Below are 99,276 nucleotides of genomic sequence, written 5' to 3'. Positions count from 1 at the left end.
CGGTCCGGGGCACCCAGGTCGAACCCCGGTCGAACCCCGGTCGAGTCACCCAGTCCTGCCATCCCGGTCCGGCCAGGTGCGTCGGCCCGGCACGCAGGGCCCGGCACGCAGGACCCAGCACGCAGAACCCGGCACGCAGAACCCGGCACGCAGGGCCCGGCACGCAGGACCCGGCACGCAGGACCCGGCACGCAGGACCCGGCACGCAGGACCCGGCACGCCCCATTGGTGGGGCAGCTCTACAGGGACTGCTACCCACCGGTGCATCCCGTCCCGGTGCGGGCCGCCGCCGACGACTGCGGCCCAACCACCCGTCCCGCCACCCCGCCCCTGCCGCGACCAAACGCCAAGCTCTAGAAAAAGTCAGTCTTGACTGTTTGTTTCTCAGACCGCAGGCTGTTCCCGTGTCCGCCGCATCGACGCGCGTTCCTCAGCAGGAGCGCAGCCGCGCCACCCAGGCCCGCCTGCTGGAGGCGACTGTCGACTGCCTGATCGAGCACGGCTGGTCCGGCACCACGACCACCGTCGTCGCCGCACGGGCCGGTGTCTCGCGCGGGGCCCAACTGCATCACTACCCGACGAAGGCCGCGCTGGTCACCGCCGCCGTGGCCCATCTGGCCGAGCGGCGGGCCGCCGAGTTGCGCACCGAGGCCGAGGTCCTGCCCGCTGGCCCGCAGCGGCTGGACCGGGTGATCGACCTGCTCGGTGTGGCGTTCACCGGGCCGCTGTTCGTCGCCGCCCTCGAGCTCTGGGTCGCCGCTCGCACCGATCGGGAGCTGCGGGACGCCCTGGTGCCGCTGGAGGCGACGGTCGGGCGGGAGATGCACCGCCTCACCGTCGCGCTACTCGGTGTCGACGAGCGCCGGCCCGGAGTCCGCGAGGCGGTGCAGGCCACCCTCGACCTGCTCCGCGGGCTCGGGGTGGCCAACCTGCTCAACGACGACTCGGCACGCCGTACCGCTCTGCTGACCACCTGGAAGCGCCAACTCGCCGCCCTTCTCACGCCCTGACCGCCGGCCGCGCAGGCCTGCACCGACCGGAGGCACCATGGTCGACCTCAGCAACCTGCTCACCGACCTGGCCGACGAGTCGGCCCAACTGGACGCCCTGGTGGCCCCACTGCCCTCCGTCGACTGGGCGAGGCCGACCTCCGCGCCGGGCTGGAGCATCGGACACCAGATCGCCCACCTCGCCTGGACCGACCACGTGGCGCTGCTCGCCGCCACCGATCCCGAGGCGTTCTACGCGACGGTCACCGCCGCACCGGACCCGACCCGAATGGTCGACGCCGGCGCCGAGGAGTTCCTCGCGCCGCCAGCGGAGCTGCTCCCCCGCTGGCGGGCCGGCCGGGCGGCACTCGCCGACGCACTGGCGGCCGTCCCGGCCGGCGAGAAGCTGCCCTGGTACGGCACCCGGATGTCCGCCACCTCGATGGCGACCGCCCGGATCATGGAGACCTGGGCACACGGTGCGGATGTGGCCGACACACTCGGCGTCGTCCGCCCCGACAGCGACCGACTCCGGCACGTCGCGCACCTGGGCGTGCGTACCCTCGGGCATGGCTTCGCCGCACACGGCCGGACGGCACCGACGGCGCCGGTCCGGGTCGAACTGGTCGGGCCCGGCGGTGACACGTGGAGCTGGGGTCCGGCGGACGCCGCCGACCGACTGAGCGGCCCGGCTCGGGACTTCTGCCTGCTTGTCACTCAGCGCCGACACCGCGCGGATCTCGCCCTGGTCGCCGTCGGCCCGGTCGCCGACGAGTGGCTCGACGTGGCGCAGGCGTTCGCCGGCCCGCCGGGCGCCGGCCGTGCGCCGGCAGGCGGAGACGGAGGACGAGCATGATCCGCATCGGCAACGCCTCCGGCTTCTACGGCGACCGGTTCATCGCCTGGCGGGAGATGCTCGACGGCGGCGAGTTGGATGTGCTGACCGGTGACTACCTGGCCGAGTTGACGATGCTGATCCTCGCCCGGGACCGGCTGCGCGACCCCGGCCTGGGCTACGCGAAGACGTTCCTGCGTCAACTGGAGACGTGCCTCGGCACCGCCCTCGACCGGGGGGTGCGGATCGTGACCAACGCCGGCGGGTTGAACCCGGCCGGCCTGGCCGCCGCCATCGACGCACTCGCCGGCCGTCTGGGCCTGCCAGCCCAGGTCGGGTACGTCGAGGGCGACACCATCCAGCGGCCGGACGCGTTGACCGCGAACGCCTACCTCGGCGCGTTCGGGATCGCCGCCTGCCTCGACAGTGGTGCGGACGTGGTGGTCACCGGCCGGGTCACCGACGCGTCGCTGGTGGTCGGCCCGGCCATCGCCCGGTACGGGTGGGGCCGCGACGACCTCGATGAGCTGGCCGGGGCGACCGTCGCGGGGCACCTGATCGAGTGCGGTGCACAGGTCACCGGCGGCAACTTCAGCTTCTTCACCGAGCTGCCCGACGGCGGGCACCGGCCCGGATTCCCGATCGCCGAGGTGCACGCCGACGGCTCGACGGTGCTCACCAAGCAGGTGGGCACCGGCGGCGCGGTCACCGTGGAGACGGTCACCGCCCAACTGCTCTACGAGATCGGTGGGCCGGCGTACCTGGGACCGGACGTGGTCGCCCGACTGGACACGGTGACGTTGCGGGCCGACGGGCCGGACCGGGTCCAGGTCGCCGGTGTCCGGGGTACGCCACCGCCGGCCACGCTCAAGGTCGGCGTCAACAACCTCGGCGGCTTCCGCAACTCGATGACGTTCGTCCTCTGTGGTCTGGACGTCGAGGCGAAGGCCGCTCTGGTCCGGGGGCAGGTCGAGGAGGCGGTGGGCAAGGACGGGCTGGAGTTCGTCCTGGCCCGGACCGACCACCCCGACGCCGTCGACACCGAGGCTGCCAGTGCCCTGCTCCACGTCCACCTGCGCGACGGCGACAAGGCGCGAACCGGACGGGCTTTCTCGGCGGCGGCGGTGGAATTGGCGCTGGCGTCGTACCCGGGCTGCACGCTGACCACCCTGCCGGGCGACGCGACCCCGTACGGCGTCTTCACCGCCGACACGGTGCCGCAGGAGGCGGTGGCGCACGTAGCGGTGCTGCCCAGCAGCGAGCGGGTGCCGATCGCCCCGCCGCTCCACACCGACCCCGCCGCGGCAGCAACCGCCGCCGCCGAGACAGTTTCGGGCGGCGAAACGGCGGTCGACGGCCCGACCCGACGCGGACCGCTCGGCGAGTTGGTCGGCGCACGCTCAGGGGACAAGGGTGGGGATGCCAACCTCGGTGTCTGGGCGCGGAGCGAAGCCGGGTACGCGTGGCTGCGCGCCTGGTTGACCGTCGAGCGGCTGGCCGAACTGGTGCCGGAGACCGGGCCGCTGTCGGTGCGGCGCTACGAACTGCCGAACCTGCGCGCGGTCAACTTCGTGATCGAGGGCCTGCTCGGGGCAGGGGTGGCCGCGTCGACCCGGTTCGACCCGCAGGCCAAGGCACTCGGCGAGCTGCTGCGCGCCCGGATCGTCGACCTGCCGGCCGACCATGAATGAGATCATCGCGAAGGGCATGGGGCTGTGAGCATCTTGAACAGCGCGGTCGACGTGTCCGCACCCGGGCACGTGGCAAACCGTGCGGCTCTGCTGGACCGACTGGCCGAGTTGGACGCCGCGCTGGACCAGGCTCGGGCCGGCGGCGGCGCGAAGTACGTGACCCGGCACCACGCGCGCGGCAAGTTGCTCCCCCGGGAGCGGATCGAGCTGCTGGTGGACGCGGACAGCCCGTTCCTGGAGTTGTCGCCGGTCGCCGCGTACGGCACGGACTTCCCGGTCGGGGCCAGCGTGGTCACCGGCATCGGGGTGGTCGAGGGCGTGGAGTGTCTGATCGTGGCCAACGATCCGACGGTACGCGGCGGCGCGGTCAATCCGTGGTCCCTTGCCAAGACGCGGCGGGCCGGCGAGATCGCCCTGGCCAACCGGCTGCCGATGGTCAACCTGGTCGAGTCGGCCGGGGCGGACCTGCCCACCCAGGCGGAGATCTTCATTCCGGGTGGTCGGGTGTTCCGTGACCTGACCCGGCTCTCGGCGGCGGGCATCCCCACGGTCAGCGTGGTTTTCGGCAACGCGACGGCAGGTGGCGCGTACGTGCCGGGGATGTCCGACCACGTGATCATGATTCGGGACCGGTCGCAGGTCTACCTGGCCGGGCCGCCCCTGGTGAAGATGGCGACCGGTGAGGTCACCGACGACGAGTCGTTGGGCGGTGCGGCGATGCACGCGGCCACGTCCGGGCTCGCCGACTACCTGGCCTCCGACGAGCGGGACGGCATCCGGTTGGCCCGGCAGTGCGTACGCCGGTTGAACTGGCGCAAGCAGGGCCCGCCGCCGCGGACGGCCGTGCCGCAGCCACCGAAGTACGACCCGGAGGAGCTGCTCGGCATCACCAGCGCCGACCTGAAGGTGCCGTTCGACCCGCGTGAGGTGCTGGCCCGGATCCTGGACGGCAGCGACTTCGACGAGTTCAAGCCCGCGTACGGGGACGCGCTGGTCACCGGCTGGGGCGAGCTGCACGGGTACCCGGTTGGCGTGCTGGCCAACGCCCGCGGGGTGTTGTTCAGCGCGGAGGCGCAGAAGGCGGCCCAGTTCATCCAGCTCGCGAACGCCTCCGACACCCCGCTGATCTTTCTGCAGAACACCACCGGCTACATGGTCGGCACGGAGTACGAGCAGCGCGGCATCATCAAGCACGGCGCACTGATGATCAATGCGGTGTCCAACTCGACGGTGCCGCATCTGACGGTGAACCTGGGCGCCTCGTACGGGGCCGGCAACTACGGCATGTGTGGCCGGGCGTACGAGCCGAGGTTCCTGTTCACCTGGCCGAACGCGAAGTCGGCGGTGATGGGCCCGGCTCAGCTCGCCGGGGTGCTCTCCATCGTGGCGCGGCAGGCTGCCGCCGCCCGGGGGCGCGACTACGACGAGGAGTCCGACGCCGCGATGCGGATGATGGTCGAGCAGCAGATCGAGTCACAGTCGGGCGCGTTGTTCCTCTCCGGCCGGCTCTACGACGACGGGGTGATCGACCCTCGGGACACGCGTACGGTCCTCGGGCTCTGCCTCTCGGCGATCCACAGCGGACCGGTGCAGGGCGCCGCCGGCTTCGGCGTCTTCCGGATGTAGCCCGTGAGCGCGAGGAACGCAGCGAAGCGGAGTCCCGCAGTCGCGAACGAAAGGCAGGCTCAGCGCTCATGATCAACAGACTGCTTGTCGCCAATCGCGGGGAGATCGCCCGCCGGGTCTTCGCGACCTGCCGGGCGCTCGGCGTGGAGACGGTCGCGGTGCACTCGGACGCGGACGCCGCCGAGCCGTTCGTCGCCGAGGCGGATCACGCGGTCCGGCTGCCCGGTGCCGCGCCGGCCGAGACGTACCTGCGGGTCGAGTTGATCCTGGACGCGGCCCGGCGCAGCGGCGCGGACGCCGTCCATCCGGGCTACGGGTTCCTCGCCGAGAACGCGGAGTTCGCGGCGGCGGTGACCGACGCCGGGCTGACCTGGGTCGGGCCGCCGGCCAAGGTGATCGCCGCGATGGGCGACAAGCTGGCGGCGAAGGCGCTGCTCGCCGAGGCGGGCGTGCCGATGCTGCCGAGCTGGACCGACACCGATGCGGTCACCGACTTTCCGGTGCTCGTGAAGGCGTCCGCCGGTGGTGGCGGGCGGGGGATGCGGATCGTCCGGGACGCGGGTGGGCTGGCCGAGGCCGTCGCTTCGGCACGCCGCGAGGCGGCCGCCGCGTTCGGTGACGGCACGGTCTTCATCGAGCGGTACGTCGAGCGCGGCCGGCACGTCGAGGTGCAGATCTTCGGCGACGCGCACGGTCGGGTGGTGGCCCTCGGTGATCGGGAGTGCTCGATCCAGCGCCGGCACCAGAAGATCGTCGAGGAGGCGCCGGCGGTCGTTCCGGAGCGGGTGCGGACGGCGTTGCACGAGGCGGCGGTGGCCGCTGGTCGCGCGGTGGACTACCTGGGTGCGGGCACGGTGGAGTTCCTGCTCGCTCAGGATGGGGAGTTCTTCTTCCTGGAGATGAACACCCGGCTCCAGGTGGAGCACCCGGTCACCGAGCTGTGCACGGGGCTGGACCTGGTGGGGTGGCAACTGCTCGTCGCCGAGGGTGAGCCACTGCCGGCGGCCCTGCCGGTCAGCACCGGGCATGCGATCGAGGTGCGCCTGTGTGCCGAGGACGCGGCTGCGGGCTGGCGGCCGGCCACCGGCGTTCTGCACCGGTTCGCGGTCCCGCAGGTGGCGGCCGAGTTCGGCGGGTTGGCCGGGCCGGGCCTGCGGCTCGACTCGGGTGTGGTGGCCGGCTCGGTGGTCGGGACGCACTACGACTCGATGCTGGCGAAGCTGGTCGTCTGGGGTCGTACCCGTGCGGAGGCGACCCGCCTGCTGTCCACCGCGTTGGCCCGGGCTGAGCTGCACGGGGTGACCACCAATCGGGACCTGCTGGTCCGGGTGCTGCGCAGCCCCGCGTTCGCGGCCGTGGAGATCGACACCGGGTTCCTGGACCGGCACCCGGAGGTCTTCGCCCCGCTGCTTCCCGCCGACCGGTTCCCGCTGGCCGCGCTGGCGGCGGCACTCGCCTCGGCCGCTGGGCGCCGCGCCGCCGCGCCGGTGCTGGCCGGGCTGCCGTCGGGCTGGCGTAACGTGCCGGCCGTTCCGCAGGTCACCCGATTCAGCGGGCCGGACGGTGCGATCGAGGTCCGCTACCGGCTGGACCGCAGGGGCGGGCTCGTCGAGTGGTCCGCCGAACCCGGTGCCGCCGAGTTGAGTGCCGCCGCACCAGACGCCGCTGCTGCCGCCGCCGAACGGCCGGCCGTGACGTTGGTCGAGGCCACCCCGGGCCGGGTGGTCCTCGACGTCGACGGGGTGCGGCACGCGTACCGCGTACACCGGGTGGGGTCGGCGGTGTTCGTGGACGGCCCGGACGGGGCGGCGAGCCTGGCCGAGCTGCCGCGTCTTCCGCTGCCCACCGCGGCGGTGGCCGCCGGTTCGCTGCTCGCGCCGCTGCCGGGCGCGGTGGCCCGGGTGCACGTCCAGGTCGGTCAGCGGGTCTCGGCCGGCGATCCGCTGCTCACCCTGGAAGCGATGAAGCTGGAACATCCCGTCGTCGCCCCGACCGACGGCGTGGTCGCCGAACTGCCGGTGCCGGCCGGCGGTCAGGTCCGCACCGGGGCGGTGCTGGCCGTGATCGACACTGCGGAGGAGAACCCCCGATGACCTTCGACCTCACCCCTGAGCAGGACCAACTGCGCGACGCCGTACGGGCGTTGGGCCGCCGTTACGGCCACGGTTACTTCGTCGAGAAGGCCAAGGCGGGCGAACACACCACCGAGCTCTGGGCCGAGGCCGGCCGGCTCGGCTACCTGGGGGTCAACATCCCCACCGAGTACGGCGGTGGGGGCGGCGGCATCACCGAGCTGGCCATCGTCTGCGAGGAGTTGGCGGCTGCCGGCTGCCCGCTGCTGCTGCTGGTGGTCTCTCCCGCGATCGCGGGCACGGTGCTCAACCGGCATGGCACCGAGGAGCAGCGCAAGCGGCACCTGCCCGGCCTCGCCGACGGCTCCCAGAAGATCGTCTTTGCGATCACCGAGCCGGAGGCCGGTTCCAACTTCCACCGCCTCGGCACGGTGGCTCGCCGCGACGGCGATGGCTGGCTGCTGAACGGCCGCAAGTGCTACATCTCGGGGGTCGACGAGGCGGGCCACGTGCTGGTGGTGGCCCGCACCGAGGACTCGTCCACCGGGAAGCTGAAGCCGGCGCTGTTCCTGGTGCCGACCGACGCGCCTGGCCTGACCCGGTCCAAGTTGGACATGGAGATCGTGTCCCCGGAGAACCAGTTCCTGCTCTACCTGGACGACGTGCGACTCCCCGCCGACGCGCTGCTCGGTGAGTCGCTGGACGCCGGGCTGCCGGCGCTCTTCGCCGGGCTCAACCCGGAACGGATCACGGTGGCCGCGATGGGTGCCGGCACCGGCCGGTACGCCATCGAGCGGGCCAGCGAGTACACCGCCACCCGCAAGGTGTGGGGCGGCCGGAGCATCGGCTCGCACCAGGGGGTGTCGCACCCGCTGGCACACGCCGCGGTACAGGTGGAGCTGGCCCGCCTCATGATCCAGAAGGCGGCCACCCAGTACGACGCAGGCCGCGACCTGGAGGCCGGGGTGGCCGGCAACATGGCCAAGTACGCGGCCGGGGAGGCCGCCGCGCTCGCCGTGGACACCGCCGTCCAGGTGCTCGGCGGGGCGGGCATGACCACCGAGTACGGGGTGGCGACCCTGCTCGGCGCGGTCCGGGCCGGCCGGATCGCCCCGGTCAGCCGGGAGATGATCCTCAACTTCGTCGCCCAGCACGTCCTCGGTCAGGACAAGTCCTACTGAGCCGCCCGCTCGATGCATGATCGACTCGATATCGCCGATGTGGCGGTATCCGGGGTGCGCGATACCCCCACATCGGCGACGTGGTGTCGAGCCTGGAACGTCAGGCCGGGGTACGGCAGGCGGCATCGATGCGGTGGACCGGGCGAACCCGACGGCCCATGCCCTCCAGCAGTGAGTCCTCGACGTGGAAGTCGTGGATGCGCAGTTGGTGCCGGGGCAGTTCCTCCTCGGTCGGGCAGAGCACCTGCGCGCGGACCAGGTCGACCGGCACGTACCGCACGCCACCCCGCTCCTGCAGGATCACCATGTTGACGTCGTCCGTGGTGATCACATGCCCGCGCACGTCCTCGGCAGGTCCGTTCTCCGTGCCCACGGTCGTGACGGTCAGCGGCAGCACCGGAGTGCTGATCACCGGCACTGCGGCCCAGACCAGCGTGGCCAGCATCGCCACCTCGGTCACCGACGCCAGCGGCCGGATCACCATGCCCGGCAGTGGCCCCGCGATGAACAGGGCCAACAGCGGCGGCACCACGAGAAGCACCAGCACCAGCCGCTCGTCACCCTGCTCCGCCGCGTCCCGCAGTGTGGGGAGCAGCAGCCAGCCGTACCCGGCGAGCAACGCGACGATCATGAGCAGCCGCGGCAGCACCCGTTCGTGCAGCCGCGCGGGGCGGAGTTGGAACGCGGCCACGAACGCCGGCAGCAGCAGCGGCAGGTAGAGCAGCGGCCAGGTGATCAGGGCGAGCAGGAAACTGGCCAGCACCACCCAGGCCGGGGTGATGTCCGCCCAGCGGGCGAAGAGCGGACGACGGCGGGTCCCCGGTGGCAGCCGATCGGCACTGACGGCCAACACCGCACCGAGGGCGAAGACGGCGACCATTCCGGTGGAGAGCAACCGGGCGGCCGTGGTCAGGAAACCGGCGAGCAGGTTGACCGGCCCGACGTTCGCGACCAGCAGCAACGTGGTCTGGAGTTCGCCGCCCGCCTCCACCCCGAGCCGAAGCACCGAGAAGATCGCCGGTACGCCCACCAGTGCCGTCCAGAACGACTGGCTGGCCCGAGCGCGCCGCTCCGCCGGGTCCCACCGCACCCGCCCGGACCCGACGTCGGCGACGACCGGTTCGGCGGGTGCGGCGACCGGCACACCCGCCGGCCAGCCGGCCGCGTCCGGCGCGGCATCGAGCGGACTGTCGACACCCGGCACGGTGGTGGTTTCGTGCGGCACGGACGCCCGGGGTGGCGGCACCGGTCCGTCGGCGTCGGCGCCGCCGGTGGTGGTCGGCGCCGTGCTCACCGCCGGGGAGCCTTGTCGTCGAAGTCGACGAGCTTCGGCACCTCCAGCGGCTGCGGCTGGCGCTTCTCGGCCTTCAGCCATGGACCCAACGTCCGGTTGTACGCCGTCTGCCAGGGGCTCGCCTGCCCGTCCCGACCCTGCTCGTAGCTCTTCTGCAGGAAGAACGCGACCAGGTCGCGCAGTGCGGGATCACCGATCGGCACACCGATGCCCAGCAACTCGCTGGTGCCGAACGGCATGTCCACGAACTCGAACTCCTTGGGGAAGCTGGCCAGGAAACCGGCGAGGATCGACTCGTCCGAGCTGACCGCGTCGTACCGGCCCTTGCGGATGCCATCGACGCAATCGCCGACGTCCTTCACCACGAACGTCTTGACCTGGCGCTTCTCCAGCTCGGCCTCGGTGGTGGAGCCGCCGCTCGTGCAGACCCGGTAGGCCGGGTCGCGCAGGTCCTCAATGGTGCGGATCTTGTCCTTGAGCCGGCTCGACACCAGCACTTCCTGCGTGGTGACGAAGTACGGCCCGGCGAAGCTGACCAGCTTCTTGCGCTCCTCGGTCATCGAGAAGCTGGACACCACCAGGTCGACAGTGCCGCCCTGCAGCGCCGGGATCCGGTCCTCGGTGGCCACGGAGACGAACTCCAACCGCTGGTCCCCCTCGTAGCCGAGGGAGGCGGCGATGTACCGGCCGATCTCGACGTCGAAGCCGGCGTGCTGCCCGTTGCGGAGCTCGCCCATCAGCGGCTCGTTGGTGGCGACACCGATGCGCAGCTTCGTCTGGCCGTAGATGTGCGACTCGCGGAGCACCTCCTGTACCGAAGGCAGGTCCGGTTCCTTCCGGCTGTCACAGCCGGCGGCGGCGGCCAGGGTGAGGGCGAGGGCGACCGCCAGCGTCGTCGCGACCGAGCGGAGCCGGGACCGGGAACTGTGTGCGTTCATGGGCACCTCGCTGACGGAGCAGCCTGCGGAACACCGAGAGTAGCGAGTGCGGTCCATTCCGAGGTGACGCCAACCGGGCACGTCGGACGGCCCGGTCGATCGGCGTGGCGGTCCGCTTTGCGGTTGACAGCCGCCGATGTCACGACATGCTGGACAGGTGAGTCGATTGCCCAGGCCCGATGCGCGGACCGTGGCGGTGATCGCGGCGTTGGGAGCCCTCGCGCCGCTGGTCATGCTGGTCCTCTGGCGCCGACAAGACCTTCTCGGCGTGATCCTCGCGCTGCTCTGCGTCCTGCTGATCATGGTCGCCGGGGTCGCCGCCTCGGCCGCCCGGCAGGTCGACGATCCGGAGCCGGTGGACCGGTCGGCGACCGGAGGGCCGGCCGAGCTGATGCCGTACGGGATCGACGCGGACACCCTGGACGCCCTGGACAGTCGGGACGCGTTGCGTGCGGTGCGTGACCGGCGGCGCGGGTCGAACGGGTTCAGCGGCCGGTGAGAGTGGGCGCGGCGAGCGCGTCCACGCCCCGACCGGCCAGACACCGGTAGACCCGGTCGATGTTGCCGTCGACCGGCGGGAGCACCTCCAGGTGCCAGCCGCTCGGCTCGGCGATCCCGGTGGTCAGCCGGAACGTCCTCACACTGCAGACCTGCCGCACCGGCTGGGCGGCGATTACCTCGTCGTAGTCGGCGCCGACCAGCGACACCGGCAGGATGCCCTCGGCGTACGTCTCCCAGGTGTGCCGGTCGGCGCAGGACAGTCGGGTCGCCTCGGCGCGGCTGCCGCGGATCCGCACCGGGCCGAAGCATTCCAGCTCGGGCAGGCACCGGGCGCCCTCGGGCAGGGCGGTGGGCGGGCCGGTGCCGGTCACGCAGCCGGGCAGCGGCCCGGTCGCCGGTGCGGCGATCTGGGTGGCCGACGGGTTCGGGGAGGGCGGTGGCGCCCGGTCGGCGACCCAGGCACCGGCGGTGGCGGAGGCGGCGAGTGCCAGCACCCCGGCACCACCGAAGAACCAGCGCCGCCAACGTCGGCCACCGGGGATCACCTGCTGGGTGTCCTCGATGGGCGGCCGGGGCAGCGGCTGACTGACCGCGTACGGGCCGGGGCGGGTCGCGCCTCCGCTGACCGGGGCGCCGCTGACCGGCGCCGCCGGTGGGCCGAGCGGCAGGCTGGCGAGCAGGTCGTGCAGTTCGACGGCGGAGGGACGCTCGGCCGGGTCGTTGGCCATGCCGGCGCGCAGTACGTCGATCAGTTCGTCCGGTACGCCGGGCAGGCCCGGAAGCGGCTGGTTGAACATCTCCAACACGGTGACCAGGCTGGGGTTGCGCTCGGACTGCCAGCGTGGCGGCCGACCGTGCATCACCGCGTAGAGGGTGGCGCAGAGCGCGTACACGTCGACGGCCGGCGACGGTGGGCTGTGGCTGAACATTTCCGGCGGCGCGTACGCCGGGGTGAGCACCTCCAGGGTGACCGACGCGTCCCGGTGCTCGGCGAGCACGGCCAGGCCGAAGTCGGCGAGCACGGCCGAGTTGAAGCCCGAGTAGAGGATGTTGGCCGGTTTCACGTCCCGGTGCAGCACCCCGGCCGCGTGCGAGTGGGCCAGCGCGTCGGCGATCTTGATGCCGAGGTCACGGGCCTCCACCGGGTCCAGCGGCGAGGTCCGCATCCGTTCGGCGTACGAGCCGTCGCAGAGTTCCATGATCAGGTATGGGTGCTGGTCGACGGTGACTCCGACGTCGAAGAGGTCCACCACGTGTGGGTGCGACGACATCCGGCCGGCGGCCCGCGCCTCGCGGAGGAAGCGGGCCTGATCCCGCTCGCTGTCCAGCGTCCGGTTCTCCACCTTGACGGCGACCTCACGACCCACGGAGATCTGGGTGGCCTGGTAGACGGTCGCGTACCCACCCCGGGCAAAGACCCGCAAATCAGTCAGACCAGGCACAATCGGCACCGGCGGGCCGCCGGTCGGGGTGTCGGTCACCGCTCGAAAATACCCAACCCGGCCAGCGGCTCAGCGCGCCGCGTCCGCCGGAGCGGCACCGGCCGCGCCGGTACCCCCCTCGACGGTCACTGCCGACTCGGGACCCGCAGGCGTGCCGACCCCGCCGGCCGGCGCGACCCGGCGGGCGTCCAGGCGCAGGCCAACGGCGGTGGCCACGGCCCCCAGCCCCTCCCACGCCGCCACGCCGAAGAACCCGTCGGGAGCGATGTCGGCCAGCACGGCGATGGTGAACACGGTGAACGTGACCAGCCGGAAGACCACGGTGAACCGGTAGAACGCCCGCCACTCGGTGACCGTGGCGAGGAGGTAGTAGACGCCCATGTTGAACGCCGCCATCGAGGACGCCACCAGGAACGTGCCGGTGTAGTCACCAGCGGTGCGCGTCTCCGGCACCTCGAGCCCGAGCATGCGCAACTGCGCCTCCGGCCAGAGCAGCCCGAGCGCGCCCATCGCCAGCGCCAACACGCCGAAGACCGCGATGGTCCAGCCCGCGATGGATCGCGGCAGCTTCATGAAGGGCCTCCCCAGGCACGGCGACGGTCACCAATGTGGACCGGCACACGGTGCTGACACGCTAGCCCCTCACCCCGACAACCACATCCCCGGAACCGCCAAAACCCGCCCCACCCCCACCCGCACCGGGTCGATCAAGAGGTTTCGGTCAGCGGAGGCCGGTTTCCTGACGCAAACCTCTTGATCAACCCTGTGGGGCGAGGGGGGTTAGGCGGGCGCGGAGGGCATTCGCCGCGTCGCGTTCGCTGCGCTGCTCGGTCGCGTACGCCAGGCGGACCGCCTCGTCGGCGGAGGCCAACGCCTCCGTCGGCTCACCGCACGCGGCGAGCGCCTCGGCCAGCACGCTGGCCGCGAGCACCTGGCTGCGCACGTCCTCGGCCGGCGCGGTCACCGCCCGCCGGGCCCAGTCCAACGCCTGCTCACGCTGACCGTGGGCGAGCAACGCCGACGCGTACTGGGCCATCGTCTGCCGGCGGGAGAAGAGCAGCGACGGTGCGTTCGCGGCGACCGTCGCCACCGGGGCGAGCAGCCCGACCGCGGTCGCCGAGTCACCGGCGGCCAGACGTGCCGTCGCCAGCAACACCCGGGGCGCCACCTGGGCCGGGGCCTGCGGATTGTGCGGTTCCACAGTGGTCAGCACCGCGCGGGCGACCCGCTCGGCCGTCTCGCAGTCACCCATGTCCATCGCGACGAAGCCGCGCAGCGTGCCGGCCATCCCGGTGAGCAGCGGGTGCGAGGTGCGCTCCGCGTACGCCAGGGCGTCGGTGAGCAGGTCCGCCGCGTGCTCCGGCTCGCCCAGCCCGCGTGCCACCACCGCCCGGACCACCAGCGCGAACCCGCGCCCCCAGTCGTCGGACGCGGCGGCGAACTCCCGGTACGCCCTCCGGGCCTCCCGGTCCGCCTCGGCCAGATCACCCAACTCGGCGGTGGCGAACGCCGCGACCGCACGCAGCGTGCCTACCGCCCACGCCTCACCAACCCGCTCGCCGAAGGGCAGGAACACCTGCGCCATCCGGCACGCCTCGCGCAGTCGCCCGGCGAGCAGCCGGGCGAATGCCGTCGTGCCGCGCAGCCAGGCCCGCCCGTACGGGTCCTTCAGCTCGGCGAAGAGCCGGGCGGCCCGCCCGAGCACCGCGTCGGTGCCGGCGAAGTCACCCCGGGTGGTGGTCACCCAGGCCAGGTTCTGCAGCGACCAGGCCTGCCCGCGTCGATCCTTGGCACCGAGACTGACCTGGTACGCGGCGGCCAACCGGCTGCTCGCCTGACTCAGCCGCCCGGCCACGAAGTCGGCCATGCCGAGCCGGCGCATCGCCGTGGCGCGCTGCACGGGGAGCCCACCCGCCGTGGCCACCTGCAACGCCTCCTGCCAGGCGATGATCGCCCGACCCTGGTCCCCCAGGGTCTCCTGGGCCTGGCCCGCGAGCAGCAGGGCGTTGACCCGGGTGGCCTCGTCGCCCGCGTTCGCGGCGATCTTCTCGGCGTACGTCAACGCGTCGACCACGCGACCGACCTGGAGCAGTGCCCGTGCGTGCACCACCCGATCGGCTGCGGGCACACCGTCGCGGGCCAACTCGGTGGCGCGTTCGGCGAACTCGACGGCCAGCACCGGTTCACCGGCGGACAGCGACCGGCGGGCGGCCCGGCCGAGCGCGGCGACGCCGAGCGGGACCACCGCCCGGGCTGGCGCGTCCGGACGCAACTTCACCGCGTCGGCGAGCCTGGCGGCCCGCTCGACGTGCGTCGCCACGAAGTCGTCCCGGGCCTCTTCGGTGAACCCGCCCACGGTGCCGGCCGCGGCCTCGTCCGCCGGCGCCGCCCAGCGGGCCAGCGCGGCGTGCCGCTCGGCCAGCTCGGCCTTGCTCACCCCGGCGTACGCGGCCTCCCGCATCAGCGGGGTCGCGAACGAGTAACCGGTACGGGAGCGGTGCAGCATCCGGCGTTGCAGCAGCTCCTCGACAGCACGGTCGAGCTCCACGGCGACCACGGCCGACGGCCGGCCATCGCGGCCGGCACGCTGCTCACGCAACGCCTCCAGGGCACCTGTCGGCACCGTGTCACCGACCACCGCGGCATCACGCAGCACCGAACGGGCGTCCGGCGGCAACGCGTCGATCCGGGCGGCGAGCACGGCGGCGAGGTCCCGGGAGAGCAGCCTGCTGCCCAGCGAACCGGGCACCAACCGCCAGCCGGCCGACGCGCTCTGCTCCCGCTCGCCGGACGCGGGCCGCTCCACCGCACCGCGCGCCGATTCCGCGACGCCGGCACCGCGCGCCGGTTCCGGAGCGCCGGCACCCCGCGCTGATTCCGCGACGCCGACACCGCGCGTCGATTCCGTGGCGCGGACACCGCGCGTCGATTCGGTGGCGCGGACACCGCGCGCTGATTCCGCGGCGCGGACACCGCGCGTCGATTCGGTGGTGAGCGCCCCGCGCTCGATGAGCAGGGTGACCAGCTCGGCCAGGTAGAACGGGTTGCCCTGAGCGGTGGCGAGCAACCGGTCGGCGTCGGCCGGTGGCAACTTGCCGCCGCCGAGGTAGCTCGTCAGCAGCCGCGCCGCGTCGGCACCACGCAGCGGCGGCAGGGAGTGCACCTCGGCGTCCGCGACCCGGGTCAACGCGCCTGCGGTACGCACCAACTCGGGACGGCCGAGCAGCAGCACCAGCACCGGCCCGGTGAGCCTGGACAGGGCCAGCCCGAGAGCACTTATCGTCTCGGCGGTGGCATCGTGCAGATCGTCCACCACGATCACCAGCGGCGCCTCTGAGGCGAGCCCACTGAGCAGGTCGGCGACCGCGTTCGGCACCACCTCGGCATCCGCGGGCGGGGTACCCGACCCGCCCCACTCGCCGGTGTCGGTGCCACCGTGCGCCGGGAGTTCGGCGTAGCCGAGCAGGGCGAGCAGCTGCTCGGTGGCGATCGGTGGGGTCTCACCGCCGGAGCGGGCGAGCCGCTGCCCGAGCCGCCGCAACCTCTCCTCCACCGCCGGTCGGGTCAGCGCGGTGGCGGCGTCACTGGGCAGGCCGACGGCGGCCCGCACCAGGTCGGCGAGGGGCGCCAGCCGACGCCGCTCACCAAACGCGGCGCAGCGCACCGAGAGCACCCGGGCACCCGTGTGCGCCGCGTACCGGCCCGCGCCCACGTCGTACCCGGCGGCGAGGCGTTCCACCTCCGCGGCGAACCGGGACTTGCCGATGCCCGCCTCGGCGGTCATCAGCAGCACCCGCGGGTCCCCCTGGTCGATCACCTCGGCGAGCCGGCCGGCGATCCGGCCGATCTCCGTCTCCCGGCCCACGTACGGCGCTTCGTCGCCGAGCCCCGACCGGGTGCCCGGCGCGTCCAGCAGACCCAGCAGCTCGTACGCCTCGACCGGCTCACGCTTGCCCTTGAGCCGCAGCGGGCGCAGCGCCCGCCAGGAGGACACGTGCCGGGTGGCGGCGACGGTGCGCCCGCCGGCGTAGACCGCGCCCACCGCGGCGGCGTCGGCCAGCCGGGCGGCGGTGTTCACCGTGTCGCCGATGACCGTGTATTCGATGGCGGCCTGGATGCCCGCGATGACGTCGCCGGTGTTGAGCCCGACCCGCAGCCCGAGCGGCGCTCCGCCGCCCCGCTCGTCGTCGAGCACCCGACGGACGGCCCGCTGCATGGACAGGGCGGCCCGGACGGCACGTTCGGCGTCGTCCTCGTGTGCCACCGGCGCACCGAAGACCGCCATGATCCCGTCACCGGTCAGCTTGTCGACGTGCCCGCCGAAGGTCTTCACCGCACCGGCGAGGGCGGCGAGCACCCGGTCGGTGACCGCGCCGACGCGTTCCGGGTCAAGATCCTCCGACCAGGAGGTGAACTCGGAGAGATCGCCGAACAGCACGGTGACCACCCGGCGCTCGGCCGCCGGCAACGTGGCGGCGGCCGGCAGCGCGGCACCGCAGTTGTGGCAGAACCGCGCACCGGGAACGGCAACGGTTCCACACACGGGGCAGGTCACATGTGCTCCAACCCACTGACCCCGGGTGCGGATTCCCCGGTGCCGACACCCAGATACTCCAACTGGGCCCGGACCGACCATTCGGCCGCCCACCAGAGCGAGCGGTCCACGTCCGCGTAGACCACCGCCACCACGTCGGCGGGCGTGCGGGCACCGGCGGCGACCGCCGCGCGGACCTGGTCGAGCCGGGCCCGGCGGTGGGCGAGGTAGAAGTCGGCGGCCGCGGCGCAGTCGGCCAGCGCCGGGCCGTGCCCGGGCAGCGCCGGAATCCCCCGGTACGCGGACAGCAACTCCAGGCTGGCCAGGTAGTCACCGAGGTGCCCGTCCGGGTGGGCGACCACGGTGGTGCCCCGGCCGAGGATGGTGTCACCGGTGAGCACCACCCGGTCGTCGCCGTGCTCGACGAGGAAGCAGACCGAGTCGGCGGTGTGCCCCGGAGTGTCCAGCATACGGATCTCCAGGCCGAAGCCGCCGAACTGCTCACCCGGTTCGCTCAGGGGAGCACCACCGATGGTGTGTGCCGGGTCGACGGCGAGGACGTGCACCCCACCGAGCAGCTCACTCAGCCGGGCCGCGCCCTCGGTGTGGTCCGGGTGACCGTGGGTGATCAGGATCAGACCGACGGGGCCGTGCTCGGCGATCCGGGTCAGGTGCCCCTCGTCCGCCGGCCCCGGGTCGACCACGACGCTGGACTCGGCTGCCGGGGCGCGCAGCACCCAGGTGTTGGTGCCGTCGAGGGTCATCGGCCCAGGATTCGGCGCACGCAGCAGTGTCACCCAGGTCGGCAGCTCGTCGGCGAGCGCCGCCGCCGGCGCCGTCACGTGCCCGCTCATGGCTGCGATCGTACGACCCCGCCCGCCACACCCCACGATCTTGCCCACCCAACCCGAAGGAAGGGCCCCTTGCTAGCGCGTGATCGACAAGAAGGGGCCCTTCCGGACGGGCCGCGGATCGCGGTGGCGAGGTGTCAGGCGACCTCGACGATCAGTTCGACCTCCACCGGGGCGTCGAGGGGCAACTCGGCCACCCCGACGGCGCTGCGGGCATGGCGGCCGGCCTCGCCGAAGACAGTGCCGAAGAGGTCGGAGGCACCGTTGATCACAGCGGGCTGACCGGTGAAGCCGGGCGCGGAGGCCACGAAACCGGTCACCTTGACCACCTTGACCACGTTTTCCAAGCCGACCAGCGAGTCGACCGCGGCCAGCGCGTTGAGCGCACACCGCTGGGCCAGATCCTTCGCCTGCTCGGCGGAGATCCCGGCGCCGACCTTGCCGGTCGCGAGCAGCTTGCCCTCGGCGATCGGCAGTTGACCGGAAACGTAGACGTGCTGCCCGGACTGCACGGCCGGCACGTAGCTGGCCACCGGCGGCACGACCTCGGGCAGTTCGAGACCCAGCTCGGCAAGCTTCGCGTGCGGTCCGTTGCTCACGGCGCCACCTCGATGTTCGCGACTGCGGGGCTCCGCTTCGCTGCACTCCTCGCGCTCACGCCTTGGGTCGCTTCAGGTAGGCGACGAGCTGGTCCGGGTTCGGCCCGGGGACCACGGCGACGAGCTCCCACCCGTCCTCGCCCCAGTTGTCGAGGATCTGCTTGGTCGCGTGGACCAGCAGCGGGACCGTGGAGTATTCCCACTTCTGCATCGCTGAAGGGCTCCCTCTCGGTGCGGAATTGTTCGAGGGACAGCCTACGGTCCGTTGGCCGGGCGAGACGCGGGACGCTGCTCCGGCGCAGCCGGCACCTCCCCGCAGAGCCCCTCGTGCTCGTACCCCTGGGGGCAGCGGGACCGGTCGGGCAGCAGCAGGTCGCAGAACACCCGGTGCCGGTTGTTCTGATCGTCGGCGTTGGACACGGTGGTCTCGCCGGCATCCAGTTCGGGCAGGAAGCCCAGGGACACCGCGACCCGGCCGGCCAGCACGGTCGCCGCGGCCAGGTTCGGCACCCGGATCGGCAGGTGGATGACGAAGCCCGGCTCGTCGTCGTCGCGGAACCGCTCGGCGGGGTGGCTCGGCGCCCGAGCCACCTCCGCTTGCTCCGGCATTCGGCGGTACGACCGTTCGTTGATCGCTTGGCCGCCGATCTGTCCACCGGCGTCGAACAGGGACCCGGGCCGGCGCGGCCGGTCGGTGTTCGGGTATTGGGTGCGAGGGATGTTGTCCGCGTCGCGCATGCACTGCCTCCGGTCGTACCGCTCGGATCACGCTTCCGGTCCGGACCCATTCGTCCGTTCCGGCCCCCGCGCCGGGACGAAAGGTAGGTCCGGGGTCGCAGTCCCGACAACAGGACGCGCCCGATTGGTCACCCGCAGTCACATATGCGACACAAGTCAGCCGAGAGCCCGACAGCGCACCGGACGCCGGTCCCGCCGGCGGGATCGGTGGGCAGCACTGTGCGGCGGGGGCGACACCGACGCGGTCATCGACCGTTACCCTTCCGGTCGGACGGTCGCGCAGCGCCCGGCAGCCCGCTCGATCACGCTCGACGCCAGGGGTGGCGGCGGGCTCCGCACCCCCGGGGGAAAGACGATGACCCAACCACCCAACGGTGACCAGGCCGGCCCACCCGTCCCGCCGCCGACCCAGCCGGAGCCCGGCGGTCGGCCCGGCGCTGCGGTCGTTCCCGGTCAGCCGGCCCCCGCCGCGCCGTCCGGGCAGCTCGCGCTCCCCGCCGCCCCGGCGGCGCTCCCCGCCCAGCCGACCGTCCCCCTCCAGCAATCCTTCCCCGGGCCGACCAGCGGGGCCGACGCTGCCGCCGGCCTGTCGGGCGACCCCGTGGCCGCCGCAGCGACGCAACCGGGCACCCCGGCTCCCTCGGTGATCCCGCCGCCCCCACCGGGATACCCGCCCTACCCGGGCGCCGCCGAGCCGAAGAAGAAGCGCGGCCTGCTGATCGCCGCGATCGCACTGGTCGTGATCATGGTGCTCTGTGTGGGCGGCGGTGTGGTGGCGTTCCTGACCCTGCGCAACGCCGAGACCGGCGAGGGCGCCAAGGAGCCGGCGGTCGCCGTCGACGAGTTCCTGACCGCGGTCTACAAGGACCGCGACGCGACCAAGGCGGCCAGCCGCGTGTGCGCCGCCTCCCGCGATGACGAGAAGATCACCGCCAAGGTCGCCGAGGTGCAGAAGTACGCCTCCGCGTACCAGAACCCGCGCTTCCGGTGGACCACCCCGAAGGTGGACAACCAGACCGGGGAACGGGCCACCGTCTCCACCCGGATCACCATGACCACCTCGGACGAGAAGGTGGCCGACCAGGACCTGCGCTTCACTGTGGTGCAGAAGACGGGTTGGTGGGTCTGCGAGGTCGCCTGACCACCACGCGTGGATAGGCTCGACGGGTGTCTGCAGCTGAGCGGCCGTTCGACCCGGCCGGTACCGGATGGTCCGCCCGCCTCCACGTGGTGACCGGCAAGGGCGGCACCGGCAAGACCAGCGTGGCGGCGGCCCTGGCCCTCGCGCTCGCCGCGGGTGGTCGACGCACCCTGCTGGTCGAGGTCGAGGGGCGGCAGGGCATCGCCCAACTCTTCGGCATCGACCCGCTGCCCTACGAGGAGCGACACCTCGCCGAAGCGCCGGAGGGTGGTGAGGTGCGCGCCCTCGCGGTGGACGCGGAGGAGGCGCTGCTCGAGTACCTCGACATGTTCTACAAGCTCGGCGCGGCGGGCCGGGCGCTGCGCAAGCTCGGCGCCATCGACTTCGCCACCACCATCGCGCCAGGTCTGCGGGACGTGCTCCTCACCGGCAAGGTTAAGGAGGCCACCACCCGTACGTCCGGGCAGCGGCGCGCGTACGACGCGGTGGTGCTGGACGCCCCGCCGACCGGGCGGATCGGTCGTTTCCTCAACGTGACGGCGGAGACGGCCCGGCTGGCCAAGGTCGGCCCGATCAAGACCCAGAGCGAGGGGGTCGCCGCGCTGTTGCGTTCCCCGATGACAGCGGTGCACGTGGTCACGTTGCTGGAGGAGATGCCGGTACAGGAGACGGTGGACGCGATCGCCGACCTGACCGCACTCGGCTTCGGCATCGGAAAAGTGATCGTCAACGGCACCCGGCCCCCGCTGCCTGCCGGCCGGGCGGTCACCGCGGCGGAGCTGAAGCGTGGGCTGGTCGCCGCCGGGCTGCCGGCCGATCGGGACACCGTGGCCGGGTTGCACGACGAGGCACGCGACCAGGTCATCCGGCGCGAATTGGAGGATTCGCTCCGCGCCGACCTGGTGGAGTTGGGGCTGCCGATGGTCGAGTTGCCGTTGCTGCCCGACGGGGTGGACCGGGCGGGGCTCGCGGCACTGGCCCAGGCCCTCGTCCGCGCCGATTGACTCACACCTGAGCTCAGCACGGGCGCACGGACCCAGCCGGCCCGATACGCTCGATTGGTGCCTTCCGAAGACGCGGCGCCGCAGCTGGACGTCGACCAGATCCTCGCCGACCACGGCGTCAAGATCATCGTGTGCTGCGGTGCCGGCGGGGTGGGAAAGACGACCACGGCCGCGGCGCTGGCGCTGCGGGCCGCCGAGCAGCACGGCCGGCGCACGGTGGTGCTCACCATCGACCCGGCCCGCCGGCTGGCGCAGTCGCTGGGCCTGACCGAGCTGGACAACACCCCCCGCCAGGTCAAGGGGATCGACGTCGAGAGCAGCGGCGGCGAGCTGCACGCCATGATGCTGGACATGAAGCGCACCTTCGACGACGTGGTGCTGCAGCACACCGACCCCGCGAAGGCCGCCGAGATCTTTGCGAACCCGTTCTACCAGGCGATGAGCTCGACGTTCGCCGGCACACAGGAATACATGGCGATGGAGAAGCTGGGTCAGCTGCACGCCCGGGGCGAATGGGACCTGATCGTGGTGGACACGCCACCGTCCCGCTCGGCACTGGATTTCCTGGACGCGCCGGCCCGGCTCTCCCGTTTCCTCGACGGCCGGATGTTGCGACTGCTGCTGGCCCCGGCGCGCAGCGGCGGGCGGAGCATGTTCAGCCTGGTCACGGCCTCGTTCGGGATGTTCTCGAAAGTGGTGCAGAAGGTGCTCGGTGCGCAGTTGCTCACCGACCTGTCCGGCTTCGTGGCCGCTCTGGATTCGATGTTCGGCGGTTTCCGGCAGCGGGCCGAGCAGACGTACCGCATCCTGCAGGCGCGGGAGACGGCCTTTCTGCTGGTCGCGACACCGGAGCCGGACGCGGTCCGGGAGGCCGCCTACTTCGCCGGCCGCCTGCGGGACGAACGGATGCCGCTGTCCGGCCTGGTGCTCAACCGGGTGCACCGACCGGCGGTGCCGGAGCTAGACGCCGAGCAGAGCCGGGTCGCCGCCGAGCGGCTGACCGAGCTGGGTGGGCATGAGGCCACCGTCGATGTGCTGCGGGCGCACGCCGCACTGGCCCGTCAGGCGGTACGCGAACAACAGGTGGCCGCGCGCTTCACCGAGGCGTTCCCGGCGGTGCCGGCGGTGTCGGTGACGGCGCAGCCCGCCGACGTGCACGACGTCGACGGGCTACGGACGATCGGCGCGGCGATCAGTCGGCCGTGACCGACGTCAGGTGGCCGCAGTGACGAGGACCTTGTCCTTGCCGGCCTTCTCCTTGCTGTTCTTCTTCATCGCAGCCTCGAACATCTTGCGCCAGCTCGTCACCTGCGGGTGTCGACGCAGCAGCGCCCGCCGTTCGCGTTCGGTCATGCCGCCCCACACACCGAACTCGATCCGGTTGTCCAGCGCGTCGGCCAGGCACTCGTAGCGAACAGGGCAGCTCCGGCAAATCCGCTTCGCCACGTTCTGTTCGGCACCCTGTACGAACAACGCGTCCGGGTCCCCGTTCTGACATGCCGCAAGCGACGGCCAGTCAGTGATCATGCCCATGTGTACACGTCCCCCCTTGCAGTACCTACCGACCTCGTCGATGTACGCCAGCCGGCAATTCCCCCCGATCGCCCGGCTCGCCTTCCCCAAGGCGGCACGGACGACATGTGGCGCTGTCGCCGCCCCCATCATGCTCTGTAGTCGACTGATTACGCAACGTTGTCGGCGAAATCCATCATTCCGGACACTCCCGGCTTCCCGGGCCTTCGACCGCCGGTTACCCCGCCGAGGTCGGCGATAACGCTGCGCCGCCTCCCTGAATCGGAGGAGACTCACGCCAGGTCACACGCAACCAAGCACCGGGGGTCGTGCGTTTAGCACAACGAGGGCAGCGCGTGCAGGAAATGGGGAAAGAACACCCAGGCGCCCCTCGTTCCCTACTCGCGTACCCTGTCGAGGTGAACTGGATGCGGAAACGTGACCACAATGTGCTGACCAACGCCGCATCGCTGCTCGTATGTGGCCTGTTGGCTGGCGTGGTGGTCGCTGCGGCGGCCTTCCCCGCAGTGGCGATGTCCGGCTTGGCCGCCAAGGCGGGCGCCGAGACATTCGGCGCCCTGCCCACGGAGCTGACGGTGGCCCGCGCGCCGCAGATCAGCTATCTGCTGGCCTCGGACGGCAAGACACCGCTCGCGACCATGTACGACGAGAACCGGCGCGACGTGAAGCTCGCCGACATCTCGCCCAACATGGTGAAGGCCATCATCGCGGCCGAGGACCATGACTTCTACAAGCACAACGGCGTCGACATCAACGGCGTCGCCCGCGCGTTCGTCAACAACCAGAGCGAAGGCTCCGGCCGGCAGGGCGCTTCGACGCTGACCATGCAGTACGTCCGGCTGGCCATCGCCTACTCGGCCACCCACCCGGCCGACGTGGTCGCGGCCACCGAGGACACCAGCGCCCGCAAGCTTCGCGAGATGCGGCTGGCCCTCCAGGTCGACAAGGAATTCTCCAAGGACGAGATCCTCACCCGCTACCTCAACCTCGCCTCGTTCGGCAACGGCGCGTACGGCATCTACGCCGCCAGCCAGGTCTACTTCGCCAAGCCGCCGAGCAAGCTCAAGATTGAGGAGGCGGCGCTGCTGGCCGGCATGGTCAAGGCGCCCACGACGAACGACCCGACCACCGAGGGTGGTTACCCCAAGGCTCTGGAACGGCGCGACTACGTCATCGACAACATGGTCAAGACCAAGGCCATCACCCAGCAGGAAGCCGACACGGCCAAGGCCGTCCCGCTCAAGGTGCAAGACAAGCGCACCCCCAACGGCTGCGTCGCCGCGAACCTCAACAGCTGGGGCTTCTTCTGCGACTACTTCTACCGCTGGTGGATGCAGCAGGAGACGTTCGGTTCGACCACGTACGACCGGGAGCGGCGGCTGAAGAGCGGCGGCTACACCGTCGTGACCTCGATCGACGTCAAGGCGCAGAGCGCCGCGGACAAGGCGGTCCGCAAGGCCAAGAGCGAGAACAGCAAGGAAGCCGCGATGGTCGCGGTGGTCGAGCCCGGCAGTGGCCGGGTCCGGGCGCTCGCGGTCAACCGGCAGTTCAAACTCGACGACCCGAAGAAGCCGACCAACAAGCTCTCCAGTAATCCGGCGAAGAGCAGGAAGGGCATCCGGGGCAACTACCCGGCAACCGTCAACCCGCTGCTCACCGGCGGCGACGGCATCACCGGCTATCAGGCCGGCTCGACCTTCAAGATCTTCACGATCGTGGCGGCGTTGGAGAAGGGCATCCCGCTCAGCTACTCCATCAACGCGCCAGCGATGTTCAAGTCGGAATACATCATCGACAGCAGCAGCGACGCGGCCTGCCCCGGCACCCACTTCTACTGCCCGACCAACTCGGGCAAGAAGGCCGCCGGCCCGCAGAACATGTGGACGGCGTTCGGCCAGTCGATCAACACCTACTTCGTGCCGCTTCAGCAGCAGGTCGGCGCGGAGAACGTGGTCAAGGCCGCCAAGAGGATGGGCATCAACTTCCGTGCCCAGGAGGATCTGGACCTGGAGAAGGGGGCGCACCAGTGGGGCGCCTTCACCCTGGGCGTCTCGCAGACCACCCCGCTGGATCTGGCCAACGCCTACGCCACACTGGCCGCCGACGGCACCTTCTGTGAGCCGATCCCGGTGCAGGAGATCCGCGACCCGGAGGGCAACAAGCTCGACGTCGCCAACCCGCGCTGCGAGAAGCGGTTCAGCACCGACGTGGCCCGCGCCGCGGTGGACGCGGCCCGCTGCCCGGTCGGTGACAAGTCCTCCTCCTCCCGGTGCTCCGGATCCACCGCCGGCAACGTGCGCAACGACGTCGGTTATCCGGTGGCCGGCAAGTCCGGCACCACCGACTCGGAGAAGACCGCCGCCCTGGTCGCGATGACCAAGCAGTACTCGGTCGCCGGCATCATGGCCGACCCGGACTGGCCGCAGACCAACGTGAAGATGAAGCACAAGGAGGACGACGGCATCAACCCTCCGGTGTGGCAGACGCTGCGGGACGCGATGAAGGGCAAGAAGGCGATCCCGTTCGAGCCGCCGGGCCAGAAGATCTCCGAGGGTGACCAGCGCAGCATCCCCGACGTGAAGTGCGTTTCGGTGGATCAGGCGAGGAACCGGCTCAAGGGCGCCAGCTTCGAGCCGGTGGTCTCCAGCACGAAGATCGCCTCACCGTGCAAGGCGGGCGAGGCGGCAGGCACCAGCCCGGACGGACGCACCATCAAGGGTGGCGTGGTCACCATCCTGGTCAGCAACGGTGGCGGTGCCGCCCCGCCCGGCACCCCCCCCACCGGGCAGCCCGGCGGTCGACCCGGCGGTCGACCGGGCGGCTGAGCCGCTGAGTAGGACACGACGGGCGGGCACCCTCTGCGGGTGCCCGCCCGTTTCGTCTGTCCGGACCACGGCTGGCCGCGGCTACCGCCTGCTGATCCAGGGCCGGCGATCACAGCGCCGCTGATCCAGGGCCGGCGATCACAGCGCCGCCGACCGGGGTGCCGGCGAGTCAGAGACCGAGCTGTCGGCGTACCTCGGCGGCCACCCGACCACCCTCGGCCTGGCCCGCCACCGCGGCCTGGGCCGCCTTCATGGCCGGGCCCATCTGGGCCTTACCGGTGAAGCCGCCCGCGGCGAGCGCCCCCGCCACCAGCTCGGTCAGCTCGGCGTCGCCGAGCTGCTTGGGCAGGTAGCGGTCCAACACCTCACCCTCGGCGCTCTCCTTCGCGGCCTGCTCGGAACGACCGGCGTCGGCGAAGGCGGTGGCCGCCTCCCGGCGCTTCTTGGCCTCCTTGGTCAACACCGCGAGCACCTCGTCATCGGTGAGCTCGCGCTTGGCCTTGCCGGCGACCTCGGCGGTGCCGACGGCAGCCAGGGCCATCCGCAGCGTGGAGGTGGTCAGCTCGTCGCGCGCCTTGAGCGCGGAACGCATGTCGGCAGTGAGGCGGTCCTTCAGCGTGCTCATGGACGGTCAAACTACCCTGAACGCCATGCGAAAGCGCACACTATTCCGGCTTGCCGCCGGAACCGCCACGGTCGGCGCGGCCACGCTCGCGTACGCGTCGCTCATCGAGCGCAACATGTTCACCCTGCGGCGGTACGACGTGCCGGTGTTGCCGGCCGACGCGGAGCCGCTGCGCGTGTTGCACCTCTCGGACCTGCACATGATGCCCGACCAGGCGCGCAAGCAGCGCTGGGTGGCGTCGCTGGCCGCCCTCGACCCCGACCTGGTGGTGGTGACCGGCGACAACATGGCGCACCCGGAGGCGGTGCCCGGAGTGCTGCGCGCCCTGCAGCCGCTGCTGGACTTTCCGGGCGCGTTCGTGTTCGGCTCCAACGACTACACCGGGCCGGTGTTGAAGAACCCGTTCACCTACTTCCTGCCCGACCGGGAGTACACCGAGGGTGTCGAGCTGCCCTACGAGGAGCTGCGGCAGGTGTTCACCGGCGCCGGCTGGGCGGACCTCAACAACGCCCGGACCATGCTGAAGGCCGGCGGTCGGCAGCTCGACCTGGTCGGCGTGGACGACCCCCACATCGACCGGGACGACTACCCGTCGGTCGCCGGCCCGGTCTCGTCCTCGGCCGACCTGTCGATCGCGCTGGCGCACTCCCCCGAACCACGGGTACTGGACCAGATGGCCGCGGACAGCTTCGGGCTGCTGCTGGCCGGGCACACCCACGGCGGCCAGGTCTGCGTGCCGGGCTACGGGGCGCTGGTGACCAACTGCGGCCTGCCCCGCTCGATGGCGCGCGGTCTGCACCGGTGGCCGGGCTCGGACTCCTGGCTGCACGTCTCCGCCGGCCTCGGCACCCACCCGACCGCCCCGGTCCGCTTCGCCTGCCCCCCGGAGGCCAGCATCCTCACCCTCATCCCCCGCTGACCCCGCACGCCGCGCCCGCGCGGCGCGCCCGCGCGGCGCGCCCGCGCGGCACGCCCGCGCGCCCTGCCTCGCTTCCCGCTTCAAGATCCGCGCACCATCGGGGATGTTGCTGCCTCGGCGCGTCGTGAGGCAGCAACATCCCGGAAGTTGTGCGGATCTTGGCTGCTCCGGACCTGGTCCAGGCGGCGGGGGTACCGAGTTTGACCATCGGGGCGGGTGGGCTACTATTTGTCGGCACGCCTCGGGGTGTGGCGCAGCTTGGTAGCGCGCTTCGTTCGGGACGAAGAGGTCGTCGGTTCGAATCCGGCCACCCCGACCAGAGGTAAGTGAAGGTCAAGGCCCCTCCACGGAGGGGCCTTGACTCGTTGCGCTTACCGTGCGCGGCCGGTGAGCTGCTGGTATACCTCGAACGCGTTGCGCTCGACACGGTTCGACACCAGCATGCCGTCCTCGCGTACCCCCAGACAGCCGTACCGAAGATTTCGAGTGAAGCGCCGTCGGGAGTGGTTCCGAACACACCGTTGTTGCTGCCGGTCAAGCAGAAGCTCGATGCCACCCGTGAGCCGTCCTGGTTCTCGAACGACTTGATGACCGGAGCCCGAAATCCGGGGTCGAGCTGACGCAACTGCTGCCGGCTTTCAACCTTTCGAGCCTCGGCGGAGTCGTGATGGGTAACCAATCGAGGCGGGGGCTGATGGCAGTTGACGACGAGCATTTCCGCGAGTTCGTCGATACGCGCTACATGGATCTTCTGCGCGTGGCGTACCACCTCACCGGGTCGGCGCAGGACGCCGAGGATCTGGTGCAGGCGGCCCTGGTGAAGGTGATGCGCCGGTGGCGACGGGTCGACGATCCCATGGCGTACCTGCGGCGGGTCATGATCAACCAGCACATCAGCACCTGGCGTCGCCAACGGGTGCACGAGGTGGTGACGGCGATCCTGCCGGACCGGTCGTCCACCCGAGACATGACAGAGGCCGTGGCGGAACGGCACGCCCTCTACGAGGCGATGCGGGAGCTGACGCCCCGCACCCGGGCCGTGATCGTGCTCCGGTACGTGGTCGATCTGCCGGAGGCGGCGGTCGCGGCCACCCTGGGCTGCTCCGTCGGGTCGGTCAAGAGCCGTGCGTCGAGAGGCTTGGCACGCCTGCGTCTCGCACTGGCGTCGGATGCGCCGCCACCGGTTCCGGCCTCAGCGGCAGCCAGACCAGCACCGACCGGGACGACGACGATGACGGGGGCAACACCATGACTGTCGACGAGGAACTGAGCCGGGCCCTGGCCGAGCTGAGCGGCACCCTGACCCCACAGCCGGATCCGTACGGTCGAGCCAGGGCGCGTTACCGACGGAGCCGGCAGCGCCGGCTCGGCGGGCTGGCCCTGGCCCTGGTGGTCTCGGTGGGCGGAGCGGCCTTCGCGATCGCCGACCCGGGCCGGACCACCCAACCACCACCGGCAGACTCGACCGAATCCAGCGCACCCGTGGTGGCCTGGTCGGACAAACTCCTCCAGTCACCACCACGCGGCGTCGTCGGTCAGGACAGCGGCTATGTCCGCCAGCTTTCCGAACTCCTGTTGGCCGCGCAGCGCCGGGGAGACATCCCCCGAATGGATGTACCGGTGACCGCGGTGAAGGTGTTGTTCGTCGACGATGTCGGCGGCCAGCGGATCGCGCTCGCCGCCTTCGTCCGCGACCAGCCCGATCCAGCCACCGGCTGGCCGAGTACCGCGATGTGGCTGTCCGCCGACGAGGGTGCCAGCGCCGAGGAACTGGTCAGCACCAACGCCGTTCGGGGCGTCAGCGACGGCTTGGAACCCTACGAGAGCCTCGCCTTGGGCGACCCGTCCGGCCCGGGCAAAGTCATCCACGTGGCGATCGCACCCGCCGGGTGCGTCTTCCTGAGCTCACCATTGCCCAACGGCACGGCGTTCCAGTGGACCCCGGAGCCGACCGGGTCCTACCTGATCCGTACCCCGAAGACCCAGCGGCCCGAGTGGTGGCGGGTCGACTGCGGCGCGGTGACACGCAAGATGATCCCCGGCCCCGGTTCGCTGTTGCCGGACTCGATCACCGACGCGCAGCTCGCGACCGCGATGTCCCGCGTACGCGGCAGTGTCCCGGAGCAGCGTGCCCGACTGATGGTGTCGGAGTACGCCAAGTCGAGGGGATACCAACTGGCCGCCCTGCCGAGCGTGGTGTGGGGCGGGCACGCCACCGGCCTTCCCGCCCGCTCCACCGGCGGATCGCCGGCCGCCGACGCGTCGCTGGAGAGCGGCGAGGCGACGATCCTGGCCGCTCCAGCCGCCGGCGGCGGCTGGATCGGCCAGGTGACGATCGACCTCGATCGACCAAGGCTCAACGGCGTGATCGGCACCGGCGCCTCCTTCGTCGTCACAGCGGACCCGACCGATCCCGCAGGCGTCCTGGCTGTCTCGATCGACAGTGACAACATCGGCGACGAGGGCGAGCGGACCCTGCTCGTGGTGACGCCGGCGGCAGCCACCCGGGTGCGTGTGGCCCAGGACGGGCGCGAGGTGGCGACGGCTGCGGTCAGCGGCGCCGGGGCGGTGGTGCCCGTGCCCCACTCCATGACGGGCCTCGTCGTCGAGGCGCTCGACGCGTCCGGCCGGACGCTCGCCAGCGGCCAGGTGGCCGGGGATGGTGCGGCGTCGACACTTGAGACGGACACCTGGAACCAGGACTGAGCGCGCCGAGCTGGTCCGGGTCCGCCGCCCTGTCGGCACTGCTCGGAAGATCACCGATCCTTTCGGCCGGCTACCAAGCCGGCCGAAAGGCTGTTGCCGCCCGACGCCATCCAGGATTTGATGCGGCATGATCATCCGTTCAGTAGGCGGATGGCACACGGGGAGGACCATCCACTGTGATCAAATTCAGGCCACGCCGTGCCGTCGTCAGCGCACTCGCGCTGACGCTCGGCCTCAGCGGGCTCAGTCTCATCTCCACCGCGAGTGCCGCCGTCGCGGCGCCGCACTACGACGACCCGCCGGCCGTGCAGGTCGGCTGGACCGACTCGGCGACGCCGAAGAAGGCGTACCCGATCGACAGCAACACCAACATTCCGCTCGGCACCTGGCAGGACGACGCGGGCAAGAGCCACACCTCCCGGGTGTACGCCACGTACGACCTCTCGGCCCACGAGGGCAAGAAGATCTACGGTGCCAAGGTCTTCCTCGACGAGCGCAGCGTCGCCGATTGCAGCAAGCGGGCCGTCGAGATCTGGCGGACGAAGCCGGTCACCTCGACTCCGACCTGGAACCGGCCGCCCGCACCACTCGCCAAGCTCGGCGAGGTGCTCACTCCTCCGCAGATCTGCCCCGGTGCCATCATCACGTTCGACGTCGGCGCGGCGGTGCAGGACGCGGTGGCACACCGGCAGCGGTACATCACCTTCGAGATCCGGGTCCCGGAGCAGTACGAGAGCGACGCCTCCTACGGCCGGCGATTCCACCCCTACCGCGGCGTCCAGCTGAGCACCCAGTTCAACTCGGTGCCGCAGATCGACAACGCCCACCTGTACAACGGTGGTCTGCCCTGCACCCAACTGGCCCCCTATCCGCGCATCGGCGGGTCCGCCAGCACGTTGCAGGCGGTCGGCACCGACGCAGACGAGTACGACGAGCGCTCGGTCAAGACCGAGGTCGCCATCTGGCCGAAGGCCAATCCGGAGGCCCGGCAGGTGTTCACCGGCGAGCACGGCCAGTCCGGCCGAGCCAACACCGTCAACCTGCCCGAGGGCACCCTCACCGACGGGAAGTCGTACGTCTGGCAGGCCCGGGTGACCGACGGCGCGGACTACTCGCCCTGGTCGAAGAAGTGCTTCTTCACCCATGACCGCACCGCTCCCAGCGCGCCCACCGTCACCTCGTCCAACTACCCGCCGGACACCACCGGCGAGTGGGGGCCGGTCGGTGTGCCGGGCATCTTCACGTTCTCCGGCAACGGCAACAAGGACGTCGCCGGCTTCGAGTACTCCTGGCTCGGCCTGGGCGTCCACGGCTGTTCGGCCAGCGGTGACCACGGCCAGTGGGAGTGCCACAACCCGCTCGACCAACCCGGAGCGGTGCGCTTGCAGACCCCGGGTGGGTCGGCGACCGTGACCATCAATCCGCTTCGCTCCGGCCCGCAGCGGTTGAGCGTGCGCGCCATCGACCTCGCGGGCAACGTCTCGGAGACCGTGACGTACAGCACCTTCGTCGCCTCGGGCGAGCCACAGGTGCAGGTGCAGAGCGGTCGGCCCGAGTGGGGCCAGGAAGTGTTGTTGAAGTTCATCCCGGCTCCCGGTGTCACCGTCCGGGATTACGAGTTCGTCCTCGATGGCGGAGAGCCGCAGACGCGGGACGCCCAGGAGGATGGGACGGCCTTCTTCAGCTTCGTCGCCACGAACCCGAACGGACACCGACTCACCGTCCGCAGCCGTAGCGACAACGGGTACGTGTCACCGGAGAGCCGCTGGGAGGCGTACTTCGATCCCGGCCCCGGGGTGAAGTCCGACGTCTACTACTCGCCTGACGGTTCGCCGGTCGGCGGGGTGGGGGTCGAGGGCACCTTCACCTTCTCACCGCCGCCGGGTTGGACGGACACCACGGCCTACCGTTACAGCTTCAACAACGCCGAGGCGACCGAGGTGGCGGCCGACGCGAACGGCCGGGCCACGATCACCTGGGCACCGACGGCCAGCGGGTTCACGGACCTGACCGTCTACGCCGTCCGCGCGGACGGGACGGTCAGCGACTACCCCAACTGGTACTACTTCGACGTGGCGGCCTCGACCGCCTGACGTGTCCGACGGGGGCGGCCGCTCGTGTGGCCGCCCCCGCCGGTCAGTCCTGCAGTTCGGTGCGCTCGATCTCGGCGAACGCGGCGGCCAGGTAGTCGTCCAACGGCACAGTGGTCGCCGCCAGCAGGTCGGCCACCAGCAGCGGGGCATGCCGGGCCAGGGCGGACGCGTCCGGAGGTGACTCGTCACCCTCAGGGTCGTACACCCCCAGCGCGCCGGCCAGCAGAACGAGCACCACGTGCGGGTCCACGTCCGCACGCCACCGCGCCGCGCCCTGCACGCAGCGGGTCAACACCTGGCGGATGTCGTCGCCGGTCAGCCCTTCCGGATGGCTCTCCTCCAGCAGCAGCCGAACCACCGCGCCGAGCACCAGGCCGGACCGCTCGTCCGCGGCGAGCCCGCCGACCGCGTCGTCGTAGGCCTGTCCGTCGCGTGCCTGGGCGGCAGCGACGGCCGTGGTGGCGGTCACCGCGATCGCGCGGGCGGTAGCGGGGAGGTGTCGCCAGGTGCCGGTCATCGGGCCAGCATCCCAGACCCGGCGGACACCGACGGATCGCTGCCGCGCCTAGTGGATCATCGTGCGATTGGTCACTTGACGGTCCCAGCGAGAGCGGGGACCGGCCAAAACGGTTCGCGTGGTGTCACACCTGGCCAAGAGAATGCCGAACATGCTGCGTCGTGCCCTGCCCCGCCGTTCGGAAGCCCGCCGGATCATGCTCGGCACCCTCCTGTCGGCGATCGGACGCGGCCTGACCCTGCCGTTCCTGTTCATCTACCTGACCGACGTACGCGGGCTCACCGACACGCGCGCCGGGCTCGTCATCGGCTGGTACGGCGCGGTCACCCTGGCCCTGTCGCCGCTGGGCGGCACACTGATCGACCGGATCGGCGCCCGTCGCGTGGTGCTGCCCTGCCTGCTGATCGAGGCGGTCGGCACCGGCTCGCTCGCGCTGGTCCACTCCACCGGGTCGGCCCTGCTGGTGATGACGGTGATCGCCATCGGCAGCTCGGCGATCTGGTCCGGGCAGAACACGATCCTCGCGTCGTTGACCGACGACGGTGAGCGGCAACGCGTCTTCGGGCTGAACTTCGCCCTGCTCAACCTCGGTATCGGCATCGGCGGCATGGCCTCCGGCGCGATCGTCGACACCGCCCGGCCCGGCACCTTCCAGACGATCTACCTGCTGGACGCGTTGACCTACCTGATGCCGGCGCTGATCCTGCTCACCCTGCCCGCAGTGGGCCACCGGCTCGGCAGCCGTCGAGGCACCGACGAGCCGTCGCCCGGCGGCTACCTGACCGTGCTCCGCGACCGCCCGTTCCGGCGGCTGGTGATCTTCGGGCTGGTCCTCACCACCTGCGGGTACGCGCAGATCGAGGTGGGCTTCGCCGCGTACGCGGTGCGGGTGGCCGAGGTGAACCCGCGGGTGGTGGCCTGGGCACTCGCCGCCAACACCGTGATGATCGTGCTCGCGCAACTGCTGGTGATCCGCCGGATCGAGGGGCGCAGCCGCACCCGGGCACTGGCCGTGGTCGGGGCGGTGTTCGCCGCAGCCTGGCTGGTCCTCGGCGCGGCGGGCCTGGTCAACGGTGAAAGCGCCCTGCTCGCCGCCCTGTGCGTGGTGGCCTGCTCAGCGATCTTCGGCTTCGGCGAGACGATGCTGTCGCCGGTGATGCCCGCGCTGACCAACGCGCTGGCCACGGACGAGCTACGTGGCAGGTACAACGCGATGAGCTCAATGATCTTCGGGATCAGCGGAGTGATCGGCCCGGTGACCGCCGGCCCGCTCATGGGCGCCGCCAACGGCAGGGTCTGGGTGGCGACGGTGGTCGGCGGCTGCCTGGTCGCCTCGCTGATCGCGCTCTCCCTGCGCCGCCTGCTCAGTCCCGAACAGGACGGCCGCGCGACGACCGAGCCGGTGCCCACCACCCCGGCCCCCGCCGCCGCCACCGCCTGACCCCACGCCGCGCCGCGCCGCAGCACCCCAACGCACCGCAAGTGTCGCGCTTGATCCTGGAAGTAGTGGCCTCGACCGCGCTGCAATGCCACTACTTCCTGGCTCGAGCGCGATCTTGACCCCGCAGCCGCAACCGCAACCGCTCGCCGCAGGTGAGGGCGGCGGCCAGCAGGCGGCAGGCGGGGTCGGCAAGGACGGGACGGGACGGGCCCCGGAGCATCCGCTCCGGGGCCCGATATCGCGGGGTCGGCCGTCAGGCGGCGGGGACCTCGGCGGTGGTCCGGATCCGGTCCAGCGCCGGCGCGGACACCGGCGACTGGGCGGTCAGGTACGCCACGAAGGCGTCCAGGTCGATCTGGGCCGTGACCAGGTTCGTCCCGCCGGTGAGGGCGCTGAAGCCGTCACCGCCGCCGGCCAGGAAGTTGTTCACCGTCACCCGGTAGGTGGCGGCGGTGTCGACCGTGGTGCCGCCGATGGTGAGGCTGCCCCGGACCACGCGGGTGCCGGCGCACGGGTCGGCAACCGTGCCGGTGGTGCCGGCCGGGTCGACCACGTAGCCCACCGTCGCCGACGGGTACAGCGTGCGGCCGGTGACGAACTGCTGCTCCAGCACGCAGTAGAGCTGTGCACCGGTCAGGTCCAGCGTCACCAGGTTGTTGGCGAACGGCTGCACCGTGAACGCCTCCTCGTAGGTGACCGGGCCGGCGTCGAGGTCGGCCCGGACCCCGCCCGGGTTCATGAAGGCGGCGACCGCCCCCTGTTCGTCGTCGGTGGCGGCGAGCTGCGCGTCGGCGATCAGGTTGCCCAGTGGCGATTCGCCCAGACTCGTACCGAAGAGGGTTTCCTGGCTCCGGGTGATCGCCTGGCTGGTCTCACCGACCTGGCGACCGGCGACCGGGCCGAGCACGGTCTTGTACCTGTCGATCAGTGCGGTCTGCTTCGGGTCCTTGGCCACGTCCCGGGTGACCACGACGTTCTCCGCGGCGGCGGAGATGATGTCACCGGATCGACGGTCGATCTTGAGGTCGATGTTGGTGATCAGGCGACCGAAGGAGCTGGCACTGGTGACCAGCTTGCCGTTGATGTCGCAGTTGTACGCCTGGTGGGTGTGCCCGCTGACCACCACGTCGATCGACGGGTCCATCCGGTTGGTGATGTCCACGATGGGCCCGGTCATGCCGACGCAGTCGTTGATCCCGCCGGTCGCGGCCTGGGTGCCACCCTCGTGCAACAGCACGACAATCGCCTGTACGCCCTGGCGGCGCAGCTCGCGAGCGTACCGGTTGGCGGTGTCCGCCTCGTCGGCGAAGCTGAGGCCGGCGACGCCCTGCTGACTGACGATCTCCGGGGTGTTCTCCAGGGTCATGCCGATGAAGCCGACCTTGACGCCCTGCACCTTGTGGATCGCGTACGGCGCCATCAGTGGCTTGCCGGTCGCGGTCTTGAAGGCGTTCGCGGACAGGTACCGGAAGCCGGCGCCCCGGTACGGGGTGCCGTCGGCGCAGCCGTCGACCGGGTGGCAGCCGCCGTTCTGAATCCGGAGCAGCTCGGCGGCGCCCTCGTCGAACTCGTGGTTGCCGACGCTGGCGTAGTCCAGCCCGGCCATGCTCAGCGCCTCGATGGTCGGCTCGTCGTGGAACGCGGCGGAGAGCAGCGGGGACGCGCCGATCAGGTCACCGGCGGCGACGGTGATGGTGTTCTTCTTCTTGGCGGCGGCGCGCAGCTCGGCCAGGTGGGTGGCCAGGAACTCGACGCCGCCCGCGGTCTGCCCGGCGATGGTGCCGCTGGACCCACTCGGCGGTTCGAGGTTGCCATGGAAGTCGTTCAGAGCCAGCAGGCTGACGTCGACCGGCTTCGGCCGTGCGTCGGCTTGTTCGGGGCTGGTGGCGACCGCGCCGAACGCGGCCACCGCGAACGCGGTCAGACCGACGGCGGCCCGACGCAATCCGGGTATGGACATGAATCTCCTCGTGAGAATCGGCGCGTGCGGGGCCCGGCCTCTGGGTCGACCGGGCCGCCAACCGACGCCGTCGGAAGGATCGATCGCGAATGGCGGCGGTTGGGGATGGCCGCCTGCACCGACAGCCTCTCATCCGGACGCCGACCGGTCGACCCAGGCAGCACATCAGGGCCGTGGGTGGGGCTGGACCTCAATCGACAGCCGTTCGATGCGATCTGCCGGACATTGTCGGTCCCGGGGTCTAGAAAGGACGGGACAGCCAGCGCGGACGGAGGCGGCATCGTGAGCGGGACGACACCGGCGGTGGAGCAGGTGCGATCGGCGGACGGCACGCCCATCGCGTTCGAACGGTCCGGGACCGGGCCCGCGATCATCCTGGTCGGCGGCGCGTTGAGCGACCGCAACACGACCCGCGACATCGGTGCGGCGCTGGCACCGGATTTCACCGTGTTCAGCTACGACCGCCGAGGTCGGGGCTACAGCGGCGACACCGCACCGTACGAGATCGGCCGCGAGATCGACGATCTGGCCGCCCTGATCGCGGCGGCTGGTGCTTCCGCCGCTGTCTACGGGATCTCCTCCGGCGCCGTCCTGGCCGCCCTCGCCACCGCACAGGGCCTGCCGGTGACCGGGTTGGTCCTGTTCGAGCCACCGTTTCAAGTGGGGCCGCACGTCGGGGTCTGGAAGGACACCACCGCGCAGCTCATCGAGCTGATCGCGGCCGACGACCGGGACGGCGCGGTGGAGACCTTCCTCAGCACCTCGGTGGGGCTGCCGGCCGAGATGATCACGGAGATGAAGGCCCAACCGGTGTGGAGTTCACTTACCGCGATCGCGCACACCCTGCCGTACGACGAGATCGTCACCGCGGGAGGGCGAATGCCCACCGACCGGCTCGCGGCGATCACCGCGCCGACCCTCGCCGTGGACAGCACGGGCAGCCCGCAGTGGTTGCGCGACGCGAGCCGTGCCGCGGCCGAGGCGGTCCCGGGCGGCCGGTCGATCAGCCTCGACGGTGGCTACCACGAGGTGCCGCCGACCACGCTCGCGCCCGCGTTACGCGAGTTCCTGCTCGCCTGACGGCCCGGGGCGGTCAGCGGTCAGCGACGGGTGCCCTCAGAAGCCGCAGGTCTGGCCGGCGGAGTGGCTGACCTGCACGGTGTGTGTCACGCAGCCGCCCGCCTCGACCAGATGCAACAGGAAGGCGGTTGGCTCGTCGACCCAACCGATCTGCTCGTCGGCGCTCATGGTGAGCGTGCTCTGCTTCCAGGTGCTGGGCGCCACGGTGAGCACCGTGCCCGCGTACCCCGTGGTGACCGGGCGGTGCAGGTGGCCGGCGGCGACCCGAACGACGTGCCGGTGCCGACCGATCACCTCGGCGAGCGCGTCACCATCGGCGAGCCGGATGGAGTCGGCCACGGGGATACCGACCGCTACCGGCGGATGGTGCAGGCAGACCACGGCGGGCACCTCGGGCCGCCCGGCCAGCACCCCGTCGAGCCAGCCGAGCTGCTCCTCGCCGAGTCGGCCGCTGTCGCTGCCGGGCACGAGCGAGTCGAGCACCACGACCGTCGCCGCCTCGTGGTCGACGTGGTAGTAGGCGGAGAAGCCGCCCCCGAGCCACGGTGTGCCCCCGAACGCGTCGAGCAGCGACTCCCGGTCGTCGTGGTTGCCGGGGACCAGGTGCACCGGCAGCGGAAACTGGCCGATCAGCTCGCGCAGAGCCGCGTACTCGTCGGGCCGGCCGTGGTCGACCAGATCGCCGGTGATCACCACGCAGTCCGGTCGGGGCCGTAACGCCAGCACCCGGCCGAGCGCACGGTGCAGCCCGGCGGCCGGTTGGGCGGCGAGCAGGCCGGTGGTCAGGTGCGGATCACTGAGCTGGGCGATGAGCATGGGCTCGCCTCCTCGGCGCCGGGAGCTCCACGCTATCGCCGATTGCGGCGTCCCGAGGGCCCCGCCCACAGGCTGCGTCCACAGCCTGTGGATAGCACGTGTGTACGAAGCCCGGCCGACCCCGCCGCCGTGAGTACGCTTGATCGCGCGGCTCGGCGCCGGCCGGGCCTGTCCCCTACCTGGAACGACGTGCGAGTGGATCATCAGCGAGTCATCCGTGACGTCACCGTCCGCCTGCCGATGGCGTCGAGCGCGCTGGAGGCCTGCCGGTGGACGGTCACCGCGCTGTCCCGCCACACCTCGGCGACCATCTCCGTGCTGCTCGCGGTCCACGACCGCCTGCGCTGCGTCGCGGCGACCGGGGCCTGGCAGGTCTTCGCGACCGTGCCGGCGGGGACCGGCATCGTCGGGCGGGTGTACGCCACCGGCACCCCCGCCGTCGTACCGGACGTCACTGTCGACCCGGACTACCTACCGGTACGCCCGGACGTGGCCGCCGAGCTGTGCGTACCGCTGCTGGACCCTGCGGGCCGGGCGATCGGCGTGCTCGACCTGCAGTGGAGTGAGCCGGTCGACCTGGAGCCGTGGCGGGAGACCACGCAGCGGCTGGCGAACCGGCTCGGCGCGCGGATCGCCGCGCTCGGCGGCCCACCGGCGGAGAGCCGCAGTGAGAAACTGCTCCGGCACACCGCCGCGCTCACCTCCGCGCCGACCGAGGGGGACGTACTCGCCGCGGCGGCATGCGCCGCCCGGGAGGTCTCCACCCTCTCCACCGCGGTTCTCCTGATCGCCGGTCAGCTCGGTCCGCCCCCGGTGGCGCCGAGCGACCTGGAAACCCGGATCCGCGCCGAGCTGACCGAGGCGGGTCCGGCCGCCCTGGACCGGATGGTCGACCGGGCACACCGGTACGGCGCCGGGTACACGCTGGGCGAGGCGGGGCACCCCCCGACCGAGGACTACCGGCCGTTGACCCGGGCAGGGGTGCACACACTCGTCGCCGTCCCGGTCGGGCCGCCGGACGCCGGCGGTGTGCTCCTGGTCGCCGACGAACGCGCACTGCGCCCGGACCCGACCACGGTCAGCCTGATGGAACTGCTCGCCGGGCAGGCCTGGACGAGTCTGGACCGGCTCCGCACGCTGGCCCGGCTGCGGGAACAGGCCAGCTCCGACCCGTTGACCGGGTTGGGGCACACCGGCCCGTTCGGCCAGCGGATCGCGGCGGCCACCCCGGGGCGTACGGCCCTGCTGGCGATCGACGTGGACGGCTTCAAGACCGTCAACGACACGTACGGCCACCAGGCCGGCGACCAGGTGCTTGTCGGGTTGGCCCGGGCACTGGAGGGGGCGCTTCGGCACGGCGACGAGCTGTACCGGATCGGCGGCGACGAGTTCGTCGCGGTGATCGAGGTGAGCCGCCCCGAGGAGGCGGTCCGGATTGCCGAACGGCTGACCGAGGCAGCCCGGCGCATCGGTCGCACGATCAGCGTGGGCGTCGCACTGCCTCGCCCTGGCGAGTCCCCCGATCGCACCCTACGGAGAGCCGACCAGGCCCTGTACGCGGTGAAACGCCAAGGCCGAGACGGCGTACACCTGTCCGCGGCATAACCCCCGCCCACCCTCCCTCCCGCCCGCACTCCCCTCCCGCGCTGCCCTCCCGCACTGCCCTCCCGCACTGCCCTCCCGCATTGCCCTCCCGCGCTGCCCTCCCGCACTGCCCGCTCGCACTGCCCGCTCGCCCGCGCTCCCCACAGTCCCCGGTGCCAACCAGACAGACCAACTAAGCCGCTCAAAGTCGCCGATGTGGGGGCATCCTCGGCACGGGGCACCCTGTATCGGCGATCCGGTGTGGATCACAGCAAGACGATCACCGCACGATGATCATGATCGACTCCATATCGCCGATGTGGCGGCATCTCCCCCGACAGATACCGCCACGTCGCCGACATGGAGTCGATCACCGCCCCGCACTCCCCAGGTCAATCAATCATGAAGCCGTGGCGCCCACGCAAAACGGGCATGACGGCACCTTCCGCCCAACACAACACCATGATCAACCCACACCCCCGCACCCCCCGAGCAGGACAGCACCCCGAGAGCACCGGGACCGCGTCAGGACCGCGATCTTGCATTTTCGGCCGTCGATTCGCCGCCCTTGCCCCTTTTGTCTTGACAGAAACTGCAAGATCGCCGGCGCGAGGGGTCGGGGCGAGCACGAGGAAGGCGAGCGCCGGGCAGAGCAGAGGGAGGCAAGCACCGGCCAGGGCAGAGCACCGGCCAGGGCGAGACGAGCACCGAGCAGCGCAGGACAAGCACCGAGCAGGGCGAGACGAGCACCGAGCCGAGCAGGGCAGGACGAAGCGAGCGCCGGGCGGGCGCGGGTTAGGGGGTTCTCAGCTCTTTGGCGAGGAGTTCGGCGATCTGGGCCGTGTTGAGGGCGGCGCCCTTGCGGAGGTTGTCGCCGGTGACGAAGAAGTCGAGGGCGCGGGGGTCGTCCAGGGCGCGGCGGATCCGGCCGACCCAGGATGGGTCGGTGCCGACCGCGTCGATAGGCATCGGGAACTCCCCGGCCGCGGGGTCGTCGACCAGGATCACCCCGGGTGCGTTGCGCAGTGCCTCGCGGGCGCCCTCGGCGTCCACCTCGGTGCCGAAGACGGCGTGTACGGCCACCGAGTGGGCGGTGACCACCGGCACCCGGACGCAGGTGGCGGACACCTTGAGGTCGGGCAGGCCGAGGATCTTCCGCGACTCGTTGCGGATCTTCATTTCCTCGGAGGACCAGCCGTCGTCTGCCGGGGAACCGGCCCAGGGCACCACGTTGAGCGCGAGCGGGGCCGGGAACGGGCCGAGGTCGTCGCCGACCGCCTGGCGGACGTCGCCGGTGCGCGAGCCGAGCGCGCGGTCGCCGGCGACCTTGGTGAGCTGGTCGTGCAGGATGTCGACGCCGGCCTGGCCGGCCCCGGAGACCGCCTGGTAGGAGGCGAGCACCAGTTCCCGTAGGCCGTACTCGCGGTGCAGCGGCGCAACGGCGACGATCATCGCGAGGGTGGTGCAGTTGGCGTTCGCGATGATGCCCCGGGACCGGTTGCGGACCTCTTCGGGGTTGATCTCGGGAACGACCAGCGGGACGTCCCGGTCCATCCGGAACGCGCCGGAGTTGTCGACCGCGATCGCGCCTCGGGAGACGGCGATCGGTGCCCACTCGGCGGAGACCTCGTCGGGCACGTCGAACATCGCCACGTCGACCCCGTCGAACGCTTCGGGGGTGAGTGCCTGGACGACGAGTTCTTCACCCCGGCAGCGCACCCGGCGGCCGACCGAGCGTTCGGAGGCGAGCAGCCGGATCTCACCCCAGACGTTGCGGCGTCCGGTGAGCAGCTCACACATGACGGTGCCGACGGCACCGGTTGCTCCGACCACGGCGAGGGTGGGCAGCGCCGTCATCGGCGCTACCTACCCGTCCCCGCGTAGACCACGGCTTCGGTGTCTCCGCCCAGCTCGAACGCGTCGTGGATGGCGCGGACGGCGGCGTCGAGGTCGGTGTCCCGGCAGACCACGGAGACCCGGATCTCGGAGGTGGAGATCATCTCGATGTTGACCCCGGCTGCGCCGAGCGCGGCGAAGAAGCCTGCGGCCACACCGGGGTGCGAGCGCATGCCGGCGCCGATCAGGGAGACCTTGCCGACGTGGTCGTCGTAGAGCAGGCCCTTGAACTTGACCGGCTCCTGGATCTTGCTGAGCGCCGCCATCGCGGTCGGACCGTCGGCCTTGGGCAGGGTGAACGAGATGTCCGTCCGGCCGGTGCCCTCGGTGGAGACGTTCTGCACGATCATGTCGATGTTGATCTCGGCGCTGGCGACGGTGTCGAAGATCCGCGCGGCGGCACCCGGCTCGTCGGGCACCCCGACGATCGTGATCTTGGCCTCGCTGCGGTCGTGCGCGACCCCGGTGATCAGTGCCTGCTCCACGGAAAGGTCCTCCATCGATCCGGTGACCATCGTGCCGGTGTTGGTCGAGTATGACGAACGGACGTGGATCGGCAACCCCGCCCGACGGGCGTATTCCACGCTACGAAGGTGCAGCACCTTCGCGCCGCATGCGGCCAGCTCCAGCGTCTCCTCGTAGGTGATGTGCTGGATGTGCCGGGCATTGGGCACGATCCGCGGGTCGGCGGTGAAGATGCCGTCCACGTCGGTGTAGATCTCGCAGACGTCGGCGTGCAGGGCCGCGGCGAGCGCCACGGCGGTGGTGTCCGAACCACCCCGGCCCAGCGTCGTGACGTCCTTGGTGTCCTGCGACACACCCTGGAAGCCGGCCACGATGACCACCGACCCCTCGTCGAGCGCGCCCTTGAGCCGCCCGGGCGTCACGTCGATGATCCGTGCGCGCCCGTGCACCGAGGTGGTGATCACGCCGGCCTGCGAGCCGGTGAACGAGCGGGCTTCGTACCCCAGGTTGTGGATGGCCATGGCGAGCAGCGCCATGGAGATCCGCTCCCCGGCGGTGAGCAGCATGTCCAGCTCGCGGCCCGGCGGCAGCGGGCTGACCTGGTTGGCCAGGTCGAGCAGCTCGTCGGTGGTGTCCCCCATCGCGGAGACCACCACCACCACGTCGTCGCCGGCCTTGCGGGCGGCGACGATGCGCTCGGCCACCCGCTTGATCCGCTCGGCGTTGGCGACGGAGGACCCGCCGTACTTCTGCACCACGAGTGCCACGACGGTGCACTCCCTCCAAGCGACCCTGAGCGTGCCGACGCCGCCGGAACCGGGGCCGGCGGCGCGTGTCAGACCCCTTGAGGGTATCCGGCAGGTAACGACGTCGGGTCAGGTGATCCCACCATCCGGCCCGCGCGGGGCCGGCCGGGCCGGTCCCACCAGGTCCGGCGGTACGTCGGGACGACCAAGCCCGACACGCCGGACGAACCCGGTACGCGCCGGTGCCCATCGACCGCCCGTACCCACCAGAATGGGCCGGTGCCCGTCCTCATCCGCTCGGCCGGCCGCGTGCTCGGGCCGCTCATGTTCGCCCTGCCGGCTCTCCTGGTCGCCTGCACCGGCGAGCAGCCGCCGACCCCGCCGCCCGCCGATCCAGCTCCGGTCGCGGTGGACGCCGCACGGGACGAGCTGGCCGCCCTGGCCGCGGCTGCGCAGGACCGCCACCTGGTGGCGCAGTACGTGTACGGCCAGGCGGGTCGACCGGACCGGACGATCTCGTTCACCAGCGCGAACGACGGAAGCTGGCGGGTCGACGTGCCGGGGGGCGCGTGGGGTGGTGCCGCCGACATCTCGATGGCCGCCACGACCGACGGGCTGTTCCAGTGCGCCCTGCCGTCGGCCGGCCGACCGGAGTCGGCGAGCTGCGTACGCCTCGGTGACCGCGACGACGCGATCCCACGCCGGTCGGACCCCTGGGTCCAGCATCCGCTCACCGACTGGCTGGACGTGCTCACCGACCGGCGCGCGCCGTTGGCGGTGGCCCCCGCCAGCCCGCCCAAGGGCCTCACCGGCACCTGCTACTCGGTGGACTCCACCTCGGCGTCGCTGAACGCCCCGCTGGAGGTGGGTATCTACTGCTACGACCGGGACGGCACGCCGACCGGTGTCCGGACCGGGGCCGGGACGTTGAGGCTGGCCGCAGCGCCCGGGCCGGCACCGGCCACCGTGCAGCTGGCCGGTCCGGTGGTGGTCGACCGGGACCCGCTCGACACCGCCGCGCCCCCGACCCCTGATCCGTCGGACAGCCCGAGCGCGGGAACGCCCTGATCTTTATCCCGTTACGGGTGCCCTTGCCCACATCTGGTCACCCCGCCCCTAAAGGGCGAATCGCCCATACGGGACGATCCAGAGCATGGCTGACCTCACTCCCCTGCTCGCCTACCGTTGGAGTCCGCTGGCGTTCCACCCCACCGAGGAGGTGAACGCGACGGACGCGTCCCTCCTCCTGGAGGCCGCCCGCTGGGCGCCGTCCCTGGGCAACCGCCAACCCTGGCGGTTCACCCTCGGCCACCGCGACGACGAGACCTGGAAGCGGATTCTGGTCAACCTGCCCGAGCGCGACCAACGCTGGGCACACCGTGCCGCCGCTCTGCTGCTCGCCGCGCACGTCGACGGCGACACCGCGCCCGACGCCGCGCCAGCCGACGGGGTCGCGTACGACCTGGGCCAGGCGGTCGCCCATCTCACCGTGCAGGCCACCGCGCTCGGGCTGCACGTGCGCCAGGTCCTCACCGTGGATCGCGCCGGACTCACCGCCGACCTGCACCTCCCCGCCGACGTGCGGCCGTACGCGGTGCTCGCGGTGGGGCAACTCGGTGACCCGCTCAGCCTCCCGGCCGACCTCGTCGCCGAGGAGACCGGCCTGCGCCGCCGTCGACCGCTGGCCGAACTCCTGCTCGGCTGACCGGTTGGCGGGCCTACTCGCCGCGGCTGGCGCGAAGAAGGGCTGCCGCGACCTCGGTGTTGCGATACAGGACGTGCCGACCCTGTCGGGACCGGGAAACCAGGCCGGCGGCGTGCAACGCGGCCAGGTGCTGAGAGACACCTCCGGCGGACATTCCGGCGCGTCGGGCCAGGTCAGTGGTGGTCACCGCGGTCTCGAGCAGGTGCAGCAGCGCGGCCCGGCCCGAACCGATCACGCGTCCCAGTGGGTCGCCGGGCGGCGGCGCGGTCGCCTCCCAGAGCGTCCCGAGGGCACGAACCGGGTACGCGCCGGCAGGCAGCGAGTCCTCCAGCAGGTTCCACAGCACGTGCCGCTCGGTGAACACCGTCGGGTTGAGCGCCAGCCCCCGACCGCGGAGGTCGAAGTCCCGCTCGAACGTGTCGTCGCTGATCACCCGGTCGCCGTGCCAGCGCAGGCTCGGGTGGAGCTGCTCGAAGAACCGGCCGGCGCCGCTCTCGGCGAGCTGGGCGGCCCGGTACGCCACGTCGGCGTCGAGCAGCGCCCGCATCCGCGGCCAGTCCGGGGCGATCGCCTCCTCGTACCAGACCCGCACCGCCTCGACGACCTGCGGCAGCAGCCCGCCCGGGTCGGCGAGCAGCGCCTGCCCGAACGGGCTCAGCGGTCGTTGCCAGGTGGTCGACAGCAGGTCCTGGACCACCACGGCCGGCGGCGTCGCGGCGATCTGGTCGAGCTGCTCGGCCAACTCCACGTTCGGTCGGGCCGCCGGGGTGAGGAAGTCGGGCAGCCAGCGACCCGGCACGACCAACCCCACCAGAGGTCGGACCCGGTCGGCCACCTCGGGACGACGCAACGTCACCCGGGCCCGGTCGATCCAGGGCAGGTGCACCGCGTAGCGGACCGGTTTGGCCAGCGCCCACATGCTCATGACCGTCTCGTTGACCGGTGACACGGCGAGCCGCACTCCCGCCACATCGGCCAGGCTGAACCGCAACTCGGACACACGCACCCCCGGAAGCAGGATTCGGCCCAGCCTAAAAGGCTCGACCGACCCTGTGGGGACACGGTTCACTTCCCAGCCATGGGGGCCAGAGAAACCATTCGTACCGCCGTCCGAGACGTCGTACCGCCGGCCGGGTTGACCCGCGCCCTGGCCATGCAGGCCATGGTCGCCGCCGTCGGCAGCGGACTGTTCCACGCCGGCAGCGCCGTCTTCTTCACCCGGGCGCTGGGGCTCAGCGCCGCCCAGGTCGGGTTGGGGCTGTCCATCGCGGCGGGGGTGTCGCTGCTGGGCACGGTGCCGCTGGGCGGGCTCACCGACCGGTACGGACCGCAGCGCGTCTGGGTGGTGGGGTCGGTGCTGAACGCGGCGCTGTTCGCGACGTACCCCTTCGTGGGCGGTTTCGCCGGCTTCCTCGCCGTGGTGGTGGCGCTGGCCGGCGTGGACGCCGCTGTCGGCGTGGCCCGGCAGGTCTACTCGATCAACGCGGTCCCCCCGGCCGAACGGGTTACCGCGATGGCGTACCAGCGCTCGTCGCTGAACGTCGGCTTCGGGCTCGGTGCGGTGATCAGCGGCGTGGTGCTGGCGGTAGACACGATCACGGCGTACCGGGGGATGGTCTGGTTCATCTCGACCGTCTTCCTCGTGACCGCCCTCTTCGTGCGGCGACTGCCTCGGCTGCCGCAGGTGGCCCGACGGGCGGAGCCGATGAGCCGGCTCGCCGTGCTGCGGGACCGCCCGTTCATGGTGGTGTCCCTGCTGTCCGGGCTGCTCACCGCGCACGGGGTGCTCTACCTGACGGTCATGCCGCTGTGGATCCTCACCCACACCGACGCCCCGAAGACGGTGATCGCCGGGCTGGTGCTGCTCAACACGGTCCTGATCGTGCTGCTCCAGGTACGCGTCAGCCGGGGCGCGGACACCGCGGCGGGCGCGGCACGGGCCTCCCGCCGGGGTGGGCTGCTCGTCGCCCTGTCCTGCCTGGTACTGCCGATCTCCGCGGTCACCCGGGGCCTGCTCACCGTCGTGGTGCTGGTGGCCGCCGCGTTGCTGCTGATCCTGGCCGAGCTGATCGAGTCGGCGGGCACCTGGGGGCTCACCGCCACTCTGCCGCCGGCCGGCGAGCGCGGCGCGTACGTGGGGGCGCTCGGACTCGGCGTGCAGCTCCAGTACCTGATCGCGCCGGCCGGACTGACCGCACTCGGGGTGACCACCGGCGGGTGGGGTTGGTTACCGACGGCAGCGATCTTCGTGCTGGTCGCGGCGGCGATCGTGCCCGCCGTGGCCTGGGCGCAACGGACGCCGAGGCTGGGTGCCGAGGCCCCGGACCCGGACATGACGCCGGTCCCATAGTCCGGACCTGCCTTCACACCTCCCCTTCCATCACGTAGGGTCACATGGTCATGTGGCGGGCGCTTCTTCTCCTTAGCCGCCGCGACGAGGCCTGATCGGCCGGCACCTCGTCGCGGAGTCGCATCGCGCCGTCCAGCACATCTGAGCTTTCCGATCGGCACCGCCGCGCATCGCCGCCCGGCATCTCGCCGACACCTTCCGATCTGCTGACGCCACATGTTCCAGGGAGCACTCTGAGATGGCTCAACCTGTCACCGACACCGAGACCGATCCGATCGCCCGGCAGCGCCCGAGCCGGATGCCGTACCACCGCTACCAGCCGTACCGGGACGAGTTCCGGGTCGACCTGCCGGACCGCACCTGGCCCACCCGGCACATCGACGCCGCCCCGCGCTGGTGCGCGGTGGATCTCCGTGACGGCAACCAGGCGCTGATCGACCCGATGTCGCCCGAGCGCAAGCGCCGGATGTTCCAGCTGCTGGTGCAGATGGGCTACAAGGAGATCGAGGTCGGCTTCCCGTCGGCCAGCCAGACCGACTTCGACTTCGTGCGGCAGCTCATCGAGCAGGACATGATCCCGGACGACGTCACCATCCAGGTGCTCACCCAGTGCCGGGAGCACCTGATCGACCGGACGTTCGAGTCGCTGCGCGGTGCGAAGCGGGCCATCGTGCACTTCTACAACTCGACGTCCACCCTCCAGCGCCGGGTGGTCTTCGGCCTGGACAAGGACGGCATCGCCGACATCGCCACGACCGGGGCGCGGCTCTGCCAGAAGTACGCCGAGATCCACACCCCGGACACGGACATCTTCTACGAGTACTCGCCGGAGTCGTACACGGGCACCGAGCTGGAGTACGCGCTGGAGGTCTGCTCCCGGGTGATCGACGTGATCGACCCGACGCCCGACCGGCCGCTGATCATCAACCTGCCGGCCACCGTCGAAATGGCCACGCCCAACGTGTACGCCGACTCGATCGAGTGGATGCACCGGCACCTGCCACGCCGGGACAGCGTGGTGCTGAGCCTGCACCCGCACAACGACCGGGGCACCGGGGTCGCCGCCGCCGAGCTGGGCCTGCTCGCGGGCGCGGACCGCATCGAGGGTTGCCTGTTCGGCAATGGCGAGCGCACCGGCAACGTGGACCTGGTGACGCTGGGGCTCAACATCTTCTCCCAGGGCATCGACCCGATGATCGACTTCTCGAACATCGACGAGATTCGGCGGGCCGTCGAGTACTGCAACCAACTGCCGGTGCACGAGCGACACCCGTACGCGGGTGACCTCGTCTACACCGCCTTCTCCGGCTCCCACCAGGACGCCATCAAGAAGGGCTTCGACGCCCTCGCCGCCGACGCCAAGGCGGCCGGCGTACCGCTGGACGAGCACACCTGGGCCGTGCCGTACCTGCCGATCGACCCGAAGGACCTGGGCCGCACCTACGAGGCGGTCATCCGGGTCAACTCGCAGTCCGGCAAGGGCGGCGTCGCGTACATCATGAAGAGCGAGCACCAACTGGACCTGCCCCGCCGGCTCCAGATCGAGTTCTCCGGGGTGGTGCAGCACGTCACCGATCACGACGGTGGCGAGGTCGACCCGGGCACCATGTGGGAGATCTTCGCGACGCACTACCTGCTCGACCACCAGCCCAACCCGGCGGTCCGGCTGGCCAGCTACTCGATCGGCACCACCGACGGCAAGGTCGAGATCGAGGCCCAGGTCGGCGTGGGCGCCGAGCAACGCTCGCTCGTCGCGGTCGGCAACGGCCCGATCGACGCGTACGTCAACGCGCTGGAGGCGGTCGGGGTGGGCGTGCGGGTGCTCGACTACCACGAGCACGCGCTCTCCTCCGGTGGTGACGCGCAGGCAGCCGCGTACGTGGAGTGTGAGGTGGACGGGCGGACGGTCTGGGGTGTCGGCACCGACGCCAACATCGTCACCGCCTCGATCAAGGCGGTCACCAGCGCCGTGAACCGCGCTCGACGTTGACCGGACGGGAGGCGGCTCGCACTGCGGGCCGCCTCCTACCGGGTCCGCCGGCTGCCGGTGCGAGGGCCCGACCCAGCGTCGAGCGCGACGGTCAGGGCGTGGCTCCCGCTCTGACGGTGGCGTGCAGCCCTCGTCCGGTGGCCGCGGGGGCGTGGCGGGGCAGCGCCAGGGCGGCGAACGTTCCGACGGCCACCACGGCCGCGCCGAGCCAGATGGCGGGGCGCACCGCGTCGACGAATTCCGTGCCACCCGTCAGCGGGCCGGCGGTCCGGGTCACCACGGTGGTCAGGACCGCCACCCCGAGCGCGAAACCCAGCTCACGGACGGTCGCGTTGGCGCCGGACGCCTTGCCCCGGTCGTCGGAGTGCACCGAGGCCAGCACCGCCTCCGTCATCGGCGCGAAGATCAGTCCCATGCCGATCCCGCCGAGCAGCAGGGCCGGAACGATTCGGCCGTACGGCACGGACGCGTCCATGATGGCGGCGCTCCAGCCCAGTGCCACCGCTTCCAGTACGAGCCCCGCCGCCATCAGCCGGCCGGCGCCCACCCGGCCGGTGACCAAGCCGGCCAGCACCGCGACGAGCATCGGCATGGCGGTCCAGGGCAGGGTCCGGATCCCGGCGTCGAGCGGTGAGTAGGCCAGGACGACCTGGAGATACTGCATCAGCCAGTACAGGGCGCCGAAGACGCCGAAGAACATCAGCAGGGCGACCAGATTGCTCAGTACGAAGGCCCGGGTGCGGTAGAAGTAGAGCGGCAGCAACGGTTCGGCCGCCCGCCGTTCCCAGCCGACAAAGAGTGACACCAGCAGCATGGCCGCTGCGAACCCGCTCAATGCGGTGGCGCTCCCCCAGCCTTCCTGGCCGGCCTGCACGATGCTCCAGACCAGTGCCATCACCGCCGCCGAGGCGAGCAGCACACCGAGCAGGTCGATGTCGCGGTCCGGGCCGGCGCTCTCCGGCAGGAGCAGGCGGGCGATCGGAATGAGGACGAGACCGATCGGCACCAGGATCCAGAAGATGCCCGGCCAGCCGAAGGACTCCGTGACCGCGCCACCGATCAGCGGTCCCAGTGCCACGCCGAGACCGTTGACCGCGCTCCACAGGCCGATGGCCATCGCCCGCCTGTTGTCGGCCACCCCGTTGGCCAGCAGGGTGAGCGAGAGGGGGAACACGACCGCCGCGCCGGTGCCCTGCACGACCCGTCCGGCGACCAGCATGCCGAGGGTTCCGGACACCGCGCACACCGCCGATCCGACGGTGAAGATCACGATTCCCACGGTGAAGAGCCGCCGACGTCCGAAGCGGTCGCCGAATGCGGCACCGGTGAGCAGCAGTCCCGCGAAGGACAACGAGTAGGCGTGAATGATCCATTGCAGCCGGTCCGGCCCGCTCGCCAACTCGCGAGCCAGGACCGGCAGAGCATTCGTGACCACCAGGTTGTTCAGCGACACCAGGAACATGGGCACTGCGGTGGCCAGAATCAGCAGGGTGGCTCCCCCGCGCCGGTTCGTCGACCGCCCGGATGGGCGCGGGCCAATTCCTCCGAGCATTTCTCCCCCGCCTGGGGCATTGACGATCCCGATTCGGGCTGCCGTCGCGTGACCCTCGTGTGCGCTGCCTTCGGTCAGGGATGAACCTAGCTGGACGGGCACCTGCGCGCCTGCCCGCAGCCCGGTCACGGAGGGCTCGGCGACACCGCCGGGCTACGACCGCGAGTGCGTCCGGGGCGGTCGGTGGACCAGCACGAGAGCCAGCACCGCGCCCGCCACGAGCAGTCCGGCGCACAGCTCCATCGCACCCCGGAACGCGTCGGTCAGCTCGGCCTTCTGCTCGTACCCGCTCCCGGAGAGGCCGACCAGCAGCGGCAGCGCCGCCACCGCGAGCAGACCTCCGGCGCGGGACGCGGCGTTGTTGAAGCCGCTGGCCACCCCGGAGAACCGGTCCTGCACGGCGGCCAGCACCGACGCGGTCAGCGGGGCCACCACCAGGGTCAGCCCGATACCGAAGAGCAGCACCCCGGGCAGCACGTCCGTCCAGTACGACGCACCGGGGTCGACGCCGCGCAGCAGCAGCAGACCGACCGCGGCGATCACCGGCCCGACGGTCAGCGGCAGTCGCGGGCCGATCCGTGCCGACAGGGCACCCGCCCGGGCCGACCCGATCAACAGCAGCAGGGTCATCGGCAGCAACGCGATGCCGGTGCGGAAGGCCGACCATTCGACCACGTTCTGCAGGTAGACGGCGAAGAAGAAGGTGAAACCGCCGAGCGCCGCGTACACGACCACGGTGAAGAGGTTCAGCACCGAGAAGAGTCGGCTGCTGAACAGCCCGGTGGGCAGCATCGCCGTGTCGCCGCGTCGCCGTTCCAGCAACACGAAGGCCACCGCGGCGAGCACCCCGACCAGCGCCGCGATGAGCACCGGCGCCGAGTCGTAGCCACGGGTCGGCGCGTCGATCAGGGCGTACGTGACGCCGGCGAGCGCGAGCGCTCCGAGCAGGGCTCCTCCGACGTCGAACCGCCGTCGGGTCCGTCCCGGCCCCTGGGTCCGTGACGCGCTCTCGTCTCTGCTGTCGGGCACCCAGCGCATCGCGGCCAGCACCACCAGCACGGCGATCGGCAGGTTGAGGAAGAAGATCCAGCGCCAGGACAGCGCGTCGATCAGCCAGCCCCCGATGAAGGGGCCCAGCGCGGTGGACACCCCGGAAAGCCCGGCCCAGGCACCGATGGCCCGGCCCCGGTCATCCGGGTGGAAGCTGGCCTGGAGCACCGACAGCGACCCGGGCGTGAGCAACGCACCACCGGCACCCTGGAGGAACCGGGCCGCGATCAGCCAACCGGTACCCTGGGCCAGCCCACACAGCACGGAGGCGGCGGTGAACCAGACCACGCCGACGAGGAAGATCCGTCGCCGACCGAAGCGGTCCCCGAGTGCGCCGCCGAGCAGCACGAACGCCGCCAGCATCAGCAGGTAGCCGTTGATGGTCCACTGGAGATCGGATACGTTCGCGCCGAGGTCCTGCCCGAGCTTCGGCAACGCCACGTTGACGACCGTCGTGTCGAGGAAGACCATGCCGGAGGCGAGGACGGCGGCGAGCAGCGTCCCCCGGCCGGCGGCGGTGCCCATTCGGAGGGCGGGCGCCGGTACGGGTGCGGTCATCACACCAATCTGCCTTGCACCATGTGGGAGACGCCACGAAACGCCGAAACCATCCCCGGGTACTGTGCGCAATCGCCGGGAGACCGCAAGCTGGAGAGGTGTCGTCTGTGCGTACCAGATCAGGACCGCGAGCGGCGGTGGCCGCGCTCGCCGCGGCGCTGGCGCTCAGCGTGGCCGGTTGCGTCCCGCCGGACGAGTCGGACGCGCCGCCGCCGAGCGACGGCGGCAGCGCCATGGAGCAGCTCGGTCAGCTCACCGTCGCCACCGCTGGCTCGATGAAGGGCTACAGCCGGGACCGTTTCCCGCACTGGCGGGACACGGGCAAGAACTGCGACGTGCGGGACAGCATCCTCCAGCGTGACGGCAAGGAGGTGAAGCTCTCCGGCTGCAACGTGGTCGACGGGCGCTGGGAGAGCGTGTACGACGGCCGCAGCGCCGCCGATCCCTCCGAGGTGGACATCGACCACATGGTGCCGTTGGCCAACGCGTGGCGCTCGGGCGCCGACGAGTGGGATGACGCGAAGCGCGGTGACTTCGCCAACGACACCACCCGTCCGCAGCTCCTCGCGGTTTCCGCGTCCTCCAACCGGTCGAAGGGTGACCAGGACCCGTCGCAGTGGAAGCCGGCTAACCGGTCGTACTGGTGCAAGTACGCTGAAAGCTGGGTGACCGTCAAGCACTACTGGCGGCTGACGGTGACCAGCGCCGAGAAGACCGCCCTGACCGAGATGTTGGAGGGCTGTTCAGTGGGGAGCGATTCGTGAGCACTGCCGGGGAGAGCGGCCCGTCCGCCGCCGGCATGACCGCGGACGGCACCGGCGAGGCTTCCGCCGCCGTGCCGGGGGCCGGCATGGTCGCGGATTCGGGCGGCTCGGCTGGCCCGCAGAGCCGTACCACCGACATCGTCCCCGGCCCCGGCGGCGTGATGACCGATGAGGTTGGCGTCGTCACCGGCGACCTGACCCTGCGCACCGAGTACGCGGACGGCAAGGTCACCATCCGGGTGCAGTACAAGGACGCGGACGAGTGGTACGCGGTGACCGGCGCGTCGGTCAAACTGGCCGACCCGGCGGGGCTGGACGCGGTACACGATGTCGCTGTGGGTCTGCTGCACCGCCCCGAGGGCTGAGCCGCCGGCCAGACGCCGTACCGGCCAGGGGCCGCCCGGTGTGGGACGGCCCCTGGCGGCGTCACGGGGTCGGGATCAGCTCGCCCGGCGGGTCGACCGGGCCGGTGCCGTCGGTCGGGCGGACCAGTTCCACCTCGACCTCGTGCGGCCGGATCTTGCCGGAAGCGATGTCCTCGGCGAAGTGGCAGGCCACCCGATGCCCGCCGACCACGTCGCGCAGTTGCGGCCGCTCGTCGGCGCACCGGGTCGGCTGCGCCCACGGGCACCGGGTGTGGAACCGGCAGCCCGACGGCGGGTTCGTCGGTGAGGGCAGGTCGCCGGCGAGCAGAATCCTCTCCCGGCGGTCCTCGACGAGCGGATCGGGCACCGGCACCGCGGACATCAGCGCTCGGGTGTACGGGTGCATCGGCTCGCGGTAGAGGTCGTCGCTGGACGCCTCCTCCACCAGCCCGCCGAGGTACATGACACCCACCGTGTCGGCGATGTGCCGGACCACTGCCAGGTCGTGGGCGATGATCAGGTACGTCAGACCGCGCTCGTTCTGCAGGTCCTCCAGCAGGTTGAGCACCTGGGCCTGGATGGACACGTCCAGCGCGGAGACCGGCTCGTCGGCGACGATCAGGTCCGGGTTGAGCACCAGCGCCCGGGCGATGCCGATCCGCTGCCGCTGGCCGCCGGAGAACTCGTGCGGGTATTTGCTCAGGGACGACGCGGGGAGGCCGACCGCCTCCAGCGTCTCGCGCAGCCGCCGGTTCGTCTCGGCCTTGTCGTCGGCCAGCCCGTGCGCCTTGAGCCCCTCCACCAGCAGCGACTCCACCGACTGCCGCGGATCGAGGCTGGAGAGCGGGTCCTGGAAGATCATCTGCATCCGGCGGCGGGCACGCCGCATCGCCTCGCCCTTCAGCGAGCGGACGTCGGTGCCGTCGAAGATGATCTCGCCCTCGGTCGGCTCGACGAGCCGCAGCAGGCCACGACCGAGCGTCGACTTGCCGCAGCCCGACTCACCGACCAGGCCGTACGTCTCGCCCTTGCGGATGCTCAGCGACACGCCGTCCACCGCGTAGACGTACCCGACGGTGCGGTCGAAGAGCAGGCCGCTCTTGATCGGAAAGTGGACCTTGACGTCGCGCAGCTCGATCAGGGGTTCGGTCTGTTCGGTCATCGGACCGCCACCTCCTCGGAGACGGGGTTGTTGCAGCGGAGGTCGCCGCCGGTGGCGGTGGGTTCGAGCGGCGGAGGCCCTTCCAGGCACGCGTCCACGACGTTGTCGCAGCGCGGCGCGAACGCGCACCCCTCGACCCACGGGATGTTGTCGGCGACCGACCCGCGGATCGCGTGCAGCCGCTCACCGCGCGGCGAGTCCAGTCGGGGCACCGAGTTGAGCAGCCCGTGCGTGTACGGGTGCCGGGCGTGCGCGAACAGTTCATGCCGTCGCTCCCGCTCGACCACCTTGCCGCCGTAGAGCACGTTCACGGTGTCGCAGAGCCCGGCCACCACGCCCAGATCGTGCGTGATCATGACGAGCGCGGTGCCGGTCTCGTCGACCAACTGCTTGAGCAGGGTGAGGATCTGCGCCTGGATGGTCACGTCGAGCGCGGTGGTCGGCTCATCGGCGATCAGCAGTCGCGGCTTGCAGGCGAGCGCGATGGCGATCAGCGCGCGCTGGCGCATTCCGCCGGAGATCTGGTGCGGATACTCCGTGAGTCGCCGCTGCGGGTCGGGGATTCCGACCGCGTCGAGCAGTTCCCGCGATTCGCGCAGCGCCTGCTTGCGGTCCCGGCCCTGGTGGCGCTCCAACACCTCGGCGACCTGGATCCCGATCGGGATGACGGGGTTCAGCGAGGAGAGCGGGTCCTGGAAGATCATGCTGATCTCCCGACCGCGTCGGTCGCGCATGTCGTCCGGCCGCAGCTTCAGCAGGTCGGTGCCCTCGAAGAGCACTTCCCCGGTGACCTTGTTGCCGCGCTTGGGCAGCAGGCCCATGATGGCCAGGCTGGTCACGCTCTTACCGCAGCCGGACTCGCCGACCAGGCCAACCGTCTGCCCCGGCTCCACCGTAAAGCTGACCTTGTCCACGGCGGTGAAGGGCCGCTCGCCGCGCCGCTGGAACACGACGCTCAGGTCACGGACGTCGAGCAGGCTCATCGGGTCACTTCCTCACTGCTTTGGTCCTTCGCTCGCGACTGTGTGGCTCGCAAGCTCACTCCTCGCGCTCGCCCGAGGCGGGTGCCGGCCGTGCTGCTGGCGCTCACCGTCGTCACCGCCGGTTCTTCGGGTCGATCGCCTCACGCATCGCCTCACCAAGCAGGGTGAAGCCGAGCGCGACCACGATGATCGCGAGCGCCGGGTAGTACGCCAACTCCGGGCGGACCTCGAAATAGCGCTGACCGTCCACGCCGAGCATCAGGCCCCACTCGGCCCGGTTGATGTCCGGGTCGCCGAGGCCCAGGAAGGAGAGCGCCGCAGCGTCCAGAATGGCCACCGCGAAGGTCAGGGTGGCCTGCACGATCACCGCGGTCAGCGAGTTGGGCAGCATGTGCCGCAGCACGATGTTGCGCTCCTTGACGCCGAGCGCGCGGGCGGCGAGCACGTGGTCGCTCTCCCGCTGGGCCAGCATCGAGCCGCGCAGCAGCCGGGCGAAGATCGGCACGCTCACGATGGCCACCGCGAAGATGACCGTCCACTGGCTCGACCGGCTGGCCATCGCGACCAGGGTGATCGCGAGCAACAGGCTGGGCAGGGCCAGCATCACGTCGGTGAGTCGCATCAGGACCACGTCGACCCAGCCGCCGAAGGCACCGGCGATCGCACCGATCAGCACGCCGAGCGCGAGACCGATGAGGGTGGCGAGCACGCCGACGAAGAGCGTCTGCCGGGCACCGTAGATCATGCGGGACAGGAAGTCCCGGCCGAGCGGATCGGAGCCGAGCGGGAATTCGCCGCTGGCCCCCGGGATCGTGTCGACGGTGAGGTTCTTCGTCAACTCGTCGAAGCGCTGCACCGGATCGTGTGGGGCGATCAGCGGAGCGAAGATCGCCACCAGGACGAACAGCCCCACGATGGCGGCTCCGATGATGGCGACCGGGTTGCGCCGCAGCCGGCGTGCGGCGTCGCGGACGAGGCTGACCCCGCCGCGGTCGGCGGCGCTCGCCCGGGCCAGCTCGTCGAGCCGTGCCTTCTTGCGGTCGCCGAGCACGCCGATGCTGCGCTCGCTCATGCCGGGGCGGGGCTTGTCGTCCCCGCTGCGGGGAGCCGGCGTGCCGGCCTGGGTGGTGGGGTCACTCATCGCACACGCACCCTCGGGTCGATGAAGGCGTAGGAGAGGTCGACCAGCAGGTTGACCACAACGAAGACCAGCGCGGCGAGCAGGATGATCGCCTGGAGCACCGGGTAGTCCCGGCCGCCGCTGATCGAGTCGGTGATCAGCGTGCCGATACCGCCCCAGTTGTAGACCTTCTCGGTAAGCACCGCGCCGGAGAGCAGCGCGCCGGTCTGCAGACCGATGGTCGTGACCACCGGCAGCAGCGCGTTGCGCAGGATGTGCCGGCCACGGATGGTGCGGTGCCGCAGGCCCTTCGCCTCGGCGGTCCGCACGTAGTCCTCGTTCAGCACGTCGAGCACGCTGGCCCGGGTGATCCGCACGATCACCGCCAGCGGGATGGTGGCGAGCGTGATCGCCGGCAGGATCAGATGCCACAGCGCGTCGGCGCTGGCGTCGAACTCCCGGGTGAGCAGGCCGTCGAGCACGAAGAACCCGGTGACATTGGTGTTGTCCAGTCCGGTGGTGAGCCGCCCGGACGGCGGGAACCAGTGGATGTTCTGCGTGAAGACGTCCTTGAGCAGGTAGCCCAGGAAGAAGATCGGGATCGAGATGCCGAGCAGGGTGCCGGCGATGGTGAGGTTGTCCAGCGAGCGTCCGCGCCAACGCGCGGCGAGGTAGCCGAGCGGCACCCCGAGGCCGACCGCGATGATCATCGCGGCGAGCGCCAACTCGATGGTGGCCGGGAACGCGCGGCTGATGACCTCGGTGACCGGGTCACCGGTCCGGATCGAGTTGCCGAAGTCGCCGGTCACCACCCGCTGCATGAACTTGCCGTACTGCACCAGGATCGGCTGGTCGTAGCCGAGCGCCTTGGTCAGCAGGGCGCGGCGCTCGGGCGTGGCCCGCTCGCCGAGCAGCGCCTCGACCGGGCCTCCGGGCAGGTTCCGCAGCCAGATGAAGATCAGCGCCGACAGCGCTATGAGGGTCACCACCAACTGCAGCAGGCGGCGAACTATGACTCGCAACATCTCTCACACACCAGACTCTCGATGATCGCGGAATCGGCCCGGGCCGGGAGGAGCCCCCGACCCGGGCCGATCACGCCTACGGCGTCAGCCGATGAACGTCACTTGCTGATGCTGACCGTGTTGAACCGCTCGTCGGTCAACGGGCTGGCAACCAGACCCTTGACGTCCTTGGTGACGACGATGGCCGGCGGGGCGTGCCAGAGCGGCACGGCCGGCAGCCACTTGGCGGCGATGTCCCGGTTGACCTGCTCCCAGGCCGCCTTCTTGCCGGCGTCGTCGACGGTGCCGTCGGCCTTGGCGATGGCGTCGAACATCTCGGTCATCGACTGGTCGCCGAACTCGGCCTTGGCGCGGCCGAAGAACGTGCCGACGAAGTTGCCCGGGTCGTTGTAGTCACCGGTCCAGCCGAGGATGTGCAGGTCGTGCTTGCCGAACTGCTGCACGTCGTCCTTGAAGCCACCGTTCCACGGGCGAGGCACACCGTTGACCTTGATGCCGACGGCCTGCAGGTCGTTGGCGAGGACGGTGAAGATCTCCTGCGGGTTCGGCATGTACGGCCGGGTGACGTCCGGCGGGTAGTAGAAGTTCAGCGTCAGACCCTCGGCGCCGGCATCCTTGAGGAGCTGCTTGGCCTTGTCCGGGTTGTACTCGTACTTCTGCACGTCCGGGGCGTAGCCGAGCACGGTGTCCGGCTGGAACTCGTCGGCGACCTTGGCGCCACCCGGGCCCTTGGTCTGCACCAACTGCTGGCGGTTGAGCGCGTAGGCGATCGCCTGGCGCACCCGCAGGTCCTTGAGCTTCGGGTTCTTCTGGTTGAGGCCCAGGTAGAGGATGTTGAACGCCGGGCGGTTGACGACCTGGAAGCCCTCACCCTCGAGCGCCTTGCGGTCGGCCGGGGCCGGGAAGTCGATGCCCTGGACGGTGCCGGCACGGAGCTCCTGCTTGCGGGTGCTCTCGTCCTTGATGATCTTGATGATCATCTTGTCTACCTTGGCCTTCTCGCCGTAGTAGTCCGGGTTCCGGTTCAGGGTGATCTCGTTCTTGGCCTTGTCCCACCCACCGAAGGTGAACGGACCGGTGCCGACCGGGTGCTCGTTGGCGAACGCGCTGTACGAGAACGAGTCACCGTTCTGCGTGACCGTGTTGGCGTCGTACTTCTTGAGCGCCTCGGGGCTCGCGATCGACAGCGAGGTCAGCGCGAAGGCGCCGGGGAAGGCGCCCTTGTACTTGTTCAGGGTCAGGACGGCGGTTCCGTCGTCCTTGGCCTCGCACTTGTTGTAGATCGACTCGCCGGCGCCCTCGGCCTCGTTCTTGGCGAACCCGCCGAAGGTGTCCATGTAGTAGATCATCTGGGACTGGGCGGCAGCGCCCTTCATGTTGTACCAGCGGTCGAAGTTGAAGCAGACCGCGGCGGCGTTGAACGGCGTACCGTCGTGGAACTTCACGCCCTGGCGGAGCTTGAACGTCCAGACCTTGCCCTCCGGGTCGTGCTCCCAGGTCTCGGCCAGGCCACCCTGCAGGTCCGCGGTGCCCGGCTTGTGGGTCACCAGGGTGTCGAACATCTGCCGGACCGGCCGGAACGACTCACCGTCATCGTTGAAGATCGGATCGAAGTTCTTCGGGTCACCGGCACCCGCGAAGATGAAGGTGCCGCCAGTCTTGGCCTCGCCACTGTCGCCGTCGCGCTCGCTCTTCGCGCAGCCGGCCGCGCCGACCGCCAGAGCGGCAACGGCCGCGATGGCCACGGCCGTTTTAAGCCTTCTCGCCTGCATCTCTCACCTCTGTCATGCGCATGACCACGCCGAGCTGTGGCTCGGTCCGTGTGCGGGAGGCTATGACATGTCACACGCGAAGCGGAACGGGCGTCAGGCAATCGCTACCAAGCCGACACCTTCCGCCGGGGTCTGACAGGCGACGGCACGGTGAGCACATGGAGCGACACACCGATCCACTCGGCACCGGGCACCACAACGGGGGTGGCACCGTCGGTGACGGCACCACCCCCGGGGGTACGACTCAGACGGCCCGGCGACCCTCGAAGGCCCGGCCGAGGGTGATCTCGTCGGCGTACTCCAGGTCGCCGCCGACCGGCAGCCCGCTGGCCAGCCGGGTCACCGAGATCCCCATCGGCTTCACCATCAGCGCCAGGTAGGTGGCGGTCGCCTCACCCTCGGTGTTCGGGTCGGTGGCCAGGATCAGCTCCCGAACCCCGCCGCCGCCGAGCCGGATCATCAGCTCCCGGATGCGCAGACTGTCCGGGCCGATCCCCTCCAGCGGATTGATCGCGCCACCCAGCACGTGGTAGCGACCGCGGAACTCACCGGTCCGCTCGATGGCCACCACGTCCTTGGGCTCCTCCACCACGCAGAGCACCTCGTCGGTACGGCGCGGGTCGCGGCAGATCCGGCACTGCTCGGACTCGGCCACGTTGTAGCAGGTCGTGCAGAACCGCACCAGCTCCTTGACCTTGCGCAGCGCGCCGGCCAGCCGGTTGACGTCGGCAGGATCCGCCGACAGGACGTGGAACGCGATCCGCTGAGCGCTCTTCGGGCCCACGCCCGGCAGCCGGCCCAGCTCGTCGATCAGATCCTGAATGGCACCTTCGTACATCTGCCGGCTCAGAAACCGGGCAGGCCGAGGCCGCCCATGCCACCGGCGACCGGGCCCATCTTGCGCTCGGTCAGCTCCCGTGCCGCCTCGGCGGCGTTGTGCATGGCCGCCACGACCAGGTCTTCCAGCGTCTCCACGTCGTCCGGGTCGACGGCCTTCGGGTCGATCTTGATGGCCTTGAGCTCACCGGCACCGGAGACGGTCGCGGTGACCAGGCCACCGCCGGCCGTGCCGGTCAGCTCGGCCTCGGCCAACTCGGCCTGAGCGGCGGCGATCTGCTGCTGCATCTTCTGCGCCTGCTTCAGCATCTGCTGCATGTTCGGCTGTCCACCTGGGCGCACGGATGGCTCCTTCTCGCACTCGTCTGCTCGACCGCCGCCCAGCCTATCCGTTGGGACCGACCCCACCCCGCCCGGTGCGTCGCCCACGCCGAGCCTTCCGGGTACGGCTACCCCTACCCCGAACCGACCATCTGCTGGTAGTGCGCCGAGAGCCGTCGCCCTGGTGTGCTCAAAGGTATGAATCTCAACGGCACCGGCCGGGTCGGCGCTCTGTGCTGGGTCGCGGCCGCACCGATCTTCCTCGTCGCCAGCCTGGTCACCGGCCTGCGGTGGCGCGAGCCGACCTACAGCTGGGCCATCCACAACATCAGCGACCTCGGCAACGCCCGCTGCGTCATCTGGGACAGCAGTCGACCCCGCTACGTCTGCTCGCCCTGGCACCCGTTGATGAACGCCGCAACACTGGCCACCGCCGTGCTGCTCGCCACCGGGCTCCTGCTGACCTGGCGGATCCTCGGTCGCGGCGCGGTGGTGCGCTCGGCCCAGACCCTCCTGCTGCTGGCCACCGGCGGGTACGCCCTGGCCGCCCTCTACCCGGCCGACATCGACGAGAACCTGCACGTCCTCGGCGCATTCCTGATCATGGGGCTGGGCAACGTCGGCCTGTTCCTCGCCGGCCTCGCGCCACGCACCACGACGCTCGGCCGCTGGCGACCGCTCACCCTCACCGCCGGGTTCATCGCCCTCACCGGGACCGTGCTGTTCTTCGCCCAGCAGGGCGTCGGGATCGGAGTCGGCGGTATGGAACGGGTAGCCGTGCTCCCCTTCCCGCTCTGGGCCTGCTGCCTGGGAGTTCTGCTAGCCGAAACCCCAGCCCAAGTCCCCGCCCCAGTTTCCGTCACCGACCACAACTCCATGATCGGCGAACGTTAGCGGGCGTCGACCTCGTTGATCTTCTCGGCTCCGAAGGTTTCCCGGAGCAGTCGTACCGCCTGCTCCTCACTGGACTCCCGGGCGGTCTTCTCGTCGATGACCTCGTCCAACGGCTCGTCGCCCGGGTCGAACCCCTCGTAGACCGGTGCCGCCGCTGCCGCCGCGCCACCCGGCCGACCACCCCGCGAGGGGCCATCGAAGTCCGGGTCGTAGGGCGGCTCGCCGGCCCATTCGGCGTCCGCGATGGGCCGGGCCGCCGCTCCGGTACGCGCACCACGCCCCGCCGCCGCCGCGCGAGCTGCGGCGATTGCGCTGCTCACCGGCGCACCACCGGCTGACGCCGGCTGCCGGGCCGCCGGTGTCGGGTTGCCCCGCACGCCAGGGTTACCGCCCCCGGCCGCCGGGCCGGGGCCACCTGAACCGCCCGATCCGGTGCCGTTCCCGTTACCGCCGTTGGTGCTGCCGCCGGTCGCCCTGGTGCCGTTCCCGTTACCGCCGTTGGCGCTCCCACCGTTCGCGCTCGTGCCGTTCGCGCTCGTGCCGTGCGCGCTCGTGCCGTGCGCGTTGCCGCCGTTCGCGCCGAGGCCGTGCGCGCCGGTTGAGGTGGATGCCGAGCCGGGGCCGCCGGCCGGGCTCGCGTCGTTTCCGGCCGACGCGCCACCCGGACGGGCGGCCTCCGGCCAGTCCTCGTCATCGGTCGCCTCGGCAGTGGGGGCGCCACCGCCGGGACGGGCCGCCTCCGGCCAGTCGTCCTCGTCATCAGCAGGTGCGGTGGGCGGCGTTCCACCCTGCCGGCCCGCACCGTGGTCACCGGAGCCGTTTCCGCCGCGCGCATCCGCTCCGCCCGGCAGACCAGCACGGGCACCCTGGCCGGCACCGCCGGTCGGATGCGCTGCGGCCGGCCGCGCGTCGGTCGGGCCGGCAGCGGCATTCATGTTCGACGCGGCGGAGACGGCAGTCGGGTTCGGCGCGCTCATCGAGCCGGCAGCGGCATTCACGTTCGACGCGGCGGGGCCGGCAGTCGGGTTCGGCGCGCTCGTCGGGGAGGTCGGCCCGTCCGGCGCGGAAGCGGGGCGGGCCGGCGCGGCGGATGGCGAGCGCTGTGGGCCGGACAGCGACACGCCACCGCGCTCGCCAGCCACCTCGCAGCGGATCTGCCAGCGCCCACCCAACTCCTCGTAGAGCGCGTCGGTGAGCACTGCCGCGTGATCGGCCATCATCTTGGCCAGCACGGTGGACTTCACCGTCAGCACCAGCATGTCGCCGTCAAGCTCACGTACCACGGCGTCGCGCATCAGGGCGGCGATCCGCTTGTTGGTTCGGTTGACCTTGCCGACCACGTCGGGCCAGACGCGACGAACCGCGACCGCGTCCAGCGCCGCGGCCGGCGCACCCGGACGAGGCGGCTCCGGCGTGGCCGGGTCGGGAAGCACCGCCGACGGCGGCACCACGCGACGTGGAGTCGGCGAGCCGGTGCCCGGCCCGGCGGGCGAGCCGGGTGCGAACCGATCCTCCGGTGCCGACGCGGCGACGGTCGACGCTCCGGGTGACGCCGGGATCGGCGAGTCGGCGGCCGAGATGTCCGAGGCCAACGCTCCGGAGGTCGGAGCGTGCGAAGCCGGTGCGCCCGAGACGGGAGCGTGCGAAGCCGGTGCTCCCGAAATCGGAGCGTGCGAAGCCGGTGCTCCGGAGACCGGAGCAGCCGACGTGGGAGCGCCCGAGGCCGCAGCGCTGCGGGTCGGGGACGCTGCCGGGTCGACCGCCCATGGCGGTGCGGAGGTCGGGGCGTTGACGGGTGCCGGGGTGGCGGCAGCCGGGACCGGGGTGCCTGGCTGTGGGCGTACTCCCGGGTGGGTGGCTGGAGCGGAGCCGGCGGCGGCCGACGGCGCGTCGGTGCCGCTCAGGGTGAGCCGGCGTTCCATCCGTTCCAGGCGCTGGAGCAGGCCACGGGTGGAGTCGTCCGCGCCGGGCAGCAGCATCCGGGCGCAGATCAGCTCCAGCAGCAGGCGGGGCGCGGTGGTGCCGCGCATCTCCACCAGCCCGTTGTGCACGATGTCGGCGCAGCGGGAGAGCGTGGCCGAGCCGAGCTGCGAAGCCTGGGCGGCCATCCGCTCGATCTGGTCGGCGGGGCCGTCGATCAGACCCTTCGCGGCGGCGTCCGGCACCTGCTGGATCACGATCAGGTCGCGCAGCCGTTCCAGCAGGTCGGAGGCGAACCGGCGCATGTCGTGCCCGGCCTCGGCGACCCGGTCGACGGTGGCGTACGCGGCGGCGCCGTCACCGGCGGCCAGCGCGTCGCACATCTCGTCGATCAGCGCCGAGTCGGTGACCCCGAGCAGGGCGACGGCCCGGGCGTAGCTGACCCCCTCCGCGCCGGCGCCGGCGATGAGCTGGTCGAGCACGGAGAGGCTGTCCCGCATGCTGCCGCCACCGGCGCGCACCACCAGCGGAAAGACCGCCGGCTCGACGGCGACGCCCTCGGCCTGGGTGAGCTGCTCCAGGTACGGGCGGACCACCTTCGGCGGAAACAGCCGGAACGGGTAGTGGTGGGTCCGCGACCGGATTGTGCCGAGGACCTTCTCCGGTTCGGTGGTGGCGAAGATGAACTTGACGTACTCCGGAGGCTCCTCGACCAGCTTGAGCAGGGCGTTGAAGCCCTGGGTCGAGACCATGTGCGCCTCGTCGATGATGTAGATCTTGAATCGGCTGTTGGCCGGCGCGAAGAAGGCACGCTCGCGCAGCTCGCGGGCGTCGTCGACACCGCCGTGGCTGGCCGCGTCGATCTCGATCACGTCGATGGAGCCGGCACCGTCGGCGGCCAGCGAGCGGCAGGACGCACACTTGCCGCACGGCTCGGGGGTGGGGCCCTGCTCACAGTTGAGCGAGCGGGCCATGATCCGGGCGCTGGTGGTCTTGCCGCAGCCGCGCGGGCCGGAGAAGAGGTAGGCGTGGTTGAGCCGTCCGCTGCGCAGCGCCTGCTTCAGCGGCTCGGTCACGTGCTCCTGACCGATGACCTCAGCGAAGGTACGCGGCCGGTACTTGCGGTAGAGCGCCAGCGTCACTCGTCCCGCCTCCTCTCGACCGAGCCATTCTGCGCCGGTCGGGCGCGGGTGACCACCCACCCCGCCGCGCACCGTGGTTGCGGCCCGTTTGGCCCGTTTGACCGGCTTGATCGACTCCATGTCGGCGACATGGCGGCATCCACGGCCCGGGAAAGCCCCACATCGGCGACCTGGAGTGGATCGAGGGCCCCGGAAACGAAAAGGCCTCCCGTGCACCCGGCAGAGCTCGCTTATCCTTGCTGCCTTCCGGCCCTGGGGAGGTTCACGAGATACCGCCGCACGGGAGGTGCCGCCAAGCCTACCCGACCGCCCGTCGATCTTCAGGGGGTGGTGGGGTGGCCCGGCCGACGCGGGCCTGTATTCTGGCTCGCGGAGGATTCGCCTAGAGGCCTAGGGCGCACGCTTGGAAAGCGTGTTGGGTTTACACCCTCACGAGTTCGAATCTCGTATCCTCCGCTCGTCTGAGCAGCACCAACGACAGGGCCGGCCCCACGGGGACCGGCCCTGAGTCGTCTGCGCGACGGCCTCAGCCCACCACCTGGACGCTCTCCGCGCCCTGCGCCGAGAGCCACGCTTCGAGTTCGCCGCCGCCGAGGGACCGGGTCGCCTCCTCGTCGACGAAGACCGGGCCGACGACGGCCCCCTTCGCGCCCTCGAACTGGCAGCCGAACATCCGCGCGCCACTCAGCACCGCGGGCATGCTCGCGCCGCCGAGCGTGCACCAGCGCAGGCTCGCGAATCCAAGGTTGGCGCCACGCAGATCGGTCCGGTAAAGCGTGGCGGAATTGAGGATCGCGTGGCTGAGATCGGCCCCTTCCAGAACGGCGTCGTCGAGTTGCGCCGAGAACAGCCGAGCCGAGTGAAACCGCGCCTTGCCGGCCGAACAGCCGACCAATTCCGCCTTGGCCAGATCAGCGAAGGAGAAGTCCGCGCCCCGCAACTCGGCGTTGGCCAGGTTGGCGTCGCCAAGGTTGGCCCCCGCGAATCGCACACCGGCCAGCCGGGCATTGGCGAGATAGGCCCCGGCCAGGTCAAGGCGGCTGAGATCAGCGCCGCGAAAATCAAGAAAATCACCCGACAGGTACGCCGTGGGCGCAGAGTCGGCCAACCACTTCTCAAGCGCTCCCCGAGCGTCGGGGCTGTCCGGCCAGCGAATCACGTCGCCGCTGGCCCGGTGATATCTGCTCATTTGCCGAACACCACCTTGCCGTCCCACTCCGGTCGATCAGCGGCCGCGCGAGGTTAACATGAGCCGACCCGTACGACTGTCCAACTGAGACGGCATAACTCACCCGCTGCGCTGCCCTGTGGTCTGATCGACGTCGTGACTGAGGCGGCGTGGCAGTGGGACGAGACGTTGTACCCGGGCAGCGCTCCCCACTACAGCGTCGGCCGGCTGCCCTATCCACCGCTCAGCCGCGGGCGCGGGCCCAGGAGAGGAAGCGTTCGGTCAGCCGGGCCGGGTCGACCTCGGTGAGTTGTTCGCCGGCCTCGGCCTGGAGCGTCGCCAGGTAGACGGTCAATGCCAGCCGGTCGTGCCGGTACTCGCCGAGCAACCGCAGCTTCGCTGCCGAGCAGGGCCAGGCGATGCCGCACGCCGCGCAGCGCCAGGTGGGGCGGGTCGGCAGGTGATCTCGGTGGCGGCGGCGGGACATGGGCGGGACTCCTTCGGGTTGGAGGGGTGCCGCCCCGCCTCCCCGTCGGGGCGGCACCCGAGCTGACGCCGACCGCCGGGCTCCTGCGCCTCCACCGGCCGCGCCGCCTTCTGTGAACCACCCTCGGGCGAGTCACCGGACAGGTACACCGCGTAGCGATATGGTCCTCAGATATTCGAGACATCCGATGGAGGGGCCGTGAACGACGCGCTGCGGGTGGCGCTCAGCGATACCGGGCACACCACCGAATCCCTCGCCGAGACCGTCGGCGTCGACCCGAAGACCGTGGGGCGCTGGTTGACCGAGGGGCGCATCCCGCATCCTCGGCACCGCCTGGCGGCAGCGGAGGCCCTCCATAAGGACGTGTCGGACATCTGGCCGGACACTTCAAGACGTCGTGACCCCATCTGGTTCCGTCCTTGGCAGGAGATCGAGCGGGAGGCGGTGTCGCTTCGCTGGTTCGAGTCAACCGTTCTGCCGGGGTTGCTCCAGACCGAGGCGTACGCGCGTGCGGTGCTGACCGGCGCGGGCCTGATCCCCCGCGACGACATCGACCGACACCTCACGGTCCGGCTCGGCCGGCAGGGCGTGCTCAAGCGTGACGATCCGCCGCAGTTCACGGCGGTCATCGACGAGGCGATCCTCCGTCGCCCGGTCGGCGGCCGGTCGACCATGCGCGAGCAACTGCTGGCCGTGGTGACGGCCTGCGCCGAGCCGCACATCCGGGTGCACGTCGTGCCCAGCACGGTCGGTGCCTACGCCGGCCTCAACGGGCCGTTCGTGATCGCGCACAGTCACGACCACCGGGTCGCCGGCTATCTCGACAACCAGCTCCAGGGACAAGTGGCTAGCGACCCGGATGACATCGCGGCCATGATGGCGGCGTGGGAGAACGTGCGCGGAGAGGCGCTGTCCCACTGGCAGTCAGTCGATCTCATCACGGAAGCGGCGGAGTCATGGAGCTGAACGGCGGCGGAGTCATGGAGCTGCACGGCGCCCGGTGGCGCAAGAGCAGCCGCAGCAGCGGCAACGGCGGCGCGTGTGTCGAGGTCGCCGACAATCTGCCCGGCGTCATCGGCGTACGGGATTCGAAGGACCCGACCGGCCCGGCGCTCACCTTCGCGCCGAGGTCCTGGCGCCTGTTCGTCACCCACCTCACCCACAGCGCCTAACGACACTCGCCACCTCCACCTCCACCTCAACAACTCGCCGATCTCGCACTTACTGTCCGGACGAATCAGGGCACTCCACCGGAAGAAGCGTCAGCAAGTGCAAGATCGCGAGGCCGGCGCGGGGGTCGGCGCGAGGCCGGCGCGGGGGTGGGGACGGCGGGTAACGTCCGAGGCGGGCGGACCCCTGAACCCGTCGTACACATGTTCTATCCACAGGCTGTGGACGGCGGAGGGTCGATGAGTTACCAGCTCAGCGCGGTGGTCGCGGACGCTGAGCTGTTCCGCGAGCAGACCGCCGACTTGGATCATGCGGTCCTCGGTGAGCTGCGCCAGGACTTCGCGTTGCTGCCGATCACCCCGCAGTTGGTGGTGGAGTTGACCGGGTCGCTGCCGGATTTCGCGACCGACGACCGGAGCGCCGAGCACCCATTCGGCCTGGTGTTGTCGCCGACGCTTGTCGAGTTGCTGGCCCGCTGGTCGCAGTCGGGGCCGGTGGCCTACCTGGAGGCCGAGTTCGGTGGTGGCGTCGGCTACCAGTCGGCGGCGGTGTGGTTGGGCGGGGCGCTGTCCTGGGGGCCACGGTTCGACGACGAGTTGGATACGCCGCGCGAGCAGTGGCCGATCAACTCTGCGCTCACTCGGCTCGGCGTCGAACCCGGCACGTGGATCGACCCGTTCGCCGAACTGGGATTGCACCTGGAGCGGAACACCGACGGCTGGCTGGCGCACGGGCGGCGTCGACTCAGCGCCGACTACTGGGACGAGCTGGTCGAGCAGTGGGAGCAAGACCGCTGACGGCCCGAGTTGTCTCGGCCCGGCGCGGTGGCGAAGGCGACCATGACGAGCCCGCGTAACGCTTGCGCCCCTCCCCGCCGCCTTCTCCTCGGCGGGCCATGATCCCGAGGCTCGCCCGGAGCACCTATCGGATTCACGAACGGGGAACGATGAGCCGAGCAACACGCATGGGACGGCGCCCACGATTCTGGATGGCGGGGGCTGCTGTGTTCGCGCTCCTGGCTGCCGGTGCGGGCACCGCCGCGGCGCGTACCGCCACGCCGGGCGACGACGGGGCCGCCAGCGGCAACGTCGCGCAGGCACAGTTGGTCGCCGACAGCAGCCGGTCGAAGGTCGACAGGGAGTCCAAGTCTGCGCGCCCTGGGAAGCCCCCTCGGCCGACCCCTTCGCCGACGTCCAGCCCGACCGCCGGCCCAACGCCGACGCCGACAACCAGCACCTCGCCACCGAGCACCGACGTGAACGTGCAGATCCCCATCCCGGGGTACACGACCGGCTTCCGCTTCGGCGACATCCTGGTGGACGAGGCGCGCGACCGGGTCTACATCACCGGGGGGAAGGGCACCGACGGCCTGATCGTCACCGACCTGAACGGTAGCGTCCTGCGCACCCTTTCGGGCATCGCGCCAGGTGCCGCCGGGATGGTGCTGAGCCCCGACGGCAGCAAGCTCTACATCGCCGCCGGCGATCAGGACTGGCTCAGGATCGTCGACCTGGACACCTGGGAGCTGGACGGGCAGTTCGCCGGCAAGACCGACGGGACCATGACCTGCCCGAAGGACCTGGCCTTCGCGGCCGGCCAACTCTGGGTCTCCTGGGGGTGCGAGAGCGAGTCGACGGCCGGCATCGGCCGGGTCGACCTCGCGACGGGCAAGTTCGACGTGTACGGCGTCGAAGCCATCGACGAGCGGATCACCTCAGCGATGTTGCTGGCCACCTCGCCCGCCCAACCGGACATGGTTATCGCCGGCGCGACGGGCACCAGCCCCGCCCTGCTGGTCCGCTTCGAGGCCACCGCGACGGGGCTCGTCCAGCGGGCGATCAGTCGGACCGACGGTGGTTCGGTCAAGCAGTTGGCGATCACCCCGGACGGGACCGAGGTGATCGTTCCCTCGGGTGCGCCCTACTACCACCCGGTCCTGCGCACGTCCGACCTCGTCGAGGTGCACCGGTATCCGACCGTGGCGTACCCGAACGCCGTGGCGATCCGGCCCGACGGCCTCGTCGTCGCCGGCACCAACTCGTCGTACGACAAGGACGTCTGGGTCTTCGCGCCGGGTGGCACGACGCCAGTGTCCACGTACGACTTCGGGCACCTGCCGAACCAGGAAACGTGGGCGCACAATCTGGTCAACGGCGCGCTGGCCGTGGCCGGTAACAAGATTTACGCGGTCACCGACCAGTTGGCCGAGCCGGAGATGGTGACCCTGCGAATCCGTACGCTGCCCTGACACACGTGGAAACGCCCGGGCGATCCGCACCGATCGTCCGGGCAACTCCCTCGGCCGGAGCGGTCATCCTTCAGAAATACGGCGACCGACAGCAACCTGAACGCCCTCGTTGCGTTGGGGACTGGGGGATTCCATGAAATTGCGACAATTCGCGTTTATTGCCACGCTGATGACGGCTGCCTCGATCGCCGGCAGCGGGGTACCACCGACCGGCCCGATCCCGGACGGCCGGCCCGCCGGCAGCGTGGAGATCATCGACCTGAACGGCCTCAGCAACATCGAGTTCGGTGCCACCGAGGACGAGCTGACCCGACGCGGCATCCTGCTCACCGATCTGGATGCCTGCGGGCCGGTGCTCGCCGGCCACGACGCGGTCAGCCCGGTCTTCGTGGAGGACAAACTGGTGCTGCTCTGGGTCGGTGACCCGATGCGGACACCGGAGGGCATCACGGCGGGCTCACCCGTCGAGCAGGTGTGGGCCCGCTATCCGCAGGTCACTCGGCTGCGCGCTCCACAGGGGACACATCGCCTCGATGGGTTACTCGCCCGCAGCGGCGACCGCGCGTACCTCTTCCTGCACGACGGGCGCACGGTCCGAAAGACCATCGCCGGGTACGCCGACTGGGCCCGCCGCCTCTTCGACGAAGGGGCGGGCCCGTGCTGACCGGCGCAGTAGGGCCCACCCGTCACACCCGGCCAGGCCACAACATCAGTGCAACGACCGCCAGAAGTCATACGAGTGGGCGGCCGCGAAGTCCGTCGTACCCGGTCGGTCAGCGAACACCCGCACGTACGGGGCATCAGCGCGCAACCGGGGCCAGCCCGCCCGACCCGTCCGGGCGAAGTCGCTCCAGGTCCGGACCATGTCGCTGGAGAGCCGCCGCTGAGTCGAGGTGAGCGCCTCGGCGTAGTCGACCGTGAACAGGTACGGCAGTTCGGCGCAGTGGTACGCCCCGACGGGGAAGGTCGGCTCGGGCCCCGCGGTGAAGAACGGCGCAGCCTGCTCAGCGAACTCGTACATGAACGTCGGCACCCGCCGGGCGAAGGCCAACGCGGCGGAGTAGATCGGCTCGGCGTAGTCGTGGTCGGTCAGCACGGCACCCAACGTCTCGCTGGCGAACTGCTTGTCGTCCCGATAGCGGGCCAGCACCTCCTCCGCCCGATCACCGAACATGGCGCGTACCTGGTCCCGGTACTGGTCGTCGGTGAGCGGGCACGACGCGGGCGCGGGCGACGACGGTCCGGACGACGGTTCTGGGCAGTTCAGCCCAGCGTGTTCCATGCCCCACACCACGAGCCGGGACTCGTCCCGGTTCATCCCGGTCAGCACCGGGACCGGGTGCAGCCGACCGGTGACCAGGGCGTCTGCCGGGTCCACCGGCAACGTACGGCCGTCGACGACCGGGCCGAGGTCGACACCGGTGCCCGGATAGCCGACCGTCTCGATCAGCCGGGCGGGGTCACGCCCGCGCAGGCAGGCGGCGACCGTACCCGGGTCGGTGCAGCCGATCCTGCTGGCGAACTCCTCGGCTGCCCCGGCCGCCTCGGCCCGCGTCTGGATCGGGTTCGCGCACGAGTTGCTCTGCAGGATCGCGCGGTGGAACAGACCGGCGGAGGCTGGCGCGGCGAGCTGCGCGCAGACGCTGGTCGCCCCGGCGGACTGGCCGAACAGGGTGACGTTGCCCGGGTCGCCGCCGAAGGCGGCCGCGTTGCGCCGTACCCAGCGCAGTGCGGCCTGCTGATCCTGCAACCCGAAGTTGCCGGTGATCCCGTCGGGGCCGGCGAGTGCCGGATGGGCCAGGAACCCGAGCGCGCCGAGCCGGTAGTTCACCGTGACGACGATGACGTCGCCGTCGACCGCCAGCCGCGGCCCGCCGTACACGTCTGCCCTGCCGAACCGGAAGTCCCCGCCGTGCAGCCACACCATGACCGGTCGGGGCGTGCGCGCGGCGGTGCGCGGGGTCGTGACGTTCAGGTGGAGGCAGTCCTCGGATGCCGAGGGGCGGTCCATGGGTAGCCCCTGCAGCTGGGCGCAGGCGGCACCCGGTCGGGTCGCGTCGCGGACGCCGGTCCAGACCGGGCCCGGCTGCGGCGGGGCCCAGCGCAGCGCGCCCACCGGCGGACGCGCGTACGGGATGCCCTGAAACGACAGGTGGTTTGCCGAGACGGTGCCGCGTACCGCGCCCTGGTCGGTTCGGACGACGGCCGCGCTCCGCCGGTCGTCGGCCGCCGCGGCCGGGCCGACGGCCAGCGCCGGCGCGAGGAGCGCGACCGCGCCCATCGCGACAACCCACCGGGGGTACGGGATCCAGGTCATGACTCTCCCCATTCGTCAAAGCCGGTACGGCGTACGCGCCGTGTGGTGGCGAGCATGCCGAGCTGTCGCCCGCTCGGCCACGGAGCTCTAGTACGCCAAGCAGCGAGACGCGTGAGCATCGACGAGGCGCTCTAGTGCGCTACGGTCGCTTCCGACCTGCGGGAGGGCCACCGTGACCGAGATGGACGAGTCGACTCCGCCCTATCTGCGCATCGTCGGGGAGTTGCGGCGGCGCATCACGGCGGGCGAGTTGAGCCCCGGCGACCGGGTGCCGTCCACCCGCCAGATCGTCCGGCAGTGGGGGGTCGCCATGGCGACCGCCAGTCGGGCACTCACCCTGCTCCGACAGGAGGGGTTGGTCCGGGCGGTACCCGGGGTGGGGATGGTGGTGGTCGGTCCCGAGTCGACGCCGGCCGGTCGGGGCGCCCGGGTCGATGGGCGTCCGCGGCCCGCCCGGGGGGTGACCCGCGACCAGGTGGTGCGGACCGCCACCGAGATCGCCGACGCCGAGGGGTTACCGGGGCTGAGCATGCGGCGTATCGCCACCGAACTGGATGTGCCCACCATGTCGCTGTACCGCCAGGTCCGGGGCAAGGATCAGCTTCTGCTGCTGATGGCGGATGCCGCTTTCGCAGCCCATCGCCTGCCCCGCACGCTCCCCGTCGGGTGGCGCGCACAACTGGAGCTGCTCTGCCGGCTCCAGTGGTCGATCTACCGGCGGCACCCCTGGCTCGCCCAGGTGATCTCGGTGACCCGCCCGCTGATGGCACCGCACGCCGTCGCGCACACCGAATGGGCTCTGCGCGCTCTCGCCGGGCACGGGCTGGACGAACACAAGCTGCTGCACCTGGTGGCGGTGCTGGCCAACCACGTACGCGGCACTGCGGTGAATCTGCAGCAGGGAGCTGAGGCGGAGCAGGACACCGGCCTGACCGACGACGAGTGGATGGCGGCCCACGCCGAGGTGTTGGGCGGGCTGCTCGCCGCTGGCGAGTTTCCGCACCTGGCGCGACTGTCTCGGGCGGAGATCGACCTCAACGTCGACAGCCTCTTCGAGTTTGGCCTGGAGCGGCTGCTCGACGGGGTGACGGAGCTTCTTGAACAATGACGGATCAAGTCCGTTTTGTGGCATGGCATGCCAATATGGGCACTTAAGAGGCTTTCAACCGTCGAGCGTCCCCGAGGAAACATGGCGATCTTTGGCAGCACGGGCCCATCCCGCAAGATCACCGGGATGTCCCGGGTGGCTTCCGCCCTGACCCTGGTTGGCGCGATCACCATCCTGGCCGTCGTGGCCGCCCCGCGCAGCGCGAGCGCGGCCGAGCTGCCGGTGCCGCTGGGCGCCGCCGCCAACTTCGCGGTCCTCGCCGGCACGACCATCACCAGCACCGGACTCAGCGAGGTCAACGGTGACATCGGCGTGAGCCCCGGCACCGCGGTGACCGGCTTTCCTCCCGGCCAGTTGAACGGCTCACTGCACGCCAACGACGCCTCCGCCGTGGCAGGCCAGAGCGATCTGGCCATCGCCTACAACGACGCCGTCTCGCGAACGACCACCGCAGTCGTCTCGGATCAACTTGGTGGAACCACCAAGACCACCGGCGTGTACGAATCCGTCGCGGGCACCTTCGACATCACCGGCGACCTGACCCTCGACGCGCAAGGCGACCCGAACGCCGTCTTCATCTTCAAGACCACCACCACGCTCATCACGGGCGCGTCGAGCATGGTGAACCTGGCCAACGGTGCCCAGGCGTGCAACGTCTTCTGGCAGGTCGGCAGCTCCGCCACGCTTGGCGCCAACTCCACACTCCGGGGCAACCTGCTGGCCTTCACCTCGATCACCGTCGGCGCGGCGCTCGAGGTCGACGGCCGAACGCTCGCGATCAACGGAGCGGTCACCATGGACACCGCGACGATCACCCGCTCGACCTGCGCGGTGCCCGGGGAGTTGTCGATCAGCGCACCGGAGACAGCCGACCTGGGCAGCGCCAACCTCGGCGGAGTCGTGTCGGGCAACCTGGGGCCGGTCACGGTGACGGACGAGCGCCTGCTCTCCGCCCCGACCTGGACCGCGACCGTCGTCGCGACGAACTTCGTCACCAGCGGCCTCCCGGTTCACACGATCTCCAATACCAACGTCTCGTACTGGTCGGGGCCAGCCACCTCGACCAGCGGGATCGGCACCTTTACCTCAGAACACCCCACCGCCGGAGACGCCGAGATCATCAACGTCGAACGGACCGCGTTCACCCTCACGAACGGCATCGGCAACAACTCGGCGACCTGGGATCCCGTCGTCTCAGTGCAAATTCCCCTGACTGCCGTCGCGGGCGCCTACTCCGGCACTGTCACGTTCTCGGTCGCCTGAAGGCTGCGCCAGACGGAGAACGTCCGGCCGGTCGTCGCCGACGTGGCCCAGGCCGCAGCGGCGGCAGACTCCCCGCCGACGCAGGTGGTAGGCGACGGTGGCGACGCCCAGTCCAACTCCCCACGCGATCCAGAAGAGGCTCGGAAGGTAGATGGCCCAGGTGCCCCGGAGTTCGGGCGTCCACAGAAACATCAACCCCGCCGGAATGATCGTTACCGAGACGATCGATGCTGGGACGACGGCGAGGGCGGGCGGGACTCGTTTCCCGGCCCGGAACCAGATCCAGCGGGGATACACCTCACCCCACCGGCCCACCAGGCCATGGGTGAGCACGCCACCCGCCGCCGACGCGACCGCGCAGCCGAGCCCGGCCGCAAGCATTCCCGGCGTGTCCTGCATCATCCGCAGGAAATCCGGAGTGATGCCGAGCGGAAAGCCGAGGGCCCAGGCGACCCTGGTGACCTCGTAGGGCAGCGGGGCGAGACAGGCGACCACGACGGCCCACCTGCCCCACCGCAGCAGCGCCTGCCGGGACAGCCCGTCATCCGCCCCGTGACGGCGGCCGCAGTGGGCACAGGCGGCCCGGACCCGCCGACGGTAGGCGAGGGTGGCGGCGGCCCACAGCAGGCCGCCGACAAAGATGATGATCAGATTCGTCCGGTGCCAGTAGAGAATGTCACCGACACCAGCCTGGTCGCCCGGCACGCCGGTGAAGGCGAAGACCAGCAGCAGTGGCGCGAACGCCAACAGGGCGATCAGCGTGTAGTCGGGGATGACCAGGATCAGCCCGCCCGCCATTGCCCATCCGAAGACAACCAGCCCGGTAGACAGGTGACCAGGTCGGGCGCGTCGTGTCATCGCTAGCGCGACGACCGCGCCGAGCAGGCCGACTGCGGCGATGACCGGGGCGACGACCTCGACGCGGCTGCCTTCCAGAATTGACGCGGATGCGTGGTCCTCGTCGATCGGCGCGAACGGGAACCCGTCCCCACCGGCCCACCAGTACAGCCCCAACCCGCCGTACAGCAGCGAGAAGGCCGCAGCCGCGTAACCGGACCACGCCGGCCAGTACGCCCACCAACGCCACATCGTGGTCACGGCCGATCCCGGCGCTCGGCAAGGGACACCTCGGCACCCGCCCGGCTCTGCCCAGCGGCATGGACGGCATATCCACCAACGAGAATCGGGTAACGGGACCTCGATGGTGAGCCCGGGGGAAGGTCCGTCTCGGGGTCGAGGCACCCGGTGGGCGGCCGTTCGGTCCCGTTCGTCGCCTGCGCGTCGACGATCTGATCCGGCCCCCTTCCACCGTCGATGATCTTCACGTAGAAGCCATGGTTCTTCGCAGTGCCCTGGCCCTCCGGGACGATCGCGGTGAACAGCGCGACGTTGCCGGTGACCTTCAGACACGTCACGTCGGCTCGCCCCTGCGCTGCCAACGTGCCGTCCGCCTGCTCGTGCCGGTACAGGAACTGGCCGCGCGCCGATCCGTCGGCGGCCGCCACTGCGTAGACGCCGAACCAGATCCGGTGCCCGACCGTGTTGGGCTCGTCGTACACGAAATGCCCCAACCCGGCGACGACCGACCGCCCGGTGGCCGCGCTTGCCGCCTCGGCCTGCCGGGCCTGCGCGACACCGGGCGACGCCGCGACCCCCACGGCCGCAATCGCCACCAACACCGTCGTACGAAAACTGGACCTGAACATGTCGCTCCTCATCCTGGAGACCCGCCGGCTGATGTGCTTCAGCATCGCCACGCGCCGACGTGACCGACTCCCACCGCCGGGCCAGCCACATCCCCCGGCGGAGGGAGCCCGTGCCGTGCCGGCGTAGGGATGCGCGCGGCGAAGCGGCGCGCGAGCGATCAGGCGTCCTGGCCGAGTTGATCCCCGCGCGGCTGGTCGGCGCTCGATAGATTGACCGCCATGTCCTCACTGACGAAGCTCGACGGGTGGGAGTCGCTGTCGCCGGGGTTGCGGGAACAGTTGGCCAGCGTCGACCTGCCGGAATTGCTGCGACTCGACGAGTACGACCTGTTTCTGCTCGGCCCGGATTTGATTCTTCGGGATGGCATGTTGCGATTCGGTTACGCCACGGACGGGTTGGGTGGCGAATTCTGTCTTGATCTGGACACGGGTGCCGTGCTGGTCATCGACGAAACCACGGCACCGACATTCGTGAACTCGTCGCTCGAGTTGTTCGCCCGCTCGTTACACCTTGTGGCGGGCCTTGCGCCCGCGATCTCCGGTGGCGACCCGGACCGCTGGGAAGACGCCAAGAACGAGATACGGCGGGTCATCGAGGAGTGGGATGCGCCGGCGATGATCGAGGAAAACTACTGGGAATTTCTCTCGTGGGAATTCGCTGCCGGCAATTACGCCGACCAGTCGGATCTTTAGCCGCATTTCCGACATGCCGGTCGGGGTTACCCATGTCACATTGATTGTCTAGCATCCCTCGAAGCCACGTGACATCGACGTTCACGCGTCCGGGACAAGTTCACCTACAGCTACCGGTGGAACCCCGGCCCGAACGAGACCACCGAGGAACTCCACGACAAGATCCCCGGCGACCCGAACTTCACGTGTCCGGCCAATCCCGAGCCCTCCATGGCCGTCTACCGGGACCTGCTTCTGCCCGAGTTGAACAAGGCCGTCAACGACGCACCCGAATTCAAGGACCTGCGCCGTGCCTACCTCAGCCGGGTGGCTGCCGAGTGGTACCGCGACCGGATGACGGCCGACGGCCGGGCGGAAGAAGCCGGCATCGACACCAACGACGTCACCGCCCTGGAGCGGGAGGACGACTGGAACCCGACCGACGTCTTCAACCAGTACCTGAAGGAACTCTCCGCCACCAAGTACGAACTGCCGAACGGCGTGACGGTGACCACGGGCGGCGTCGACTTCACCCAGCCGGTGAAGACGACCAAGGTGAATGACACCACGTTCAAGGAAAAGCACGCGACGCTGCCGACCACGGTCGGCAAGTCCCTCACCGAGGTCACCAAGACCTCGGACGAGAAGCAGGCCTACCTGGGCGGCTCCGACGACATCCCCGAGTTCGGCGGCCTGAAGCAGCCGAGCGGCACCGAGGGCGGCGAGGACGGCGGAGGCGGCGGAGGCGGCGGCCTGCCGATCACCGGTGCGCCCATCTTCGCCATCGCGGCAGCCGGCGTGCTGCTGATCCTGATCGGCATGGCGGTCCTGTGGCGCACCCGTCGGGTGCGTTGGACGGCCAACTGAGACCAATCACAGAAACGCCCGGCCGATCCTCGCGGATCGACCGGGCGCGCTCATCCAATTTAGGTACGGGGTGTCGGCGCCCAGCCGCGAAGAGTAGCAAGAACTGTCGATCGGAATGCGGACTCGGCCGTGGCCGCGTCAAGCGCCCCGGCCAGTTCGAGAGTCACGAGTCCGTGCAGGGTCACCCAGATCGAGAGGGCGATAGATGTCGCATCGCCAACAAGCGCGGACGCCGACAAGGCGCGACCTATCGCCTCCAGGAGCGGTCGGACGGGGTCGCCCGTACCGACCACGCCCGACGGGTCGAAGGACTGCACGCCACCGAACAACACCGTGTAGAGGTGGCGGTGCTCGCGCCCCCAGTGCCGGTAGGCGACAGCGAGCGCGTAGATGTCGGCAAGGGGCTCGTCGGAGGCTGGCACCGCCGACAGTTCCTGGAACAACCCGGCGACCGCTCTGTTGCGCACCTCGCCGATCAGCGCGTCCTTACTGCCGAACAGCGAGTACACCGCCGCGGTCGCGGTTCCTGCGGCAGCAGCCAGGGCGCGAACAGTGATCGAGTCTCGGGGATGGGTGGCGAACATTTCTGTCGCGGACGCTACAAGACGCTCCTTGACGGCGTCGTCGTTCGTCCTCGGCCTACCCATGGCGACCATCCTAGGCCTTCCTGATACGTTGTTTTGAAACAACGTTTGGAAACTATTGGAGATGCCGTGATGCCACCCTCCATCCGCCTTGCCCGCTTCGCCGGTCGCCTGGGCCTGGCCCTGGCCGTCGTCGTGGGACTGCTCGTCCTGTTTCTCGCACTGATCGTCCTGACGGACGGGGCAGGGTCGGGGCTCGCCGCATGGCTGACGACCCTCGGAGTTGGGACCGTGGCGACGCTGTGGCGGGGCCGCCGCCAGCGATGGCCGACCCGACTCGTGCGGCTCCTGCCGGTGGTCGTCGCCTCGGCGCTGACGGCGTCGGTCTGCATCCCGACCGTATCCACGCAGCGGCGATACCCGACCGATCTACCGTTCGTGGCAACGCAGCGTTGGAGCCTGACCACCGGGAGCCGGGTCGCGGTGTACCACTACCCGCCCTCCCCGAACGGCACGGCGTACGCGAGGCCCTTCGTGTACCTCAACGGCGGGCCCGTCCGCAGCATCTCGCTGCTCGACCACCGATTCCTGCAACTCCTGGCACGGCAGGGCTACGACGTCTACGCCTACGAGCAGGCCGGCGGCGGGCGAAGCGACCTGTTACCCATGGACCAATACACCGTCTCCAGGTCGGTCCGCGACCTCGACGCCTTCATCGACCACCTGGGCAAGGGCCCGGTCGACGTCCTCGGATTCTCCTCAGGCGCGGTCGTGCTCACCCAAGCCCTGGCCGACCCGGGCGTCGCCGCAAACGTGCACCGAGCGATCATTGGCGAGCCTGGGCCGATGGACGGCCCCACGGCGCGGATCAACGGGCAACAGGGGCGACCGTCTGCACGCGGCCTCGCACCGGCCACGAGCGGACCACGGTCGACATATGTCCCCAGGTATGGGGTCGCATTCGGCCTCATGCGCCTCGGGCTCCTCTCACCCGACACCGCCCTGATCGGGCAGGCCGAAGGCGCTAACGCCTTCACGGCCGCCGATCTCGGCAGCGACACCGCGTCCGGCTACTGCGCGCGGGACGCGCACCGCATCCCCACTGAGGACACGGCGCAGAACTTCTCCTTCAGCGCCGCCGCGAGCCTGAACGTCCAGCAGACGATCAAGGACTCGCCCTCCATCGCCCCGCAGCTCAGGCTCTCCCGCACCCCGGCAATGCTGATGATTGCGGAGTGCTCCGCACAGATCCGTCAATGGGCGACCACCGTCCTTGACAACGACCCCGCCATCCAGCGCACCCAGTACATGCCTGGCGTCGGACACCACATGTGGAACGGCCTCGACGACAACAATGAACGGGCCGCCGCCGTCATCACCGCGTTCCTTCAAGACAAGCCGGCACCCCTGCCGAATTACCCGATCCGCGCCGATATCTCCGCGTTTCTTGATGACCACAGATGACAGCGCCAGATCCATGGCCGGAGCCGATGCACCCGACACCAGCCATGAACGGTCGAGGCCAACTGCCTCGCGGAGAGCATTGAGACCACAAGCGAAACGCCTGGCGGGTCCTTCCGGACCAGCCAGGCGTTCTGCCTGTTCATGAGCGGTGGCGGAGGGATTTGAACCCTCGGAGGGCGTTAACCCTCACACGCTTTCGAGGCGTGCTCCTTAGGCCGCTCGGACACGCCACCGCCGACGAGGTTACATGACCGCTGGTTCCGACGCCGAACCGGTATCGCCCGGGCCAGCCTGGCAGGATCTTTGCCATGAGTACGCACATCGGCGCGAAGCCGGGCGAGATCGCCGAGCGGGTCCTGATGCCGGGCGACCCACTGCGGGCCAAGTGGATCGCGGAAACCTACCTAGAGGGCGCCACCTGCTACTCGACGGTTCGGGGCATGCTGGGCTTCACCGGCCGCTGGAACGGCGTCGAGGTCTCGGTCCAGGGCTCCGGCATGGGCATGCCGTCCGCCTCCATCTACGCCCATGAGCTGATCAACGAGTACGGCGTGAAGACGCTGATCCGGGTCGGCTCCTGCGGTGCCCTCAGCACCGACCTCCAACTGCGCGACGTGGTGGCCGCGATCGGGTCGTCCACCGACTCGAACATGAACCGGATGCGCTTCGACGGTTTGATCGACTACGCGCCGGTGGCCGATTTCGGGCTGCTGCGTACCTCGGTCGAGGTGGCCGAGCGGCGCGGCATCAACATGCACGTCGGACCGATTCTGGCGGCGGACGCCTTCTACACCGACCGGCCGGACCTCTACGACACCCTGGCCGACTACGGCGTGCTGGCGGTGGAGATGGAGTCGGCGGCGCTCTACACGATCGCCGCACGGTTCAAGGCCCGCGCGCTGACCGTGCTGACCGTCAGCGACCACATCAAGACCGGCGAGAAGACCACGTCGGAGGAGCGGGAGCAGACCTTCAGTCAGATGGTCGAGATCGCCCTCGACACGATCATCGCCTGACCCTTCGTCGTACACCGCCGCCCCGTCGTCCATCCGGACGGCGGGGCGGCGTGCTGTTGGGGCGGGGTCGGGCGACTCAGCCCAGCGCCTCGGTGGGGGCGAGCCGGGCGGCGCGGACGGCCGGGTACAGGCCCGCCAGACCGCCGATCAGCAGAGTCGCCCCGACGCCGCCGGCCATCGCCCAGACCGGCACCACGGTCGGCCACTGCCGCCAGAGGGCGTAGCCGGCGGTGACCAGGATGCCGAGCAGCACCCCGCCCGCCCCGCCCAGTGCCGAGAGCAGCAGCGACTCGGCCAGGAACTGAACCCGGACCTGCCCCCGGGTGGCACCCAGCGACCGCCGCAGACCGATCTCGGCCCGCCGTTCCAGCACCGAGATGACCATCGTGTTGGCCACCCCGACCCCACCGACCAGCAGCGCCACCGCGCCCAACCCGAGCAGCAGCCCGGTGAACGCCTCGTCGGTCGCCGCTGCGGCGGCCAACGCGTCCGACGGTCGGGAGACCTGCACCTCGTTCGGCGCCTCCGGGTTGGCGGTCGCGCCGAGCACGTTGCGTACCGCCTCCACCGAGGCCTCCTGGGACCGGGTGTAGACCGTGGTCGGGTGCCCGTCGAAACCGAGGTACGTCGCTGCGGCCGGCCAGCCGACCAACGCCGAACTGTCCAGCTCCGGGGCGAGCGGGGCCGGGGCGAGGATGCCGACCACGGTGAACCAGCGCCCGCCCAGCTGGACCTGCACGTCGGGTCCGGCCGCGCCGAGCCCCAGCCGTCGGGCGGCGGCGTCGCCGAGCACCACGGCCGGATAGCGCTCGGTGGCCCCGTTCAACCAGGTGCCGCTGCGCACCGTCGCGCCGACCGTGCCGAGCAGCCCGAGTTGGGCGGCCCGAGCGGCAATGCCGCCCGTCTCGCCGGACGGGATGCGATCACTGCGGTAGACCGGGGTGTCCGGCAACTGGCCGGTGGCGGCGACACCGGTCACCGGTGCGATCCGGCCGATCATCGCCACCGACTCCACCGGCAGCTTCGCCTGATCACCGAAGAGCGTGTTCCCGGGCGCCACGGTCAGCAGGTTGGTGCCGAGCCGGTCCAGCGTGCGGTCCAGGTCGGCGCGGGACGACGACGAGATGCCGACCACCGCGACCATCGCCGCGATGCCGATCGCGATGCCCAGCGCGGAGAGGAACACGCGCAGCGGCCGGGTGCGCAGCCCCACCCCGCCAACCCGGAACACGTCGCCCGGGCCCAGCCGGGCCGGTGTCAGCCGTGGTCGCGCGTCGACCGGCACCGGTCGTAGGCGGGTGTCGGTCGCCATCAGTGCACCTCCTCGGCGTACGCGCCGGCTGCCGGGTCGGTTACCACCCGGCCGTCGCGCATCCGCACCTGCCGGGGCAGCCCGTCCGCGATCTCCCGGTCGTGGGTGATCACCACGACTGTCGTGCCGGCCGCGTGCAGGTCACGCAGAATGGCGAGCACCGCCGCGCCGGCGACCGAGTCGAGGTTGCCGGTCGGCTCGTCGGCGAGCAGCACCGCCGGCTCGCCGACCACCGCCCGGGCCACCGCCACCCGCTGCCGCTCGCCGCCGGAGAGTTCGTGCGGTCGGTGGGTCAACCGGTGGCCCAGCCCGACCCGATTCAACGCCGCCTCCGCGCGCCGTCGCCGTTCCCTTCGGGGTACGCCCGCGTAGAGCAACCCGTCGGCCACGTTGTCGACCACCGGCGTTCCGGCGGCCAGGTGGAACTGCTGGAAGACGAAGCCGATCCGGCAGGCGCGCAGCGCGGAGAGCTGCCGGTCCGGCAGGGTCGCCACGTCGTACCCGTCGATCCGTACCCGGCCGGCGGTGGGGCGGTCCAGGGTGCCGATCAGGTTCAGCATCGTCGACTTGCCGGAACCGGACGGGCCGACGATCGCCACCAGTTCGCCGTACCCGATCCGCAGCGAGACCTCGCGCAACGCGGCGACCCCGCCCGGGTACGTCCGGCTCACCCCGTCCAGCACCACGGCGTCACCGGTCACGCCGGCACCCCCACGGTCATGCCCTCGGCGATCTCCGGGCCGCTGACCTCGACCCGGCCGGCGGCGAAGAGCCCGGTGGTCACCGCGACGATCCGGCTCCGAGCGCCGTCGACCACCTCGACCCCGTAGCCGCCCTCGGCGAGCGCGAGCAGCGCCGCCACCGGCACGGTGAGTACGTCAGGGCGTTCGGCGGCGGTGAAGGTGACCTCGACGCTCGCCTGGTCGTACCCGGCAAGCTTCGCCGGGTCGGCCACCGAGATGGTCACCTCGATCTTCGTCTCGGCCTCGGTGGACTGCCCGGTCGCGCCAGCCGAGCCGGCCTCGATCACCGTCTGCACGGACTCGACCTTCCCGGCCAGCGGGTCGCCGTCCGGCAGGGCCACGCTCACCGCGCCGCCCTCCTTCGCCAGCCGCTGGTCGTCCACGTCCAGCTCGACGGTGACCAGCCGACTGGTGCCGGTGTAGGTGAGTACCGCCTGGCCGGGCTGCGTCACGTCGCCGGTCGCCGCCTGGTGGCTCTCCACCCGCACCGCGCCGTCGGCGTAGACGATCCGGCCCAGCTCGACCCGGCCCGTCTCGGGCAGCCCGAGATCCTCCTGCCACTCTCGGACGGCGTCGGCGGTGCTGCCGGTGTACTCGTCGTCGACGGTGAAGCCGTCGTGACCGAGCGCCCGCAGGTTCCGCTCGAACTGCGCGACGTCCGCCCCCTCCACCCCCGGTTCGAGCACCCGGTACGCCGGCAGCGATCCGTAGAGCAGCAGCACCGGGTCGTCGTCCGCCGCGTACAACTGGCCGCCCCGCTTGACGACCGTGCCCGTGTCCGGCAAACCGGTGATCGTTGCGCCGAACCGGGCGGTCGCGGTCCGGATGCTGCCGTAGCCCAGCTCCCCGTCCACGTTCTGCGCGTCGGTCAGCGTCTGGCGGGTGACCGTGGCCGTGCCCGGCGGGGTGGTGCCGGCCGCTGCCGTACCCCGGTCGGTGCCGCCGAAGCCGACCGCGGCGGCGACGCCGGCCGCTGCCGCGACCACGACGGCGACGGTCAGCGCGACCGTCCGGAGCCGAAGGCGGCGAGCCCTCACTGGGTGACTCCGGCGATCTTCGGTGCGTACTGCTGGCACTTCTCCAATGCGGCCTTCACCTTCGGGTCCTTCAGGTTCATCTGGTCGCGCCGCAGCTGGATCGCACCGTCCGCCGACGGGTCCGGGAAGTCCGGCACACCGTTCTCCCGCATGCAGACGGCGAGCTTGCGCACCCGCTCCACCTGCTCCGGGCCGGACTTGAGCTTCTCCCCACCGTTGGGCAGGTACTGGCGGCACTTCTCCATCGCCGCCTGCACCTTCTGCGGGTCGATGTCCTTACCGAACTGGAACAGGCGACCGCCGCCCGGCTCCGGATCCGGCACCTCCACCCCGTTCTCCCGCATGCACTCGCTGAACTTGAGCTGCCGTTCGTCGTCGCTGAGCTGGACGGCCGGGCTGGCGGACACCGGTTGCGCCCCGCCACCGCCGGCGGTCGCCACCGCTGGTTCGTCGCTCGACGCGCCGCAGCCGACGACGGCCAACACGAGCAGCAGCGGCAGCGCGCAAAGTCCTCGTCGCATCGCACGCTTTCCTCTCCCGGGCCCGGCGCATCCGCCGGGCACTGCGATCCGGCCGACGGAACCCGCCAACCGGGACGCCCAACGGAACCCGTCCGGCGTCCCGGTCAGTTGACGACAAGGGGCGTATCCCGGGCGTAACCGCCGACGTTTACGGTGGCGTTATCCGGGCCCGGGCACTATTGGCGGGTGAGGGTGCTGGTGGTCGAGGACGAGAGCCTGCTCGCCGAGAGCATCGCCGAGTGGCTGCGCCGCGAGGCGTTCGCGGTGGACGTCGCGTACGACGGCGACGCGGCGTTGGAACGACTCGGCGTCAACGACTACGACGTGGTCGTCCTGGACCGGGACCTGCCGGTGGTGCACGGCGACGAGGTGTGCCGGGCGATCGTGGACGGCGGCGGGGAGACCCGGGTGCTGATGCTCACCGCCGCCGCGGCCGTGCGGGAGCGGGTGGCCGGCCTGGCGCTCGGTGCCGACGACTACCTGACCAAGCCCTTCGCCCTGGTGGAACTCTCCGCGCGGGTGCACGCGCTGAGCCGGCGGACCCGCCGGGCCGCGCCGCCCACCCTGAGCCGGGCCGGAGTCCTGGTCGACCCGGCACGCCGCGAGGTGCACCGCGACGGCCGGTACGTGCCGCTGTCCCGCAAGGAGTTCGCCGTGCTGGTCGAGTTGCTGCGCGCCGACGGCGCGGTGGTCTCCGCCGAGGAACTGTTGGAGCGTGCCTGGGACGAGCACATCGACCCGTTCACCAACGTCGTCCGGGTCACCGTCATGAAGCTGCGCCGCAAGCTGGGCGAACCGCCGGTCGTCGAGACCGTGCCCGGGGTGGGATACCGGGTGCCGTGAAGCGTTTCTCGCTCCGGGCCCGGCTCACCCTGATCTACGGCGGCCTCTTCCTGGTCGCCGGGCTGGTCCTGCTCGCGGTCACCTACGTCCTCGTCGAACAGCGGACGGCGCAGCCGTTCGGGGTGGCGCTGCGCGACGTCAAGCCGATCATCCCCGAGGTGGGGACGAAGCTGTCCGGCAGCCAGGCCGAGCAACTGCGCATCATCATCAACAAGGCCCAGGGCGACGCCCGGGACCAGACGCTGTACTCGCTGCTCACCCAGGGCGGGATCGCCCTCGGGCTGGTCTCCGCAGTGGCCATCGCCTTCGGCTGGCTGATCGCCGGCCGGGCGCTGCAACCGCTGCACCAGATCACCGGGACGGCCCGGCGGATCGCTGTGGGCGGTCGCGGCCTGCACGAACGGATCTCGCTCCCCGGCCCGCACGACGAGGTACGCGAGCTGGCCGACACCTTCGACGAGATGCTCGAACGGCTGGACCGCTCCTTCGACGGGCAGCGCCGCTTCGTCGCGAACGCGTCGCACGAGCTGCGTACGCCGCTGGCGCTGAACCGGTCGCTCATCGAGCTGGCGGTCACCCGGACCGGGGCCTCCGAGGACGTACGCCGGCTGGGCGAGTCACTGCTGGCGGTGAACGAACGGCACGAACGGCTGATCGACGGGCTGCTCACCCTGGCCGACTCGGAGAACGAGGTGACCGCCCGGTCCCGGGTGGACCTGGCCGACCTGGCCGACCACGTACTGGACCAGGCCAGCGTGGGTGCGGGCGGGCCGACAGTGACCCGGGAGCTGACGCCGGCGCTGGTCCACGGCGACCCGGTGCTGCTGGAACGGCTCACCACCAACCTGGTGGAGAACGCCCTGCGGCACAACGTGTCGTCCGGCGGCTGGGTACGGGTGAGCACCGGCCTGCGGGACGGCCGGCCGACGCTGACCGTGCGGAACACCGGCCCGGTGGTGCCCGGCTACGACGTGGAGGCCATCTTCGAGCCGTTCCGCCGGCTCTCCGGCGAGCGGGTCGGTGGTGGGCGCGGGTTCGGGCTGGGGCTCTCCATCGTCCGGGCGGTGGCCCGGGCGCACGGCGGCACGGTGACCGCCCGACCGGGCGACGGCGGCGGGCTTGAGGTCACGGTCAGCCTGCCACCGGCCTGACCGCGAGGACGGTGTCTCAGCGGAAGAAGGCCCGCAGAACGGCAGCGGTTTCGGCTTCCAGCACCCCGCCGTAGACCTCGGGACGGTGGTTGAGCCGGCGGTCGCGCAGCACGTCCCAGAGCGATCCGGCCGCGCCGGTCTTGGGCTCCCACGCGCCGAACACGACGGTGGAGACCCGGGCAAGCACCAGTGCCCCCGCGCACATGGTGCACGGTTCGAGGGTGACCACCAGGGTGCAGCCGTCCAGCCGCCACCGGCCGGTCCGCTCGGCACCCCGCCGCAGGGCCAGCACCTCGGCGTGCGCGGTGGGGTCGCCGGTCAACTCCCGCTCGTTGCGTCCGATGGCCAACTCGGTGCCATCCGGCCCGTAGAGGACCGCGCCCACCGGCACGTCGTCGACGTCGGTGGCGTCCGTGTCGTCCACGGGCGGACCGGTGACGGCGACCTCCAACGCGCGGCGCATCCAGGACTCGTGCCGCTGCCGCCGGCCGACCTCACCCAGGTCAGCGAAGTTCTCGTGGGCGCCGGGCCCGGCCCGCCCGACCGCACCGGGGGTCGGCTGCCCCGGCCGGAGCCCTTCCAGCGCCGGGTCGGTGGCGTCGGCCGGCTCAGACCTCACGCAACTCCTCGACCTCGTCGGCGCAGCCGAGCACCTGGCAGATCTCGGCGGTGACGTCCGCCGGCAGCATCCCCTCGTGGGTGCAGAGGGTCAGCAGCTTCTGCGCGGAGATGCCCAGGTTGGCCAGCAGATCGGCGTCGCCCACCGGGTCGGCTTCCGGGTCGACGACAGGCTGCTCGCTCTCCTCGTCGCCGGTGCTCGCCGGGCGCGGCTCCTCGTCGCCGTCGAGCCCGGTGACCGAGGTCTTCAGGTCACCGACCAGCAGCGCGCCCAACTGCGACTCCTCGGCGTACGCGGAGTCCGAACCGAACACCCGCAGGTCCTCGCCCTCGTCGAGGCGCAGCACCACCAGGTACGCGTCGTCGGCCTCGACGAAGAGCAGCGACACGTCGGCCTCCTGGTCGACGTCGCGCAGCCGGTCTGCGACCTCGTCGATGTCAGTGGCGCCACGCAGGCTGACCTCGGCGGCGGTCCAGCCACTGTCGTCGCGCACAACGGCCGCAGCGAAGTACGACACGGTCCCCCCAATAGCCCTCGACACAGCGTCGACTCGTTACGCGTGCACGTTAGCCGGTCGGGTCGGCAGGCGACTCGTCAACGCCCCGAAGGGTCGGTCATTCCTGACAAAGTCGGGTCAGCCGGCTACTCGACGACGGGTGGCGATGAGCTGGCGCAGCCGCTCAGTGCGCTGCCGCTGCGGTCGGCTGCGCTGACGGACCGCGCGGGCACCCGCCAACTCGGCCAGCAACTGCAGACGGCGGCGGCTGCGATCGGGGTCCTGTCGCGGGGTGGTCCAGGCCATAGTGCCGAGCGTGCCGAGTCTCGGCGGCCACGTCAAGACGGCGTTCGCTACGCAGCCAACCGGGCACACGGCGCAGTCACCGGCAGCCGTCTCCGGGGGCCGTCCGCCCCGGTCACCACCACGGCACATCACCACCGCGGCACGTCACCACAGCGGCCAGTCACCACTGGTGGCCCAGCGGACCGCCACCACGGCGGCGGCGATGCTCCAGCCACCCGCCGTGACGATCGCGACCCCGGTGGCGACCCCCCGGTCGCCGTAGCGGACCAGCACCAGCGCGGTCACCCACGCCAGCAGGCCAGCCAGCACCGTCCACCACGCGTAGCTGGTCACATCGGTGCCGAGCAGGCCGAACAGCAGCAACCAACCGGCCGCCGCGCCGCCGCCAGCGGCGACACCGCCGCCGGTGATCGGGTGCGGCTCGCGGTAGGTGGGCCGGGACGGGGGCCCGGCGGGGAAGAGCCCCGAGGGGGTACGCGCCATCGACCGTGCGTCGGCACCGGAATCCGGGCCAGGGTCGGGTCGGGCGATGCTCACCGTCGCTGCCCTCCCCTCACGCGCGCCACTCGTGCTCACGGTACCGGCTCTGCCAGGATGACCGGATGCCCTCGCCGACGATCAGCCGCCGCGTGCGTCCGGCGTACCCGATCCTGCTGCTGCTCGCCCCGGTCCTGGCCGCCGGCTGCGCGACCACCCGGCCAGGCGCGCCGGCCGACGGCGCCGCGCCGACCGCGCCGGCGGTCTGGGCGACCGCCGACCAGCCGGTGTCGCCGCCGGCCACCGTCCCGGCCCGCCCGGCGCCGTCGTCGGCCAGACCGTCGGCGCCGGCACCCCGCGCCGGGTTGCGGCATGTCTTTCCGGTACGCGCCGACAACGTGGACTATCACCCCACGCACGGGGCATACCCCGCCACGGATCTTTTCGCCGATTGCGGTGAGCCGTTCGTCGCGGTGACCGACGGGAAGGTGCTGGAGGTGAGTCGCGTCGACAGGTACACGAAGCGTGGACCACAGGGCCCGGAGAACGGCGGCCTGTCGGTCTCCCTGCTCGGCGACGACGGGGTGCGCTACTACGGCTCGCACCTGAGCGTCGTGTCCAGCGGTGTCGACGCCGGGGTCCGCGTCCGCGCCGGGCAGCAGCTCGGCAAGGTGGGGCGCACCGGCAACGCCAACAACGTCTGCCACGTGCACTTCGGTATCTCGCCGCCGTGTCCGGGCAAGGACGGCTGGTGGATCCGACGCGGGGTGCTCTGGCCGGCGCGTTACCTGGATTCCTGGCGCAGTGGCGGCAATCGGGAACCGGCCGCCGAGGTCGTCGCGTGGCAACGCAAAAACGGCTGCCCGAAGGCTCCCTGACATGACGAGCCCCCGGGATCCCATCGCCGACCTGCGCCGGATCGCGTTCCTGTTGGAACGGGCGAACGAGGCCACCTACCGGGTACGTGCGTTCCGGTCGGCGGCGAAGACGTTGGCCGGTCTGTCGGCAGCCGAGGTGGCCGAGCGGGCCGGCAACGGCACGCTCACCAAGCTGGCCGGGGTCGGTGACGTCACGGCCCGCTGCGTGGCGGAGTCGCTGGCCGGCGAGGAGCCCGTCTACCTGCGCCGGCTGGTGGCGACCGAGGGCACCGATCTGGACGCCGAGGCGACGGCGCTGCGCGCCGCCCTGCGCGGCGACTGTCACACCCACTCGGACTGGTCCGACGGTGGCTCGCCGATCGAGGAGATGGCGCTGGCGGCAGTGGAGTTGGGCCACGAGTACCTGGTGTTGACCGACCACTCGCCCCGGCTGAAGGTGGCCCGAGGGCTGACCGCGGACCGGCTGCGCCGGCAGCTCGACCATGTGGCGCAGGTCAACGCGGCGCTGCCGGAGGGTTTCCGGATCCTCACGGGCATCGAGGTGGACATCCTCGCCGACGGCTCGTTGGATCAGGACGATGAGCTGCTGGCCCGGCTGGACGTGGTGGTCGGGTCGGTGCACAGCGGCCTGAACGACGAGCGGTCGAAGATGACCCGACGGATGTTGACCGCGGTCGCCAACCCGCACCTGGACATCCTCGGCCACGTCACCGGCCGGATGGTGTCTTCCCGCCCGGCCGGGGTGACCGGTCCGGGTGACCGGGGGCACCGCGCCCGGACCCGGGCGGAGAGCGACTTCGACGCGGACGCCGTCTTCGCCGCCTGCGCCGAACACGACACCGCCGTCGAGATCAACTCCCGACCGGAGCGGCAGGATCCGCCGAAGCGTCTGATCCGCCGTGCATTGGAGGCCGGCTGCCGGTTCGCCATCGACACGGACGCGCACGCGCCCGGCCAACTCGACTGGCAACGATTCGGCTGCGAGCGGGCCGCACTCTGCGGCGTCCCCGCCGACCGGGTGGTCAACACCTGGTCGGCGGAGCAACTGGTCGAGTGGACGCGCGACCGGGGCTGAACGCCGCGGCGCCGGCCTTCCGCGCTGATCGACCCGGCGCCGACCTTCGACGCTGAACGACCCGGCGCGGACGTCGGCTCGGTTGTCAGCGGTTGGCGGGCTCGGCGGCGGGTGCGGCGGGGGCTCCGACCCCGACCACCGGGCGGACCTTCCGACGGCCGAACAGACCCTGCGCGACCGCGACCCCCAGCAGCACGATGAGCGCCCCGACCGGTTGGTGCCAGTTGAGTCGCTCGTCGAGCGCCACGGCTCCGATCAACACCGCGAAGATCGGAATCAGGTACGTGACGGTGGACGCGGTGCTCGCGCCGGCCAACCGGATGTTGCGCATGTTGATGACGAAGGCGAGCCCCGTGCCGAGCGCGCCGAGGGTCAGCACGCTGGCCACCACCCCCGGCGACAACTCGGTGGGCAGCGGCGGCAGGCCGGCGACGAACGGGGTGACGATGGCCAGTTGCCCGGCGGCGAGCAGCAGCTGCGCGGCGGAGAGCGACAGGCCGGAGTACGCGCTGCCGGCGACGAACCTCTTCTGGTACGGAATGGCGACGCCGTAGCAGGCAGCCGCGCCGAAGCACATCAGCTGCCCGGTGAAGTGCGCCCCGCCGATGCCCTCCCAGACGCCCAGCACCACCAGTACCCCGAGGAAGCCCAGCCCGAGCCCGACCGCGCGGCGCACGGTCAACCGCTCGGTGCGGAAGACCAGCACCGCCAACGGCAGCACGATCAGGGGCGTGGTCGCGTTCCAGATGCCGGCCAGCATCGACTCGACCCGCTGCTCTCCGTAGCCGAACAGGGTGAACGGCACGGCCACGCCGAACGCGGCGACGACAGTCAGGTGCGCCCAGACCCGGGGCTCACGGGGCAGCCGGTCACGGAGCACGGCGAGGACGACCAGCAGGGTGAGCGCACCGGCGACGACCCGGTAGAGGGTGAGCTGGACCGGGTGCAGCTCGGCCACCCCGACCTTGATGAACAGGAAACTGGAACCCCAGATCGCGGCGAGGGCGAGGAAGCCCGGCAGCCAGGCGCGAGCCGGCGCCTTGTCAGGAGTGATATCGGCAGTCACCCCTGACACTCTGCCGGAACCCTCCGACAAAGTCGCGCCCCTTCCGGGCCCCGCCCTCACTGCCCCGCCGGTGGCCTGAACACGACAAACGTCGTCGACACGGGGGCCAGGTGGTCCCGTAGGGTCGCAGCGTGGGACGAATTGATGAAATCGCCAACCGTTACGTGGCCGAGTGGGCACCGTTGAGCCCCACCGGCGCCACCTACGTCGGCATCGCCGGCCATGACGACCAGCTCGACGACCTCTCGCCCGAGGGTTACCAGGCCCGCGCGAACCTCACCCGCCGGACGCTCACCGAACTGGAGGTGACCGAGCCGCAGACCGAGTCGGAACGCATCGCCAAAGAGGCCATGCAGGAACGGCTCGGCCTGGACCTCGCCCGCTACGACGCCGGTGAGACGACAAGCGAAATCAGCGTGATCGAGAGCGGGCTCCACGAGGTCCGCATGGTGTTCGACCTGATGCCGATCGCGACCAGCGACGACCAGGCCAACATCGCCGCCCGGCTCAACAGCTTCGCTGGCGCGTTGGAGAGCTACAAGACCACGCTGCGCGAGGCGCTCGCCGCCGGCAAGGTCAGCTCGAAGGTGCAACTGGTCGAGGTGGCCAAGCAGTGCGACATCTGGGTCGACCCGACCGGGGACAACTTCTTCCACGGGCTGGTCGAGCGGCTCGGCGCGGAGGGCACGCTCGGCGCCGACCTGCGTCGGGGTGCAGCCTCGGCGACCGCGGCGACCGCCGAGTTCGGCCAGTTCCTGCGTACCGAGCTGGCACCGCACGGGCGGGACAAGCAGGCCGCCGGGCGGGAGCGCTACGAACTCGCCTCGCAGTACTTCCTCGGCGCCAAGGTCGACCTGGACGAGACGTACGCCTGGGGGTTCGCGGAGCTGGCCCGCCTGGAGGCGGAGATGCGGGTCGTCGCAGGCCGCATCGCCGGCTCCGGTGCCACCGTCGACGAGGCCGTAGCCAAGTTGGACGCCGACCCGGCCCGGACCATCCAGGGCAAGGAGGCGTTCCGGGACTGGATGCAGGCGCTCGCCGACAAGGCGATCGCCGAGCTGCACGGCACCCACTTCGACATTCCGGAGCAGGTCCGCCGCATCGAGTGCTGCCTCGCCCCGACCAGCGACGGCGCCATCTACTACACCGGGCCGAGTGAGGACTTCTCCCGACCGGGCCGGATGTGGTGGGCGGTGCCGCAGGGCATCACCGACTTCTCCACTTGGCGAGAGGTGACCACGGTCTACCACGAGGGCGTGCCGGGTCACCACCTCCAGGTGGCGCAGACCGCCGTCCGGGCCGACCTGCTCAACCGCTGGCAGCGACTGCTCTGCTGGGTCTCCGGGCACGGCGAGGGCTGGGCGCTCTACTCCGAGCGGCTGATGGACGAGCTGGGTTACCTGGACGACCCGGGCGACAAGCTGGGCATGCTCGACGGCCAGGCGATGCGCGCGGCACGGGTGATCGTCGACATCGGCATGCACCTGGAGCTGGAGATCCCGAAGGACAATCCGTTCGGTTTCCACCCCGGCGAGCGGTGGACGCCCGAGCTGGGCTGGGAGTTCATGCGGGCGCACTGCCGGGTTCCGGACGAGAACCTGCGCTTCGAGCTGAACCGCTACCTGGGTTGGCCGGGGCAGGCGCCGTCGTACAAGGTTGGTGAGCGGATCTGGCTCCAGGCCCGGGAGGACGCCAAGGCCCGCAAGGGTGCCGACTTCGACCTGCGCGAGTTCCACCGGCAGGCGTTGGACCTGGGCGCTCTCGGTCTCGACCCGCTACGGAAGGCGCTGGCCCGACTCTGAGTCACCAACGGTTCCCGGCGCCGGCGGTACGACGAGCCGCCGGCGCCCGGGGCTCGTGGGGGCCGCTGCTGCGGCTGGCCGGCGTCGCCATCGGACCGGCGTGCCGTTCAGCCGAGGGTCAGCGCCAACGCCGGTCGGGCGCTCAACGTGTCACTTGTGACGAACGCGAGATCGATGACCGGGTCGGTGAACGTGATCGGAATGGGCGAGGTGACCGGAATGCCGTCCGGCAGCGGCAGATCCGGAGTCAGCGTGACCTTGATGCCGAGCAGCCGGCCGACGAACCGGGTGGCATAGAAGGCCACGTGACCGCTGACCGTCAGCCGGTCCGTCGCGTACCGCTGGTTGCGCCCCTCGGGGCCATCGGCACGCAGCAGGAAGTCTTCGGTCACCGCCTCCCGCATGCTGAACTTCAGCACCTTGAGGTCGCCCTTCACCGTGCTCAGGTCGGTGATCCCTTCGAACCGCAACTCGGTCATCCGGACCGACGACCCGGTGAGCTTCGACGGCGTCTGAGCCACCGTCGGCAGGCCCGGATCCGCAGCGATACGCGGCAGCGGCTTGCCCGGCTCCACCGCGCCGGGCTTGCCGGGCGCCGGCGTACCCGGCTCGCCTGGGGTCGTCGTACCCGGCCTGCCCGGCGTCGGTACCGGGCAGTTGGTCGAGCCGGGGCGGGTGATCGGCGTGGTGGTCGGTTGCGCTGAGCGCGTGGCGGTTGGGCTCGTCGGTGGTGTCGGGGTCTCGGCGCCGCGCCCACCACCGAGCAGATCGCCGAGTCCGTCCAGGATGTCGGTGACCACGTTGCCGCCCCGCTCCGGGCTCGGGGTCGGGGTCGGCGTGGCTGCGCTGCGGCTGGGCGACGGACTGCTGGACCGGGACGGGACAGGGCAGGCTTTGGCGGCGGGCCGACCCAGGGCGGCCTGCACCGGTCGGGGCTGGAAGGCCAGTCCACCGGCGGCCAGACCGAGCACCACGAGGGCGATGCCGAAGGCTCGCGGGTCAGCGGAACGTCCCCGCCACTCTGGCGGCTCGCCCTCGTCGCACGCCTGAGCCGCCGTGAGGTGATCGACCGGCGCAACGCCCTCCTGCGCGACCTCGACCCGGCGGACGTCCGCCTTCGCGATGTCGGCCTTCGCAACGTCGGCCCGCCCGGCATCGACCGGCCCGACGCCTTCCTGCGTGACGCCTGCTTGCGTGACGCCTGCTTGCGTGACGTCTGCCTTCGGGACGTCTGCTTGCGTGACGTTGGCCGGACTGGTGTTGGGCCGCTGGAGGACAGCCTGCGCATCGTCGGCCTTCGCGACGTCGACCGGCGCGATGTCGGCGCGTGGTGGGGTGTCAGGTGCTCGTCGGGTCGGCGTCCAGGCGAAGGCGAGAGCGCTGCCGACGATGCCGAGCAGCAGACCGACGAAGAAGCCGCCGAGGTTGAGCCCGATCAGCGAGTAGACCGCGGTCACCGCCGCGACGACCGAGTAGAACGGGCGTTGCGCCGGGGTGAACCAGAGCAGCAGGCCACAGGTCACCAGGATGACCGGGATCAGCAGCGAGAGCAGTCCGCTCGCCCCACTGTGGAAGCTGAGGCCATTGAGGGTCATCCGGGTGGAGGCGAACATCTCCAGCCCGGCCAGGGCCGTGAGCAGGCCGCCCCAGAACGGTCGGCTGCGCTGCCAGCGGCGGAAGAGCCGCCAGGCCTGAGCCGGACCACCGGGCCGGGCGTGCGACGGGGTCGCGGTTGTCACGTACTCCTCCTGACCGAGTGGGGACGGGGACACGGGCTCGGCCCGCAGCGGTGGGCGCAGGCCGAATGATCCACTCCACTTCGGCGATGTGGCGGCATCCAGCCTTGGGAACACCGCAACATCGGCGATCTGGAGTTGATCATCGGCAGTCGGTCGGCGCCGGCGAGAGGGCCGACCAGGAGGGGGACCTTGCCCGGCGCCCCCGTCCACGAAGGTGACTCGCGCGGCGCGGTGGGCACCCCGGGGCACCGCGAGGCACCGCGAGGCACCGCGAGGCACCGCGAGGCACCGCGAGGCACCGCGGGCCACGGCTGGGCACCGCGACCCGCGATGGGGCACCGCGAGCCGCGGCTCACCTCAGAAGCACTCCTTGCCCTTGGCGTCCTCACCCACGTTGACCTTCAGCTTCAGGCCCACCAGGTTGAAGGTGGCCGCCGTGGTGTAGCGGGACACCTGCTGCAGGTTGGTGATGGTGACGTGGTCGGAGTTCTGGCCGAACGAGCCAGCCTGCGCCGTCGGGTTCAGGTCGGTGGCGTCCCGGCCGATCCTGATGTTGGTGAAGGTCGCGTTGCCGTTCAACGAGTCCATCGCGATCAGCAGGTCCTTGGCCCGGGCGGGTTCCTTGCCCTCACCGGCGTTGATGGTGAGCACCACCGGCAGGCCGGGTAGGTCGGCTCGGACGGACTGGCAGAGGCTGTACAGCTTGGCGCTGCTGATCTCGGAGAGGGCGACCGGGTGGACCTGCCCGGATTTTCCGTCCTTGCCCTTCTCCCGGACGATGCCGCCGTACTGCTTGAAGCCGTCGCCCTCGAGACGGTCGGCTCCGATCTTGAACGTCTGGCCGGAGACCGTGATGTCGGACGCGATCGCGCCGGTCGACATTCCGAACAGGATGGCGCCTGTGGCGGCCGTGGCGGGCACCATCATGGCGGCGAACCGCCACCACCGGGTACGACCCTGATTGTCAAACCGATCCTGCACGGGTTCCTCCTTGAGGTGGCTGCACACGGGTCGCCGGTCCTGATCTGGCGGCCCTGCGCCGGGCCCGTCATCTGTTACCGGCGGGTAACGATCGGGCTTGATGGTGCACCCGATGAGGCGCAGCTCACAACCCCTCGATTACTCGGCGGTAACAGGAGGGCGATGCGGCAGTAGCGTGGCGTCACACCGAGTTGAGATGACCAGGCGTAAAAGCGGTCAAATGCCGACGAAAGATGTCGCAATCAGCAGAATTTGATGCGGACTGTGACGGCGCATTGACGGGTCACGATAACGTAACGAACGTAAATCGCGCGATTGAAGCTCCGCCTCGACTAGCAGTGACACCAGCCCGGACGGGTCAGGGTGCCGCAGCCAACCAGTCCTGCAGAAGGCGGTGGTCGATCGCGTCCACCCGCCCGAGCGTACGACCGGAGGCCACCCGGTCCCGCAGCTCCGCCCGGGTGAACCAGCGCGCCTCCAGCAGCTCGTCCCCGTCGACACGTACCTCGTCGGACGTGGCGGTGGCCCGGAAGCCCACCATCAGGCCAGCGGGAAACGGCCATGCCTGCGACCCCTGATAGGTCACGTCGGTGACGGTCACGCCCGCCTCCTCGGCCATCTCCCGACGGACCGCGTCCTCCAGGCTCTCGCCGACCTCGACGAAGCCGGCCAACGTCGAGTACGCGTCCTCGGCTGCGCCCGCGTGCCGGGCCAGCAGGCAGCGCCCCGGCGACCCGGGCGCCTCGACCAACACGATGATCGCCGGTTCGATCCGAGGGAACAGGAGACGCCCGCACTCCGCGCCGCTGCAGGTCCGCACGTGCCCGCCGCCGTCGGCGACGGCCGGCGCACCGCACGTCCCGCAGAATCGCTGCTGCCGGTGCCAGTGCAGCAACCCCCTGGCGTACGCCTGGACGGCCGCGTCGCCCGGCTCGAGCCGCCCGACAAGTGCCCGCACGTCGACGGACCGCGCCGCACCGGCCATCTCGGTGGCGGACTGCTCGGTGAGTGCGGAGAGGTCCGCGGCGAACACGGCAACGTCCCCGTCGAGGCCCAGGAACACCGTCTCGCTGGCAGCGGACAGAACGAGCGACGCGCGCTCCGCGGTGAGCCGGACCGGGCCGTCGGCGTCGACGAGACAGCGGTCCCGCCACAGTGGCAGCACCACGGTGGTCGACTTGGTGCGCAGCGCGTTCAACCGGGTCGGATCGGTGCGAAGGGGGCCCGCCCGGTCCAGCCACCCGCCGCCGTACGCCAACACCCGCTCCGCAGTGTCCACCCGGCCACCGTGCCACGTCTGTGGTCCGCCGCCGGCACCGCCCCCGGGGTCGTGCGACACGCCGCGCGACACGCGGTAGCAGCGCCTGGTGGGCGCAGCCCACAAGGACGGCCGGGCATTCGTTACCGTAGGTGCCTCCGGGAGGGGGTACCTCCTGCGGCACCCTGGCGATCGAGGTTGCAGTGACGCTGTACGGCGAAAAGACTCCACCCGCCGACGACCGGCCCACCGTGCAGGTCACCGCGGTCACCTGGCCGGACGACCGCCCGGAGCCGGCGACGACACCGGCCGCCGACGAGCCGGAGGCCAGCCCGAGCCGCCCCCGCCGGATGCGGATGCTGCTAGCCACCGGCGTCACCGGTGGCGTCCTCGCCGCCGTGGCTGGTGCCGGCGCCTGGGCGTACGCCGGGGATGTTCCCCGCGGCACCAGCGTCCTCGGTACCGAACTGGGCGGCCGGAGCCGCGCGGACGCCGACCGGGAGTTGCGGGCGGAACTGGACCGGCGGGCGGCGGCGCTCGCGGGCCCGTTGAAGATCACCGTCGACGGGCGTAGCGCCGAGATCAACCCGGCCGACGTGGGGCTGGCCGTCGACGTGCCGGCGACCGTCGCGGCAGCGGCTGCGGCCGACGCGCACGCGGTCAGCCGGCTGGTCGGTTCCCGCACAGTCGATCCGGTGGTCACCGTCGACGTGGACCGGCTGGACGAGGCACTCCGCAAGGTGCTCGGCGACAAGGCCCAGGGCATGACGATGCCGGCGATCACCTACCAGGGCACCACGCCGAAGGTCGTGCAGCCCAAGCCGGGGCTGGCTCTGGAGCCGCAGCGCTCCGCCGAAGTGGTCCGCGCCGGCTGGCTGGCTGGCACTGCGGTCACCGTCCCGCTGGTGGAGCGCCACCCGGCGACCACCCCGGAGGAGTTGGACCGACTGGTCACGGAACTGGCGAAGCCGGCGGTCGCCGCCCCGGTCACCCTGCGCACCGACAAGGGCTCGGTGAAGGTTCCGCCCGCAGCCATCGCGAAGAGCCTGCGATTCACCGCCGACAAGGCCGGCAAGCTGACCCCGTCGGTGGACGTCAAGCAGCTACGCGCTGCGCTCGGCGACGACCTGGCCACCATCGAGGTGCCGCCGAAGAACGCCACGATGACGATCTCCGGTGGCCGGCCCACCACCACCGACGGGCGACCCGGTCAGCAGCTGGATACCGCGACCCTGGGTCAAGACCTGCTTGCTGTGCTGCCGAAGGCGGACGGCCGCGAGGTGACCGGCGAGCTGAAGCCGACGCCGCCGGAGCTGACCGCGGAGAAGCTGTCCGGCCTCGGCATCAAGGAGCGGGTGTCCACCTTCACCACCCGTTTCACCGGCGGGATGGCCTCGTCGCGCAGCCAGAACATCGCGACCATCGCACGGCAGGTGGACGGCACTGTCGTCCTGCCCGGGAAGACGTTCTCGCTGAACGGTCACACCGGCGAACGCGGCTACGCCCAGGGCTACCGGGACGCACCTGTCATCCTCGGCGGCAAACTGGTGCCGGGCGTCGGGGGCGGCACCTCGCAGTTCACCACGACCCTGTTCAACGCGACCTACTACGCCGGGCTGGAGGACGTCGAGCACAAGCCGCACTCGTACTGGTTCGACAGGTACCCGGCGGTCATCGAGTCGACAATCTTCTGGCCGGACCTGGACTTCAAGTTCCGCAACAACACCGAGTACGGCTTGCTCATCGACACGTCGTACACGTCGAGCACGATCACCGTGTCGATCTGGAGCACGAAGATCTACGACAGCGTGAAGACCGAGTACGGGCCACGCCGCAACATCACCGCCCCGAAGCTGATCCATTTGCAGCCCGGTCCCTCGTGCATCGCGACCAACGGCATCAACGGCTTCACCCAGGACGCCTTCCGGGTCATCAAGAAGGGCGGCGCGGTGGTCAAGCGGGAGAAGTTCACCTGGCGCTATGACGCGGAGCCCCGCTACGTCTGCGGCCCCAAGCCCTCCTGAGGGCCCTACCGCTCGGAGCTTGTGTCACCGCCGCGCCCATTGCGCTTGCCGCCCTGCGGGGGTGCTGGCATCACCCGTGCTTCCTGCACCCGAATCTCGGCCCGGAGCCGGTGGGCTGCTGGATGCCACATCTCCTCGAACGGACCCATGACCTCACCACCAACACCGCGGCGACGCACACGGGTCCCCAGCCACGAGAGGGCACCCAGGATCGCCGCCACGCAGCCCGCGACCGCCAGAAGCATCAGTACGTCCACCACACGCCGAGCCTAACCACATGCACCAGCCCCGCCGGTCAGACCGGGTGCCAGCCCCGCCGGTCAGACCGGGTGCCAGCCCCGCCGGTCAGACCGGGTGCCAGCCCCGCCGGTCAGACCGGGTGCCAGCCCCGCCGGTCAGACCGGGTGCCAGCCCCACAGGTTATGGCCGACCAGGTTGGGCAGGTTGGGCCGGCACCAGCCCTGCGGTCAGGCCGGCTGCCAACCCGGCCGGTCAGCGCCGAGCAGGCCGAGCAGGATGAGCAGGATGATCGACTCCAGATCGCCGACATAGGTGTGTCCCAGGCCCAGGAAGCCCCCAGGTCGCCGATATGGAGTTGATCAGGCGGGTCGAATGCTGAGCGGTGCGGACTTGGAGCGCATTCTCCGCGCGACAGCGCCGCACCCTCACCAGAGGCGTTCTGCGGTGGGGGACCAGACCTGGATGAGATAAGCAGAAAGGGCCACC

86 protein-coding genes, 3 tRNA genes, 1 other RNA gene and 2 pseudogenes are annotated in these 99,276 nt (G+C 71.0%); 44 read left to right on the top strand and 48 right to left on the bottom strand.

Annotated elements, in window-relative coordinates:
• The first annotated feature begins 404 nt into the window (after positions 1-404).
• The 6 genes from C7C45_RS11875 (at position 405) to C7C45_RS11850 (ending at position 8,394) form a co-directional block, all read left to right on the top strand.
• On the top strand, positions 405-1,010 hold the full coding sequence (locus tag C7C45_RS11875) for a TetR/AcrR family transcriptional regulator (RefSeq protein ID WP_110563684.1): 606 nt from the start codon (positions 405-407) through the stop codon (positions 1,008-1,010).
• A gap of 37 nt (positions 1,011-1,047) precedes the next feature.
• Positions 1,048-1,845: a TIGR03084 family metal-binding protein gene (locus tag C7C45_RS11870; RefSeq protein WP_110563683.1), complete on the top strand. Its 798-nt coding sequence runs from the start codon at positions 1,048-1,050 to the stop codon at positions 1,843-1,845.
• Positions 1,842-3,515 carry an acyclic terpene utilization AtuA family protein gene (locus tag C7C45_RS11865; RefSeq protein WP_110563682.1) on the top strand — a complete coding sequence of 558 codons (1,674 nt, stop codon included), beginning with the start codon at positions 1,842-1,844 and terminating at the stop codon, positions 3,513-3,515. Before C7C45_RS11870 ends, C7C45_RS11865 begins: the two co-directional genes overlap by 4 nt.
• Positions 3,516-3,539: 24 nt before the next feature.
• Entirely contained in the window at positions 3,540-5,141 is a 1,602-nt protein-coding gene (locus C7C45_RS11860; RefSeq protein WP_110563681.1) for an acyl-CoA carboxylase subunit beta, read from the top strand.
• Between the two features lie 68 nt (positions 5,142-5,209).
• A complete protein-coding gene (locus tag C7C45_RS11855) occupies positions 5,210-7,234 on the top strand; it encodes an acetyl/propionyl/methylcrotonyl-CoA carboxylase subunit alpha (protein WP_110563680.1) in 2,025 nt (674 codons plus the stop codon).
• Positions 7,231-8,394, top strand: a complete 1,164-nt coding sequence (locus C7C45_RS11850) for an acyl-CoA dehydrogenase family protein (protein WP_110563679.1) — start codon at positions 7,231-7,233, stop codon at positions 8,392-8,394. Before C7C45_RS11855 ends, C7C45_RS11850 begins: the two co-directional genes overlap by 4 nt.
• A gap of 100 nt (positions 8,395-8,494) precedes the next feature.
• On the opposite strand, the gene C7C45_RS11845 is transcribed toward C7C45_RS11850, so the two are convergent.
• Complete coding sequence (locus tag C7C45_RS11845) at positions 8,495-9,688, bottom strand: hypothetical protein (protein WP_110563678.1); 1,194 nt, start codon at positions 9,686-9,688, stop codon at positions 8,495-8,497.
• Positions 9,685-10,626 carry a transporter substrate-binding domain-containing protein gene (locus C7C45_RS11840; RefSeq protein WP_110563677.1) on the bottom strand — a complete coding sequence of 314 codons (942 nt, stop codon included), beginning with the start codon at positions 10,624-10,626 and terminating at the stop codon, positions 9,685-9,687. The genes C7C45_RS11845 and C7C45_RS11840 overlap by 4 nt, the downstream gene beginning before the upstream one ends.
• Positions 10,627-10,783: 157 nt before the next feature.
• On the opposite strand from C7C45_RS11840, the gene C7C45_RS11835 reads away from it, so the two are divergent.
• Positions 10,784-11,125, top strand: a complete 342-nt coding sequence (locus C7C45_RS11835) for a hypothetical protein (protein WP_146247310.1) — start codon at positions 10,784-10,786, stop codon at positions 11,123-11,125.
• Here the strand turns inward: C7C45_RS11835 and C7C45_RS11830 are convergent.
• The 8 genes and pseudogenes from C7C45_RS11830 to C7C45_RS11805 form a co-directional block, all read right to left on the bottom strand.
• The gene (locus C7C45_RS11830; RefSeq protein WP_110563675.1) at positions 11,112-12,608 is read right to left on the bottom strand and encodes a serine/threonine-protein kinase; all 1,497 of its coding nucleotides are present in this window, start codon (positions 12,606-12,608) and stop codon (positions 11,112-11,114) included. The two genes, C7C45_RS11835 and C7C45_RS11830, sit on opposite strands and share 14 nt — an antisense overlap.
• Before the next feature lie 30 nt (positions 12,609-12,638).
• Positions 12,639-13,142, bottom strand: coding sequence for a hypothetical protein (locus C7C45_RS11825; RefSeq protein ID WP_110563674.1), 504 nt, complete (start codon positions 13,140-13,142; stop codon positions 12,639-12,641).
• A gap of 184 nt (positions 13,143-13,326) precedes the next feature.
• Positions 13,327-15,330 (bottom strand): annotated as a pseudogene (locus C7C45_RS35840) (ATP-binding protein); the annotation flags it as partial.
• Positions 15,331-15,558: 228 nt separating this feature from the next.
• Positions 15,559-17,124 (bottom strand): annotated as a pseudogene (locus C7C45_RS35835) (adenylate/guanylate cyclase domain-containing protein); the annotation flags it as partial.
• Positions 17,121-17,957, bottom strand: coding sequence for an MBL fold metallo-hydrolase (locus C7C45_RS11815; protein WP_110563672.1), 837 nt, complete (start codon positions 17,955-17,957; stop codon positions 17,121-17,123). The pseudogene C7C45_RS35835 and the gene C7C45_RS11815, both read right to left, overlap by 4 nt.
• A 134-nt stretch (positions 17,958-18,091) precedes the next feature.
• The gene (locus tag C7C45_RS11810) at positions 18,092-18,553 is read right to left on the bottom strand and encodes a RidA family protein (protein ID WP_110563671.1); all 462 of its coding nucleotides are present in this window, start codon (positions 18,551-18,553) and stop codon (positions 18,092-18,094) included.
• A gap of 55 nt (positions 18,554-18,608) precedes the next feature.
• Positions 18,609-18,764: a Sp36 family protein gene (gene sp36 / locus C7C45_RS34020; protein WP_007466198.1), complete on the bottom strand. Its 156-nt coding sequence runs from the start codon at positions 18,762-18,764 to the stop codon at positions 18,609-18,611.
• 44 nt (positions 18,765-18,808) lie between these two features.
• Positions 18,809-19,291: a hypothetical protein gene (locus C7C45_RS11805; protein WP_110563670.1), complete on the bottom strand. Its 483-nt coding sequence runs from the start codon at positions 19,289-19,291 to the stop codon at positions 18,809-18,811.
• 586 nt (positions 19,292-19,877) lie between these two features.
• On the opposite strand from C7C45_RS11805, the gene C7C45_RS34940 reads away from it, so the two are divergent.
• Genes C7C45_RS34940 through bagB form a run of 3 tightly spaced genes read left to right on the top strand, consistent with a single transcriptional unit; the run spans position 19,878 to position 22,642 of the window.
• A complete protein-coding gene (locus C7C45_RS34940) occupies positions 19,878-20,432 on the top strand; it encodes an Rv0361 family membrane protein (RefSeq protein ID WP_425271132.1) in 555 nt (184 codons plus the stop codon).
• Between the two features lie 26 nt (positions 20,433-20,458).
• Positions 20,459-21,436, top strand: a complete 978-nt coding sequence (gene bagA / locus C7C45_RS11795) for an ATPase BagA (protein ID WP_110563669.1) — start codon at positions 20,459-20,461, stop codon at positions 21,434-21,436.
• 54 nt (positions 21,437-21,490) lie between these two features.
• Positions 21,491-22,642 carry an ArsA family ATPase gene (gene bagB, locus C7C45_RS11790; RefSeq protein WP_208641136.1) on the top strand — a complete coding sequence of 384 codons (1,152 nt, stop codon included), beginning with the start codon at positions 21,491-21,493 and terminating at the stop codon, positions 22,640-22,642.
• Positions 22,643-22,648: 6 nt separating this feature from the next.
• On the opposite strand, the gene C7C45_RS11785 is transcribed toward bagB, so the two are convergent.
• Positions 22,649-22,969 carry a WhiB family transcriptional regulator gene (locus tag C7C45_RS11785; protein WP_110563667.1) on the bottom strand — a complete coding sequence of 107 codons (321 nt, stop codon included), beginning with the start codon at positions 22,967-22,969 and terminating at the stop codon, positions 22,649-22,651.
• Positions 22,970-23,376: 407 nt separating this feature from the next.
• Between C7C45_RS11785 and C7C45_RS11780 the strand changes: the two genes are divergently transcribed.
• Positions 23,377-25,794, top strand: coding sequence for a penicillin-binding protein (locus C7C45_RS11780; RefSeq protein ID WP_110563834.1), 2,418 nt, complete (start codon positions 23,377-23,379; stop codon positions 25,792-25,794).
• Between the two features lie 169 nt (positions 25,795-25,963).
• Here C7C45_RS11780 and C7C45_RS11775 read toward each other — a convergent pair whose 3' ends face one another.
• Positions 25,964-26,419: a GatB/YqeY domain-containing protein gene (locus C7C45_RS11775; protein WP_110563666.1), complete on the bottom strand. Its 456-nt coding sequence runs from the start codon at positions 26,417-26,419 to the stop codon at positions 25,964-25,966.
• A 25-nt stretch (positions 26,420-26,444) separates the two neighbouring features.
• Between C7C45_RS11775 and C7C45_RS11770 the strand changes: the two genes are divergently transcribed.
• From C7C45_RS11770 to C7C45_RS11750, 5 genes are all read left to right on the top strand, one after another.
• On the top strand, positions 26,445-27,338 hold the full coding sequence (locus C7C45_RS11770; protein WP_110563665.1) for a metallophosphoesterase: 894 nt from the start codon (positions 26,445-26,447) through the stop codon (positions 27,336-27,338).
• A gap of 242 nt (positions 27,339-27,580) precedes the next feature.
• A tRNA-Pro gene (locus C7C45_RS11765) sits at positions 27,581-27,657 on the top strand.
• A gap of 375 nt (positions 27,658-28,032) precedes the next feature.
• The gene (locus tag C7C45_RS11760) at positions 28,033-28,590 is read left to right on the top strand and encodes a SigE family RNA polymerase sigma factor (protein ID WP_110563664.1); all 558 of its coding nucleotides are present in this window, start codon (positions 28,033-28,035) and stop codon (positions 28,588-28,590) included.
• Positions 28,587-30,044, top strand: a complete 1,458-nt coding sequence (locus C7C45_RS11755) for a hypothetical protein (RefSeq protein WP_110563663.1) — start codon at positions 28,587-28,589, stop codon at positions 30,042-30,044. Before C7C45_RS11760 ends, C7C45_RS11755 begins: the two co-directional genes overlap by 4 nt.
• Positions 30,045-30,220: 176 nt before the next feature.
• Positions 30,221-32,137, top strand: coding sequence for a hypothetical protein (locus C7C45_RS11750; protein WP_110563662.1), 1,917 nt, complete (start codon positions 30,221-30,223; stop codon positions 32,135-32,137).
• Positions 32,138-32,180: 43 nt separating this feature from the next.
• Here the strand turns inward: C7C45_RS11750 and C7C45_RS11745 are convergent, their stop codons facing one another.
• On the bottom strand, positions 32,181-32,654 hold the full coding sequence (locus tag C7C45_RS11745; RefSeq protein ID WP_110563661.1) for a hypothetical protein: 474 nt from the start codon (positions 32,652-32,654) through the stop codon (positions 32,181-32,183).
• A 151-nt stretch (positions 32,655-32,805) separates the two neighbouring features.
• Here C7C45_RS11745 and C7C45_RS11740 point away from each other — a divergent pair, with 151 nt between their 5' ends.
• Positions 32,806-34,095: an MFS transporter gene (locus tag C7C45_RS11740; protein ID WP_110563833.1), complete on the top strand. Its 1,290-nt coding sequence runs from the start codon at positions 32,806-32,808 to the stop codon at positions 34,093-34,095.
• Between the two features lie 253 nt (positions 34,096-34,348).
• Here C7C45_RS11740 and C7C45_RS11735 read toward each other — a convergent pair whose 3' ends face one another.
• On the bottom strand, positions 34,349-36,055 hold the full coding sequence (locus C7C45_RS11735; RefSeq protein ID WP_110563660.1) for a bifunctional metallophosphatase/5'-nucleotidase: 1,707 nt from the start codon (positions 36,053-36,055) through the stop codon (positions 34,349-34,351).
• A gap of 282 nt (positions 36,056-36,337) precedes the next feature.
• On the opposite strand from C7C45_RS11735, the gene C7C45_RS11730 reads away from it, so the two are divergent.
• The gene (locus tag C7C45_RS11730) at positions 36,338-37,135 is read left to right on the top strand and encodes an alpha/beta fold hydrolase (RefSeq protein WP_208641135.1); all 798 of its coding nucleotides are present in this window, start codon (positions 36,338-36,340) and stop codon (positions 37,133-37,135) included.
• A 36-nt stretch (positions 37,136-37,171) separates the two neighbouring features.
• Here the strand turns inward: C7C45_RS11730 and C7C45_RS11725 are convergent, their stop codons facing one another.
• Entirely contained in the window at positions 37,172-37,951 is a 780-nt protein-coding gene (locus C7C45_RS11725; RefSeq protein ID WP_110563658.1) for a phosphodiesterase, read from the bottom strand.
• A 195-nt stretch (positions 37,952-38,146) separates the two neighbouring features.
• Between C7C45_RS11725 and C7C45_RS11720 the strand changes: the two genes are divergently transcribed.
• Entirely contained in the window at positions 38,147-39,556 is a 1,410-nt protein-coding gene (locus C7C45_RS11720; protein WP_110563657.1) for a sensor domain-containing diguanylate cyclase, read from the top strand.
• A gap of 774 nt (positions 39,557-40,330) precedes the next feature.
• Here the strand turns inward: C7C45_RS11720 and C7C45_RS11715 are convergent.
• Positions 40,331-41,392, bottom strand: a complete 1,062-nt coding sequence (locus C7C45_RS11715) for an aspartate-semialdehyde dehydrogenase (protein WP_110563656.1) — start codon at positions 41,390-41,392, stop codon at positions 40,331-40,333.
• Positions 41,393-41,397: 5 nt separating this feature from the next.
• Complete coding sequence (locus C7C45_RS11710) at positions 41,398-42,663, bottom strand: aspartate kinase (protein ID WP_110563655.1); 1,266 nt, start codon at positions 42,661-42,663, stop codon at positions 41,398-41,400.
• Positions 42,664-42,921: 258 nt separating this feature from the next.
• Here C7C45_RS11710 and C7C45_RS11705 point away from each other — a divergent pair, with 258 nt between their 5' ends.
• Together C7C45_RS11705 and C7C45_RS11700 are read left to right on the top strand one after the other, a co-directional pair.
• A complete protein-coding gene (locus tag C7C45_RS11705) occupies positions 42,922-43,710 on the top strand; it encodes a hypothetical protein (RefSeq protein WP_244200337.1) in 789 nt (262 codons plus the stop codon).
• Between the two features lie 85 nt (positions 43,711-43,795).
• Positions 43,796-44,347 carry a nitroreductase family protein gene (locus C7C45_RS11700; protein ID WP_110563653.1) on the top strand — a complete coding sequence of 184 codons (552 nt, stop codon included), beginning with the start codon at positions 43,796-43,798 and terminating at the stop codon, positions 44,345-44,347.
• Positions 44,348-44,360: 13 nt separating this feature from the next.
• Here the strand turns inward: C7C45_RS11700 and C7C45_RS11695 are convergent, their stop codons facing one another.
• Positions 44,361-45,353, bottom strand: a complete 993-nt coding sequence (locus C7C45_RS11695) for an ArsR/SmtB family transcription factor (RefSeq protein WP_146247309.1) — start codon at positions 45,351-45,353, stop codon at positions 44,361-44,363.
• A gap of 72 nt (positions 45,354-45,425) precedes the next feature.
• On the opposite strand from C7C45_RS11695, the gene C7C45_RS11690 reads away from it, so the two are divergent.
• Positions 45,426-46,697 carry an MFS transporter gene (locus C7C45_RS11690; RefSeq protein WP_110563651.1) on the top strand — a complete coding sequence of 424 codons (1,272 nt, stop codon included), beginning with the start codon at positions 45,426-45,428 and terminating at the stop codon, positions 46,695-46,697.
• Between the two features lie 238 nt (positions 46,698-46,935).
• Complete coding sequence (gene leuA / locus C7C45_RS11685) at positions 46,936-48,687, top strand: 2-isopropylmalate synthase (protein WP_110563650.1); 1,752 nt, start codon at positions 46,936-46,938, stop codon at positions 48,685-48,687.
• A 91-nt stretch (positions 48,688-48,778) separates the two neighbouring features.
• On the opposite strand, the gene C7C45_RS11680 is transcribed toward leuA, so the two are convergent.
• A complete protein-coding gene (locus C7C45_RS11680; RefSeq protein WP_110563649.1) occupies positions 48,779-50,239 on the bottom strand; it encodes an MFS transporter in 1,461 nt (486 codons plus the stop codon).
• A 153-nt stretch (positions 50,240-50,392) separates the two neighbouring features.
• A complete protein-coding gene (locus C7C45_RS11675) occupies positions 50,393-51,847 on the bottom strand; it encodes an MFS transporter (protein ID WP_110563648.1) in 1,455 nt (484 codons plus the stop codon).
• A 107-nt stretch (positions 51,848-51,954) separates the two neighbouring features.
• Between C7C45_RS11675 and C7C45_RS11670 the strand changes: the two genes are divergently transcribed.
• Together C7C45_RS11670 and C7C45_RS11665 are read left to right on the top strand one after the other, a co-directional pair.
• A complete protein-coding gene (locus C7C45_RS11670; protein WP_110563647.1) occupies positions 51,955-52,611 on the top strand; it encodes an HNH endonuclease family protein in 657 nt (218 codons plus the stop codon).
• On the top strand, positions 52,509-52,976 hold the full coding sequence (locus C7C45_RS11665; protein ID WP_425271131.1) for a hypothetical protein: 468 nt from the start codon (positions 52,509-52,511) through the stop codon (positions 52,974-52,976). The genes C7C45_RS11670 and C7C45_RS11665 overlap by 103 nt, the downstream gene beginning before the upstream one ends.
• Before the next feature lie 61 nt (positions 52,977-53,037).
• On the opposite strand, the gene C7C45_RS11660 is transcribed toward C7C45_RS11665, so the two are convergent.
• From C7C45_RS11660 to C7C45_RS11630, 7 genes are all read right to left on the bottom strand, one after another.
• Positions 53,038-54,138, bottom strand: a complete 1,101-nt coding sequence (locus C7C45_RS11660) for an ABC transporter ATP-binding protein (RefSeq protein ID WP_110563645.1) — start codon at positions 54,136-54,138, stop codon at positions 53,038-53,040.
• Positions 54,135-55,121: an ABC transporter ATP-binding protein gene (locus tag C7C45_RS11655; protein WP_110563644.1), complete on the bottom strand. Its 987-nt coding sequence runs from the start codon at positions 55,119-55,121 to the stop codon at positions 54,135-54,137. Before C7C45_RS11655 ends, C7C45_RS11660 begins: the two co-directional genes overlap by 4 nt.
• Before the next feature lie 112 nt (positions 55,122-55,233).
• On the bottom strand, positions 55,234-56,193 hold the full coding sequence (locus tag C7C45_RS11650) for an ABC transporter permease (RefSeq protein ID WP_208641146.1): 960 nt from the start codon (positions 56,191-56,193) through the stop codon (positions 55,234-55,236).
• A gap of 65 nt (positions 56,194-56,258) precedes the next feature.
• Positions 56,259-57,266: an ABC transporter permease gene (locus C7C45_RS11645; protein WP_110563643.1), complete on the bottom strand. Its 1,008-nt coding sequence runs from the start codon at positions 57,264-57,266 to the stop codon at positions 56,259-56,261.
• A 98-nt stretch (positions 57,267-57,364) separates the two neighbouring features.
• Positions 57,365-59,038 carry an ABC transporter substrate-binding protein gene (locus tag C7C45_RS11640; protein ID WP_110563642.1) on the bottom strand — a complete coding sequence of 558 codons (1,674 nt, stop codon included), beginning with the start codon at positions 59,036-59,038 and terminating at the stop codon, positions 57,365-57,367.
• A gap of 244 nt (positions 59,039-59,282) precedes the next feature.
• Positions 59,283-59,876: a recombination mediator RecR gene (recR, locus tag C7C45_RS11635; protein WP_110563641.1), complete on the bottom strand. Its 594-nt coding sequence runs from the start codon at positions 59,874-59,876 to the stop codon at positions 59,283-59,285.
• 8 nt (positions 59,877-59,884) lie between these two features.
• Complete coding sequence (locus tag C7C45_RS11630) at positions 59,885-60,193, bottom strand: YbaB/EbfC family nucleoid-associated protein (protein ID WP_221310504.1); 309 nt, start codon at positions 60,191-60,193, stop codon at positions 59,885-59,887.
• 201 nt (positions 60,194-60,394) lie between these two features.
• On the opposite strand from C7C45_RS11630, the gene C7C45_RS11625 reads away from it, so the two are divergent.
• Positions 60,395-61,090 carry a DUF998 domain-containing protein gene (locus tag C7C45_RS11625; RefSeq protein WP_110563639.1) on the top strand — a complete coding sequence of 232 codons (696 nt, stop codon included), beginning with the start codon at positions 60,395-60,397 and terminating at the stop codon, positions 61,088-61,090.
• Here C7C45_RS11625 and C7C45_RS11620 read toward each other — a convergent pair.
• Positions 61,087-64,152, bottom strand: coding sequence for a DNA polymerase III subunit gamma and tau (locus tag C7C45_RS11620; protein WP_110563831.1), 3,066 nt, complete (start codon positions 64,150-64,152; stop codon positions 61,087-61,089). The genes C7C45_RS11625 and C7C45_RS11620 overlap by 4 nt on opposite strands.
• Positions 64,153-64,351: 199 nt before the next feature.
• Positions 64,352-64,441: signal recognition particle sRNA small type (gene ffs, locus C7C45_RS11615), an RNA gene on the bottom strand.
• 82 nt (positions 64,442-64,523) lie between these two features.
• On the opposite strand from ffs, the gene C7C45_RS11610 reads away from it, so the two are divergent.
• Positions 64,524-64,608, top strand: a tRNA-Ser gene (locus C7C45_RS11610).
• Positions 64,609-64,678: 70 nt separating this feature from the next.
• On the opposite strand, the gene C7C45_RS11605 is transcribed toward C7C45_RS11610, so the two are convergent.
• Positions 64,679-65,341: a pentapeptide repeat-containing protein gene (locus C7C45_RS11605; RefSeq protein ID WP_110563638.1), complete on the bottom strand. Its 663-nt coding sequence runs from the start codon at positions 65,339-65,341 to the stop codon at positions 64,679-64,681.
• A 223-nt stretch (positions 65,342-65,564) separates the two neighbouring features.
• Positions 65,565-65,807, bottom strand: a complete 243-nt coding sequence (locus C7C45_RS11600; RefSeq protein ID WP_110563637.1) for a flavin reductase — start codon at positions 65,805-65,807, stop codon at positions 65,565-65,567.
• 198 nt (positions 65,808-66,005) lie between these two features.
• Between C7C45_RS11600 and C7C45_RS11595 the strand changes: the two genes are divergently transcribed.
• From C7C45_RS11595 to C7C45_RS11575, 5 genes are all read left to right on the top strand, one after another.
• The gene (locus C7C45_RS11595) at positions 66,006-66,773 is read left to right on the top strand and encodes a helix-turn-helix domain-containing protein (protein WP_110563636.1); all 768 of its coding nucleotides are present in this window, start codon (positions 66,006-66,008) and stop codon (positions 66,771-66,773) included.
• Positions 66,774-66,787: 14 nt separating this feature from the next.
• Positions 66,788-66,979 (top strand): DUF397 domain-containing protein, encoded by a 192-nt coding sequence (locus tag C7C45_RS11590; RefSeq protein ID WP_110563830.1) that lies wholly within the window; start codon positions 66,788-66,790, stop codon positions 66,977-66,979.
• 237 nt (positions 66,980-67,216) lie between these two features.
• Positions 67,217-67,774, top strand: coding sequence for a hypothetical protein (locus C7C45_RS11585; RefSeq protein WP_110563635.1), 558 nt, complete (start codon positions 67,217-67,219; stop codon positions 67,772-67,774).
• Between the two features lie 191 nt (positions 67,775-67,965).
• Positions 67,966-69,225, top strand: a complete 1,260-nt coding sequence (locus C7C45_RS11580; protein WP_146247308.1) for a YncE family protein — start codon at positions 67,966-67,968, stop codon at positions 69,223-69,225.
• Between the two features lie 169 nt (positions 69,226-69,394).
• The gene (locus C7C45_RS11575; RefSeq protein WP_208641145.1) at positions 69,395-69,889 is read left to right on the top strand and encodes a hypothetical protein; all 495 of its coding nucleotides are present in this window, start codon (positions 69,395-69,397) and stop codon (positions 69,887-69,889) included.
• Between the two features lie 45 nt (positions 69,890-69,934).
• Here C7C45_RS11575 and C7C45_RS11570 read toward each other — a convergent pair whose 3' ends face one another.
• Positions 69,935-71,542: a carboxylesterase/lipase family protein gene (locus tag C7C45_RS11570; protein WP_110563632.1), complete on the bottom strand. Its 1,608-nt coding sequence runs from the start codon at positions 71,540-71,542 to the stop codon at positions 69,935-69,937.
• Between the two features lie 181 nt (positions 71,543-71,723).
• Between C7C45_RS11570 and C7C45_RS11565 the strand changes: the two genes are divergently transcribed.
• Positions 71,724-72,650, top strand: a complete 927-nt coding sequence (locus C7C45_RS11565; RefSeq protein ID WP_167454708.1) for a TetR/AcrR family transcriptional regulator C-terminal domain-containing protein — start codon at positions 71,724-71,726, stop codon at positions 72,648-72,650.
• A 15-nt stretch (positions 72,651-72,665) separates the two neighbouring features.
• On the top strand, positions 72,666-73,913 hold the full coding sequence (locus tag C7C45_RS11560) for an ice-binding family protein (protein WP_208641133.1): 1,248 nt from the start codon (positions 72,666-72,668) through the stop codon (positions 73,911-73,913).
• Here C7C45_RS11560 and C7C45_RS11555 read toward each other — a convergent pair.
• Complete coding sequence (locus tag C7C45_RS11555; RefSeq protein ID WP_244200353.1) at positions 73,845-75,002, bottom strand: NYN domain-containing protein; 1,158 nt, start codon at positions 75,000-75,002, stop codon at positions 73,845-73,847. The two genes, C7C45_RS11560 and C7C45_RS11555, sit on opposite strands and share 69 nt — an antisense overlap.
• A 5-nt stretch (positions 75,003-75,007) precedes the next feature.
• Complete coding sequence (locus tag C7C45_RS11550) at positions 75,008-75,619, bottom strand: hypothetical protein (RefSeq protein WP_146247307.1); 612 nt, start codon at positions 75,617-75,619, stop codon at positions 75,008-75,010.
• 219 nt (positions 75,620-75,838) lie between these two features.
• On the opposite strand from C7C45_RS11550, the gene C7C45_RS11545 reads away from it, so the two are divergent.
• Together C7C45_RS11545 and C7C45_RS11540 are read left to right on the top strand one after the other, a co-directional pair.
• Complete coding sequence (locus C7C45_RS11545) at positions 75,839-76,312, top strand: SUKH-4 family immunity protein (protein ID WP_110563629.1); 474 nt, start codon at positions 75,839-75,841, stop codon at positions 76,310-76,312.
• Between the two features lie 210 nt (positions 76,313-76,522).
• On the top strand, positions 76,523-77,158 hold the full coding sequence (locus C7C45_RS11540; protein WP_110563628.1) for a hypothetical protein: 636 nt from the start codon (positions 76,523-76,525) through the stop codon (positions 77,156-77,158).
• Between the two features lie 59 nt (positions 77,159-77,217).
• On the opposite strand, the gene C7C45_RS11535 is transcribed toward C7C45_RS11540, so the two are convergent.
• A complete protein-coding gene (locus tag C7C45_RS11535; protein ID WP_110563828.1) occupies positions 77,218-77,805 on the bottom strand; it encodes a TetR/AcrR family transcriptional regulator in 588 nt (195 codons plus the stop codon).
• A 33-nt stretch (positions 77,806-77,838) separates the two neighbouring features.
• On the opposite strand from C7C45_RS11535, the gene C7C45_RS11530 reads away from it, so the two are divergent.
• On the top strand, positions 77,839-79,206 hold the full coding sequence (locus C7C45_RS11530) for an alpha/beta hydrolase (RefSeq protein WP_208641132.1): 1,368 nt from the start codon (positions 77,839-77,841) through the stop codon (positions 79,204-79,206).
• A 146-nt stretch (positions 79,207-79,352) separates the two neighbouring features.
• Here C7C45_RS11530 and C7C45_RS11525 read toward each other — a convergent pair.
• Positions 79,353-79,439, bottom strand: a tRNA-Ser gene (locus C7C45_RS11525).
• A 75-nt stretch (positions 79,440-79,514) separates the two neighbouring features.
• On the opposite strand from C7C45_RS11525, the gene deoD reads away from it, so the two are divergent.
• Positions 79,515-80,222 (top strand): purine-nucleoside phosphorylase, encoded by a 708-nt coding sequence (gene deoD / locus C7C45_RS11520; RefSeq protein WP_110563627.1) that lies wholly within the window; start codon positions 79,515-79,517, stop codon positions 80,220-80,222.
• Between the two features lie 76 nt (positions 80,223-80,298).
• On the opposite strand, the gene C7C45_RS11515 is transcribed toward deoD, so the two are convergent.
• Genes C7C45_RS11515 through C7C45_RS11500 form a run of 4 tightly spaced genes read right to left on the bottom strand, consistent with a single transcriptional unit; the run spans position 80,299 to position 83,835 of the window.
• Positions 80,299-81,534 carry an ABC transporter permease gene (locus C7C45_RS11515; RefSeq protein WP_110563626.1) on the bottom strand — a complete coding sequence of 412 codons (1,236 nt, stop codon included), beginning with the start codon at positions 81,532-81,534 and terminating at the stop codon, positions 80,299-80,301.
• Entirely contained in the window at positions 81,534-82,235 is a 702-nt protein-coding gene (locus C7C45_RS11510) for an ABC transporter ATP-binding protein (RefSeq protein WP_110563625.1), read from the bottom strand. Before C7C45_RS11510 ends, C7C45_RS11515 begins: the two co-directional genes overlap by 1 nt.
• A complete protein-coding gene (locus C7C45_RS11505; RefSeq protein ID WP_244200336.1) occupies positions 82,232-83,314 on the bottom strand; it encodes a peptidoglycan-binding protein in 1,083 nt (360 codons plus the stop codon). Before C7C45_RS11505 ends, C7C45_RS11510 begins: the two co-directional genes overlap by 4 nt.
• Complete coding sequence (locus C7C45_RS11500) at positions 83,311-83,835, bottom strand: hypothetical protein (RefSeq protein ID WP_110563623.1); 525 nt, start codon at positions 83,833-83,835, stop codon at positions 83,311-83,313. The genes C7C45_RS11505 and C7C45_RS11500 overlap by 4 nt, the downstream gene beginning before the upstream one ends.
• A gap of 186 nt (positions 83,836-84,021) precedes the next feature.
• Here C7C45_RS11500 and C7C45_RS11495 point away from each other — a divergent pair, with 186 nt between their 5' ends.
• Together C7C45_RS11495 and C7C45_RS11490 are read left to right on the top strand one after the other, a co-directional pair.
• Positions 84,022-84,678, top strand: coding sequence for a response regulator transcription factor (locus tag C7C45_RS11495; protein WP_208641131.1), 657 nt, complete (start codon positions 84,022-84,024; stop codon positions 84,676-84,678).
• The gene (locus tag C7C45_RS11490) at positions 84,675-85,829 is read left to right on the top strand and encodes a sensor histidine kinase (protein WP_110563621.1); all 1,155 of its coding nucleotides are present in this window, start codon (positions 84,675-84,677) and stop codon (positions 85,827-85,829) included. The genes C7C45_RS11495 and C7C45_RS11490 overlap by 4 nt, the downstream gene beginning before the upstream one ends.
• A 16-nt stretch (positions 85,830-85,845) precedes the next feature.
• Here C7C45_RS11490 and C7C45_RS11485 read toward each other — a convergent pair whose 3' ends face one another.
• The 4 genes from C7C45_RS11485 to C7C45_RS11475 all read right to left on the bottom strand — a co-directional run bounded on the left by C7C45_RS11485 (position 85,846) and on the right by C7C45_RS11475 (position 87,733).
• The gene (locus tag C7C45_RS11485) at positions 85,846-86,292 is read right to left on the bottom strand and encodes a nucleoside deaminase (protein ID WP_110563826.1); all 447 of its coding nucleotides are present in this window, start codon (positions 86,290-86,292) and stop codon (positions 85,846-85,848) included.
• A gap of 145 nt (positions 86,293-86,437) precedes the next feature.
• Positions 86,438-86,965 (bottom strand): tRNA adenosine deaminase-associated protein, encoded by a 528-nt coding sequence (locus C7C45_RS11480; RefSeq protein ID WP_110563620.1) that lies wholly within the window; start codon positions 86,963-86,965, stop codon positions 86,438-86,440.
• Positions 86,966-87,082: 117 nt separating this feature from the next.
• A complete protein-coding gene (locus tag C7C45_RS34015) occupies positions 87,083-87,250 on the bottom strand; it encodes a hypothetical protein (RefSeq protein ID WP_167454701.1) in 168 nt (55 codons plus the stop codon).
• 144 nt (positions 87,251-87,394) lie between these two features.
• A complete protein-coding gene (locus tag C7C45_RS11475) occupies positions 87,395-87,733 on the bottom strand; it encodes a hypothetical protein (RefSeq protein WP_110563825.1) in 339 nt (112 codons plus the stop codon).
• Positions 87,734-87,852: 119 nt separating this feature from the next.
• On the opposite strand from C7C45_RS11475, the gene C7C45_RS11470 reads away from it, so the two are divergent.
• Both C7C45_RS11470 and C7C45_RS11465 read left to right on the top strand, forming a co-directional pair.
• Positions 87,853-88,605: a M23 family metallopeptidase gene (locus C7C45_RS11470; RefSeq protein ID WP_110563619.1), complete on the top strand. Its 753-nt coding sequence runs from the start codon at positions 87,853-87,855 to the stop codon at positions 88,603-88,605.
• A gap of 1 nt (position 88,606) precedes the next feature.
• Positions 88,607-89,680 (top strand): PHP domain-containing protein, encoded by a 1,074-nt coding sequence (locus tag C7C45_RS11465; RefSeq protein ID WP_110563618.1) that lies wholly within the window; start codon positions 88,607-88,609, stop codon positions 89,678-89,680.
• A gap of 85 nt (positions 89,681-89,765) precedes the next feature.
• Here the strand turns inward: C7C45_RS11465 and C7C45_RS11460 are convergent, their stop codons facing one another.
• Positions 89,766-90,746 (bottom strand): DMT family transporter, encoded by a 981-nt coding sequence (locus C7C45_RS11460; protein ID WP_208641130.1) that lies wholly within the window; start codon positions 90,744-90,746, stop codon positions 89,766-89,768.
• A 131-nt stretch (positions 90,747-90,877) separates the two neighbouring features.
• Between C7C45_RS11460 and C7C45_RS11455 the strand changes: the two genes are divergently transcribed.
• Positions 90,878-92,548: a DUF885 domain-containing protein gene (locus C7C45_RS11455; protein WP_110563616.1), complete on the top strand. Its 1,671-nt coding sequence runs from the start codon at positions 90,878-90,880 to the stop codon at positions 92,546-92,548.
• Between the two features lie 107 nt (positions 92,549-92,655).
• Here the strand turns inward: C7C45_RS11455 and C7C45_RS11450 are convergent, their stop codons facing one another.
• The 3 genes from C7C45_RS11450 to nudC all read right to left on the bottom strand — a co-directional run bounded on the left by C7C45_RS11450 (position 92,656) and on the right by nudC (position 96,547).
• A complete protein-coding gene (locus C7C45_RS11450) occupies positions 92,656-94,287 on the bottom strand; it encodes a DUF6114 domain-containing protein (RefSeq protein WP_110563824.1) in 1,632 nt (543 codons plus the stop codon).
• 357 nt (positions 94,288-94,644) lie between these two features.
• Positions 94,645-95,268, bottom strand: a complete 624-nt coding sequence (locus C7C45_RS11445) for a DUF6230 family protein (protein WP_110563823.1) — start codon at positions 95,266-95,268, stop codon at positions 94,645-94,647.
• Between the two features lie 358 nt (positions 95,269-95,626).
• Positions 95,627-96,547: an NAD(+) diphosphatase gene (nudC, locus tag C7C45_RS11440; RefSeq protein ID WP_110563822.1), complete on the bottom strand. Its 921-nt coding sequence runs from the start codon at positions 96,545-96,547 to the stop codon at positions 95,627-95,629.
• Positions 96,548-96,729: 182 nt separating this feature from the next.
• Here nudC and C7C45_RS11435 point away from each other — a divergent pair, with 182 nt between their 5' ends.
• The gene (locus C7C45_RS11435; protein ID WP_110563615.1) at positions 96,730-98,550 is read left to right on the top strand and encodes a VanW family protein; all 1,821 of its coding nucleotides are present in this window, start codon (positions 96,730-96,732) and stop codon (positions 98,548-98,550) included.
• Positions 98,551-99,276: the final 726 nt, after the last annotated feature.

Origin of the sequence: Micromonospora arborensis, from assembly GCF_003205615.1 — a bacterium.
Taxonomy (GTDB): domain Bacteria; phylum Actinomycetota; class Actinomycetes; order Mycobacteriales; family Micromonosporaceae; genus Micromonospora; species Micromonospora arborensis.
The sequence above is the reverse complement of the archived record's forward strand: the minus strand, read 5'-3'. Positions and strand labels throughout refer to the sequence as shown.

Excerpts from the sequence above, each read along its gene's own strand:
- C7C45_RS11870 (WP_110563683.1), top strand. The coding sequence starts at position 1,048 with ATGGTCGACCTCAGCAACCTGCTCACCGACCTGGCCGACGAGTCGGCC.
- C7C45_RS11865 (WP_110563682.1), top strand. The coding sequence starts at position 1,842 with ATGATCCGCATCGGCAACGCCTCCGGCTTCTACGGCGACCGGTTCATC.
- C7C45_RS11855 (WP_110563680.1), top strand. The coding sequence starts at position 5,210 with ATGATCAACAGACTGCTTGTCGCCAATCGCGGGGAGATCGCCCGCCGG.
- C7C45_RS11850 (WP_110563679.1), top strand. The coding sequence starts at position 7,231 with ATGACCTTCGACCTCACCCCTGAGCAGGACCAACTGCGCGACGCCGTA.
- C7C45_RS11840 (WP_110563677.1), bottom strand. The coding sequence starts at position 10,626 with ATGAACGCACACAGTTCCCGGTCCCGGCTCCGCTCGGTCGCGACGACG.
- C7C45_RS11825 (WP_110563674.1), bottom strand. The coding sequence starts at position 13,142 with ATGAAGCTGCCGCGATCCATCGCGGGCTGGACCATCGCGGTCTTCGGC.
- C7C45_RS11815 (WP_110563672.1), bottom strand. The coding sequence starts at position 17,957 with ATGAGCGGGCACGTGACGGCGCCGGCGGCGGCGCTCGCCGACGAGCTG.
- sp36 (WP_007466198.1), bottom strand. The coding sequence starts at position 18,764 with ATGCAGAAGTGGGAATACTCCACGGTCCCGCTGCTGGTCCACGCGACC.
- C7C45_RS11805 (WP_110563670.1), bottom strand. The coding sequence starts at position 19,291 with ATGCGCGACGCGGACAACATCCCTCGCACCCAATACCCGAACACCGAC.
- C7C45_RS11785 (WP_110563667.1), bottom strand. The coding sequence starts at position 22,969 with ATGGGCATGATCACTGACTGGCCGTCGCTTGCGGCATGTCAGAACGGG.
- C7C45_RS11780 (WP_110563834.1), top strand. The coding sequence starts at position 23,377 with ATGCGGAAACGTGACCACAATGTGCTGACCAACGCCGCATCGCTGCTC.
- C7C45_RS11775 (WP_110563666.1), bottom strand. The coding sequence starts at position 26,419 with ATGAGCACGCTGAAGGACCGCCTCACTGCCGACATGCGTTCCGCGCTC.
- C7C45_RS11770 (WP_110563665.1), top strand. The coding sequence starts at position 26,445 with ATGCGAAAGCGCACACTATTCCGGCTTGCCGCCGGAACCGCCACGGTC.
- C7C45_RS11760 (WP_110563664.1), top strand. The coding sequence starts at position 28,033 with ATGGCAGTTGACGACGAGCATTTCCGCGAGTTCGTCGATACGCGCTAC.
- C7C45_RS11755 (WP_110563663.1), top strand. The coding sequence starts at position 28,587 with ATGACTGTCGACGAGGAACTGAGCCGGGCCCTGGCCGAGCTGAGCGGC.
- C7C45_RS11745 (WP_110563661.1), bottom strand. The coding sequence starts at position 32,654 with ATGACCGGCACCTGGCGACACCTCCCCGCTACCGCCCGCGCGATCGCG.
- C7C45_RS11740 (WP_110563833.1), top strand. The coding sequence starts at position 32,806 with ATGCTGCGTCGTGCCCTGCCCCGCCGTTCGGAAGCCCGCCGGATCATG.
- C7C45_RS11735 (WP_110563660.1), bottom strand. The coding sequence starts at position 36,055 with ATGTCCATACCCGGATTGCGTCGGGCCGCCGTCGGTCTGACCGCGTTC.
- C7C45_RS11725 (WP_110563658.1), bottom strand. The coding sequence starts at position 37,951 with ATGCTCATCGCCCAGCTCAGTGATCCGCACCTGACCACCGGCCTGCTC.
- C7C45_RS11715 (WP_110563656.1), bottom strand. The coding sequence starts at position 41,392 with ATGACGGCGCTGCCCACCCTCGCCGTGGTCGGAGCAACCGGTGCCGTC.
- C7C45_RS11700 (WP_110563653.1), top strand. The coding sequence starts at position 43,796 with ATGGCTGACCTCACTCCCCTGCTCGCCTACCGTTGGAGTCCGCTGGCG.
- C7C45_RS11690 (WP_110563651.1), top strand. The coding sequence starts at position 45,426 with ATGGGGGCCAGAGAAACCATTCGTACCGCCGTCCGAGACGTCGTACCG.
- leuA (WP_110563650.1), top strand. The coding sequence starts at position 46,936 with ATGGCTCAACCTGTCACCGACACCGAGACCGATCCGATCGCCCGGCAG.
- C7C45_RS11680 (WP_110563649.1), bottom strand. The coding sequence starts at position 50,239 with ATGCTCGGAGGAATTGGCCCGCGCCCATCCGGGCGGTCGACGAACCGG.
- C7C45_RS11675 (WP_110563648.1), bottom strand. The coding sequence starts at position 51,847 with ATGACCGCACCCGTACCGGCGCCCGCCCTCCGAATGGGCACCGCCGCC.
- C7C45_RS11660 (WP_110563645.1), bottom strand. The coding sequence starts at position 54,138 with ATGACCGAACAGACCGAACCCCTGATCGAGCTGCGCGACGTCAAGGTC.
- C7C45_RS11655 (WP_110563644.1), bottom strand. The coding sequence starts at position 55,121 with ATGAGCCTGCTCGACGTCCGTGACCTGAGCGTCGTGTTCCAGCGGCGC.
- C7C45_RS11650 (WP_208641146.1), bottom strand. The coding sequence starts at position 56,193 with ATGAGCGAGCGCAGCATCGGCGTGCTCGGCGACCGCAAGAAGGCACGG.
- C7C45_RS11645 (WP_110563643.1), bottom strand. The coding sequence starts at position 57,266 with ATGTTGCGAGTCATAGTTCGCCGCCTGCTGCAGTTGGTGGTGACCCTC.
- C7C45_RS11640 (WP_110563642.1), bottom strand. The coding sequence starts at position 59,038 with ATGCAGGCGAGAAGGCTTAAAACGGCCGTGGCCATCGCGGCCGTTGCC.
- recR (WP_110563641.1), bottom strand. The coding sequence starts at position 59,876 with ATGTACGAAGGTGCCATTCAGGATCTGATCGACGAGCTGGGCCGGCTG.
- C7C45_RS11630 (WP_221310504.1), bottom strand. The coding sequence starts at position 60,193 with ATGCAGCAGATGCTGAAGCAGGCGCAGAAGATGCAGCAGCAGATCGCC.
- C7C45_RS11625 (WP_110563639.1), top strand. The coding sequence starts at position 60,395 with ATGAATCTCAACGGCACCGGCCGGGTCGGCGCTCTGTGCTGGGTCGCG.
- C7C45_RS11605 (WP_110563638.1), bottom strand. The coding sequence starts at position 65,341 with ATGAGCAGATATCACCGGGCCAGCGGCGACGTGATTCGCTGGCCGGAC.
- C7C45_RS11600 (WP_110563637.1), bottom strand. The coding sequence starts at position 65,807 with ATGTCCCGCCGCCGCCACCGAGATCACCTGCCGACCCGCCCCACCTGG.
- C7C45_RS11590 (WP_110563830.1), top strand. The coding sequence starts at position 66,788 with ATGGAGCTGCACGGCGCCCGGTGGCGCAAGAGCAGCCGCAGCAGCGGC.
- C7C45_RS11585 (WP_110563635.1), top strand. The coding sequence starts at position 67,217 with ATGAGTTACCAGCTCAGCGCGGTGGTCGCGGACGCTGAGCTGTTCCGC.
- C7C45_RS11580 (WP_146247308.1), top strand. The coding sequence starts at position 67,966 with ATGGCGGGGGCTGCTGTGTTCGCGCTCCTGGCTGCCGGTGCGGGCACC.
- C7C45_RS11575 (WP_208641145.1), top strand. The coding sequence starts at position 69,395 with ATGACGGCTGCCTCGATCGCCGGCAGCGGGGTACCACCGACCGGCCCG.
- C7C45_RS11570 (WP_110563632.1), bottom strand. The coding sequence starts at position 71,542 with ATGACCTGGATCCCGTACCCCCGGTGGGTTGTCGCGATGGGCGCGGTC.
- C7C45_RS11565 (WP_167454708.1), top strand. The coding sequence starts at position 71,724 with ATGGACGAGTCGACTCCGCCCTATCTGCGCATCGTCGGGGAGTTGCGG.
- C7C45_RS11555 (WP_244200353.1), bottom strand. The coding sequence starts at position 75,002 with ATGTGGCGTTGGTGGGCGTACTGGCCGGCGTGGTCCGGTTACGCGGCT.
- C7C45_RS11550 (WP_146247307.1), bottom strand. The coding sequence starts at position 75,619 with ATGTTCAGGTCCAGTTTTCGTACGACGGTGTTGGTGGCGATTGCGGCC.
- C7C45_RS11545 (WP_110563629.1), top strand. The coding sequence starts at position 75,839 with ATGTCCTCACTGACGAAGCTCGACGGGTGGGAGTCGCTGTCGCCGGGG.
- C7C45_RS11540 (WP_110563628.1), top strand. The coding sequence starts at position 76,523 with ATGGCCGTCTACCGGGACCTGCTTCTGCCCGAGTTGAACAAGGCCGTC.
- C7C45_RS11535 (WP_110563828.1), bottom strand. The coding sequence starts at position 77,805 with ATGGGTAGGCCGAGGACGAACGACGACGCCGTCAAGGAGCGTCTTGTA.
- deoD (WP_110563627.1), top strand. The coding sequence starts at position 79,515 with ATGAGTACGCACATCGGCGCGAAGCCGGGCGAGATCGCCGAGCGGGTC.
- C7C45_RS11515 (WP_110563626.1), bottom strand. The coding sequence starts at position 81,534 with ATGGCGACCGACACCCGCCTACGACCGGTGCCGGTCGACGCGCGACCA.
- C7C45_RS11500 (WP_110563623.1), bottom strand. The coding sequence starts at position 83,835 with ATGCGACGAGGACTTTGCGCGCTGCCGCTGCTGCTCGTGTTGGCCGTC.
- C7C45_RS11485 (WP_110563826.1), bottom strand. The coding sequence starts at position 86,292 with ATGCGCCGCGCGTTGGAGGTCGCCGTCACCGGTCCGCCCGTGGACGAC.
- C7C45_RS34015 (WP_167454701.1), bottom strand. The coding sequence starts at position 87,250 with ATGGCCTGGACCACCCCGCGACAGGACCCCGATCGCAGCCGCCGCCGT.
- C7C45_RS11475 (WP_110563825.1), bottom strand. The coding sequence starts at position 87,733 with ATGGCGCGTACCCCCTCGGGGCTCTTCCCCGCCGGGCCCCCGTCCCGG.
- C7C45_RS11470 (WP_110563619.1), top strand. The coding sequence starts at position 87,853 with ATGCCCTCGCCGACGATCAGCCGCCGCGTGCGTCCGGCGTACCCGATC.
- C7C45_RS11465 (WP_110563618.1), top strand. The coding sequence starts at position 88,607 with ATGACGAGCCCCCGGGATCCCATCGCCGACCTGCGCCGGATCGCGTTC.